The 115343-nt window shown below is 35.4% G+C and carries 95 protein-coding genes and 1 tRNA gene; 56 read left to right on the forward strand and 40 right to left on the reverse strand.

Annotated elements, in window-relative coordinates:
- The first annotated feature begins 849 nt into the window (after positions 1 to 849).
- From EZJ43_RS00005 to EZJ43_RS00020, 4 genes are all read left to right on the forward strand, one after another.
- Complete coding sequence (locus EZJ43_RS00005) at positions 850 to 1395, forward strand: RNA polymerase sigma factor (RefSeq protein WP_133260608.1); 546 nt, start codon at positions 850 to 852, stop codon at positions 1393 to 1395.
- Positions 1396 to 1504: 109 nt separating this feature from the next.
- Positions 1505 to 2680, forward strand: coding sequence for a FecR family protein (locus EZJ43_RS00010; RefSeq protein ID WP_133260609.1), 1176 nt, complete (start codon positions 1505 to 1507; stop codon positions 2678 to 2680).
- 344 nt (positions 2681 to 3024) lie between these two features.
- On the forward strand, positions 3025 to 6360 hold the full coding sequence (locus tag EZJ43_RS00015; protein ID WP_243718006.1) for a TonB-dependent receptor: 3336 nt from the start codon (positions 3025 to 3027) through the stop codon (positions 6358 to 6360).
- A 25-nt stretch (positions 6361 to 6385) separates the two neighbouring features.
- Positions 6386 to 7792 (forward strand): RagB/SusD family nutrient uptake outer membrane protein, encoded by a 1407-nt coding sequence (locus EZJ43_RS00020; protein WP_133260610.1) that lies wholly within the window; start codon positions 6386 to 6388, stop codon positions 7790 to 7792.
- A 277-nt stretch (positions 7793 to 8069) separates the two neighbouring features.
- Here EZJ43_RS00020 and ffh read toward each other — a convergent pair whose 3' ends face one another.
- The 10 genes from ffh to ruvX form a co-directional block, all read right to left on the reverse strand.
- The gene (gene ffh / locus EZJ43_RS00025) at positions 8070 to 9410 is read right to left on the reverse strand and encodes a signal recognition particle protein (protein WP_133260611.1); all 1341 of its coding nucleotides are present in this window, start codon (positions 9408 to 9410) and stop codon (positions 8070 to 8072) included.
- A gap of 190 nt (positions 9411 to 9600) precedes the next feature.
- On the reverse strand, positions 9601 to 10602 hold the full coding sequence (locus EZJ43_RS00030; RefSeq protein WP_133260612.1) for a DUF3078 domain-containing protein: 1002 nt from the start codon (positions 10600 to 10602) through the stop codon (positions 9601 to 9603).
- 85 nt (positions 10603 to 10687) lie between these two features.
- Entirely contained in the window at positions 10688 to 11011 is a 324-nt protein-coding gene (locus EZJ43_RS00035) for a hypothetical protein (protein WP_133260613.1), read from the reverse strand.
- Positions 11008 to 11760 carry a hypothetical protein gene (locus EZJ43_RS00040; protein ID WP_133260614.1) on the reverse strand — a complete coding sequence of 251 codons (753 nt, stop codon included), beginning with the start codon at positions 11758 to 11760 and terminating at the stop codon, positions 11008 to 11010. Before EZJ43_RS00040 ends, EZJ43_RS00035 begins: the two co-directional genes overlap by 4 nt.
- A 48-nt stretch (positions 11761 to 11808) precedes the next feature.
- On the reverse strand, positions 11809 to 12651 hold the full coding sequence (locus tag EZJ43_RS00045) for a glucosaminidase domain-containing protein (RefSeq protein ID WP_133260615.1): 843 nt from the start codon (positions 12649 to 12651) through the stop codon (positions 11809 to 11811).
- A gap of 24 nt (positions 12652 to 12675) precedes the next feature.
- Positions 12676 to 13353, reverse strand: coding sequence for a glucosaminidase domain and LysM peptidoglycan-binding domain-containing protein (locus EZJ43_RS00050; RefSeq protein WP_133260616.1), 678 nt, complete (start codon positions 13351 to 13353; stop codon positions 12676 to 12678).
- Positions 13354 to 13422: 69 nt separating this feature from the next.
- The gene (locus tag EZJ43_RS00055; protein WP_133260617.1) at positions 13423 to 14055 is read right to left on the reverse strand and encodes an O-methyltransferase; all 633 of its coding nucleotides are present in this window, start codon (positions 14053 to 14055) and stop codon (positions 13423 to 13425) included.
- A 50-nt stretch (positions 14056 to 14105) separates the two neighbouring features.
- Positions 14106 to 14435, reverse strand: coding sequence for a type II toxin-antitoxin system PemK/MazF family toxin (locus EZJ43_RS00060; protein ID WP_207924535.1), 330 nt, complete (start codon positions 14433 to 14435; stop codon positions 14106 to 14108).
- Positions 14429 to 14692, reverse strand: a complete 264-nt coding sequence (locus tag EZJ43_RS00065) for an AbrB/MazE/SpoVT family DNA-binding domain-containing protein (RefSeq protein WP_133260619.1) — start codon at positions 14690 to 14692, stop codon at positions 14429 to 14431. The genes EZJ43_RS00060 and EZJ43_RS00065 overlap by 7 nt, the downstream gene beginning before the upstream one ends.
- A gap of 37 nt (positions 14693 to 14729) precedes the next feature.
- The gene (ruvX, locus tag EZJ43_RS00070; RefSeq protein WP_133260620.1) at positions 14730 to 15146 is read right to left on the reverse strand and encodes a Holliday junction resolvase RuvX; all 417 of its coding nucleotides are present in this window, start codon (positions 15144 to 15146) and stop codon (positions 14730 to 14732) included.
- A 150-nt stretch (positions 15147 to 15296) separates the two neighbouring features.
- Here ruvX and EZJ43_RS00075 point away from each other — a divergent pair, with 150 nt between their 5' ends.
- From EZJ43_RS00075 to EZJ43_RS00095, 5 genes are all read left to right on the forward strand, one after another.
- Positions 15297 to 16034: a DUF3575 domain-containing protein gene (locus EZJ43_RS00075; RefSeq protein ID WP_133260621.1), complete on the forward strand. Its 738-nt coding sequence runs from the start codon at positions 15297 to 15299 to the stop codon at positions 16032 to 16034.
- 205 nt (positions 16035 to 16239) lie between these two features.
- Complete coding sequence (locus EZJ43_RS00080; protein WP_133260622.1) at positions 16240 to 17388, forward strand: DNA polymerase III subunit; 1149 nt, start codon at positions 16240 to 16242, stop codon at positions 17386 to 17388.
- A gap of 2 nt (positions 17389 to 17390) precedes the next feature.
- Entirely contained in the window at positions 17391 to 18788 is a 1398-nt protein-coding gene (locus tag EZJ43_RS00085; RefSeq protein ID WP_133260623.1) for a PSP1 domain-containing protein, read from the forward strand.
- Positions 18757 to 19248 carry a gliding motility lipoprotein GldH gene (locus EZJ43_RS00090; RefSeq protein ID WP_133260624.1) on the forward strand — a complete coding sequence of 164 codons (492 nt, stop codon included), beginning with the start codon at positions 18757 to 18759 and terminating at the stop codon, positions 19246 to 19248. The genes EZJ43_RS00085 and EZJ43_RS00090 overlap by 32 nt, the downstream gene beginning before the upstream one ends.
- A 112-nt stretch (positions 19249 to 19360) precedes the next feature.
- Entirely contained in the window at positions 19361 to 22219 is a 2859-nt protein-coding gene (locus EZJ43_RS00095) for a TonB-dependent receptor (RefSeq protein WP_133260625.1), read from the forward strand.
- Between the two features lie 94 nt (positions 22220 to 22313).
- On the opposite strand, the gene EZJ43_RS00100 is transcribed toward EZJ43_RS00095, so the two are convergent.
- On the reverse strand, positions 22314 to 23615 hold the full coding sequence (locus EZJ43_RS00100) for a UDP-N-acetylmuramoyl-tripeptide--D-alanyl-D-alanine ligase (RefSeq protein WP_207924536.1): 1302 nt from the start codon (positions 23613 to 23615) through the stop codon (positions 22314 to 22316).
- A gap of 144 nt (positions 23616 to 23759) precedes the next feature.
- Between EZJ43_RS00100 and EZJ43_RS00105 the strand changes: the two genes are divergently transcribed.
- The 7 genes from EZJ43_RS00105 to EZJ43_RS00135 all read left to right on the forward strand — a co-directional run bounded on the left by EZJ43_RS00105 (position 23760) and on the right by EZJ43_RS00135 (position 38413).
- On the forward strand, positions 23760 to 26255 hold the full coding sequence (locus tag EZJ43_RS00105; protein WP_133260626.1) for a M14 family metallopeptidase: 2496 nt from the start codon (positions 23760 to 23762) through the stop codon (positions 26253 to 26255).
- A 292-nt stretch (positions 26256 to 26547) separates the two neighbouring features.
- Entirely contained in the window at positions 26548 to 29679 is a 3132-nt protein-coding gene (locus EZJ43_RS00110) for a SusC/RagA family TonB-linked outer membrane protein (RefSeq protein WP_243718007.1), read from the forward strand.
- Between the two features lie 7 nt (positions 29680 to 29686).
- The gene (locus EZJ43_RS00115) at positions 29687 to 31264 is read left to right on the forward strand and encodes a SusD/RagB family nutrient-binding outer membrane lipoprotein (RefSeq protein ID WP_133260627.1); all 1578 of its coding nucleotides are present in this window, start codon (positions 29687 to 29689) and stop codon (positions 31262 to 31264) included.
- 10 nt (positions 31265 to 31274) lie between these two features.
- Positions 31275 to 32261 carry a DUF1735 domain-containing protein gene (locus EZJ43_RS00120; protein ID WP_133260628.1) on the forward strand — a complete coding sequence of 329 codons (987 nt, stop codon included), beginning with the start codon at positions 31275 to 31277 and terminating at the stop codon, positions 32259 to 32261.
- A gap of 116 nt (positions 32262 to 32377) precedes the next feature.
- The gene (locus EZJ43_RS00125; RefSeq protein ID WP_133260629.1) at positions 32378 to 33085 is read left to right on the forward strand and encodes a hypothetical protein; all 708 of its coding nucleotides are present in this window, start codon (positions 32378 to 32380) and stop codon (positions 33083 to 33085) included.
- A 574-nt stretch (positions 33086 to 33659) separates the two neighbouring features.
- Positions 33660 to 36767 carry a SusC/RagA family TonB-linked outer membrane protein gene (locus tag EZJ43_RS00130; protein WP_133260630.1) on the forward strand — a complete coding sequence of 1036 codons (3108 nt, stop codon included), beginning with the start codon at positions 33660 to 33662 and terminating at the stop codon, positions 36765 to 36767.
- Positions 36768 to 36778: 11 nt separating this feature from the next.
- Positions 36779 to 38413: a RagB/SusD family nutrient uptake outer membrane protein gene (locus EZJ43_RS00135; protein ID WP_207924537.1), complete on the forward strand. Its 1635-nt coding sequence runs from the start codon at positions 36779 to 36781 to the stop codon at positions 38411 to 38413.
- Between the two features lie 69 nt (positions 38414 to 38482).
- Here the strand turns inward: EZJ43_RS00135 and EZJ43_RS00140 are convergent, their stop codons facing one another.
- Positions 38483 to 38890 (reverse strand): DoxX family protein, encoded by a 408-nt coding sequence (locus EZJ43_RS00140; protein WP_133260631.1) that lies wholly within the window; start codon positions 38888 to 38890, stop codon positions 38483 to 38485.
- 1 nt (position 38891) lies between these two features.
- Complete coding sequence (locus tag EZJ43_RS00145) at positions 38892 to 39794, reverse strand: S66 peptidase family protein (RefSeq protein ID WP_133260632.1); 903 nt, start codon at positions 39792 to 39794, stop codon at positions 38892 to 38894.
- A 148-nt stretch (positions 39795 to 39942) separates the two neighbouring features.
- Here EZJ43_RS00145 and metG point away from each other — a divergent pair, with 148 nt between their 5' ends.
- Positions 39943 to 42048, forward strand: coding sequence for a methionine--tRNA ligase (metG, locus tag EZJ43_RS00150; RefSeq protein ID WP_133260633.1), 2106 nt, complete (start codon positions 39943 to 39945; stop codon positions 42046 to 42048).
- Between the two features lie 426 nt (positions 42049 to 42474).
- Here the strand turns inward: metG and EZJ43_RS00155 are convergent, their stop codons facing one another.
- Entirely contained in the window at positions 42475 to 43320 is an 846-nt protein-coding gene (locus EZJ43_RS00155) for a hypothetical protein (RefSeq protein ID WP_133260634.1), read from the reverse strand.
- 358 nt (positions 43321 to 43678) lie between these two features.
- Between EZJ43_RS00155 and EZJ43_RS16975 the strand changes: the two genes are divergently transcribed.
- The 11 genes from EZJ43_RS16975 to EZJ43_RS00205 all read left to right on the forward strand — a co-directional run bounded on the left by EZJ43_RS16975 (position 43679) and on the right by EZJ43_RS00205 (position 56498).
- Positions 43679 to 43852: a hypothetical protein gene (locus EZJ43_RS16975; RefSeq protein ID WP_165953051.1), complete on the forward strand. Its 174-nt coding sequence runs from the start codon at positions 43679 to 43681 to the stop codon at positions 43850 to 43852.
- Between the two features lie 101 nt (positions 43853 to 43953).
- Entirely contained in the window at positions 43954 to 45618 is a 1665-nt protein-coding gene (locus EZJ43_RS00160; RefSeq protein ID WP_133260635.1) for a tetratricopeptide repeat-containing sensor histidine kinase, read from the forward strand.
- Between the two features lie 11 nt (positions 45619 to 45629).
- Complete coding sequence (locus EZJ43_RS00165) at positions 45630 to 46298, forward strand: DNA-binding transcriptional response regulator (RefSeq protein ID WP_133260636.1); 669 nt, start codon at positions 45630 to 45632, stop codon at positions 46296 to 46298.
- 245 nt (positions 46299 to 46543) lie between these two features.
- Complete coding sequence (locus EZJ43_RS00170) at positions 46544 to 46948, forward strand: hypothetical protein (RefSeq protein WP_133260637.1); 405 nt, start codon at positions 46544 to 46546, stop codon at positions 46946 to 46948.
- 608 nt (positions 46949 to 47556) lie between these two features.
- On the forward strand, positions 47557 to 49293 hold the full coding sequence (locus EZJ43_RS00175; RefSeq protein ID WP_133260638.1) for a hypothetical protein: 1737 nt from the start codon (positions 47557 to 47559) through the stop codon (positions 49291 to 49293).
- 1 nt (position 49294) lies between these two features.
- Complete coding sequence (locus tag EZJ43_RS00180) at positions 49295 to 50242, forward strand: coiled-coil domain-containing protein (RefSeq protein WP_207924538.1); 948 nt, start codon at positions 49295 to 49297, stop codon at positions 50240 to 50242.
- A 23-nt stretch (positions 50243 to 50265) separates the two neighbouring features.
- Positions 50266 to 52827, forward strand: a complete 2562-nt coding sequence (locus EZJ43_RS00185; RefSeq protein ID WP_133260640.1) for an Hsp70 family protein — start codon at positions 50266 to 50268, stop codon at positions 52825 to 52827.
- Between the two features lie 60 nt (positions 52828 to 52887).
- A complete protein-coding gene (locus tag EZJ43_RS00190; protein ID WP_133260641.1) occupies positions 52888 to 53298 on the forward strand; it encodes a hypothetical protein in 411 nt (136 codons plus the stop codon).
- Positions 53299 to 53345: 47 nt separating this feature from the next.
- A complete protein-coding gene (locus EZJ43_RS00195) occupies positions 53346 to 54095 on the forward strand; it encodes a KilA-N domain-containing protein (protein WP_243718008.1) in 750 nt (249 codons plus the stop codon).
- 64 nt (positions 54096 to 54159) lie between these two features.
- Complete coding sequence (locus EZJ43_RS00200; RefSeq protein WP_133260642.1) at positions 54160 to 55971, forward strand: AAA family ATPase; 1812 nt, start codon at positions 54160 to 54162, stop codon at positions 55969 to 55971.
- Positions 55972 to 55982: 11 nt separating this feature from the next.
- On the forward strand, positions 55983 to 56498 hold the full coding sequence (locus EZJ43_RS00205; protein WP_133260643.1) for a tellurite resistance TerB family protein: 516 nt from the start codon (positions 55983 to 55985) through the stop codon (positions 56496 to 56498).
- Here the strand turns inward: EZJ43_RS00205 and EZJ43_RS00210 are convergent.
- Positions 56484 to 56663 (reverse strand): hypothetical protein, encoded by a 180-nt coding sequence (locus tag EZJ43_RS00210; protein WP_133260644.1) that lies wholly within the window; start codon positions 56661 to 56663, stop codon positions 56484 to 56486. The genes EZJ43_RS00205 and EZJ43_RS00210 overlap by 15 nt on opposite strands.
- A gap of 632 nt (positions 56664 to 57295) precedes the next feature.
- Between EZJ43_RS00210 and EZJ43_RS17415 the strand changes: the two genes are divergently transcribed.
- From EZJ43_RS17415 to EZJ43_RS00240, 6 genes are all read left to right on the forward strand, one after another.
- The gene (locus EZJ43_RS17415) at positions 57296 to 57676 is read left to right on the forward strand and encodes a KilA-N domain-containing protein (protein ID WP_243718009.1); all 381 of its coding nucleotides are present in this window, start codon (positions 57296 to 57298) and stop codon (positions 57674 to 57676) included.
- Positions 57677 to 57909: 233 nt separating this feature from the next.
- On the forward strand, positions 57910 to 58233 hold the full coding sequence (locus EZJ43_RS00220) for a DUF6804 family protein (RefSeq protein WP_133260645.1): 324 nt from the start codon (positions 57910 to 57912) through the stop codon (positions 58231 to 58233).
- Positions 58234 to 58236: 3 nt separating this feature from the next.
- Complete coding sequence (locus tag EZJ43_RS00225; RefSeq protein WP_133260646.1) at positions 58237 to 58866, forward strand: glycoside hydrolase family 25 protein; 630 nt, start codon at positions 58237 to 58239, stop codon at positions 58864 to 58866.
- 55 nt (positions 58867 to 58921) lie between these two features.
- Complete coding sequence (locus tag EZJ43_RS00230; protein ID WP_133260647.1) at positions 58922 to 59125, forward strand: hypothetical protein; 204 nt, start codon at positions 58922 to 58924, stop codon at positions 59123 to 59125.
- Positions 59113 to 59640 (forward strand): thermonuclease family protein, encoded by a 528-nt coding sequence (locus EZJ43_RS00235; RefSeq protein ID WP_243718010.1) that lies wholly within the window; start codon positions 59113 to 59115, stop codon positions 59638 to 59640. The genes EZJ43_RS00230 and EZJ43_RS00235 overlap by 13 nt, the downstream gene beginning before the upstream one ends.
- 231 nt (positions 59641 to 59871) lie before the next feature.
- Entirely contained in the window at positions 59872 to 60309 is a 438-nt protein-coding gene (locus EZJ43_RS00240) for a pyridoxamine 5'-phosphate oxidase family protein (RefSeq protein WP_133260649.1), read from the forward strand.
- A gap of 396 nt (positions 60310 to 60705) precedes the next feature.
- Here EZJ43_RS00240 and EZJ43_RS00245 read toward each other — a convergent pair.
- Positions 60706 to 60777 (reverse strand) — tRNA-Arg (locus tag EZJ43_RS00245).
- Positions 60778 to 61319: 542 nt separating this feature from the next.
- Between EZJ43_RS00245 and EZJ43_RS00250 the strand changes: the two genes are divergently transcribed.
- On the forward strand, positions 61320 to 61931 hold the full coding sequence (locus EZJ43_RS00250; RefSeq protein WP_133260650.1) for a type III secretion system chaperone family protein: 612 nt from the start codon (positions 61320 to 61322) through the stop codon (positions 61929 to 61931).
- 30 nt (positions 61932 to 61961) lie between these two features.
- Here EZJ43_RS00250 and EZJ43_RS00255 read toward each other — a convergent pair whose 3' ends face one another.
- Positions 61962 to 62828, reverse strand: coding sequence for an aldose 1-epimerase family protein (locus EZJ43_RS00255; protein ID WP_133260651.1), 867 nt, complete (start codon positions 62826 to 62828; stop codon positions 61962 to 61964).
- A 59-nt stretch (positions 62829 to 62887) separates the two neighbouring features.
- A complete protein-coding gene (gene pepT, locus EZJ43_RS00260) occupies positions 62888 to 64141 on the reverse strand; it encodes a peptidase T (RefSeq protein WP_133260652.1) in 1254 nt (417 codons plus the stop codon).
- A 59-nt stretch (positions 64142 to 64200) separates the two neighbouring features.
- Here pepT and EZJ43_RS00265 point away from each other — a divergent pair, with 59 nt between their 5' ends.
- Both EZJ43_RS00265 and EZJ43_RS00270 read left to right on the forward strand, forming a co-directional pair.
- Entirely contained in the window at positions 64201 to 64929 is a 729-nt protein-coding gene (locus EZJ43_RS00265) for a hypothetical protein (RefSeq protein ID WP_133260653.1), read from the forward strand.
- Positions 64930 to 64951: 22 nt separating this feature from the next.
- Positions 64952 to 65572, forward strand: a complete 621-nt coding sequence (locus EZJ43_RS00270) for a rhomboid family intramembrane serine protease (RefSeq protein WP_133260654.1) — start codon at positions 64952 to 64954, stop codon at positions 65570 to 65572.
- Between the two features lie 2 nt (positions 65573 to 65574).
- Here EZJ43_RS00270 and EZJ43_RS00275 read toward each other — a convergent pair whose 3' ends face one another.
- Positions 65575 to 66540: a hypothetical protein gene (locus EZJ43_RS00275; RefSeq protein ID WP_165953052.1), complete on the reverse strand. Its 966-nt coding sequence runs from the start codon at positions 66538 to 66540 to the stop codon at positions 65575 to 65577.
- Positions 66541 to 68126: 1586 nt separating this feature from the next.
- Positions 68127 to 69263 (reverse strand): hypothetical protein, encoded by a 1137-nt coding sequence (locus tag EZJ43_RS00280; RefSeq protein WP_133260656.1) that lies wholly within the window; start codon positions 69261 to 69263, stop codon positions 68127 to 68129.
- A gap of 82 nt (positions 69264 to 69345) precedes the next feature.
- Here EZJ43_RS00280 and EZJ43_RS00285 point away from each other — a divergent pair, with 82 nt between their 5' ends.
- Positions 69346 to 70377 carry a dipeptide epimerase gene (locus tag EZJ43_RS00285; RefSeq protein WP_133260657.1) on the forward strand — a complete coding sequence of 344 codons (1032 nt, stop codon included), beginning with the start codon at positions 69346 to 69348 and terminating at the stop codon, positions 70375 to 70377.
- On the opposite strand, the gene EZJ43_RS00290 is transcribed toward EZJ43_RS00285, so the two are convergent.
- From EZJ43_RS00290 to EZJ43_RS00305, 4 genes are all read right to left on the reverse strand, one after another.
- A complete protein-coding gene (locus tag EZJ43_RS00290) occupies positions 70355 to 70552 on the reverse strand; it encodes a DUF6358 family protein (protein ID WP_133260658.1) in 198 nt (65 codons plus the stop codon). The two genes, EZJ43_RS00285 and EZJ43_RS00290, sit on opposite strands and share 23 nt — an antisense overlap.
- Before the next feature lie 144 nt (positions 70553 to 70696).
- Positions 70697 to 71014, reverse strand: coding sequence for a rhodanese-like domain-containing protein (locus EZJ43_RS00295; RefSeq protein ID WP_133260659.1), 318 nt, complete (start codon positions 71012 to 71014; stop codon positions 70697 to 70699).
- Between the two features lie 95 nt (positions 71015 to 71109).
- Complete coding sequence (locus EZJ43_RS00300) at positions 71110 to 72618, reverse strand: OmpA family protein (RefSeq protein ID WP_133260660.1); 1509 nt, start codon at positions 72616 to 72618, stop codon at positions 71110 to 71112.
- A gap of 167 nt (positions 72619 to 72785) precedes the next feature.
- A complete protein-coding gene (locus tag EZJ43_RS00305) occupies positions 72786 to 74624 on the reverse strand; it encodes a hypothetical protein (protein WP_133260661.1) in 1839 nt (612 codons plus the stop codon).
- A gap of 167 nt (positions 74625 to 74791) precedes the next feature.
- On the opposite strand from EZJ43_RS00305, the gene EZJ43_RS00310 reads away from it, so the two are divergent.
- Together EZJ43_RS00310 and EZJ43_RS00315 are read left to right on the forward strand one after the other, a co-directional pair.
- Complete coding sequence (locus EZJ43_RS00310; RefSeq protein WP_133260662.1) at positions 74792 to 75919, forward strand: DUF4407 domain-containing protein; 1128 nt, start codon at positions 74792 to 74794, stop codon at positions 75917 to 75919.
- Between the two features lie 31 nt (positions 75920 to 75950).
- Positions 75951 to 77255 carry a M20/M25/M40 family metallo-hydrolase gene (locus EZJ43_RS00315; RefSeq protein ID WP_133260663.1) on the forward strand — a complete coding sequence of 435 codons (1305 nt, stop codon included), beginning with the start codon at positions 75951 to 75953 and terminating at the stop codon, positions 77253 to 77255.
- Between the two features lie 792 nt (positions 77256 to 78047).
- Here EZJ43_RS00315 and EZJ43_RS00320 read toward each other — a convergent pair.
- The 8 genes from EZJ43_RS00320 to pnuC all read right to left on the reverse strand — a co-directional run bounded on the left by EZJ43_RS00320 (position 78048) and on the right by pnuC (position 85757).
- Positions 78048 to 78545 carry a GNAT family N-acetyltransferase gene (locus EZJ43_RS00320; protein ID WP_133260664.1) on the reverse strand — a complete coding sequence of 166 codons (498 nt, stop codon included), beginning with the start codon at positions 78543 to 78545 and terminating at the stop codon, positions 78048 to 78050.
- Complete coding sequence (locus tag EZJ43_RS00325; RefSeq protein ID WP_133260665.1) at positions 78542 to 79102, reverse strand: thiamine pyrophosphokinase; 561 nt, start codon at positions 79100 to 79102, stop codon at positions 78542 to 78544. Before EZJ43_RS00325 ends, EZJ43_RS00320 begins: the two co-directional genes overlap by 4 nt.
- Positions 79103 to 79285: 183 nt before the next feature.
- On the reverse strand, positions 79286 to 79921 hold the full coding sequence (locus tag EZJ43_RS00330; RefSeq protein WP_133260666.1) for a thiamine phosphate synthase: 636 nt from the start codon (positions 79919 to 79921) through the stop codon (positions 79286 to 79288).
- Positions 79922 to 80017: 96 nt separating this feature from the next.
- On the reverse strand, positions 80018 to 82456 hold the full coding sequence (locus tag EZJ43_RS00335) for a TonB-dependent receptor (protein ID WP_133260667.1): 2439 nt from the start codon (positions 82454 to 82456) through the stop codon (positions 80018 to 80020).
- 318 nt (positions 82457 to 82774) lie between these two features.
- Complete coding sequence (locus EZJ43_RS00340; RefSeq protein WP_133260668.1) at positions 82775 to 83341, reverse strand: DUF4276 family protein; 567 nt, start codon at positions 83339 to 83341, stop codon at positions 82775 to 82777.
- Entirely contained in the window at positions 83338 to 84552 is a 1215-nt protein-coding gene (locus EZJ43_RS00345; RefSeq protein ID WP_133260669.1) for an AAA family ATPase, read from the reverse strand. The genes EZJ43_RS00340 and EZJ43_RS00345 overlap by 4 nt, the downstream gene beginning before the upstream one ends.
- Before the next feature lie 73 nt (positions 84553 to 84625).
- The gene (locus EZJ43_RS00350) at positions 84626 to 85150 is read right to left on the reverse strand and encodes an AAA family ATPase (protein ID WP_133260670.1); all 525 of its coding nucleotides are present in this window, start codon (positions 85148 to 85150) and stop codon (positions 84626 to 84628) included.
- Positions 85134 to 85757 (reverse strand): nicotinamide riboside transporter PnuC, encoded by a 624-nt coding sequence (gene pnuC, locus EZJ43_RS00355; protein WP_133260671.1) that lies wholly within the window; start codon positions 85755 to 85757, stop codon positions 85134 to 85136. The genes EZJ43_RS00350 and pnuC overlap by 17 nt, the downstream gene beginning before the upstream one ends.
- A 539-nt stretch (positions 85758 to 86296) precedes the next feature.
- On the opposite strand from pnuC, the gene EZJ43_RS00360 reads away from it, so the two are divergent.
- The gene (locus tag EZJ43_RS00360) at positions 86297 to 86611 is read left to right on the forward strand and encodes a carboxypeptidase regulatory-like domain-containing protein (RefSeq protein ID WP_133260672.1); all 315 of its coding nucleotides are present in this window, start codon (positions 86297 to 86299) and stop codon (positions 86609 to 86611) included.
- 206 nt (positions 86612 to 86817) lie between these two features.
- A complete protein-coding gene (carB, locus tag EZJ43_RS00365) occupies positions 86818 to 89655 on the forward strand; it encodes a carbamoyl-phosphate synthase large subunit (protein ID WP_133260673.1) in 2838 nt (945 codons plus the stop codon).
- A gap of 73 nt (positions 89656 to 89728) precedes the next feature.
- On the opposite strand, the gene EZJ43_RS00370 is transcribed toward carB, so the two are convergent.
- A complete protein-coding gene (locus EZJ43_RS00370; RefSeq protein ID WP_133260674.1) occupies positions 89729 to 92170 on the reverse strand; it encodes a TonB-dependent receptor domain-containing protein in 2442 nt (813 codons plus the stop codon).
- Positions 92171 to 92596: 426 nt separating this feature from the next.
- Complete coding sequence (locus EZJ43_RS00375) at positions 92597 to 94270, reverse strand: dipeptidyl-peptidase 3 family protein (protein ID WP_133260675.1); 1674 nt, start codon at positions 94268 to 94270, stop codon at positions 92597 to 92599.
- 113 nt (positions 94271 to 94383) lie between these two features.
- Here EZJ43_RS00375 and EZJ43_RS00380 point away from each other — a divergent pair, with 113 nt between their 5' ends.
- Positions 94384 to 95211 (forward strand): N-acetylmuramoyl-L-alanine amidase, encoded by an 828-nt coding sequence (locus EZJ43_RS00380; protein WP_133260676.1) that lies wholly within the window; start codon positions 94384 to 94386, stop codon positions 95209 to 95211.
- A gap of 204 nt (positions 95212 to 95415) precedes the next feature.
- On the opposite strand, the gene EZJ43_RS00385 is transcribed toward EZJ43_RS00380, so the two are convergent.
- Complete coding sequence (locus EZJ43_RS00385; protein ID WP_133260677.1) at positions 95416 to 97071, reverse strand: glutamine--tRNA ligase/YqeY domain fusion protein; 1656 nt, start codon at positions 97069 to 97071, stop codon at positions 95416 to 95418.
- Positions 97072 to 97235: 164 nt separating this feature from the next.
- Between EZJ43_RS00385 and EZJ43_RS00390 the strand changes: the two genes are divergently transcribed.
- The 7 genes from EZJ43_RS00390 (at position 97236) to EZJ43_RS00420 (ending at position 102236) form a co-directional block, all read left to right on the forward strand.
- Positions 97236 to 97655, forward strand: coding sequence for a cobalamin B12-binding domain-containing protein (locus EZJ43_RS00390; protein ID WP_133260678.1), 420 nt, complete (start codon positions 97236 to 97238; stop codon positions 97653 to 97655).
- Positions 97656 to 97657: 2 nt separating this feature from the next.
- Entirely contained in the window at positions 97658 to 98437 is a 780-nt protein-coding gene (locus EZJ43_RS00395; protein WP_133260679.1) for an enoyl-CoA hydratase-related protein, read from the forward strand.
- A 99-nt stretch (positions 98438 to 98536) separates the two neighbouring features.
- The gene (locus EZJ43_RS00400; protein WP_133260680.1) at positions 98537 to 99940 is read left to right on the forward strand and encodes a sigma-54-dependent transcriptional regulator; all 1404 of its coding nucleotides are present in this window, start codon (positions 98537 to 98539) and stop codon (positions 99938 to 99940) included.
- Positions 99941 to 100025: 85 nt separating this feature from the next.
- Positions 100026 to 101075 (forward strand): AI-2E family transporter, encoded by a 1050-nt coding sequence (locus EZJ43_RS00405; protein ID WP_133260681.1) that lies wholly within the window; start codon positions 100026 to 100028, stop codon positions 101073 to 101075.
- 68 nt (positions 101076 to 101143) lie between these two features.
- Positions 101144 to 101410 carry a YtxH domain-containing protein gene (locus EZJ43_RS00410; protein WP_133260682.1) on the forward strand — a complete coding sequence of 89 codons (267 nt, stop codon included), beginning with the start codon at positions 101144 to 101146 and terminating at the stop codon, positions 101408 to 101410.
- Between the two features lie 24 nt (positions 101411 to 101434).
- Positions 101435 to 101815 (forward strand): phage holin family protein, encoded by a 381-nt coding sequence (locus tag EZJ43_RS00415; RefSeq protein ID WP_133260683.1) that lies wholly within the window; start codon positions 101435 to 101437, stop codon positions 101813 to 101815.
- A complete protein-coding gene (locus EZJ43_RS00420; protein WP_133260684.1) occupies positions 101802 to 102236 on the forward strand; it encodes a hypothetical protein in 435 nt (144 codons plus the stop codon). The genes EZJ43_RS00415 and EZJ43_RS00420 overlap by 14 nt, the downstream gene beginning before the upstream one ends.
- A 119-nt stretch (positions 102237 to 102355) precedes the next feature.
- On the opposite strand, the gene aspS is transcribed toward EZJ43_RS00420, so the two are convergent.
- Positions 102356 to 104101, reverse strand: coding sequence for an aspartate--tRNA ligase (aspS, locus tag EZJ43_RS00425; RefSeq protein ID WP_133260685.1), 1746 nt, complete (start codon positions 104099 to 104101; stop codon positions 102356 to 102358).
- A 102-nt stretch (positions 104102 to 104203) separates the two neighbouring features.
- Positions 104204 to 104608, reverse strand: a complete 405-nt coding sequence (locus EZJ43_RS00430; RefSeq protein ID WP_133260686.1) for a DUF4440 domain-containing protein — start codon at positions 104606 to 104608, stop codon at positions 104204 to 104206.
- A 240-nt stretch (positions 104609 to 104848) separates the two neighbouring features.
- Between EZJ43_RS00430 and EZJ43_RS00435 the strand changes: the two genes are divergently transcribed.
- Positions 104849 to 106369, forward strand: coding sequence for an MFS transporter (locus tag EZJ43_RS00435; protein ID WP_133260687.1), 1521 nt, complete (start codon positions 104849 to 104851; stop codon positions 106367 to 106369).
- 10 nt (positions 106370 to 106379) lie between these two features.
- Positions 106380 to 106631, forward strand: coding sequence for a DUF6814 family protein (locus tag EZJ43_RS00440; RefSeq protein WP_133260688.1), 252 nt, complete (start codon positions 106380 to 106382; stop codon positions 106629 to 106631).
- A 576-nt stretch (positions 106632 to 107207) separates the two neighbouring features.
- Here EZJ43_RS00440 and EZJ43_RS00445 read toward each other — a convergent pair.
- Positions 107208 to 108392 carry a class I SAM-dependent rRNA methyltransferase gene (locus tag EZJ43_RS00445; protein ID WP_133260689.1) on the reverse strand — a complete coding sequence of 395 codons (1185 nt, stop codon included), beginning with the start codon at positions 108390 to 108392 and terminating at the stop codon, positions 107208 to 107210.
- Positions 108393 to 108584: 192 nt separating this feature from the next.
- Here EZJ43_RS00445 and EZJ43_RS00450 point away from each other — a divergent pair, with 192 nt between their 5' ends.
- The 3 genes from EZJ43_RS00450 (at position 108585) to EZJ43_RS00460 (ending at position 111034) form a co-directional block, all read left to right on the forward strand.
- Positions 108585 to 109814, forward strand: coding sequence for a serine hydrolase domain-containing protein (locus tag EZJ43_RS00450; RefSeq protein WP_133260690.1), 1230 nt, complete (start codon positions 108585 to 108587; stop codon positions 109812 to 109814).
- A gap of 110 nt (positions 109815 to 109924) precedes the next feature.
- Positions 109925 to 110230, forward strand: a complete 306-nt coding sequence (locus EZJ43_RS00455) for a YbaB/EbfC family nucleoid-associated protein (RefSeq protein WP_133260691.1) — start codon at positions 109925 to 109927, stop codon at positions 110228 to 110230.
- Positions 110231 to 110356: 126 nt separating this feature from the next.
- A complete protein-coding gene (locus EZJ43_RS00460) occupies positions 110357 to 111034 on the forward strand; it encodes a metal-dependent hydrolase (protein WP_133260692.1) in 678 nt (225 codons plus the stop codon).
- A gap of 55 nt (positions 111035 to 111089) precedes the next feature.
- Here the strand turns inward: EZJ43_RS00460 and EZJ43_RS00465 are convergent, their stop codons facing one another.
- A complete protein-coding gene (locus EZJ43_RS00465) occupies positions 111090 to 111488 on the reverse strand; it encodes a hypothetical protein (RefSeq protein WP_133260693.1) in 399 nt (132 codons plus the stop codon).
- 111 nt (positions 111489 to 111599) lie between these two features.
- The gene (polA, locus tag EZJ43_RS00470; protein WP_133260694.1) at positions 111600 to 114410 is read right to left on the reverse strand and encodes a DNA polymerase I; all 2811 of its coding nucleotides are present in this window, start codon (positions 114408 to 114410) and stop codon (positions 111600 to 111602) included.
- 153 nt (positions 114411 to 114563) lie between these two features.
- Here polA and EZJ43_RS00475 point away from each other — a divergent pair, with 153 nt between their 5' ends.
- Entirely contained in the window at positions 114564 to 115256 is a 693-nt protein-coding gene (locus EZJ43_RS00475) for a hypothetical protein (protein ID WP_133260695.1), read from the forward strand.
- The last annotated feature ends 87 nt before the right edge of the window (positions 115257 to 115343 follow it).

The raw sequence follows: 115343 nt of genomic DNA on the forward strand, positions 1-115343 counted from the left end.
CATTCAATTCAAAAATAAAACTATTCAGAGCTAATTTAAGAGGCGTAACCGATCCCAAATTTTTCCTGTTTAGACTTGGAAAATTGTTTGCTTAGAGCCAGCACTCCCCAGCTTTTACGGTTGACCCCATTTTTCCCCGCAGATTTAAAGTGATAAATTCCGCAAATTAAGTGGATTTTTTAAATCGCTGAGCGAAAAAATCATTCGAAATCTGCGTTTCTTTTCTGCGCAATCTGGTTGCAAGTAATTTAAGACCGTTGCAACGCAAATTTCTTCAAAATGCGTGTGAATAATTCTATAATTATTATTTGATTGGACACCGCCATACATTCATAAAATAACCAGCTAAACAAAAAAAAATATCGATATAAACTCAAATATTAAGATTTTTTGTAAGAGAGTTACTTTTTTTTTTGAATAAAATTTAACAATAATAACGCTATAAGGTAGCGAGACAAATAACACTAAGAAAACAGTGAAACTTTCATAAAAGAACCAGCTAAACAAAAAAAATGTCGATATAGACTGAAATATTAGGATTTTTTGTAAGAGAGTTACTTTTCTTTTTGAATAAAATTTAACAATAATAACGCTATAAGGTAGCGAGACAAATAACACTAAGATAACAGTGACAACTATAAAAAACTGTGAATCTAACTAACGCAAAAAAATACTCAAGCAATCCTTGATCTCTAAAGAAATCATTGCCATTTATCAAAATTGTTAGGATGTTTTTATTTGTGAGGGTATGCTGGAAAGCACATCCGAGTCTGAAATTTTTTAAGTAAGGTAACATAGGAATAACGGGATTATATTTATAAATTCGGCAAACTGAACCTTACTATTTTGATGGACAATGGGGTGTACAATGAATCTACTTTAATTCAAGGACTCAGGGACGGGGATGAGCAATCGTATGCTGCAATTTATGAGAAATACGCTCCGGATTTAACAAACTATGCGGCCTCCAAACTTCCTTCGCTGGAAGAAGCGAGAGATATCATCCAGGATATTTTTGTTTACTTATGGGAAGAAAGATCCGAGCTGAAAATCACACATTCTTTAAACGCTTTTTTATTTACTGTGGCCAAATACAGAATTATCGATTTTTTCAGGCATAAGGTCATAATTGAAAAATATGCAGATAAATTAGGGTCCCTGCCGCAGGGAGTAGTAAATGATGTTGAAGATGCAATAACTACAAAAGAACTAGATGCCACCCTTCAAAGTGCTGTAAATAAATTGACACCGAAGGTTAAAGAAGTTTATAAGTTAAGCCGCGAAGGCCAACTCTCTATTAAAGAAATTGCCAATCAGACGAATGTCTCCCCTCAAACTGTAAAAAACCAGCTAACAACTGCACTGAATTTTCTACGTTCCTGTACAGATAAATGAAAAATGTATTTGTGGCTGTAATAAAGAGCTGACTATTTTAGTTTTTTTTTCAATTTCAATAGTACTATTTGCTTTCTAAAACGACTTGTATAATATCAAGGCTATTTTCATGAATGTAAATGAAATCAAAAATTTATTGGACAAGTACCTCTCTGGTAATTGTAATGAAGAAGAACTCAGGCGCGTAGAAGAGTGGCTGGACAGAGAAAATCAGAGTGAAAATGAATGGACTAGGCTTAGTCCAGTAAAAAAAGAAGAATGGCTTAGCTCTTTATTTAAAAGTATAAAAACCAAAACTAAACATACTACGGTGGTGACAATAGAGCTGGCCAAAGTTCTACCAATATATAAAAAGGTCTGGTTTAAGTGTGCTTCTATTGCTGCAGTATTACTAATAGGACTTATCATAGGCTATAATCAGTTTACACAAAAACCTACTCTAATTGTTTTAGGGGTTGAGAAAGTAAACAATCCATCCCTTAGTGATAACAAAGCCATGCTCACCTTATCGGATGGATCAAGCATCATTTTAGATAGTGCATCAGATGGAAAATTAGCTAGTCAGGGTAATTCCAGCATAACAAAATCGAAGGGTAAACTAACTTATTCCGCCGTTGGAAAAAATGGTGGCGTTGTGTTCAATACCATCAGCACCTTACGTGGCGGGCAATACCATTTAGTCTTGCCAGATGGTACTAAAGTTTGGCTGAATGCCGCTTCCTCTCTGCACTTCCCCACTAGGTTTTCCGGTAAAGAAAGAAACGTAAGGCTTACCGGTGAAGCTTATTTTGAAGTAGCCAAAAATGGGGCAATGCCTTTCAAAGTAGATGTTGCCGGTAAAGGAGAAGTGAAAGTTTTGGGTACGCATTTTAATGTGAATGCCTATGCAGATGAACCCACTATCAATACTACTTTACTTGAAGGAAGTGTGCAGTTTTCAATCCCCTCTTCTCGCCGAGGAGGGCTGGGAGTGAGGATTACTCCAGGGGAGCAAGTGCAGTTGACAAAAGAACGAAAGCTTTCTGTAAATAAAAGGGTAGATGTGGAAACGGTGATGGCTTGGAAGAATGATAAATTTATATTTAACAGTACAGACCTTGAAACAATTATGCGGCAGTTGGAAAGATGGTATGATGTAACTGTCTACTACAAAAATGGCATACCAAAAGATGAATTTGTGGGCATAATATCACGGAATGTAAAAATATCTGAGATTTTAAAAATGCTGGAAACCACTGGGTCAGTAAAATTTGAAATAAAAGGAAAAACAATTATAGTACAATAAAAAAAGCAAACTAACATACCGGCATTGCCACGAACATTACAGGCGGTTTGTGGCTCAGTAAAATAATTAAAAATCTTCATGTATCATTTATTCTTAAACCAAAACACTAAAAATGTATGAACTTACTAATCCTTAATAAGCGAAGTATTTTTGCCCTACCAAAAAGCAAAACTATTTTGAAACTGCGTACTCCTCAACTAGAGAAAGTGATGAAATTGACTTTAATTTTACTAATTGCTTTTTTTCTGCCTGTATCAGCTGCTAGTTCGGCACAAAACGTAACTATCTTGGTGAAGAATGCACCAGTAGAAAAAGTATTCCGGGAAATAGAAAAACAGACGGGTATGGGGTTTTTATATAGTAAGAGAATTTTGTTAGAAGCTGGCAAAGTGAGTATTGATGTAAAAAACGTGCCCATCACTGTTGTGTTAAAACAATGTTTTGTAGGTCAACTATTGGATTATGCCATTCAGGAAAATACTATCATAATCACTAAAAAACCTGGGGTTATTTTAAAAGTGCAGATACCAGATCCTGCAATCCATACAGCCCTGCTCATAAACGTACATGGCAAAGCTGTAAATGAAAACAACGAGCCCATGGAAGGAATTACTATAACAGTCAAAGGTACACGTAGGGGCACGAGCACGGGCAAAAACGGAGAATTTAGGTTGACAGGTATAGATGGGGATGCTACTTTAGTTTTTACCGGAATAGGTGTAGAGCAATTGGAAATAAAAGTAAATGGTCGAAGCGAAATACCTGATGTAAGGCTGAAAATCAAAGTAAATTATATGGCAGAAGCTGTAGTGGTAGGGTACGGTTCTACAAAGAGGAAAGACTTGACAGGTTCGGTAGTTAGTGTTAATGTAAATGAAATAAAAGACGTACCCTATGCGAGTATAGATCAGGCATTATCCGGAAAAGCCGCCGGGGTACAGGTTGTACAGGGAGATGGCTCGCCAGGTGGCGTGGCTAGTATTCGTATAAGAGGGGGTACATCTATACTCGGAGGAAACGATCCGTTGTATATAATTGATGGAGTGCAGGTAACACCACTAGACCGATATATAACAACCCCCGGCGAAGTAGTGGATCCAATTGCGCAGTCTGCAGGTAATTCGTCAGCAAACGGCGCACTATCAGGCTCATTTGCCCGTGGCTTGAATAGCTTGGCTGGTCTTAATATAAATGATATTGCAACTATCGATATCTTGAAAGATGCATCTGGTACAGCGATTTATGGATCCAAGGCTGCGAATGGCGTGGTGATAATTACAACCAAAAAAGGAAGCTTTAATGAGAAACCAATTTTTGAGTTTAATAATTATACAGGTGTCTCGAAACCAATTAAAGCAAAACTTCTCAATGCAGATCAATATAGAAGTGTACTTAAAGAAGCCGCTCAAAATTTGGTGGATGCTCAAACTGCTGCTGGTGATGATGTAAGTACGATACCTAACAAAATACTAACGGATCCTAATTTTCTAGGAAACGCAAATACAGATTGGCTAGGCCTTGTTTTGCGTAATGGCATTTCTCAAAACACTGATATTTCTATAAGAGGTGGCAGTAAATCTTCACGATACTATACGTCCTTATCCTATACGAACCAAACAGGTGTGGTACTCGGAACTGATTTTAAGCGCATTTCAGGGAAAATAAATTTTGATAATGACATTACAGATAAAATTAAGTTTATTACCAATATCAATTATGGGTTTACCCGTAATAATATTACAAATGGTGCATATTCTCAGGCGCTATATGCGCCGCCGACGAAACAACCTTACAATGATGATGGTACCTTAGCAAGATTAAATGGAAGCGCCGTTGGAAGTTTAAATGCTTCTGGTTTTCAAAATCCTTTGGCACTATTAAACGGTATTAACGAAGGGAAGAATGGTTCATTTCTTGGTTCTTTAGCCCTTGAATATAACATCGCCAAAGGCCTTAAATTTAGAAGTCAGGCTTCGATTAATTATAATTCCTATCATCAGCGAAATTTTACACCTTCAAATAGTTTAGTTAAAGTAGCGAGCGGAGCTGGAGGAAGTTCCCAGGGTGGCATTGGATCTCAGGGTCAAACTGAATCTACATCCTCTTTGTATGAGAACACATTGAATTATATTCATCAATTTAATAGTAACCACCGTTTAGATGCAGTGATTGGTACATCTTGGCAGCTAGATAAAAGTAACACTTTCCAAGCATCTGGGCAGGGTTATCCGGATGATATAATACTAAATAACATTGGTTCTGCAGTTTTAGCGCTTCCCAATATTTCTGGATCGACTCAAAACTCTCTCTTGAGTTTTTATGCGAGGGTAAATTACGCTTACCAAGACAAATACCTTTTAACTGTCACCGGCCGTTCTGATGCATCTTCTAAATTTCCTTCGAATAATCAGGTTGGGTATTTCCCATCAGCAGGTATAGGTTGGAGAATTTCGCAAGAAAATTTTTTAAAAAATGTTTCATGGGTGGATGATATCAAGTTAAGAGCAAGTATGGGCTATACAGGAACACAAAATATTGGTGATAATTCATTCCGTACCTTATATACCACTGGCTCCTATAATGGCAGCAACGCAACAATACCCACCCAATTAGGAAACAGTACTATTAAATGGGAATCTACCTTGCAAAAAGATGCCGGAATCGATTTCTCTTTTTTCAAATCTAGGCTTGTAGGAGGTATTGGTATATACGAAAAAAAATCGTCTGGTCTGCTATATACAGTACCTTTAGCCCCGAGTTCATCTTATTCTACACTTATAGCTAACCTTGCTGACATAAGAAACAGAGGGTTGGAAATCCAACTAAATATAGACATCATAAGAGGCAAAACTTTTTCATGGAATACTAGCATCAATACATCTTTTAACAGGAGTCTGGTTACCAATCTAAATTCAATTTTTGCCGACCCTAACCATGGAAATGTTGTTACTGCCGATGGTGTTAACTATATTTCTGCTAATTCAGTGTTGATTTCTGGCTCTCCGGTAGGACAGTTTGTTGGCTTAAATTTTCTTGGGATCATACAATCAAAGGCCCAGTTAGATAGTTATTTATCTACACAACCATATTATACTTACTTCACTCCTTACATAAATATTGGTGATCCTATGTACAGTTTGATGGGAGATTTTCCAGATAATGGTCAATTTATAGGCACCGCCTCTCCAAAATATTATGGGGGTATCACAAATAATATAAGTTATAAAAATTTCTCATTATCAGCATTACTCAACTATTCTGTTGGTGGCCATATTTTATACCTTGCTGAAATCAGCAATCATTCCGTAAATGATCTTACGAATAAAAGTACCGCTATTTTAAATCATTGGACGCCTACAAATACAACGTCTGATCGACCACGTTTGATTTATGGTTATAATGCAAGCGGTACTGCCAATAATAATATTTATAGCTCCTCTTATCTAAAACTTAAATCTATTACACTTAATTATCGGTTTCCAAAAGAATTAATAAAAAGAGCGAACATTGAAAATTTATCTATATATTTTTCTGCAACAAACCTCTTTACTATTACTAGGTATCCGGGGCAAGATCCGGAAGTAAGTAACGATCCTTACAGCCTTGTAGACGGTTATACTGATTCTAATAATTACCCCACTATTAAGCAGTATGTTTTGGGATTGAGGTTATCTTTTTAAAAAAAGTCAATTAAAAATTTATAAAATGAAAAAATATTTAAGTTTATTAATCATTACTTTAATTGCAGCGTTGCAATTTGGGTGTAAGAAGCAATTGGATGCCTTACCTAAAGATTCATTGGTGGAAGGGAATGTAATTACAAATGAACAAACGGCTAGGACAGCGCTAAACGGCGTCTATTATCGTTTTGCAAATGCATCTCGTACCAATACAGATTGGTTAAAAAATGAAATTTATGCAGGATTTCTAACCGGTTTTATGGACAATGGATATAATTCCCTTGATGAAACTGAAAATAAATTGGCAAAAAGTTATTTGATCGGTCAGGAATGGAATACAGATTACGCGATCATCAATAGCGCCAATGGTATTATTGAAGGAGTAAGTAAGGCAAATCCTTCTTCTTTTTCCGCCAATGCTCAAGCCAACATTAAAGCAGAAGCTAAATTTATGCGGGCATGGGCTACTTATAAATTACTATCATGGTATGGCCAATGGTGGGATATAAACAGTAGCTACGGCGCGCTACTTCGTGACAAATTTGTAACTTCAACTAATGTCCTCCAAGCGAGGGCGAGTGTAAAAAGTAGTTACGATTTTATTTTAAATGATATTAATTATGCTATCGATAGCGCAGTTGTGAGCAGTAGCAATGTGTATGTAAATAAATATACAGCCATGGCGCTAAAAATGAGGGTTTTACTTAATCGTGGCGAAGCCGGGGATTATCCACAAGTAATTAGTTTAGCTGATAATATTATAGCTAACAGCCCTTATCTTTTAGAACCTAATCTTAAAGATATATTTTATACAAAGGGCTTAAGTAGTAAAGAAGTAATGTTAGGCGTAAAACCACAGGCCGGTCAGGATAAATATTATTATAATATGGGTGGATATTTTGTAGATCCCAGTTATGTAGCCACCTCAGCCCTTAAAAGCTTGCTAAACAACGATCCACGTCAATCTTGGATTATAGGCCCGGATGGTGATGGCGGTAAGGGATTTTATTTTATAAAATATGTAACGAGTGATTTAATCACAACACAAACTTCAGAAGTTAGTTATGCATTTCGTTTAACAGAAGTTTACTTAATGAAAGCTGAAGCCATAGCACGATCAGGCGGCGATTTGAACGCAGCAAAGAATATTCTAAAAAACATTATGAGCCATGCGGGAGTTACTAATTTCACTACTGTAGATGCTGCAATATCACCGTTGGATGTGCAAAAGCAAATTTATTACGAATGGATAAGAAACTTTGTTGGCGAAGATGATATGAATTATTGGGCATTGCTGCGTTTCCCATTGGCTACCGTAACACAATTGAGGCCAACCATTACTACCACTGAGCAATATATTTTGCCTATTCCGCATAGTGAATTTTTGAACAATCCATCTATTGGAAAACAAAACCCGGGCTATCCTGAATAAGAAATATGTTTACTCAATGGAGGGCACTAAAGCAATAATAGTCTTAGAGAACTACCATCCACAGGGTTTTAATTTCGACTTCGTTCTTTTTTAAATACCGTATATTAACGCAGAATTTGAAATTGTTAGGCAAAAAAATTATTTCAAATCTGCGTTTCTTCTTTGCGTAATCTGCGGGGAAATTGTATCAACAGCGCAGCTTAAAATACATCGCAAAAGAAGCAAAAAAAAGTCCCAACCGTAAAGTTGAGACTTATATATAAATTAGCGTCGTGAATTATTTTCTGCCCATTGGCATTTTAGGCATATTCTTCATCATGGCTGCGGCTGCAGCGGGATTAGAGAACTGTTTCATCACTTTACGCATATCATCAAACTGCTTAATCAGCTTATTTACCTCTTCAATTTTGCTTCCCGATCCATTTGCAATACGCAACCTTCTACTTTGTTGTATGCTATCTGGATTTGCTTTTTCAAAAGGTGTCATGCTTTGGATTATTGCTTCAATTGCTTTAAATGCATCATCTTGAACATCTACATCTTTCATCATTTTGCCCACGCCAGGTATCATGCCCATCAAATCTTTCATGTTACCCATTTTTTTGATCTGTTGAATCTGATTGTAGAAATCGTTGAAATCAAATTTATTTTTGCGGATTTTCTTCTGTAATTCTGCGGCTTCTTTTTCATCGAACTGCATTTGCGCACGTTCTACAAGCGAAACCACATCACCCATACCCAAAATACGCGATGCCATACGATCTGGATAGAAAACATCCAACGCATCCATCTTTTCGCCAGTACCGATAAATTTAATAGGCTTATCAACTACCGATTTTATGGAAAGTGCAGCTCCACCTCGCGTATCTCCATCTAACTTAGTTAAAACAACGCCGGTAAAATCTAAGCGATCGTTAAATATTTTGGCGGTATTTACAGCATCCTGCCCCGTCATCGAATCCACAACAAATAAAATTTCGTGTGGTTGCGTTTTGGCTTTTACTTCAGATATTTCATTCATTAACGATTCATCGATGGCCAAACGACCAGCGGTATCGATAATAATTACATTATTGCCATTTTGTTTACCATGTGCTATACCTTCTAAAGCAATGGCAACAGGATCTTTAGATTCGCGATTTGAATAAACCGAAACCCCAACAGATGTGGCCAAAACCTCCAACTGATCTACTGCTGCGGGGCGGTACATATCGCCAGCAACCAATAATGGGTTTTTGCCTTTTCCTTTTAAATGATTGGCTAATTTACCAGCAAAAGTAGTTTTACCAGCACCGTTTAAACCTGCTATTAAAATAATGGTTGGGTTGGCTTTTAAATTTAACTCTGCAGCTTCACCACCCATTAAAATGGCCAGCTCATCGTTCATTATTTTAGTAAGCAATTGGCCCGGAGAAACTGCTGTTAATACATTTTGACCTAAAGCTTTTTGTCTTACCTCATCAGTAAACGCTTTGGCAGTTTTGTAGTTAACATCGGCATCCAATAAAGCTTTACGAATTTCTTTCATGGTTTCGGCCACGTTTATTTCCGTAATGTTTCCTTGTCCTTTTAAAACCTTAAATGCCCGGTCTAGCTTGTCCTGTAAATTATCAAACATGTTTATTTATACTGATAAAAGCCTTGCTCTACGCAAAAGCCTTGTGTTATTACTAAAAATACAAATATATTAAAAATAGACTGTAATTTTTCTGAACTGAAACTCAAAAAAATTGCGTCGAAAGTATCATCAGTTGAGGGGGCAGAAATATGGATTTGTTACACCGCTATTTTATTGCCGTTAGCTTAACCTATCTCGGAAAAACAAAAGAAAACCCTAGCGCTAATGTTTGACTGGCCTGCACTTTTGCGTCGGTATCCTTATCAAACAGCACAACTCCAGTTAAACTGGTGTTCATAAATCGATTAATTTTTGCCGTTAAACCCACATCTAAACGATGATCTATTTGTAGCCAGCCGATATTTTCGTACGGAATAAACATGGCATACCTCGATTTTAGATTAACGTTTTGGAATATTTCTTTTTCGAAGGCACTTACAATCTGGAAAGCCAATTCGTTGCGAAACCGTTTACCTATTGTTACACCAAAGTTTTTGGCATTGGTTTTATAAAGTGTAGTATCTAAAACAAAAGTTTGCCTGGCCGTACCTGTACCAATTCGTGTAGAGAAATATTTGTTTGGCTTATACTCAAAACCGATCGATTCAGTTAAATAACCGGGGTTCATAAACTTCGAAATAATGGTTTCTTGTTCCGACCCGTCGGCATTTTTACTATAAGAAAAACCTTTATCAAATTGCGATTCGAAATTCACAGAACCAAAGAAATACCAGTTTTTAGACAATTGGAAAGATGCTTTGTTATCCCAATAAATTCTGTCGTTCGTTTTCTTTTGCAATTGGTCTTTGTTTTTTACTTTACCATATTGTAAAATCACTTCACTTACATAATTGTAACTGTTTTTACTATACTCGGCCTTATAATTTAGTAAACCACCAACAGCAATTGAGTTCGTACCGCCACCTTTCCAGTTGTCGCTAAATGATGCCTGATTGATATTGAAGCCGACATTGGTTTGCGTTTTCCAGTAATTTACTTTAGCATTTACAATGGCCGGATTAAGTTTCACAGGCTCGAAAGATAACGGGAGCAAGCGACTCGGCAAAGGACTTCTTTTAAGCTTAATATTTAATCCTTTTGTATTTATAGGCACGGTATCAATTTCTTGAGCAAATAAACTGGTACAGCAAATACAGGTAATAAATAAAAAATTGACTAAAAACTTGTTCATTGCTACAAAGAAAATGAAAATTTGTTAGAGATTAAACTGTTTATCAAAATGTTACACGTAATGAAGGTTTCAAACTCCTTATTTTTTATCTATATTTTAACCAAGCATAACTTTTTCTCGTGGATAAATACTTTAAATTAAAATCATGTTGATACGCTTCTTGCTCAAAAACAATGTGTCTGTATGCTTCATCGTGGCTGTTATATTTTAATCTGTTAACTAAATAATTAACAATATACAGTACATAAAAAGGTAATATTAACATTTCTAATTGCTGGCGCAGATGAATCTTTTCATGGTTGATAATAACTTTATCGTTTTTAAGATTCGCATTATTTAATAAAATAAAAGGAAATAAGGCCATGCCCAATGCCGGAAGCTTTTTTACAATTACAATGGGCGTTTTCAAAGTTTATCGAAATTTATGGTAGGCAAAGGTTTTAAACGCAAAGCACTCGGGTTTAGTTTATAACTTTTGTAGGCATTTTTAATAAAAAGGTTAAAAGCATAATCGGTTGCATCCAACACAAACTGATAGGTTGGCCGATATTGAAGCATAAAATCTTCCAGTTCAGCATCTTTAATTCTCAAAACCTGACTTACCAAACTCGGCCTAAAGCGATAATCGATCAAATCTTCCCGGTAATCTTTTTCCAATATTTTTTGCAAATAGCGGGCGTTTTTACCCTGGCGACTTAGTAGGTTGTAAATCGCATCAATACCTAATCCCGCTCCATTATTGCTTAGGTTTAATAAATCTTTACTGCTTCCTCTTATCGTTGCATATTTAAATTCCTCTTTAGTTTGCTCATATTTTTCTTTGGGCGTTAGGCGCTTTTGTTGAATCACAACATCTCTTAAACGTATGCCTAAAGATTTTAATTGGAAATAAGCGGCAGCCTGGCCTTTAAATATAATGGTATCAACGCCATAGCCACTCAATGCGGCAACCAAAGTATCGCCCGGGAGTGCATTAGTGGTGAATTCTCCTTTGGTATTGTTATATAAACCATCGCCCGTTCGGGTGTTAAAAATATAAACTTTTGCCAAGCGCTGCTTCGTCTCTTTATCTATAACAAGCCCTTGCACCGGCTGATGTTGCGCCAAAAGCATTGTGGTTGGTAAAAGAAAAAGAATTATAGCAAAAATAAATTTCATCGGATAACAAAATTACAATTACGCACTGTTATAAAAAGTGTGTTAACATTATTTAACCTTAATTACCTGGCCAAGTTTTATGCCATCATCTGCAATATTATTTAAAACCTTTAGTTGATCTACCGTGAGGTTAAAGCGTTTGGAAATATTGTACAAAGTATCGCCCTTGACAACAGTATAAGTTCCGTCGGCTAAAATAGGTTTTGCGCCAGCAGGGGGCGTTTCGACTGGTTTAAATTTTTTATTTTCTACTGGGATATTGGCATTAATTTGCGTAAACACACGATCCTCGCGAACTAATTTTTGTTTTTCGGTTTCTGATTGGTCGTATTGATCGAGCCTATATTTTTCAATCGTGTTGATCAGCATATCTGGATACCGTGGATTAGTGGCATAGCCTGCAGTTTTTAAACCTTGAGCCCAGCTTTTGTAATCGTTTTTATCCAATTGAAATAGAAAACTGTAACGTTTGCGTTTTAAAAATTCAGAGTGATCTCTAAAAGATTCGCGCGCATCTTTATATACCCTAAAACAATCATTTTTTTGATCATCGTCTCTAAAGTAGTTTTTGCCTTTCCAATCGGATGTACATTTTATTCCAAAGTGATTATTTGCGTATTTTGCCAAATCACTATTGCCACTGCCAGATTCTAAAATGCCCTGCGCAAGGGTAATACTTGCTGGGATTCCAGACGCATTCATTTCTTCTATTGCAACAGCCTTAAATTCATCTATATAACTTAAAGTGTTGTAGCTTTTAAAAGTGTTGTTATTGTTTTTGCTGGCTTGCTTTTCTATTTGTTTGTTGTTTTGTGCAAATTTTCGAGTTTTACAAGCACTAAAAAAAACAACAGAGACGAGCAGAAATATTAAACGGATAGATAAACGCATGGGTTTTTTAAAAATAATTGAAACTTAAAACTTTAATCTTTGGCCGGGTTTAATGGCTATACTTTTTAAGCCATTTTTTTGCATAATGGCTTTAGCGCTTGTTCCTTTTTTATCGGCTATTTTATTTAGGTTGTCGCCACTTTTTACAGTATAATAATGCGACGATTTGCGCTTGGCCGATTTTTTATGGTTAACAATTGGCGCATAAACAGGTTCTTCATAATCATCAGGGCGCTCATCGTATTTATAAAGTTCGTATTTGTTCACAATAGCAATAACTTGGCTCGCCCAAGTTCGGCTGTGTGCATAACCGCAGCGCTGAATTCCTCTGGCCCAGCCTTTATAATCAAATTGGTCATATTTATCAAAAAGCCCTTTAAATGGCGATCTAGTTTGCATAATTTCTGCAAAATGATTGTAAGATTCATCTGCGCTGGCATAATCCCGATAGGCAGAACGGATATCGGTATTGCTATTTGAGCCTTTTACACCAAAATGGTTGTTTAGGTGTTTTGCAATTTTGCTGTTGCCCGCTGCAGACTCGTGTATCGCGATAGCTAAAATTAAACTTGCAGGCATTTTGTATTCATGCATCAATTCTTTAGCGATATCTACGTGTTCTGAAATATACGACGCAATGGTTTCGGCTCGGGTAAATACAGATATCAGCAAGAAAACGATTAAAGTAAATATTTTCTTCATCTTTTATTTTTTATGTGAGTAATGGTTAGCCCTGTCACTAGCTTAAAATTATCAATTTATTTTAAAGTTTTATGCTATTTTTCTAATGATGAATAAACCGTCTCTAACCGGTAAAATCAGCTTTTCTACACGGTTATCATGTGCAATTTTATGGTTAAAATTGGAAATATTCTGAGTGTCTTTATCTTGTTTTGTTTCGAGCACTTTCCCGCTCCACAGTACATTGTCCACTATAATTAGTCCACCAGGGCGCACCCGGTCGAAAATTAAATCATAGTAAGTGCCATTATTTTTTTTATCAGCATCAATAAAAACAAGGTCGAAAACTTCATCTAAATCATTAATGGTTTGTGTGGCATTGCCAATAATATAGTTAATTTTGGCGTTTAACGGAGATTTTTTGAAGTGATTTCTTGCCATATCTTCCAATTCTGCGTTAATATCTAAGGTATAGATAATGCCATCCTCAGTTAATCCTTCAGCTAAGCACAGTGTGGCATAGCCCGTAAATGTGCCAATCTCTAAAATTCGTTTGGGGGCAATCATTTTACTGAGCATACTCAAAACTCTGCCTTGGTAATGGCCGGAAAGCATGCGAGGCATCAAAACCTTCAAATTAGTTTCACGATCTATTTCTTGCAATAGTTCGCTTTCGGGTTCGCAGTAATTTAAGAGTAAGGTTTGTAAATCTTCGCTAATCATTGTGTCTATAAACGGCGGTAATCAATAACTTATTATAAAAATTTTGCTTTTTAGGGTCTCCATCTGTAGGTTTCTACCAATAAATCGCATACTAATTTGCAATAATCTTTATCCATCACTCCCAGTTTTTTAATAAACCTAACTTTATCTAAACTTCTCATTTGCTCAACCATTAATTGTCCATTTCTCTCTTTAAAAATACAATCTACTCTTGTTGGGTAGGATTTAATGGTGCTTGTTAATGGTATTACCGAAATGGTGGCTAAATGATTATTTATAACATTTGGTGATATAACCAAACATGGTCTTGCCTTCTTTACTTCGCTTCCTTTCGTGGGGTCTAGCTCAATCAACCAAACCTCAAATTGTTTAATTACCATGTCCAGTCACTGTCATCAATACTGTTTGCAATTCCTTCAAAAAAGTCGTTTTCAGGCTTTTCATTACTTTTTTCGGCTTGTTGAAATAATAATTCCCAAGTTTCTATAGATGGAATACTTGATAGGCTTTTAATTTTAATTCCATCAGTCTCTATTAGAATTTCTATTTTGCCTTTATCTAAATCGAATTGTTCTATATAGTTTTTAGGAATTCTAATCCCCTTAGAATTCCCAATTTGAATAAGTTTAGTTTGCATATTGTAATTATAAAGTAATTACAAATATAGATAATTTTTAAGAATGATTCGCTTCCATAAAATATTGTAAAATAATGGTGGCAGCAATGGTATCTACACGGTTTTTATCTCTCCTGTCCATTTTTTTTAAACCGCTTTGCATAATCGTTTGATGCGCCATTTTTGAAGTGAAGCGTTCATCAACCCAATGTTGAGGAATGGTAGGAAAAGATTTTTTTAATAGCGTTGAAAAACCCTTTACATGTTGTTTAGATTCAGAATCTGATCCATCCATTTGTTTTGGATCGCCTAATACGAAGGCTTCAACCTGCTCGGTTGAAATATATTTCTTGATGTATTCAATAATATCTTTGGGATGAATGGTATCTAATCCCGTTGCAATAATTTGCAATGGGTCGGTAACAGCAATGCCGATGCGTTTTGTTCCATAATCAAATGCAAGTATCCTAGCCATAGAAATTTTAAAGCCTCAAAGATAGGCTTTTTTGATTTTACGGCATCTCGCACAAATATGAGACGCTAAAACGCATAATTTTTGAATTTATTGTAGGTTAGGAATTTTTTTCGTTATATATTTATTGATTATTCTTTAAAGTTGTAAAATATGAATCTAAATCTCAAAAAATTAGGCTTAACCTTTGTAATTGGTTTAGGTTGCCTTCAAGTTTGTTTAGCGCAAACCAATGAAAACAGTGCTGTTGCCGATGGAGCGAATTTAATTAAGCTCAATTTGCCATCGTTGGCATTAAAAACATTAAATGTTCAGTATGAAAGAGCCATTTATGGCAAAACGAGCGTTGGGCTTGGCATTAGGGTAATGCCAAAAGGATCTTTGCCTTTTAGTTCGTTATTTAATGATATTGATGATCAGCTTGGTAGTTTAGAATTGGGCAACGTAGCCATCACACCAGAAATAAAATTTTATTTAGGCAAAGGTGTGTTTAAGGGATTCTACATTGCCCCATATTTAAGGTATGCAAATTATAATGCTTCAATCAATTATGAATTCACATCTAATAACAAAACTGAAATAATCCCGCTTAGCGGTAAATTGAATACTTACACTGCTGGGGTTTTATTTGGTGCGCAATGGGAAATAGCCAATAAATTATACCTCGATTGGTCAATTTTTGGCCCTCAATATGGTATTTCTCAAGGCAGCTTAATTGGTAAGAAGACCTTAGATACACAGGAACAAAAGGATTTGAGAGATGAGCTGGATGGTATTGATTTGCCAGTTGGTAAAGTTACTTACACAGTTGATGGTAATGGAGCATCTGTTAATTTAAAAGGGCCATGGGCAGGTATTCGCGCCAATATTGGTATTGGTTATCGTTTTTAATGTTTTTGCTTTTGAAGAAGTCAAGTTTTTAAAAACTTGACTTCTTTTGTTAACAACCTGAGTGTAATATAAAAGCCCAAAAACTTCACTTTTTTACAAATTTTGATTTAAAATAAACCAACAAATTTTCCCTTTTAAGCTCAATAATTCTAATTTCTTAGCTCACATATCTTACATCTCGTATCTATTTCTTATTTTGCACAAAATGCAGTTTAAAGAAATCATCGGACAAGAAAAGATAAAGCAACAGTTGATTCAAACGGTTAAGGAAAACCGTTTGAGCCATGCGCAATTGTTTTTATCTCCAACAGGTTCGGGCGCTTTAGCACTTGCTATTGCCTATGCACAGTATATAAATTGTGTTGATAAATTGGAAAATGAAAGTTGTGGCATTTGTTCCAGTTGCCGTAAATACGAGCGTTATATCCATCCAGATTTACACTTTTCTTATCCGTTTTTTCCAAAAGGGAAGGAAGATGTTGCGCAAAATTACATCGAAGAATGGCGTAATATGTTGTTGCACGATCCGTATTTCGACATGGATATTTGGCGATCAAAACTTGATGCAGGAAACAAACAGCCTAATTTACCGATTGCAGAATGCCACGATATTATAAAAAAGTTAAGCTATAAAGCCTTTGAAGGTGGCACAAAAGTTTTAATTATGTGGTTGCCCGAATACTTGGATAAAGCGGGCAATGCCTTGTTGAAATTGATCGAAGAACCGCCAGAAAATACACTTTTTATTTTAGTTTCTCAAAATCAAGAACAGATTTTAACCACCATCATCTCTCGGACGCAAATTGTTAAAATACCAAAATTGAGTAATGTTGAGGTTTCGAACTATTTATTAGCGCATGGAGACTTGAACGAGGAACAAGCGGTTGAATATTCGTTTTTAGCAGATGGAAATTTGATTGAGGCGAAGGCTTTGGCAAATGATAAACAGACGGATGGTTCTGGTACATTTACCAACTGGCTTAGGTTAGGTTTTGGAAATAAAGTGCCCGATTTAATTACTTTTACAGATGAGGCAGCGAAGTGGGGGCGAGAAAATCAAAAGAATTTTTTGCGGTATGGCATAAATTATCTCAGAGCATGTTGCCTAATAATAAGCGGTGCAGATGAGTTGGTTAAATTACCTCCCCTAACATTGGAAACGGCAAAAAAGTTGAGCGAAAAAGTACTTAGTTTGCCAATGGCTGAGGCGATAATTGCAGAGTTGGAGAAAGCACATTACCATATAGAACGTAATGCGAATCCAAAAATTCTGTTTTTAGATGTATCTTTACAATTGGTTAAAATTATAAAGTTTAAAACACTCCCCGCGGGGATTCAATATATATACAATTAATTATGGGATGTGGAAGTTGTTCGACAGGTGGTGGTTGCACCCCTAATGGATGCAAAAGTAATGGCTCATGTGGCACCGGTGGTTGCCAAACAATGGAAGTTCATGATTGGTTAGCCAATTTGGATATGCCTTCAAATTATAAACCTTTTCAGGTTACAGAAATAAAATTTAAAGGTTCTAGAAAGGAATTCTTTTTAAATAGTGATAATATTTACTTAGAAATTGGCGAGCTTGTTGCCGTTGAAGGGCCAACAGGTGGCTTTGATGTAGGGCATGTATCACTAACTGGTGAGTTGGTTCGTATCCAAATGAAACGGAGAAAAACCAGCTTAGACCAAGTAACTAAGAAAATATATCGTAAGGCATCAGAGGCTGATGTAGAAAAGTGGAATTCGGCAAAAGAGATGGAGTGGGAAACCATGCATAAAGCCCGTAAAATGGCTTTGGATTTGCGTTTGTCGATGAAAATTAGCGATGTAGATTACCAAGCTGATAAAACCAAAGCCACATTTTTTTATACTGCAGAAGGTCGGGTAGATTTTAGAGAGCTGATTAAAAAAATGGCCGAAAATTTTAGGGTGCGGATCGAAATGCGCCAAATTGGGATGCGTCAAGAAGCTGGCCGTTTAGGCGGAATAGGCTCTTGTGGTAGAGAACTTTGCTGCTCCACGTGGTTAACAAATTTTAAAACCGTTTCTACAGCTGCGGCCAGATATCAAAACTTATCATTAAACACTTTAAAGTTAGCAGGCCAGTGTGGTAAGCTAAAATGTTGTTTAAATTATGAATTGGATACTTATTTAGATGCTTTAAAAGATATTCCGGATCGCATTGAAAGTTTGGATACTGAGATTGGGTACGCCCGTCATCAAAAAACGGATATTTTTAAGAAAATTATGTGGTTCAGCTATCCGAATGATGAAAATTGGATTCCGATTGCGGCTGCCCGTGTAAAAGAAATTATGGCTATGAATAAGGCCGGCAAAAAGGCACCTAATTTAAAAGAAGAAGCTATAAAAGTGGCAACTCCGCTTGTTGTAGAAAAAACTTTCGATTACGAAAATGTAGTTGGGCAGGATAGTTTAACCCGTTTAGATGAGCGTAAAAACAAGAATAATAATCAAAATCGTAATCCAAACCAAAAAGCAAATCCAAACCGCAATCAAAATAGAAATAGGCCAGCGCCGGGAGATAAACCTTTAGCGCAAAAACCTACGCAAAAACCACAATCGGCAAAGCCACAAAGCGCACCAGTTGCTAAGTTAAATCCAAATCAAGAGGGAACTGCCGAAGGTGGGCAATTGCCCGAGCAGAACCGCAACAGAAATAGAAATAATAGAAAGAAAAACAATAACCGCCTAAACAACAATGGTTCAGAAATTAAGCCTTCTGGCGAGTAAAAAAGCGGCTTTATTAGTCGGGATATTTTTTGCAATTTCCCTTCTATCAAGTTGTGCGAGCAATATTGCTGATGTGAATGTGGAAATTCCTGACCATGCTTGGAGTTACAGAAATCATATTAAAGCCAGTTTCGAGATAAAAGACTATACAAAAGCCTACAACATCTATTTTAAATTAAGGCATACTGCCGATTATAGGTATGCCAATATTTTTATTCTCGCGCATTTTAAAAATGATAAATCAACGGCAACAAAACGCTTTGAATTTAAATTGGCTAAAAACGATGGAGAATGGTTGGGCAGTGGATCGGGCAATCTTTTTACCTACAACTTGCCTTTACTTAGCAATTATCACTTCGAAAAAAATGGTAAACATGAAATTGATTTGGAGCAAAACATGAGGGATAATCCATTGATGGAAATAAGTGACGTTGGTATTTTGGTTGAGGAAGTAAAGTAGTAATGGTTAATCATCTTGGTTAGGTAAAGTATTGAGCGTTACGCTAAAATAATTTGCTAAAAGCTTTTCTTTGTAAAATATTTGTTATAATTGTGAAACTAAATTAACAATTATGATAAAAAAATTACTCAAATTATTTCTAGTATTTGCTTTTTTTGTATGCTCAAATCAAGTAGTTGCACAAAGTTTACAAGGAAAAGTTGCTGACTCTTCAGGAGTTGTAATTCCTGGTGCAAGCGTACAAATTGTAGGGCAGAAGTTGGGTACATCAACTAATGCCAACGGTGTGTATTCGATAAAATTACCTGCTGCAGGTTCTTATAAGGTTAGGGTAACTTTTACAGGTTATGTTAACAATGAGCAGGCTGTTGCGGTAGGCAAAACAGTAACTACATTAGATTTTAGATTAGACGAAACGAAAGCCGATTTGGGCGATGTTGTTGTGATCGGATCAAGATCTACACCAAGAACGAACATTGAAAGTGTAGTTCCTGTAGATTTAATTTCTACTAAAGATATTAAAGTTTTTGCTCAAACAGATTTAACGCAAATTTTAAATTTCGTTGCACCATCTTTCAGTTCTAATAGGCAAACCGTTGCCGATGGTACGGATCATATAGATCCTGCATCTTTGCGTGGGTTAGGTCCTGATCAAGTATTAGTTTTGGTAAATGGAAAACGCCGACACACTACTGCTTTAGTTAATATTAATGGTACTTTCGGGCGTGGTTCGGTAGGTACGGATTTAAATTCTATTCCCGTTGCTGCAATTGAGCGTATCGAGGTTTTGCGTGATGGCGCTGCAGCCCAATACGGTTCTGACGCGATTGCTGGTGTAATTAACATCGTACTTAAAAAAGTAACACCTTATAGCTTCTCAACTTCATTCGGTCAATCAAACTCTAAAGCTTTAGGTCGCGAGTTTTTGGATGGACGTACTTTCCAAGCAGACTTTAGTAAAGGATGGGCTTTTAATAACGATAAAGGATTTATAAATTTTGCAGTACAATATCTAAAAAGAGACAACACCAATCGTGGTGGATTAGATACCCGTCCGCTTTTGTATGCTGCAAACCCAACCAAAGGCGCATTAGAAAGTGAAGCAGCTTTCCAAGCACGTTTTGCGGGCATAAAGGCTGCAGATGACGCTAGGGCGGCTGCCAATGGATTAGACAGAAACAACATGCAAGTTGGTCAGTCAGATTCTCAAAATGCTGGCGGTTTTTTAAACGGACAATTTAATTTAGGTAAAACTGCAGAATTGTATTTTGCGGGTGGTATAACACATAAAACAGGTAGCGCCGCTGGTTTCTACCGCTTGCCAACCCAAACTACTCAGGTAGATTTAAGTATCTATCCGAATGGATTTTTACCTTTAATCGATACGAAAATTAACGATTACTCTTTCTCTTTAGGTTTAAGAGGTAAATTAGGTACTTGGGATTATGATTTGAGTAATACAAGTGGCGAAAACACCATTAAGTTTAATATTAACAATACTGTAAATGCATCTCTGCCAACAGGAACAAGCCCTACTTCGTTTTACGCAGGCGAACTGTTGTTTAGACAAAATACTAGTAATTTCGATTTGAATAAAAAACACACTTTTGACGGTGGTTTTTTAACCTCCTTAAATACTGCTTTTGGTGCTGAGTTTAGAATAGACAATTATCAAATTAAGCAAGGTGAGCCATTGTCTTATTCAAATGGTGGAAGAATGATTGGTACCTCGCCAACAGCTTCAGGATCGCAAGTTTTTCCGGGATTTAAACCTGCTAATGCTTTAGATAAATCGAGAAATAACGTTGGTGCTTATGCAGATTTTGAAGCAGAATTTGGCAAACGTTTAACTTTGGAGGCTGCGGGTCGTTATGAGAACTTTAGTGATTTTGGTTCTAACTTTTCTTATAAATTTACAGGTAAGGTTAAGCTTTTTGGCGATGTATCTTTACGTGGTGCTTATGCAACTGGATTTAGAGCACCGTCTTTACACCAACAATATTTTAACAATGAGAGCACGCAATTTGTAGGCACTAATGCCACACAGGTATTAACCGTAAACAATGCAAACCCAATTGTTGCTCAATTTGGTGTTGGTGCTTTAAAACCAGAAATTTCTAAATCTGGTAGTTTAGGTTTGGCTGGCAGAATTGCTAAAACATTTACGTTTACAATTGATGCGTATAATATTGATATAAAAGACCGTATCGTTTTCTCAAGTCAATATGCTCGAGAACGTTCGGGAGGCGTTTTGGTTCCAACAGGTGTTGTAAATCAGATTTTAAATACAGTTGATCCAACGGCACAAGTTAATAGTGTGCAGTTTTTTACCAATGCAATTACTACAAATACTGCTGGTATTGATGTTGTGTTAACCAACAAATTTACGTTTAGCAGCAAAAGCAATTTAATTTTAAGCGTTGCGGGTAATGTAAATAAAACTGTGGTAAGAAGCATTCAAGGGTCGCCAAAAATTGAAAGTGATCCAAACCTAAAAGCAAAGTTGTTCGATCGTTTAGAGCGCTCTCGATTTGAAAGCTCAGTACCTAAAAATAAATTAAACCTTACTGCTACTTTAAATATCGAAAAATTATCATTTGTTGCTAGAACGGTGCGTTTTGGGGAAGTAACTTTTTTAAACGCAGTTGATCCAAATATTCCTGCAAATGGCTTACCTGTTCAGTTAGATCAAACATTTTCTCCTAAATGGGTGAGTGATTTTTCTGTAAGTTACCAAGCAAGCAAAGTGTGGTCGGTTACTGTTGGTGCAAACAATATTTTTGATGTTTATCCAGATAAGTTATATATCGATCCTCGAGACAATGCAAATAATTTGAGCGGAACGCCAGGAAATACTTATTCCGGTAGCCTTGATAATACTTCAAACGGAAGATTTTTATATCCTAGAGCGGTTAGCCAATTTGGATTTAACGGCCGTTACGTTTATGGAAAAATTGCTTGTACATTTTAAAGAACAAAGCAATTCATAAAAAAAGCGCTGTATGTTATGTACAGCGCTTTTTTTTTATAATAGTAATTTTTCTGGCTTCACTTCAAAAACGATGTTACAAATACTGCAATAAGTTTTCCAATTTCATCCCCCGGGATCCTTTTAGCAATATTAAATGGTCTTTTATAGGGTTTTGTTGAAGATAAGTTACTGCTTCTGCAGGGGTTTTAAAAAAAATGGCGTTAAAATCATCCTTAAAAAGGTAGAAACTATTGCCAATTAAAATAATTTTTTCTGGGTCACTTTTTACAGCTTGCATGGCAATTAAACGATGTTGTGCTTCAGATTCATCCCCAAGCTCAAACATATCACCTAAAATAACAATTTTTTTATCGGCAGTTAAAACAGAAATATTATCAATTGCAGCGCTCATACTGCTCGGGTTTGCGTTATAGAAATCGCAGATTACGGTATTATGTTCAGTTTTTGTCAATTGCGAACGGTTATTTTTCGGTACATAATTAGCTAAACCGCAATTTATTTCCGCTGGTGATAAATCAAAAAAATCGCCGATACAAATTGCTGATAGAATGTTCTCGAAATTATAACTTCCCGTTAAGTTTGTTTTTACCGAAGTACTTTCTTCATGATTTGTCCAGTCGATTTCAATGAATGGATCGCTTGTTTTTAAAGTGCCTTTGATGGTATTGCCGTTTTCGGAGCCATAATAAATGAGTTTATTTAAGTGCTTAGACGCGCACATTTCCATCAAAAAAGCATTATCTCTATTGATAAAAACATAGCCATTGGCTACCTTTAAATAGGCATATAATTCTGCTTTGCCTTTTTTTACGCCTTCAAAACCGCCAAATCCTTCTAAATGTGCCATGCCAACATTTGTAATTATGCCATGAGTGGGCTGCACAATACTGCAAAGAAATTCGATTTCTTTTTGATGGTTCGCACCCATTTCAATAACCGCAATTTCTACATCGCTTTTAATTGCCAAAATGGATAATGGAACACCAATGTGATTATTTAAATTGCCAAAAGTAGCAAAGGTTTTAAATCGCTCGGATAAAACAGCATTAATTAATTCCTTGCTTGTTGTTTTGCCATTGCTGCCAGTTAAGCCCACCACTGGAATATTTAGTTGCATTCGGTGGTGGCGTGCTAAATCTTGTAGCGTGGTTAGCACATCATCAACCAATAAACAACGCTCATTTATCGAATGAGCCACTTCATCTACTATCGAATATGACGCACCTTTTTCTATGGCTTGCACTGCAAATTCGTTGGCATTAAAATTATCGCCCTTTAATGCAAAGAAAATACAACCCGGAGTAATGTTTCGGGTATCGGTAGAGATTTGGCTATTTCCTAAATAATAATTATAAAGTTCTTCTATCGCAATCATGTTTTGGTATTATTTCTATTGTAAAATTAAGCTTTAGCTCCAATAAAAAACAAAATTAGTACATTAGATGAAAAATTTGCTTTAAAAAGTTTTCTAACGAAGCCGAACTGAAATTCATATCTCTTACCAACAAGATCATTATAAATGAAAAAGACATTTACCTTCTTGATAGCCATCTTATTTACATCCTTACTGGTTCGTGGCCAAGTCCAATCTCCCGATCAATTTTTGGGATATGAATTGGGTAGTCATTTTACCCCTCATTACAAAGTGGTTGATTATTTTAGGCAGACCGCTTCGGTTGCATCGAAAAATGTAAAGCTTATTGAATATGGTAAAACCAATGAGGGCAGGCCATTAATGGTGGCGGTAGTTTCATCTGCAGATAACATTGCTAAAATTGAACAAATAAGAAAAAATAATTTAGCGTTAACTTCTGGAAAAGCTACTCAAGTAGATTTAGCAAGTCAACCTGTTATTGTTTGGCTAAGTTATAATGTACATGGAAATGAAGCGAATTCGACAGAAACCTCAATGAAAACCCTGTACACATTGGCTTCTGGCTTAAATAACGAGGCAAATCAATGGCTAAAAAATACAGTTGTTGTGATCGATCCATGTCTTAATCCAGATGGTAGAGATCGATATGTGAATTATTTTAATAGCGTGGTGGGTAATAAGCCAAATTCAAACCCTCAATCTAGAGAACATATAGAACCTTGGCCCGGGGGAAGACCTAATCATTATTATTTCGATTTGAATAGAGATTGGGCATGGCAAACGCAAATTGAAAGTACACAAAGGTTAGCGTTGTATAACAATTGGATGCCAGAAGTGCACGTAGATTTTCATGAGCAAGGCTATAACGAACCTTATTACTTCGCGCCAGCAGCAGAGCCTGTGCACCAAAACATTACGGCATGGCAAAAGAGTTTTCAAGTGGTGGTGGGTAAAAATAATGCCAAATACTTTGATGCAGAAGGTTGGCAATACTTTACAAAAGAAAGGTTCGATTTACTCTATCCATCGTATGGAGATACCTACCCTTTATATAACGGCGCCATTGGGATGACTTATGAGCAAGGTGGCATAAGAGCAGGGCTATCTGTGGTAACTAAAGATGGTGATACGCTAACCTTAAAAGATAGAATTGCGCATCATTTCGCTACGAGCATGTCAACCATCGAAGTAAGTTCGTTAAACCATAACCAGTTGCTTCAAGAATTTAAAAAATACTTTCAGCAAGAAATTAATGCTTCACCAGGGATTTATAAAAGCTATGTAATTAAGCCAACCAACCTATCACGGTTAAAAAAACTTGCCGAATTACTTACTAAAAATAAAATTGAATTTGCTTACGGCGGGGAAAAAACAGCTCGAGGCTACAATTATGATACCCAGAAAGAAGAAAACTTCAGTATTGGCCGTAACGATTTAATTGTGAATGTACAACAATCAAAAGCGGTGTTGGCTAACGTTCTTTTCGAACCTCAAACCTTTGTAACCGATTCTAACACTTACGACATTACCGCTTGGGCTTTACCCTATGTATATGGATTAGCAGCCTACGCAAGTAAGGAAAGTATCAGTGGAAAATTTTCAACCTTGGAGGAAATTAAACAACCCGGTAATGATGTCGATAAACCGCTAGCATGGATTTTTAATTGGGGGAGTAGTAATAATGTACAAGTATTAATCGCCTTACAAAATCAAAATATTAAAGTTAGGCAAGCCGATCAGCCGTTTACCGTTAATGGAAAGGATTTCGCATCGGGCACTTTAATTGTGTTAAGAAACGAGAATGAACGATTGGTAAAGGATTTAAAAACGAAAGTTGTGAACATTGCTGCACAACTAAATCAACCTATCCAAACTACTATGATTGGTTTTGTAGAGAAGGGTAAAGACTTTGGATCGAATGTTTACCCAATTTTAAAAGCACCAAAAATTGCCATCGTCTCCGGTTCCGAAACTTCTTCGTTGGCTTTTGGCGAAGTTTGGTTTTATTTGGAGCACGACCTCAATCTTTCTCCAGTAATCATCAACCAAAACGATTTAAATAGATTGGATTACGATAAAATTAATACGCTAATTCTGCCTAATGGCGATTACAGCTCCTTTATTGGCGATGGACTTACCGCGTGGATTAATAAAGGCGGGAAGTTAATTTTAATGGAAGATGCCATTGAGAGTGTGTTGGATAAGAAAGGCTTTGAAATTAAGAAAAAAGATTTCGCCATAAAAAAAGACGAAAAGCTGGAACCCAACAAATTACTTTTTAAGAACAAGGATAAAGATGATTACGATGTTTCCATTCCCGGCGCAATCTATCGCATTAATTTAGACGATTCACATCCATTTTCTTATGGTTTGGGCAAAGCTTATTATAGCTTAAAAACCGATAGAAAAATTTACGAACCTTTTGTTAATGGCTGGAATATTGGCGCTGTTAATGATAAAAGTTTAATTGCAGGTGTTGTGGGCAAAAAAGCTAGAGAAGAACTCAAATCAGGATTGCTAATCGGTACGCAAGACTTTGGCAGAGGCCAAGTAGTTTACCTCGCAATCGACCCACTTTTTAGAAATTTTTGGGAAGGCGGAAAAACCTTATTTAGTAATGTTATTTTTTGCAGTTATTAGCCCAAAAATTTAACAAAAGAAAAGGCCGCGAAACCTAAAAAAAGTGTTAGGTGCTCCTTTTTAAGAAGAATACTATGTTCGCATAACAACCAAAATAGGCCAAAGTGTATCAAATACACCAGTTAATTATACCAAAATTCGATCCTAATTTGTGCCTAAATATCTATAAATCAATAATATAAGATGTTTTACAGTTTTATGTTAAAAAATGTTAAATAAAATTTGCGCGTTAAAATTTCTACAGTTACTTTAGAAGATTATTATAAATTATTAACTAACCTATTTTTTAATTATGAAAAAACTTCTACAAAGTTTGTTCATTTTGTTGTTTGTTGCAAGTGCTGCAATGGCTCAAGATAGAACAATTACTGGTACGGTAACATCACAAGAAGATGGATTACCTATTCCGGGTGCTACAGTGCGGGTAAAAGAAATCCCTAATTTAGGCGCTCAAACAAGTGCTAATGGTAAATTTTCGCTGAAAGTGCCAGCAATTGGTAAGACTTTAGTCATATCGTTTTTGGGATACGATGCTAAAGAAATTGCTATTCCTGCAAGCAACGTTGTTACTGTTGCGCTAAAATCTAATTCAAATAATTTAGATGAAGTTGTTATCACAGCTGGTGGTGTAAGTATTAAACGTAGGCAACAAGGTAATCAAGCAACTACTGTTAAAGCAGAGGAATTAACGCAAGGGAAAGCATTTAATGTGGCAAGTGCCTTAACTGGTAAAGTTGCAGGTTTGCAAGTAAATGCTGTTGGTTCGGGTGTAAACCCAGATGTTCGTTTGGTGCTTCGTGGTAACAGATCATTAACGGGAAATAACCAGGCTTTAGTTGTGGTTGATAACGTTATTGTTCCTACAGCTGTTTTGGGAAATTTGAATCCTGAAGATATCGAAAATGTTGAGGTTTTGAATGGAGCCGGCGCGGCAGCACTTTATGGTTCTGATGCATCTAACGGTGCGATTATCGTTACAACTAAGAAAGGAAAAGCTGGTGTACCTGTTATTAAGGTTGGGCAAACTACAACCTTTGAAACCATTGCTTTTTTGCCTAAACTTCAAAAAAGGTTTGGTTCGGGAACATCACCCGATGATGTGCCGAGCTATACGCCTTTCGAGAATCAACAATATGGCCCTGCATTTGACGGTGTGCCAAGAATTATTGGTAAGCCTACAGTGGATGGTTCTATTCAAACAGTTCCTTATTCATTTGACGAAAAGACGGGTAAAAATAATTTCTGGGATACAGGATTAAATAATCAGACAGATTTTAGTGTATCTTCTGGAGATGAAAAAAGTAGATATTTCCTATCGTCTCAATATTTTGACCAAAAGGGAACTGTTCCCGGAGACAAATACAATCGCTTCTCAATCCGTATAAATGGAAGCAGACAGTTTACAGATAAGTTTGATTTTGATTTTAACGCCAATTATGTTCAAAACAGATATAACTTAGGTAATGCAGGCCAAGCGTTTTTTACAGTTTTGCAAACTCCAGGTCAGATTCCTTTAGCAACTTACGCAAATTATAAAACAGATAAATTTTCCACTCCTGATGGTTACTACAACGAGTACTTTGATAACCCGTATTTCGTTTTAGGCAACGAAAGAAATTTAACGAGAAACGATTACTTAACAGGTAGTGCACAGTTAAGATATAAGCCAATTACAGATTTAACTATTTTATTTAGGGTTAGCATTGCGACCAGAAATGGATCTAATAAATCTCATGTTGATAAATACACTTATTCTGCTTACAGAAAAGGTTTAAGTGGTACATCTATTGCGGTTGATAGACCGGGGAGCGTTGGCGACGGTGCTTTTTACACCACGCAATTAAATCCTGAATTTCAAGTTCAATATATTAAAAAAATTAGCAAAGATTTTTCTTTAAATGCCCTTTTAGGCGCGAGTTCAAGAGACAATATAGGGAAAAATATAAACGCGTCATCTTCTGTATTTGTAATACCCGGATTATATAATGTGTCCAACACAACGGGGAACACTTTTGGATCTGAAAACAATTATAGAGTTCGCCAATATGGTATTTATGGAGATGTGCGTTTAGGTTTTAGAGATTATTTATACTTACACGTAACTGGACGAAATGATTGGCGATCTATATTGCCTGTTCAAAATCAGTCTTTATTCTATCCTGCAGCAGATATTTCATTTATTGCTTCTGATGCGATTTCTTTTCTAAAAGAATCTAAAACAATTTCTAGTTTAAAAATCAGAGCAGGTATATCTCAAGTAGGACAGATCAATCTTGGGGATTTTAATTTGGGTGCTTATGCACTTACTCCTACTTTCAATCAGCAATACGGCTATCCTTATGCAGGTGTACCAAGTTTTGGTGTTGGTAATACAGTAGTTGCACCAAACATAAAGCCAGAAATTACAAAACAAGTTGAAGGTGGTTTTGATTTAGAAATGTATAAATCTAGAGTGACACTTAGCTTTACAATGTATCAATCAAATACCGTTGATCAGACTATCCCGGTTCAAGTATCGCAAACCTCAGGCTTTACCAGATATATTACAAATACTGGTGAAGTTAGAAATAGAGGCGTAGAGACATCTTTAAGATTGGTCCCAGTTAAAACTGACGATTGGGAAGTAAGCGTTGGGGGTAATTTTACGTATAATAAAAATAAGGTATTGTCTCTTGGCAATAATTCCGACGAACTGAGATTAGGAACTTTTGGTAATGCTTCCTTATTTGCTAAGATTGGCGAATCTTTCCCATTACTAACAGGAACTACATATAAAACAGATGATAAAGGAAGGATTATTGTTGATGCAATCACAGGATATCCAAGCGCAACTGAAAGTCAAAGTGCACTTGGTGTTACTGAGCCTAAGTATCGTTTAGGATTAGATATGTCTGCAACTTATAAAGGATTCAGATTTTCTACAGTGTTCGAATACCGTTCTGGTAACGTGATTTATGCAGGTACTGGACCTGATTTTGATTTTTCTGGAACTGGTATCAGAACTACTTATTTTAATAGGGAGCGTTTCGTAGTGCCAAATTCATCATATCTAGATCCTATTACAAATACGTACGTGGCTAATACGAACATCACTACACGTAGTGGTGGAACAGAATTTTACACGAACGATCGCAATAGTGGCGTGGCAGCTAATTACGTTTATTCGGCAGCTTTTTGGAAATTGAGGGAAGTTGCGTTGTCTTATAATTTGCCACAAAATCTGATCAATAGAGTTAAATATATAAAAGGAGCAACAATTAGTGCTCAAGGTAGAAATCTATTCCTTTTTGTACCAAAGTCTAATGTATATACAGATCCAGAATATAGTGCATTTTCTTCAACGAGTAATGCAATAGGTTTTAACGGTTTGAGCCAAACGCCTCCAGGAAGATATTATGGTTTAAGTTTAACAGTTACTTTATAACAACAATATGAAAAAACATTTTAAATATATAGTGTTAAGTGTTTTGGTTATTGGCGCAAGTTCTTGTAAAAAGTACTTGGACGTTAATACCAATCCAAACAGCTTAACAGCAGCAACACCTAATTTAGTGTTGCCACAAGCCATTGTAGGCGCAGCGACTATTGCGAGTAATACGAACATAAATTTTGCAGATTTTTCTGGAGCGAGAGCAAACGCAGGAGGATTTGGAGGATTTGGCGTTACGGTAACTTATGATTTTGGTAATCTCGCTTATCAAGGTGTTTGGTTGGATAGTTACGATAACGCAAATGATTTTCAATACGTAATCGACAATACCTCTGCAGATGCGACTTTGATTTTTTCAACGTCAATTGGTCGTATTATGAAATCCCTAACTTTTGAGCGGTTGGTTAATCAATTTAATGATGTGCCTTATAGCGAAGCATTAAAGGGCGCGGGTAATTTTACGCCGAAGTATGATAAGGGAGAAGATGTTTATAAGGGTTGTATTGCCGACTTGGATAAAGCTATAAAAGACATCCAAACGGGAATTAGCGCTGCAACTACAATTGCAATAACTAAAGCTGGTGATCCATTATTCGGTGGCGATATGAACCGTTGGTTAAAGTTTGCAAATACCGTTCGATTACGTATGTTAATTAAAATGGCTGGCGTGCCTGCTTTGCAAGCTTATACTACTACCGCTTTTGCAGCAACCGTAAATTCTATTGGTTTTTTAGTAGACGATGCACTTGTAAATCCTGGTTATGAGAAAGTGAATAAGCCTAGTCCGATATATAACAGTATTGGATTCGGAACAGATGGTAGCAATACCACTACAAGTAGAATTCCAACTAGATGGATTTACAGTTTTTACAGTGGATCTAAATTAACTGATCCAGGTCGTGGGGAAGTTATTTATAGAGGTTTTCCTTCTTCAATAATTAACCAATTAGGCGATGAATCAGCAGGTGTGGCTCCCGCATCGGCAGACGGCTCTGCTTGGATTACTGGAGATAAGAACGGCACCTACCTTGGTGTAGTGAAAGGTCCTACTCAAGGAACAGTATTAATTTTAGCGGCGGAGAGTAATTTCTTACAGGCGGAAGCCTATGCGCGTGGATATCTTACCGGTGTTGCCTCTACGGCTTTTAATGAAGGAATTAAACAATCATTTAAATATCTGTATAAAACGGTAGATAATACAGTAGATCCAACTAAAGATGTGGATGCAGATGTAGCCACTTATTTATCTGATAATTCTGGTTCTTATTTGGTTAATTTTGCTTTGGCAGCTACTCCAGATCAAAAAATTGAAGCAATTATTACTCAAAAATACATAGCTTTAAACATGATCAATAACGATGAGGCATTTAGCGAATTTAGACGTACAACCTATCCGAAAATAGTAAACGGGTCTTCTGACCCTATTCAAACATTTGCTTCAAAGCAATCTGCTTCCACCCATATTGATAAATTACCTACACGGGTCCTTTATCCAGCGCAAGAGTTTAGTTTGAACAAAGCAAATGTGCCTACCGGGATCAATAAATTTGGTTCACTAATTTTTTGGGACTTAAATTAAAAAAGAAAAAATGAAAAATATTTTTAAAATTGTAGCACTTTTGCTCATTATAGTATCCTTTAGTTCATGTTTGAAAGACAATAGCGTAAAATTGGATCCTGACAAAGGTGTTAACGTAATCGAGTTTAGCAATCCTTCAGACATTGTTGCAAGTGGAACGCCACATCCTCTTTACTCTTTTTCTTACGCGGCAACTTCCACACCCTCAATTCCAATAACAATTAGTTATTCTGGGCCACAAGCTACAGCACCACAAGATATTATTGTGAAGTTTGCTGTTGGCGATGTGAGTAATATTAATGAGTATAATACAGCTACTAGTAATAGTTTTGTACTGTTAAACCCAGCGGGATATACGTTGCCAGTTACTGAGGTTGTGATTAAAGCGGGCACAAGTAAAGCGACATTTAACGTAATGCTAAAACCATCTGCCTTTGATTTTTCTAAATCTGAGGTCTTACCCCTTACAATTAAATCTGTATCTTTCGGTACTATAAGCGGAAATTTTAATACTATTCTACTTAGTGTATCTGCTAAGAATAAGTATGACGGCACTTATTCGGTTACAGGTACAATGGTTGACATAATAAATCCAGCACTCACTCACATTAATGATGCTTTAGGGAGCGATGGCCCTGTGCATTATCAGCTAAGAACAGTATCTGCAACTAAGTGTGCAGTATATGACGCTGATGTTTTTGGGGGTTTTTACGCATTGATCTCAAATGGTGGCGCACTCTCAAATTACGGTGGTTTTTCTGCTATTTTTGAGTTTGACCCTGCTACGGATAAAGTTATTGGTGTAACAAATAGAGCTGGTCAGCCGAATCCTGCTAATACAAGAGGTGGAAGATTAGATCCCTCAGGTGCAAATGCAAGAGTTAGTGCAACTGTTTTTAACGTGAAGTATAACTTGACTCAACCAAGTGTAGTACCTGCTGCACCTAATGTAAGAACAACGTTCGACGAGGTTTGGACTCGTATCGGAGATAGATAATTATCTGAATATATTACAGGCCTTTCAGAATTATCTGGAAGGCCTTTTTTGTAAAAGAAGCATTGTTAATTTCTCCATTTTAAGTTATCTTTACAAGCAGATATAAAGTTTAAAGTATGAAAAATATTAAAATGCCTTTCCTTTTATTGTTACTTACATTTTGTTGCGCATTTAGAGGTGTAGCACAAACTCAAAAAACAGGTAACCTTAGTGATGATTCTAAAGTTGTTTACAACTTAAATGAAGCAAAAAAGTTAAATGGTGCTTACATAATTACAAGATCTGGAGATGAAAAGATAACCTTGCGCGGATCTTATAAAGATGGTAATCGTATTGGAAATTGGTACGCTTTTAATGATGATGGTAATTTATTTTTACGTTACAATTATGATCAAAAAAAGTTGTTGTTTTTGGATACAATGAGTATAAATCGTTTAAGTGTAGAGGTTATTACTAAAAACCAAGATAATAAGGAGAAAGCAACTATTCCTGTTCCTATTGTGTCTATAGATGAATATATATCTTTACTTGGAACAGAAGCTAGACGACTGATATTGGCGGAGAATAAAAATGCTGAAGGGATTTTAGATGTAGACCTTAATTCTAAGATCGATGCGAAAGGTAATGTTAGTTACGAGGTTGCTTATAAAGCAGATGGTATTCCGGTCAAAAAAAGATTAATAATTTCAGAAAAAAACTTTGATATAGATTGGATTCCAGCAAATTATAAAGGTGAAACCTACCCATCTGTATTTAGTGTAAAGGCAAAAATAAATTTTAGTGAAAGAGCGTCTGGAGAAAAGCGTTTTACTTGGATGTTCTAAATTAACCATCTTCAGAATTTTAATCTATTCAGTTATTCAATTTTTTGGTAACGTCTTTGCCCCATAATTTTTAATAATTACCCCATTATCCTTAAAAATGGAAATATTTGAATGGTAAATAATTGCTTGTTGCCGAATATTCACTCTCTATTGGTAACAATTTATATTATTTTCGCGTTCAACTTCGATATTTGGCTAAAAAAGGCACAGAATTAGCCTTTTTACTAATACCATCTTTTATTTCTTTTTTATTGCCCCATAAATACTTAAAGTAAACAAAGCTTCAAGTAAAAAAGAACAATATTTTACTGTAATTAAATTCAACAAAATATAGTGAAATGTAAATTTTACGCGTAAAATCGAAGTTATCGGCTGTGTATGGTACCCTTAGCGTATTATGTACGCCACTATTTCCCCCTCTAAACGGCTTTTATTTATTGCCAAATTATTGGTAATGAGACTATTAAGTCATTTGTAATATCTTTGATATATTATTTTGAAAATTATTTTTATTATGCTGCCATAACATTATATTAGCAGATTATTATAAACCATTAACAAACCTATTTTAATTATGAAAAAACTTCTACAAAGTTTGTTCATTTTGTTGTTCGTTGCAGGTGCTGCAATGGCTCAAGATAGAACAATTACTGGTAAGGTAACGTCGAATGATGGCTTACCAATTCCAGGTGTATCAATTAAACCTGTTGGTTCTACAGGCGGCACTAGTTCAGGAGCCGATGGACGGTACACTTTAAAAATCTCTAGTCAGGCGAAAACGATACAGTTTTCATCGATTGGATATTTAACTCAAACATTAACTGCCCCTAGTTCGGGTAATTTAAATGTGATGTTAATCGGCGATGCAAAATCTTTAACAGATGTTGTTGTTGTTGGATACGGATCGGTTCAAAGAAAAGACGTAACGGGATCCGTTGGTAGTGTTTCTGGTGCTGAGTTGGCAAATCTTCCTGTTCCGAGTTTCGATCAAGCATTGGCTGGTCGGGTTACTGGGGTACAAGTTACGGTTTCTAACGGAATTTTGGGTTCGCCTCCAAGGATAAGAATTAGAGGTACTAATAGTATTTCTAATGGTTCGGATCCACTTTATGTGGTTGATGGTTTGCCAATTGTTACTGGAAATCAGAGTGGTGTTACAGCTACCAATCCACTGGGCGATATCAATCCAAACGATATTCAAAGCGTTGATGTATTAAAAGATGGTGCCGCTACTGCAATTTATGGTTCAAGGGCATCTGGTGGTGTAATAATCATCACAACGAAAAAAGGTGTTGCGGGTAAACCTAAGGTTAATTATAATTCTTGGTTCAGTTCTTCTAACGCTGCAAAACGTTTTAATCTATTGTCATCATCAGAATTTGTAACCATTGCAAATGAAAAGCTGACAAATTCTTCGGCTGCGATTGGAGCAGTAGATGACGGTACTAATACAAATTGGCAAGATGTAGTTTTTAGAAAAGATGCCTTTCAGCATAATCAAGCGCTTTCGTATAGCGGAGCTACAGAACAATCTAATTACTATTTCTCGTTAAACTATGCAGATTACGATGGTATTTTAAAGGCGAATAACCAAACTAAATATCAGTTTTTTTCTAAGTTAGAGCAAAAGACGTTGAACAATCACCTTACCTTTGGTGCAAGCGCAAACATTACTTATACACGTAATTTTGGCTTAAACGTAAATACAAATGGTTTATCTGGCAATGTTGGAAATGTGATAAGAGCATTACCAAACTCTACACCATTTAACCCAGATGGAAGTTACAATTTTAGCGCCGACTTAAGTAGGTTAGGTAAAGGACCAAACATTAGAGACATTGATGACGGTTATACCAATGTTCAGTTCATTCTAGATAATAATATATTTAGGAATCAAACCTTAAACTTAATTGGTGGCGCTTTTATTAATATCAACATATTATCAGGGTTAGACGTAAAATCGCAATTGTCAACCAACGCAAATTACGGTGAAGATTATCAGTACTACAGCCCGTTACATGGAGATGGACGTGGTAATGGTGGATATTCTTTTCAGCAATATCTTCCCACTTTCAGATACGTGTGGACAAATACCGCCTCATATAACAAAACCTTTGGCGAACATAAAATTGGCTTAATCGGGGGTTTAGAATTTCAAAAGTCTAAGTATCGTTCATTTTATGCTGAAGGCACAAAAATTTCTAGTACATTTTTTGGTGGTGAAAATATCATCTCAAGTTCATTCCCTCAAGCTACATTTGGCTTAGGTGGTGGTGTTTCTGAAAATGCTTACAAATCTTACTTCGCAAGGGCTACTTATGGATATATGGATAAGTACTTGTTAAGTGCAACTTTTAGGTCAGATAAGATATCATCTTTACCTATTGGTAATCAAACGGCTAATTTACCAGGTGCATCAATTGCATGGAGATTATCTAAAGAGGCATTTTTTGCAAATGCTTCGGGTTTAAAGTTTATAAATGATTTGAAAATTAGAGGCGGTTATGCAAAAGTTGGTAATACGGATATTGGAAATTATCCTTTCGCTGGTACTTTTGGGGCATCAACCTATGGCAGTCAGAGTGGATTAATTTACAATCAGGCGGGTAACTCTTCATTGAAATTCGAAACCAGCAAGAAATATAATGTAGGTATCGATTTGGCAATGTTTGATAGTAGAGTAACTTTTACTGCAGACTATTTTAAAAACAATATTGATAATTTAATCCTTTTTGCGCCAACCGCACCTTCATTGGGTGTACCAGGAAATGGTATCAACCAAAACGTAGGTAAGATGACTAACAAAGGTTTTGAATTTTCTGTAAATACAGTCAATATTAAAAATAAAAATTTTACTTGGACATCTGATGTTAATTTAACATTGGTGAAGAACAAAATAACTCAATTAGCTAACAATAATGCAGATGTACTTCAGGCATTAGGTTACAATATCAACAGAGTAGGAGAATCTATCGGATCATTGTACGGATTCCAATTTGCAGGCGTTAATCCTGCCAATGGAAACCCACTATATGAGCGAGGTAATGGACAGATTATTCAAGGAAATATTGCCAGTCAGTCTTATTTTGCATACGACCCGGCAAACCCTTTGCCAACAGTTGCAGTATCACCGTTAGGTGCATCTGATAAGCGACTTTTGGGTGGTGTAAATCCAACCTATTATGGTGGATTAAACAATACGGTAAGTTACAAAGATTTCGACTTCAGTATTTATTTAGTATTTTCTGGGGGTAATAAAATTCTTAACCTTACACGTCAAGAAAGCTTGCTTAATCAAAAATTCTTAAATAACGGTACAGAGATACTACAGAGATGGACACCTACAAATACAGTAACTGATGTTCCAAAAGTTTACTATGGTAGAGAAGGTTTTATCAACTTAACTGCAAATGCTGTGTCTAGATTTGTGGAGGATGGTAAATTTATTCGTGGTCAGAACATGACTTTAGGTTATACCCTTAAAGACAATTTAGTAAGTAAAGTAAACTTAAGCAGAGTTAGGGTTTATGCACAAGTGCAGAACGCCTTTGTAATTACAAATTATTCTGGTTTAGATCCAGAATTGAATCAATCCGTTACCACAAATAGTCAAGCAGGTTTAGATTTTAATACAAATCCTAAATCACGCACTTTTGTTGTCGGTATAAATGTTGGATTTTAATAGCTACAGATATGAAAATGATAAATAATAATATTTTAAGGAGCGGGGCAGTTGCTGTATGCATTTTTTCTCTGTTAACGATTTCTTCATGCCAAAAGTACACAGAATTAAACCCGAGAAGTTCACTATCAGAATCTACAGCATTTTCTACAGCGGCGAACATTGAGCTTGCTATGGTTGGCGTTTACAATGCCGCAACTGTAGGCACGTACAACGGTGGTGCAGGTCGCGGCTATCCTTTTGGAGCGGCTTCAATTGAGCAGTCAGAAATGCGTGGAGAAGATATGGTAAACATTGCTACATTTTATCAGCTGACTTATGAGAGCATTATAACCTCATCATCAGCAAATAATGTAAACATGTGGACCAATCTTTATGCTGTAGTTAATCAATGCAATATTGTAATTGATGGTGTTTCTAAAGCACTTGCATCAGGTACTTTAGCGCCGGCAGTTGCGAATAGGTATATTGGCGAATCTAGATTTTTAAGAGCACTTGCTTATCACGAATTGGTGATAGATTTTTGCAGACCTTATGTTGATGGAAGCGGTTCTAATCCTGGTGTGCCTTTGAGGTTAGTGGCAGTTAATTCTGCTGACGCGGTGGCGACGCAGTTGGCCGTTCCTCGTGGTACTGTTGCACAAGATTATACTCAAATATTAGCCGATTTGGACTTTGCAGAAGCAAACCTGCCAGTTAACATTTCATCTAAAGGTTTTACAAGAGCTACAAAAGGTGCGGCAATTGCATTAAAAACACGTGTAAAACTGCACATGAATGATTTTCCAGGTGTTATAGCCGAAGGTACAAAATTAGGCACATCTGCTGCAGCTAGCCCATATACTGGCGCACCTGCAAATGGCAATTATATGTTAACTAGTAGTGTTGATGGCCCTTTCGCATCATTTGCAAATAACACCGAATCGATTTTTTCTATAGAAAATGGATCGGCTTCAAACGGTGGCACTAACGGTGCATTGCCTTCTATGTTTGGCCCAGCAGCAAATGCCCTAACTGCCGAAGTAGGAAGGAATCTTGTGGCTACAAACCCTAACCTGTACAACGCTGCTTTTTGGGTTACTGGAGATACACGTAGATCTTTGCTACAAATTCAACAAACCACTTCTACAGCCAAGTATTTTTTCAATTATAAGTATAGAGACGTAACGACAAAGACTGATTTTGCACCAATCATTAGATATGCAGAGGTTCTTCTAAACGTTGCTGAAGCGTATTCAAGAACTTCAGCTTTAGATACTAAAGCTTTAAGTTTATTGAATGCAGTTAGAAACAGAGCTGTGCCAGTTTCCAATCAATTTACAATTGCGAATTTCTTAACTCAAAATTCTTTAACACAAGCTATTTTAGATGAACGTAGAATTGAATTTGCTGGTGAAGGAAGAAGATGGCCAGACATCACTCGATTATCTCAAGATCCTGTTTTCAAGGTTTTGGGAGGTGGTGTGCCAGCAAAAGTTTTAAATACTTCGCTTGCTGCAAATGGTTCTAATTATGATGTAGTTCTCAGACCAGTTACGCCAGCTAATAAAGCTGCCGTACCTTATACAGACCCACGTTACATTTGGCCAATAGCTCAGGATGAAATTAATTCTAATCCGAACATTACGCAAAACCCAGGTTACTAACGCATAATTTTTAACAATAAAAAAAGTCGGGTATTGTGCCCGACTTTTTTTATTTATTGAAAGCTATACCTACTTCCCATCCACACTGTACTTCCCAGGCCCAATTAAAACTAAACTAAAAAATAATATCCCCAATTCAATAGGGTGAGTGGCTACCAACAAACCATCGCCATTTTTAAGGTGATGCAAGGTTGCAATTACCATCGTAAAAAGAAGCATCAAATTTACCGGCCTAAATAAAAAACCGATTACCAATAAAGACCCACCAAAAGTTTCAGTTGCGGCAGCCATAAAGCCCCAAAACGCAGGTAAAAAATCGATTCCCAAAACTTTCATATCTCCGCCAATGGCAGTCCATGTTTTTACGCCACCTGCAATTTTTGGTAAACCATGTACAATCATCATCGCACCAATGCCTACTCTTAAAATAAGTAAACCAGTATTGCGGTATTTGTTCAATCGCTCTAATAATGCCATTTTAAATATATTTTAAGTTTACGTTATGTGTTTCAATTTGTAATTTTACGTTAGCGCCAACAATCATGGTTAGGTTGTTATCGATATGTCCGGTTGGGAAGTTAAAACAAATAGGATAATTATATGCTTTAACGATATCAAAAATGACTTCTTCGGCAGTTTGTCCAAAAGGAATTTTTTCTTCGCTTATATCGCTGAAAGCACCAATAATTAATCCACTCAAATTCTTAAGTTTACCAGCTCTTTTCAGCATTCGTAACATTCTATCAATTGAATATTCATGTTCGCCAACATCCTCTAAAAATAAAATTCTATCCGTAAAATCCATTTCCGAAACCGAACCCTGCAGCATGCACAATAAAGTAAGGTTTCCGCCAATTAATATGCCGGAGCAGTTGCCAGCTTTATTTTCAAATTTGCTTTTGTAACTATATTCTTGTTTGGTGCCAAAAAGTGCTTTTTGTAGAGACAATAGCGATTCGGGCGTTGCATCATCAAAAGTATAGGGCATTTGCGCATGGAGGCACTGTGTATTTAATTGCGCTATGGCATGAGATAAAAGTACTGTAACATCGCTAAAACCGACGATCCATTTAGGGTTTTTTTCAAAATGGCTGAAATCCAAATCGTCAATAATTCTAACGGTTCCATAACCTCCACGACCACAAATTATCGCTTTTATAGAAGGATTATCTAAATATTGTTGTAAATCTGCAGCACGAAGTTCATCGCTTCCGGCAAATTGATTGTAGCTTGCAGTTACACTTTTACCGATTACAACTTCCAATCCCCAATCTTTTAAAACGGTTATGGCATGGTCAATCGGTTTTAATAGCTTCTTCGCCGGACAAACAATTGCAATTTTGTCGCCTTTTTTTAAATATGGTGGTTGTGTTGTGTTCATGTCTTTATTGGTTGTTTAGCTTTTATCCCCAAACCCCAAAGGGGCTTTTTATTACGGCACAAATAGCTTTGGTCTTTTCGCTTTAGTCTTTATTCTTTATTCCTTGCTCTTTATTCTTTTCTTATATTTGACAAAATAATTAAATGTTTTGGATAATAGTAAAATAAAAAGATATACCGTTACGGCGGCGCTTCCATACACCAACGGGCCAGTGCATATTGGCCATTTGGCTGGCGTTTACATACCTGCAGATATTTACGCACGCTTTTTACGCTCGAATAGAAGAGATGTGAAATTTGTTTGTGGATCTGACGAGAATGGCGTGCCCATCACTTTAAAGGCCAAGCGCGAAGGCATTACGCCACAAGAAGTGGTAGATAAATACCATAAAATAATAGGCGATTCTTTTAAAGAGTTCGGGGTTTCTTTCGATATTTATCACCGTACATCGTCATTAACACACCACCAAACAGCTTCAGATTTTTTCGAAAACCTTTACGATAAAGGCGTTTTTACCGAAGAAGTAACTGAACAATATTACGATGAAGAGGCAAAGCAATTTTTGGCAGATCGCTATATTACAGGCACTTGCCCAAAATGCGGTAACGAAAATGCGTACGGCGATCAATGCGAAAATTGTGGCTCTACTTTAAATGCAACAGATTTAATCAATCCAAAATCTACATTATCAGGTAATAAGCCCATTCTAAAAGAGACCAAAAACTGGTTTTTACCTTTAGATAAATACGAAGATCAGTTAAGAACGTATATCGAAAGCCATAAAGAGTGGCGTCCAAATGTTTACGGCCAATGCCAAAGTTGGCTAAACGCAGGTTTACAGCCTAGGGCAATGACGAGAGATTTAGATTGGGGCATTAAAGTTCCGGTTAAAGGTGCAGAAGGCAAGGTTTTATACGTTTGGTTTGATGCGCCAATAGGTTATATTTCTGCCACCAAAGAGCTTTGTAATTACGCAAAGCTTGATGTTTGGAATCCGATGGCAGAGGAATATTACATTCGTACTGTAGAATCTGATAAATGCGGTTGGGAAGAGTATTGGAAAGAAGAAGACACCAAATTGGTGCATTTTATCGGGAAAGATAACATTGTATTCCACTGTATTATTTTTCCAGCGGTGCTGATGGCGCATGGCGGTTATATACTTCCTGATAATGTACCCGCGAACGAATTTTTGAATTTAGAGGGACAAAAAATATCTACATCGAAAAACTGGGCGGTTTGGTTAAATGAATACCTGCGAGATTTTGAGGGGAAACAAGATGTTTTACGTTATGTGTTAACGGCTACAGCACCCGAAACCAAAGACAATGATTTTACTTGGAAAGATTTTCAGGCGAGAAATAACAATGAGCTGGTTGCAATATTGGGCAACTTTGTAAATAGGGTAATGGTGCTTACCCATAAGTATTTTAATGGTGTGGTGCCAACCTGTATGGAAATTACAGCCCAAGATCAATCGGTGATTGACGAGTTGGCATTGTTCCCCGATAAGATTGCATTTTCGATAGAGAATTACCGTTTTAGAGAAGCTTTAAGTGAGGTAATGAATGTTGCCCGCTTGGGAAATAAATATTTGGCAGAAACCGAACCTTGGAAACTGATTAAAACAGATGAAGATAGAGTGCGGACCATTTTATTTGTTTCTTTACAAATTTGCGTAAACCTGCAAATTTTGATGGAACCATTTATGCCGTTTACTTCAGAGAAATTGATGAATATGCTACAAAGTGGCGGACATATTTGGGAGGAAGCAGGATCGGCAAAATTAATTAAGCGTGGTCATAAAATTTGCGAAGCCGCTTTGCTTTTCGATAAAATTGAAGACGCAGCAATTGATTTCCAAATAGAAAAATTAAACCAAAGTAAAGCCACGAATGCGCTGGTAACCGAGGTTGTGCCAGCAAAAGAAAATATAAATTTCGATCAATTTGGCGAAATGGATATTCGGGTGGCAACTATAACTGCTGCCGTAAAAGTTGAAAAAACAAAGAAGCTGCTAAAACTTACCGTAAATACCGGATTGGATGAAAGAACGGTTGTTTCTGGCATTGCCGAGCATTACAAGCCCGAAGATATAATTGGGCAACAAGTAAGTTTATTGGTTAATTTGGCACCAAGAGAAATTAAAGGAATTGTATCGCAAGGAATGATTTTAATGGCCGAAAATGCAGCAGGAAAATTGGTTTTTGTGGCACCAACTACAAATTTCGATAATGGAAGTGTAGTGAGGTAGGTGATGAGCTTTTTATCATTTCTTTTGTATTAATCTTAACACAACTATTAAATCTGTCTTTGTCATTCCGGCTTTGGAGGAATCTATTTAGCTTTAGTTCGATATTTGTTTTGTTGGAGATTATGCTCAATTGGTGTTAAACTTAGGCTCATCGTCATGCTGTCCCGATTTTCGGGATCAGCATCTTTCTTTCAATAAAGACCCTGAACTGAATTCAGGGTGACGCCCAAGCTGACCAAAACGTTCTTTAGCCCATTAAAAATGAATATTAATAATCGAACTCAGGTTATTAAATCTGACTTTGTCTTTGTCATTCCGACTTTGGAGGAATCGATTAAGGAAAAGGTTTTCAAAATAGATTCTTCTCTATGCGCTGCCTGAGAAAATTTTTAGTAAATATTAGCCTTTAGGAAAATCTCCTAAAGGCTATTTTTTTACGTATTTAGCTAAAATGTATTTTGTTACTGGTTTCAAAACCTTATTGGTATCTAATGGATATTCTCCCCTCGAAGTATAAAATTCTGCACTATCCACATTCACTTTTACATACCAAACTTTGCCCAAAGCGTTTTCTGTCAACGTATCTGGTTGAGTAATTTTTTTTAAGTGCTTTGCTTTAAAGTGATCGATTTCCAAAATAGGCGTATCGCCAACCTTTTTGTAAAAAGCCATGGTTTCGTAACGGTCAACTTTCCAATACATGTATTTTGGTTTAGCAATAAAATAAATAATAATGCCCATAATAGTTATTGAGACCAAAGCCAAAATAAGCTTGTTAAACTTAATTTTAGGCCTGGCATTCGCTTCAGGTTCAGTGATAAAATTATTACCACCTAGCTTTTTTTCTTCTCCGCTATGTACAGGTAAATTGGGCTTTTCTGATTGATTGGAGGTTAAAGATTTTTCGCCAACCGATGAAACTGCATAAGCATCTTTTAGTTGATAAGGGCGAGGTTGAAAATCAATTAGCCATGCCAAAAGTTCGATATATTTGGATCCAATTTTAATATCTTTCCCATTTAAAACTTTAACAAGTTGTTTAAATCCGTCGATACCATAATGCTCAATCCCTTTGGTATAATCTTTATCCCGAACGGTAAAAAATAATCTCAGTATTTCATCATCTTTTATGGATGGTCTTTCGCTATAAACGATAGCACATTCTGCCTTTAATTTAGCACCTGTCGGCGAGGTTAAATTTGGCGATAATTTACCTGATATTTTTCTGTTTTGATAGGCTTGGAGAACTTCTTTTCTATATGCTTCAGACATTTGAGCGTATTAATTTTTTCATATTTAATGGAATTTCCAGAACACTAAAAGGAATTACTGGAATCATCGGAATTTCCGGAATTCATGCTTTATTAATCCTGTAAGCCCCTATACATTTGTTTCGCAATCAGTAATTAAGCCAATCGCGATTTGGGTTAAATGTACAAAAAACTGATTTCAAAATGAGTAACGGATGTGGCTGTTCATCATTGATTTGGGATTTAATTTTTAGCGCCCATATTCGACAACTCAAAAAAATCCCAAAAATTTCAGAAGGCCTTCTGATTTACAAATGTAGCAAGCGCTGTGAAACGGTTCGCGGTGCCCTACCATGTATTTCTATTCTAAATTTTTAACGATGTTTTTTCAAATCTTTTTTGCGCTTTTGTTAACTTTTTCAAGTCCGAAACAAACCAATATTAACAACAACACAGCCACAGCTAATCGCAGTAATGTGGATGAATCAGATAACGGGCCAAAACCTGTTAGTGGTGAAAATGGACAAATTAATCCGCCAAGGCGACAAGATTAAATTTTCCTTATTTTATAAAGCGGTAATTCTAAAACAAAGAATTACCGCTTTAATTGGCCAATAATGTTGTAATAATTTTTAACTTAGTTTAAAAATTCAACGTGAATCGTCTCACTCCATTAATAGCCTTATTGTTTTTAATAGCCTGTAAAAAAACCTCGGTTGTTGCTTGGAGAAGTGACGGTGATATTTATAATAAAGCATTTGATTTTAAAGATGAGAACAAAATGGATAGTGCTTTTTTTTACTTCGATAAGGCCAAAATTGGATTTATAAAAGCGAAAGATAGTTTAGGCACGGCTAAATGCCTCCTTAATATGGGCATTATTTCTACAGAAAATGGCGATTATTTTGGTGGGCAGGAGTCGGCACTAAATGCAATCCAATATTTCAATGCCTCTAAGAAGGAACAGTATCCCTATATTGAGAGTAATTATAACAACCTGGGCCTCGCCTCGCACTATTTAACCAATTATAGCAAGGCAATTTATTTTTACGAAAAATCGCTTTTATATGCGTCAAATGAGGAAGCCAAATGCGTTGTAAAAAATAATATCGCAAACATATACCGAGGCCAGCTTGCTTATAACAAAGCAATAGCGATATATGAACCTTTGCTAAAACAACCAATAAACAAGGTAGAATTTGCCAGAATATTATCCAATTTGGCTTTTACAAAGTGGCTGCAAAAGCCAGGATATAACGCGCTACCACAATTGCAAATTGCCCTTAAAATGCGGGTTAATGCGAAAGATTTATCGGGACAGAACGCCAGTTTTGCCCACTTGGCAGATTACTACGCTAATAAAAATCCAGATTCCGCCTTGCGGTATGCACGAAAAATGTATGCTACATCGAAGAGGTTAAAAAGTGCCAACGATCAAATTCAAGCTTTGCAAAAAATGATTAGGCTTGGTAAGTTGGATGAGATAAAGCCCTATTTTATACTTTACGCCAAGTTAGATGATAGCGTGCAAAATGCGCATACGAAAGCGAAAAATCAGTTTGCCGTAATCCGCTATGAAACAGAAAAACACAAAGCAGAATTTTTAAAATCGGAGGCAGAAAATGCAGAGAAGCAAAGCAGTATATTTATGCAATGGTTTATGCTGGCTATTTTAGCAATCGGTATTATTTTTACGGTGTTGTGGTTTAAGAAGAGAAATAAGCTATTGAAGCAACAGAAAGACCTCGAGGTAAAAGATACGGAGTTAAAATATGTGAAGAAAATTCATGACCGTGTTGCCAATAAAGTTTATCAGGTGATGACGGAAGTTGAAAATGTGCCACACCTTACTAAAGATGATATTTTAGATAAGTTGGAAGTGATTTACGATATTTCGCGTGATATTTCTTATGAAACCATTGAAGCAGGAACGCAAGATATTTTTTCCGAACAACTTAATGTAATGCTAAAATCTTACGCTTCGGCAACCACCAAAGTAGTAGTAAAGGATAACGAAGAAACGATTTGGAAAGGTGTAAACTTAGTTTGCAAATTGGAGATATTTTGTGTTTTGCAAGAGCTAATGACCAACATGAATAAGCACAGCCATGCCAAAGAAGTGGAAATAAATTTTAAAAGAGAAAATAATAATATAAAAATTAACTATAAAGATGACGGTGTAGGCATCGCCAAGGCACTTCAGTGTAAAAATGGACTTACCAATACGGGAACCCGTATAAATACTATTAATGGTACAATTACCTTTGATACCGAAATAGAGAAAGGACTAAAGATTAATATTTCTTTCCCTGTTTTATAAATTAAAGGAACATGTTTAAAAAAGTATTAATTGTAGAAGACCACGAAAGCGTAAGTATTTCTGTACAAAAATCGTTAACAGATTTAGGTATTCCTTACGACAGTAGGGATTATGTTTACTATTGTGATGATGCCATAAAACGTATTGAAAAAGCAATAGCCGAGAACGAACCGTACGAATTATTGATAACTGATTTATCATTTGAAGAAGATACACCACAATTGCTAAAAACCGGTGTAGATTTAATTAAAGCCGTGAAGGAAATTCAGCCAAAAATGAAAACTTTGGTATTTTCGATAGAAAACAGAGCGCATGTTGCACAATTACTGTTGAAGGAGTTAGATATTGATGCATTTATACCCAAAGCCAGGCACGATGCAAAGGATCTTAAATTAGCTATTGAAGCTTTGGCCAATGGCAAGAAATATTTTTCTAATAACTTGAAACAAACGGTAAAAGACGAAACCCCTTTTAAATTTACCGATTACGATACGGTATTGCTGAAACTGCTTGCTAACGGAACCGCGCAAAAAGATATTCCTATTTATTTTAAAAAGCACAATGTTGTGCCCGCCGGCTTAAGTAGTATAGAGAAACGCTTAAGTCAAATTAAAACGACCCTAAATCTATCTAGCAACGAGCATTTAATTGCTTATGTTAAGGATAGAAAAGTAATCTGATTTAAAAAACTATCATTATTCGCCCCACTTTGAAAGGGGAAAATTAAAATTTTAGAAAGAATTTAGGTTTCGCTTGCAAGGGCGCGCTTAAGCAAAAAGGCAATATTTGGCAGAATATCCCCGACATTACGGTTTCCCGTAACGTTTAGGGTTTTTGATGTATTATCTTTGGTTTTGTACATCGAAACAGGTCATATTAATGCTAAAACTCATATCAATTTAAAATAATTTTAACCCTTTAAAAAATGAAAACTATAATACTTTCCGTTTTATTAACTTTAGCTTACATCATTTCATTTGGGCAGGCCCATTTAGGTTTAAGTGAATCTGAAATAAAAAGCTTGCACCCTGATAATGTTTGGACTAGAAATAGCACAAATAAGGGTATAAAATATATAGTCTCCGATTTTTTTTATGGAACCTTTGCATATTATTTTGATAGTGAATCATCGCTTTCGGATTGGGTGATACAGATACCATTTAACAATATTAAATTAAATGGACAGGTAGAAGAGTACAATAAGAAGTATGTAATTACTTCAGACACCACTTGGACTGCTTATTTGGATGGAGGAACGAGACTGTACATCAGTTTACTTTATGATGAGGACAATAAGAATTCCTATTTTTCATATTCGGATACAAAATAGATTCGGCAAGCTAAAGCGTTGTTAACCTTACGTCTGAATATTTTAAAATAAAAATAATTTCAATAGTACGGTTTCCCGTAAGTTTTGTATTTTTTGATGTGTTATCTTTGGTTATTATTAAGATATGAGGGTATTTTAAGTAATTATTGAGGTGTTATGCGGATGAGAATACGTGTGTATGCTTCCTAAAAATATTTAAATAGAAAAGAAAACTAATTAGATCAAAAAAAATATACTGTTAACGCTTGCTCTCAATTTAAAATGTGGGGATTGTTCCTATTCTTGGGATGGAGGAGGGCAATCTCCCGTTTTTGAGGAAAAACTAAAAAATTTTATTAGATTCGTTTATTAGATAATTTCCTGGTAAATATAAAAAACACGTCACTAATACTGAATATGATTAAAAAATTAAGGCTCCTCAAATTTTGGATATTTATTCCATGTACTTTCGCTAAACCAAAAATTCAAGATTTTGATCATGTTTCGTTTCGTAAAAGAGAAAAGAGCAGACACTTCTTTTTGGGAAATTAGGACACTTAAACAGCAACTTCGGCATAGTGAAATATGTAATTGCTTATACTTAATTCAATTTATTAAAATGAATAAAAATGCTCACAATTTTAAATAACCCATATCGAACAGTTGGTCTGCTTGTTGGAGCGACAGCAAGAGAACAGGAACGGCAAACGAAGCGACTGAAACAATTTATGGAAGCAGAACAAGAGCCAGAAGATGACTTTAGTTTCCCTGCACTTGGCAAAATAGTTAGAACAGCTGAGAGTGTAACAGATGCAGCGTCTAAACTAAATCTTGATGGCGACAAAATGAACGCAGCACTTTTTTGGTTTTATAATGGTAATTCTATTACAGATGAGCCTGCGTTTGATGCGTTGAAAGATGGGCTGATAAAAGAAGCTGCTCAAATTTGGGGTAAACATGTAGAAAATAAAGAAATAGCTAAAAAAAATGCTTCTGCTTTTTTTAACTGGTCGACTTTGTTTCTAAATTCTGCTTTCTCTAAAAATTTAGTTGTTGATGGTCATTTGGAAAAAGGCATTTCACTAAAACTAAAATTTCTTGAGAGTGATTTTATAAAGGACTTCAAAGAGCTAGCAACTTACGAAACTTATAAAACAACCAAAAAAGAATTACAAGTTATTTTTTTAAATCAAATACTAGTAGAAATTGAAAAAAGCAATAAAATAAACATCGATCAATTTCTAAAAATAATTATTAAGCAAGTATTTTCTGCAAAAGAAGATTTTCTAAAAGATTTTGTTGAAAAACCCATTGCACAAATTGAAAAGCTAATTGAAGAGACAAGGAAAAAACAAAATGCAAACCCAGCAAAAGCAGGAGATTATGGGAATGAATTGTATAACAATATAGAGCCTTTATTAACTTCAATCGTTTCAATTCTTGGCAAAACTAACATTAAGGTAATTTCAGTATCAGACAAAGTTGCAAATGAAGTTTTGCAATGTAGTATTAATCTTTTTAATCATTTTCACGAGACAGGAACAGAGGTTGGAGAAATTGCTTTAGACTTAAATAAAAAAGCAAAAATTATTGTGCTCGGAAGCGTTGTAAAGGAGAGAATTAATGAAAGCACACCGATTGTTGAACGATATATTAGAGAAAGACCGGAAAGAGAAAAGTTAAATAAAATTAAAGAAGAATTTGAATTTATTGGAAATAGACTTGAAAACTTTCAATCCTCGAATGATACAGTAAATAATGCCAATTCATTAATTACAATATGCAAACCCAAGCTTTTAAAAATAAAACAGGCAATTGGAGCAAGTGATGATTTTTACATTAATTTAAGTAGCTCTGTTGTTCAAAATTCACAAAATATGCTTGTAGCTGCTGTAAACAAAAAACTAGAAGAACATTCAGCAAGTGCATCACTTGAAAGTTTAATTACAGAAGCATTAGATGTGTCCTTTAAACTTGGCACTTTCGATATGAATGCTGCCTTAAAAATCCATTATCAAAAAAATTTAGATGGAATTAAATCAATAGCAAATCAAATTGGAATTTCTACGTTATCTCCAAAAGAAAAACTACAAAATGATTTACGAAGAGCAGAAATTAATTTAAAGGACACCCAAAATACAACTTTTTTTAAATCTGAAATATCAAATGCAAAAACTGAAATGGATCGGATAAAAGAATGGCAATTTTTAAGAAGTGATTCTGATAGAGAAAAGCAAATAAATGCCCAGCAACAGAAAATCACTACTATAGAAAGAAGAAGTGGTACAGAGAAGATTTCGCAATTAAATAATAAGCAGAAGATAGTAAATGACATAAAATTGAAAATACAAAATGCAGAATACTAATATGAAAATCAAAATAACACTCACAATACTCTTGTTTTCTTCGATTAGTGCATTTGCACAGATAACGAAAGAAGATTTAGATAAAGAAATTAAGCCTTTAAATGAAAAGCTTAAAATACTTCAATTGGAAAATAATAAACTAAAGATTCAGTTAGAGACAACAAATATTAAACTAAAAACTGTCAATAAAAATATTGATAGTTTGAGAAATGAAACTAAAACCAATGGCGATGCAATAACTCAAACTGCAAATGAATTAGGATTAAAAATAAAAGAAACAGGTGACCAAAATGCTGGAAACATTTCTAAAATTTCTAAATCCTTAAGTAAAAACTCACTCTTTGGAATTATTGGTGTTCTTTTAGCCATTCTTCTTTCATGTGTGTTGTATTGGTTTTTAAGTAAAAAACAAAAAATAGATAAAATTGAAGTTGAAGAAAAATTTGCTGATAATAAAGCCTCATTAAAAATAGATGTTGTTTCTGAAATAGAAAAATCAAAAAAAGAACAGCAAGAAGTGAATGTAAAATTGGAACAGAAACTTATTGAAATTTTAGAAAATCAAATCAAAAGAATAGAAAGTACAGACATCAACATTGGCGAAATTGATGTAAAGCCCATTGATCATACTATGCCACTGAAAGTAGCTGATGAAATCACACGAATTAATGCTTATGCCAATTCGCTCGATCCCAATAGTCAAGATTCAAAAGCACTAAAAAGCTCAGTAAAACGACTTGTAAGTACATTTAGAGCTGAACAGTACGAAATTGTAGACTTACTTGGACAAAAATATGATGATGGGATGAAAGTTACAGTTGTTGGCTATGTCCCTAATGCAAAACTATCCAAAGGTGAAGAGATAATTTCAAGAATTATAAAACCACAAGTTAAGTTCAAAGGCGAGCAAATACAAGCAGCGCAGGTAGATGTTTCAATTGGAGAATAATAAATCATAAAATAGAATTACAAATGAGAAATAAAATAGATTATGGTATTGATTTGGGTACAACCAATTCGGCAATTGCCAGAATGGAAAATGGCAAACCAAAAATTATTCAAACTGATTTACAAAAAGATACAATGCCTTCAAGCGTAGCAGTTAATCCAAGGAAAAATATCATCGTCGGAGACGCGGCCTATGCAGCAAACATTAAAGATAAACTTCGATTATTGAAGACATTTGGTAAGGATGATTCAAGTAGTTATATAGAGTTTAAAAGAACAATGGGTAAAGATGTAAAATACCGTAGTTCTTTACTCGATAAAGATTTTACTTCTGAAGAACTGTCAGCAGAAGTACTTAAAAAACTAAAATCATTTGTAACTGATGAGCAAATTAAATCAATTGTAATTACTGTTCCTGCAATGTTTACAATGGCACAAAACGAAGCTACGATGAATGCTGCTCGTTTAGCTGGTTTTGAAGTTATTGAACTATTGCAAGAACCAATAGCCGCATCTATTGCCTACGGATTAGATTCTAAAGAAAAAAATGGTAAATGGTTGGTTTTTGACTTTGGCGGTGGCACTTTTGATGCTGCACTTGTAACTGTTGATGAAGGTATAATGAAGGTGTTAGACACGGATGGCAACAATGAACTAGGTGGTAAAGACTTAGATTTAGCCATTGTGGACGCAATAATTTTACCATATTTAAAAGAAAATTATTCTATAGAAGGTATACTTGCAGATAAAGACAAAAGAGAAATTTTGAGAAATGCAATGAAATCATTTGCAGAAAAGGCAAAAATTGATTTGTCTTTTAATTCTTCAACAGATATCACTTGTTTTCCGGATGAGATAGGTGCCAATGACGAAGATGGTAATGAATTGGCTTTGAGCATAGATATTAATCAAGAAGATTTAGAACCGGTTTTTCAACCTATTTTTCAAAAAGCAATAGACATAACAAAAGAAGTATTATTAAAGAAAAATCTAAAAGGTAAAGATATTGATTGTATAATATTGGTTGGTGGGCCAACTTATTCGCCAATATTGCAACAAATGTTAAAAGATCAAATTACAGACAAAGTAATTGCTAAAAATCAAATGACTTCAGTGGCTACAGGAGCAGCAATTTATGCTTCTACAAAAGATATTGGTATGGCACAACCGGCACCACCTTCTGGAACCATAGCATTAGATTTAAAATATGAGTCTGCAACTGTAGATGAAGATACCTTAATCAATATTAAAATTAATTCAGCATTAACTACTTTTAATATCCCCGAAAAAGTATTTGCAACCATAGAAAGAGGAGACAAAGCATATTCAAGTAACAAAACACTTATTAGCGATAAAAAAGCAACGTTAATTGAGGTTTTGTTAAATCAAAACGATTCAAATTATTTTTCAATTATTTTAACTGACGAAAAAGGTGATAGAATACCTTGTGAACCAAATAATTTAACTATAACAGATATTCACATTCCTTCTGCACCTCTACCTTACCATATTGGCGTGCAGGTTTGGGATAGTAAAAAGGAAATAACTGTATTTAAAGGCTTGAAAGGTCTTGAAAAAAATCAAATTTTAAAAGGAGCAGTCGGCATTACGCCACAAGGTTTAAAAACACCAAAGCAACTCACAGCAGGTAAAGTTTCCGACGTGTTGAGAATACCAATTTTTCAAGGATCAGACGGTGCAGAAGGTAAAAATTCATTTCAGAGTAACTTTGTTACTGAGGTGGTAATTACAGGCGAATCAATACCGAGAGTTGTTCCTGCAAATTCAGATGTAGAAATTACTTTGACATTTGACTCATCTGGCGCAAAGCCAATTTGTTCAGTATTTTTTCCAGTTATTGATTATACTGAGGAGGTCGATGTAGAATTTACAGTTGAACAAAAAGTGGCCGAGAAATGGCTTCATTCTGAGATTAATTCAGATATTAAAAGAGCGGAAGTACTTCTAGGGGATAATCATATTGCAGAATTAGACAAATGTTTATCAGATTTAGAATTGCTAAAAGCAGATCTAAAAAATGAGAGTGGTAGTGAAGACGGTAAAATGAAGATATTAAATAGTTTAAGGAAAATACGTAATATTTTAGATAATTATGAAGCTGACATTGAATGGCCAAAAGCTGAGTCTGAATTGAAGACAGCCTATTATGATGCTGAAGAATTAATTGAAAAAATTGATGAAGGTAATTTATGGGGAAATATAAACGAAGACAGGGTTAGAAGGCAGTTAAATGAATTTAAAGTTTATATCGAAACGATTCTAAAAGAAAAAGATATTAAATTAGCTAATGAAGTAAAAGAAAATATCAACAATTTAATGATTGTTCTATTTGACCAATTTAGAGATGAGGGTGATAGAGAGAAAGGATATATTGAATATATCGATGAGAATTTTTCGGACCTTCCTTGGAAGGATGCTAATAAAGCGAGGCAATTAACCAATCAAGCATTAACAAATATTAATACTGGTGGCAGTTTATCGCAATTAGAACAATTATGTGTTCAAATCAACAATATACGAGATCGGAACAATCCAAATCAGCCTGACGGGATACCAAAAATTTAAAAAGTCATTGGTGCCGCCGATTGATATCGAATAATTAAAACTAAATAAGACAGTTAGCTAATGAAACTTAAATTAAATATGAAATATATATTGGCAATAGTACTACTACTTTTTCTGTCTGCCGGAGTTAATGCTCAGGCAAGGCTCACAATTGAAAATAACTCAATGCGTTCTATGACTGTAAAAGTGATGAAGTCGTTTGGGACAACAGGAACGTTGCACGAGACTGTCACTATCGGCCCTTATGATACTCAAGTAGTAGGCTTTTCGGAAAGTGGATATTATTTTACAAAAACAAAAGCTGTATTGAATGGAAAAGATCCAGTTTACAGAAAAGGCCAATCCTTTGAGGTTACAAATAACGCAAGATCCTATTCGGTATTGAAATTGACTTTCTCTATTAAAGAATCTAGAATTCCGCAAGCTACCGGCGGGAAACAGATTTCCAAGACAGAGTTTGATCAAAATTAAATCGAGGCTATCATCTCAGACATTATTACATCGTTTATTTATACTAAATGAGTAAGGCAAAGAAAATGCAAGTAGAGGGGAAAGAAATAACAATTCTTGTTCAAAATGAACAAGAATATATTTCTATTACTGACATGCTGAAAGCTAAAGATGGCGATTTTTTTGTTTCGGACTGGCTTCGTAATAGGAATACAGTTGAATATTTAGGAATTTGGGAATCAATTTATAATCCTGATTTTAATTATGGCGAATTCGCCACAATTAAAAGTCAAGTGGGTTTAAATAGTTATAAATTAAGCATTAAAGATTGGGTTGAAAATACAAATGCCATTGGCTTAAAAGCCACAGCTGGCCGTTACGGTGGCACTTATGCTCATCCCGATATTGCTTTTGAATTTGGCATGTGGATAAGCCCGAAATTTAAGATTTATTTGGTTAAAGAATTCCAACGCTTAAAAGCCGATGAGAACAGCCGTTTACAATTAGAATGGAATTTACAACGCACCATTTCTAAAATAAACTATCGAATTCATACCGATGCTATCAAAGAAAATTTGATACCCAAAGAAATTACAAACCAACAATCGAGTTTGGTTTACGCCAATGAAGCCGACTTATTAAATGTAGCATTTTTTGGAATAACTGCAAAAGAATGGAGATATACCAACCGTGCCAAAGCGGGTAACATAAGAGATGATGCGAGTTTGGAACAATTGGTAGTATTGAGTAATATGGAAAGTATAAACGCCTTACTAATTCAACAAGGTTTATCACAAGTGAAGGCTTTTTTCAGCTAAACAAAGTTGCAATTACTCTAATGAGATCGTTGGTTGAAAGTAGCGCAATAAAAAAAATGAAGTAATGGACGTAAATTACAAAGGCATATTACCAAAGAACTTTTTAGTAAATGAAAGGTATTCTGTTATGTTCTTTATAAAGCAAGGTAGTAATGCTGAAACCTATCGGGTGAAAGGGAAAGATGGAAAATTGTATTTTCTAAAATTGTTTAATTATGCGAAATTGCATCGCTCTGCATTTGATAGCGAACAAAATTTATTAGAAATCGAGTTTTTAAAATCTATCGATAATCAGAACATTGTCAACTACGAGGATAATGGAGAACTGATATATGAAGGGAAAAAATCTGGTTACTTAGTGCTTAATTTTATTACTGGAGAAACTTTAGCAGAAAGAATTATAAGAGAACCAATTTCATCATTATATGATTTAAGGCAAATTGTTTTAGGGATATTGAACGGATTAAATTATTTACATAGTTTACCCGATCCAATAATTCATAATGAGATTACGCCTCAAAATATTATGCTTGATTTATCAGAAGATATTGTACAAGCAAAAATCATAGACTTTGGCTATGCTCGTTCATTTCATCAATCTTCTAAATCGTTTTCAAAAGAAGGTTTAAATTTGAACTATGTGGCTTCAGAATGTTTCAATAATTTTTATTCACCACAGTCTGATTTATTTTCTTTAGGTGCAGTAATTTATCATTTGCTTTTTGGAACACCACCTTGGTTTAAGGATATATCGAGGTTTAAAGCTGATAGAACAAAAGCTGAAGATGTAATTTTAGAAGAACGTCAAAAAAAGCTTCCGTTTCCTAACGTCTCAAAAAATATTGTTGATTTTGAAGAATCGTTTTTGAATATCATAAAAAAGGCTTTGCAAGATGACCCTGAAGATCGGTTTCAATCTGCCAAAGAATTCATTCGAGCTTTAAATGGAGAGATAGAAGTTGAAGATGTAGACACCGTTCAAAAAGTAAAATCAGACGATAAACCACTAAATAAAATACAAAACCAAAAAGCCAAAGGAAAAGGGTTTGACGCTATCGCTGGTTTGGACGATTTGAAGAGCGAGATGAGGAGGTCTGTAATTGATATTCTTCAGAATCCTGAAAAAGCAGAGAGATACGGCGCCAAGTTGCCAAATGGAATGGTTTTATATGGTCCCCCTGGTTGTGGTAAAACTTATTTTGCAAAATGTTTTGCGGAAGAAGTAGGGTTCAATTTTATCATGGCAACCCCATCAACTCTGAAAAGCCGGTATGTAAATGCTACTCAAGAAAACATTGCAACGATGTTTGAAGATGCAGAGAAAAATGCACCTACCATCATATTTATAGATGAAATTAACGAACTACTTCCAAATCGCGATAGTGATTCTCATGAAATGGCTAAAAGTGCAGTAAATGAGATGCTAGCTCAAATGGATCGAACTGGTGAAAAAGGAATTTTTATCATCGGCGCAACAAATTATCCCAATATGATAGACCCAGCCATGCTTAGGTCAGGACGATTAGAAAAAAAGTTTTATTTGCCTCCGCCTGATTCTAAGCTTAGAAAATCTCTTTTTGAAATGAGCTTAAGTGCTAGAAAAAAGGTTTTAGATTTTGGAATTGATTATGGCATTTTATCTAAACTAACAGAAAATTATGTTAGCTCCGACATTGAATCCATAGTTAACGAAACTACTTCAATAGCTATGGCAGAGAACACTAGGATAACGATGGCTTTGCTAGAAAAAGTAATTAAATCATTCCAACCATTTCCAAAAAGCGAATTAGAGAAATATGAAGTTATAAAGGCTAAAATGGACGGAGAAAATACTGTACGAAAGAATAGCCGAAATAGCATCGGTTTCAAAATTTAAAAGAAAAAAAAATGGAAACAATTACATTCGACAAACTTTTACTTAACACAGCTTTTTGCTGTATGGCTTCTGATGGGAATATTGATAAAAAAGAAATTGCTTTGATAAAGTCAATGTGTGAAAATTCACCATTGTTTAAAGAGTTTAACTTCCAAGAAGAAATCAATTTACTTGTAAATGAAATAAACTTAAGAGGAAAGGAATTTATTTCGAGCTATTTTAACTTATTAGACAAAACCTCACTAACCGAAGAAGAAGAACTAATTTTAATCGCCTTTGCAATTCAGACTATCAAAGCTGATGATCACATTGAGTATTCTGAAATAAAGTTTTTCAAAAATATTAGGCATAGATTACAAATAAACGATGAAAATATTTTGACAGTTTATCCAGACATTGAACAGTTTCTAGAAAAAGATATTATTACAGAATCATTCCTTGATAAAATCACTAATCAATACCTCGAAACTGCCGATTTGCCACAATTTGAGTTAATTAACGTTGATAAAAATTCATTGCTCGATTGAAAAAAGATGAATAACCTCATTTAAATTTTCATTAAAATTCTTGAATTTTAAAAATGCTTTATGATGACTATAAATTGCTGTAGTTGCCAAAAAGCAAAAGCCTTCGCCATCAATGCAAACAACTTTCAGAAACATTCTAATCATAATCGCTCCTTTTCTGATCATGATTTTGGTTAACGAAATATCTAGAAAGTATATTAGCGCTAAAGGAGATACAAAAAACGGTATTACAGCAATCAACTCCTCAACTACATTTGCAAACAAGTGTTCTTGGCAATGCCATAACAATACTGCTTATTGTATGCAGCATCATGTAAAATCACCAAAATACTTGGTCAACATAATTAAGCCGTTTTATTTTGGAATGATATCGGCATTAGGCGCAACAGGGGGATATGCTTTGGCTAATATTGTATTTTTAGTTCTACTTTGGCCTATTTTTATGTTTGTATTGTTTATAAAAGTTTTGGATAATCGTAAAAAATTAAGTCGGTTACGATGAGGTATATATTGGAAATAGTCAATTGGATGTACGTCTATTGTACAGATTTTGTTATTAACGTGGCGAACCTTACAAAACTCTCGTATTTCGAAATCAATGCATTTTTATTTTGTGTGCTGTGGCCAGCAACTACTGTTATTTTAATCCTTATTTACATCAAGCAGAATATAAAATTAAAAAAGAAACTGTAATTTAAAATGATGATTAGCATTATTATTTCAGCCATTTTTTAAAATTAATTATGAAAAGCATCTCTTATTATGCTAATTAGTGTGTTTCTCAATTATGTAAAACTATGGCAAAAATCAACGTAAACGACAAAGAAATTACGATTATAACAATTGAGGAGCGAGATTACATATCGCTTACCGACATGGCAAACGCAAAAGAAAACGAAAGCCGTGCGGCAGACATTATTAAAAATTGGATAAGAACCCGTTATACGCTTGAATTTTTGGGGACTTGGGAGCAAATTAATAATCCTAATTTTAAAGTGGTCGAATTTGACCACTTTAAAATGCAGGACGGTTTACCAAGCTTCGTGCTAAGTATTTCAGAATGGATTGAGAAAACCGAAGCCATTGGAATAATTGTTAAGAAAGGTAAATACGGTGGAACTTATGCTCACAAAGACATTGCTTTTGAGTTTGGTTCGGCTATTCGGAATTACAGCTAAACAATGGCGAGAAGGCAATCCAGATCTAAAAGGAAATGTTCGAGATTATGCAAATATGAACGAACTGATTTGTCTTTCAAATATGGAAAGTCTAAACTCAGTTTTCATTAACGAAACGATGTCACAATCAGAGCAACTCATTAAGTTGAATAAAATAGCCATTCACCAAATGAGTATATTACAGGAAATTGAAAAACGTAAATTATTGAAATAGTAATTATTCTTAACGCTACATGCCCAAGCTCGTCAAAACCATTCTTGCAATCCTCCTATTCCTTTGCCTATTAAACATGCCTTACGGTTATTATGAATTAGTAAGGTTTGTGGCGATGATTGCCTTCGCCTATTTGGCTTATGAAGCGAATAGAGGAAAGAAGCAAACAGAAGTAATCGTATATATTGGTTTAGCCTTATTGTTCCAGCCGTTTTTTAAAATTGCTTTGGGCCGAGGTTTGTGGAATGTTTTAGATGTAATTGTAGGGGTGGGATTAGTCACTTCACTTTTTATAAAGCCAAAGCAACAGGATGACCTTAAAAATAATTCAGACCATTTATAAGATATGACAACCAAAATAATCGACGTATCATCGCATAATGGCATCATTGATTGGAAAAAAGTTGCCAATTACGGCGTTTCTGACGTGATTATTCGATTATCGTTAGGTTATGGAGATAAAGATGTGATGGCTCGTAGATATGCTATAGAAGCAAGCGAAGCTGGACTAAATGTAAGTTATTATCATTTAGCATTTCCCGATACTAGAGAAGGAACTATTTCTGTTGATGCAACTCAAGAAGCCAATTATTTCACGAGTCTATTTCAGGAAGGGAAAATGCCAACTCCTAAATGGCTTGCTGTAGATTTAGAACAAATGAATAATGGCTGGGATACGCCATTGAATAAAACTGAGTATTTGAGCTGGGTTAAGATTTTTATTCGTCAGGTTTATTCAAATACAGGATTAATTTGTTTCATATATTCAAACCAACCATATTTGGATGCCCATCTACCCGCAGACCATGGGCTTGGATCTATCCCGTTATGGATAGCGAACTACAATAATGTATCTTCGCCACGTTTACCCAAAGGGTGGTCTCAATATTTTTTATGGCAATATGCTGAAACAGGCGCTGTTAAAGGTATAAAAGGTCATGTCGATTTGAATATTGTTAGGCGGAAGGATAATTAAAACCTCTATTACTAATCCTTAAATAAATCAATACTCAAATAACTTAATCCAAAAAATGAAATCCCTCACCACACTTTTCTTCTTTTTGATAACCTCTACTGCAACTACTAAAGTTTATATTTGCAAAAGTAATGGTGCAACGAAATACCACCTCAAAACTAATTGTAGGGGTTTGAGCAGTTGCAATTATAAAACGATGGAAATCACTTTAGAAAAAGCAAAAAAGGAGGGCAAGAAATTATGCGCATGGGAAGATTAACAATACTTTTTTTATATTTTTTCTTCAATTTAAGCGAAGCTAAAACCGCAGTTTTCGATTTTCAAGTGCAAGTAAATTTGAAAAATCAAACGTTTACGGCAAAGGTAATTCGAATTTTAGACGGCGATACAATGGAAGTACTTTACCAAAATACACCTATTAAAATTCGTTTGGCACATATCGATTGTCCGGAGAAACGCGGTTCGCAACCTTTTGGTAACAATGCAAAAATTGCCTTATCAGATTTATGTTTCGGACAAATCGTAACCGTGCAGGGCGAAAAGTACGACCGTTATAAACGATTAATTGCGGTAATCATAAACGTTAAAAAGCAGGTGGTGAATCAAGAAATGATTAAGCAAGGCATGGCTTGGCATTTTAAAAAATATTCTACCAACCAAGTTTATGCCAATTTAGAAATAGAAGCGAGGCGTAAGAAGATCGGTCTTTGGCAAGATTCAAATGCGGTAGCACCTTGGGCGTGGCGCAAAGTGAAGCATAAAAAGAAATTTTAATTTGGTTATCCGAAGCTCTAAAGAGTTGGTAGTGTTCACTACATTTCTCGGTTGATCGACTAGAAAAATAAAATATTCAAATCAGCATAATCAAAAACATCAAAAACCTTTCTTTATTTTAGTGATAACCGTCACTAATTACTTTCTGGCATTTCGCTATATTTATGCTTTAGATAGCCTATTTACAAACCATAAATAGTATTTAAAGTTGAACCCATAATTAATATTGAAATGCTTGGAGATTTAAGTAAAAGAGAAATAATCGATTTATTAACCAAACAAGTTATTGGTAGAATAGGATGCAGTGCTGACGGAGAAACCTATATTGTGCCAATAAATTATGTGTATAAAGACAACGCCATTTATGGTCATTCTGCTTTAGGTAAAAAGATAGAAATGATGCGTGCCAATCCTACTGTTTGCTTTCAGGTTGATGAAATTACAGACACATTTAGGTGGAAAAGTGTGATCATATCTGGTAAATATTCTGAACTGAGCGAGGAAGTTAGGCAACAGGCCATGCAAGGAATTATCCACAGAATTATGCCTTTAACAGATAAACCAACAGAGGATCCATCGCACGGAATAAAGCCAGAAGAGCGTGATCATATTATCGTGTTTAAGATTGAACTTACCGATGTTTCGGGGAAGTTTGAGGATCACGATTAATGGTTTCTATTTTTGAACAATAAGGATAGATATAAAAAACGTAATTTATTTAGCTAAAATATAGGCTGTTTTAGCCACCTACGAAATAGAAAACCCCAACAAACAAATTGTTTGCTGGGGTTTTTGTATTTAAGCCGTGGTCCCGGTGAGAATCCCTGTCCGCCGTTAGGCAGAGAACTCGTATCTAAAAATTAAAAAGGCCAACATATTGCTGGCCTTTCTGTGGTCCCGGTGAGAATCCCTGTCCGCCGTTAGGCAGAGAACTCGTATCTAAAAATTAAAAAGGCCAACATATTGCTGGCCTTTCTGTGGTCCCGGTGAGAATCCCTGTCCGCCGTTAGGCAGAGAACTCGTATCTAAAAATTAAAAAAGGCCAACATATTGCTGGCCTTTCTGTGGTCCCGGTGAGAATCGAACTCGCATCTAAAGTTTAGGAAACTTCTATTCTATCCGTTGAACTACGGGACCAATGTGCGCTTTAACTAAATAAAATCGTTTGTTAAAGACTTATTATCAATTAATTATAGGCTCAGTAAAAATATTTTTTAAAAAAAGACAAATAATTATTTGTGCAAATATAATAAAAGTTTCCACCTCGAAAGGGTTAATTAAAGCAAGTAGATGCACATTTTTTATTATTCAGCGCTAAAGTAAGCACCTAGAAACTCCTCGCTAACTGATTAAAAATCCCCTCACTACGGTTACCCGTAATGCAAAGTGCCAACAAACTCATAAATTTGTACTATTGAATTATTTCTTTATGCTGATTGGAGCATAAGGAATTTATTTACTGTGGTTTTACTATTTATAAAAAAGAATAATAATGGATGATCGTTTAAAAGTTTTGCTTCTTTCTTTCATCATATCTTTATTATTTGCCGTAGTAAACCTGCTCGACAAAAAAAGTAGGCAAAAATATAATGAGGATTAAACCGTGTTTTTAAAGATTTGATTGCTACTTTTATTTTATACTTAAAACAAGTAAATTACGTCTTTACAATTACGCAAACATGACTTTTTCAGATTATCCCATATTAATTGCACTCTTATTATTGTTGTTTTATCTTTTTGGGAGGAAGAAAAAGGAAACAAAGGAAGTTGCATCGCCAGAAATACCGTTTAGTAATACCGGAATTAATTATGCTGTTGAAACAGATTTAGAATTTACAGATCGATGCTATAATTTTTTAACGGAATGGTTTGCGCAAAATAACATCGTTGTTTATATTTCACCAAATAGAAAGGTATTTCGAATAACTTTTCAGTATGAAGATGGTTTTAACACAGATTATTTTGTTGAATCGTGTTATGCGCCGAACAAAAAGGTGCTCATTTTCTGCACCAACCTAAGCGGGCAAATACCCGACCATAAACTCAGTGAAATTTCTGAACTTATTAATCGGATGAACGAGTTTTTACTAGTCGGTTGTTTATATCTCAATTACGAAAAAAGAAGAGTGGAAAGCCAGCTTTTGTATTACGTTGGTACTGCTGACCTAAATGCCGAGTACCTTGCTTTTAATTACGGGATGATGGTTGGTTTAGAAATTAGAAATGCCGTTCATAAAATAGTCGAATACAATGAGCTTCCTGCAATTGTTGCTATGGATTGGCCCAATTAACGTTAAATTATTTCAGCAAACTGCCGATTATTAAAAGCATTCTACTTCCCAATATCTTTCCCAATTGCAACTTGTTGCGAGTTTGTTTATGCCCTCTTTAACATTTAGTTGTTGGTTATGATTTATTGAGTCTGCAATACCACACCATGGCTCTAAACATATAAATGATGCATCTTTTGCTGCCCAAATACCGAAGTACGGAAAATCTTCGAAATGAAAATGTAAACCGAAATCATTTTTTGTGTTCAACAAGCTAATGCAATTGCTTTGCATCGTTTTAAAAACCAAAGCGTCGTCATAAAACAAATCGTGCTTTAGCTTTAATTTATGCCTACTCAAATTCAAAGTTTCGCGCTCATTGGTTATTAAGCCATTCTCTAATTTCCAATGAATAAGCTTTTCATCTTCATTAAAGGCCAAAAAGTAATCGCTATAATTTGTGTCGGCCGTATTTGGAACTGCAAATGCAGGATGTGCACCCAACGAAAATAGGAGTTCTTGTTCGCCAGTATTTTTAACTTTGTAAGTTACGTTTAACTTATGTTCAATTAATTTATATCGAAGTTGCAATTCGAAACAAAATGGATAACTTTTTAAAGTTTCATCGTTTTCAGTTAAAGTAAAAACGGCTTCGTGAGCGCTAATCTGCTCAACTTTAAAATCATAATCCCTCGCAAAACCATGCCTACTCATTTTATAGGTTTTATCTTGGTAGATATATTCATCATTTTTTAAAGCTCCAACAATCGGAAAAAGCACTGGGCTATGCTTGCCCCAGTAATTTTTATCACCATTCCACAAATATGAAATATTGGTATCTTTGCTAAAAAGAGCTTGTAATTCTGCTCCTTTTGTAGCAATTTCGGCCTTTATAAAATTATTCTCGAGCGCTATCATTTCAATTTAAATGTAAAGGATTTAAGTGATTTTATTGTTTTTTTTAAGAATTATTTTTGTTAGCTATTTTCTTCCCAAATACAAGCAATGTTCACGATCGTTTCAACTGCTTTTTCCATATCCTGTACACTTACCCATTCTTTTTTACTATGAAAAGCATGTTCACCTGCGAAAATATTTGGGCAGGGTAAGCCCATAAATGATAGCCTCGAACCATCTGTTCCGCCTCTAATACTTTGTGGCTTAGCTACAATTCCAGCTCGTTCAATCGCCTCAATACCGTATTTAACTATTTTAGGGTATTTATCCAACACCTCTTTCATATTTCGGTATTGTGGTTTAATGGTAAGTTTATAAGTAGAGTTGGGGTATTTGGTTAATATACTTTTTACGGTCGATTCTAATAATTCGCCATGTGCTTTAAGTTTTTCATTGTTAAAATCACGGATAATAAACTGCGCTTCGGCGTGCTCCACCTGTCCTTTAATGCCTACCGGATGAATAAATCCTTCCTTTTGTTGTGTGGTTTCTGGGGATAGTTTATCTTTAGGAAGTTGCTCTATTATTTCTGAAACGATTTTAATTGCATTTTCCATTTTACCTTTTGCAAAACCTGGGTGTGTACTTACGCCGTTAATAGTTAGGGTGGCTCCATCTGCAGAAAATGTTTCATCTTCTATTGATCCCAACGTTTCCCCATCTATCGTGTAAGCGAAATCGGCACCTAATTTTGTTAAATTTGCTTTATCAACACCCCTGCCAATCTCTTCATCTGGCGTAAACAGAATTTTGATTTCGCCGTGCTTAATTTCGCTGTTTTTTATTAAGAAATTGGCAGCCTCCATAATCTCTGCAACGCCAGCTTTATTATCGGCACCAAGCAAAGTAGTACCGCTAGCTGTAATCACATCGTTGCCAATTTGATGCTCTAAATCTCTATGTTCATTCATTTTTAAGATGACAGCATGATCATCTGGTAAGATTAAATCTTCACCTTGATAGTTTTTATGAATGATGGGTTTTACATTTTCGCCACTACAATCTGGCGAAGTATCCATGTGTGAGCAAAAGCAAATAACTGGCACTTTTTTGAGCGTCGTTGCGGGTATGGTACCGTAAATATAGCCGTTATCGTCCATTTCAGCATCAGCAATGCCCATTTCCAACAGTTCTTCAACCAAAATTAAACCTAAGTTCTTTTGTTTTAAGGTAGAGGGACAGGTAGGAGAAGAAGCATCAGACTGCGTGTCGATTTTAGTATATTTTATAAACCTATTTTCTAAATTATTATTTATATTTTTATATCCGCTCATTTAACAAAGGTAAATGTTATACATATTGAATAAAGATTTTATTTTTGAAAAAAAATGCTATGAATTTTAAACCATTAAAGTTTTCGGTATTGCTGATCGCATTTTTATTGTTGGTTAGCTTTTCTTATGCCCAATCTAACTATTTCAAGTTTTCTGGAGGGATTGGTTTAGGCCCAAATTATTCATTTACCGATGTGTACAAAGGCAAACGGGGCTTTACCACGTATGGTACTTTAGATTATCATATTACTCCTTTTGTAACGGCTGGGTTAGAAGCACAGTTCGGAAGCATCCGTGGTGGTAGCATTACCGATGATCGCTACAATAGGCAGTTCACAAATCATTACGCCTCTATTTCTGCAAATGCGAAGATTATGTTAGGCGAGTTTGTAGATTATGATAAAAATGACTTTCTGTATAACATTAGAGGGTTGTATGGTGGTTTGGGTATTGGCGTAGTAAATAATAACATTGTTGATATTGTTCGGTTTAGACCATCCTACTCTGATGATCCTGGTTTTGGCCCATTCCCAGGGAGGGATAAAAGTTTAAATTTATTGGTGCCGATTAATCTAGGTATAAACTTTTTTATAAATGATGATTATGGCTATATGCGATATGTAATCAATGTAAACGCACAAAGTAATGTAACCTTTGGCGAAGGTTTAGATGGTTATAACGATCCTCCATCTAAGTATAGAAATGATGCTCCCGATATTTTCAATACATATACCATAGGTGTTAAATACTTTTTTGGCTCAATTAGGTCTTACCGTAAAACGCTTTAGCTTTTCTTAATTTTTTATATCAATGGAATATCTAAATGTAGCCCCAGTGGCTTCGATAATTCTTTTATTTACGGTTGTAACCAGCTTATATGCGTTTTATGACAATAGCGTATATGGAAAATTTATGTTACATCCGTACAGTGTGGCAAAAGGGAAAAACGTGTTTACTTTGTTAACCAGTGGATTAATACATGCAGATTATATGCACATGTTTTTTAATCTATTTACATTTTTTGCTTTTGCATTTACGCTAGAGCAAATGATGGGACACTGGCAATTTGGTTTAATGTATGTTCTGTCGTTAATTTTGAGTGATCTTCCTACTGTTTTCAAAAATAAGGATAATTTCCATTACCATAGTTTGGGTGCATCTGGGGCGATAAGTGCTGTGTTATTTAGTTTTATACTTTTTAAACCTTTCTCTGAAATAGGTATTTTATTTATTCCCTTTGGCATACCAGCAATTGTTTTCGGCGTTTTATACTTAGTGTACTGCGTATATGCTTCTAAAAATTCGAGAGATAATATAAACCACGACGCACACTTTTTCGGTGCAATATCTGGCTTATTAATAACCATTATTCTTGTTCCAGGTATTGTGCCTAATTTTATTTCGGCACTTACGGCAAAGCTTTTACATTAATTTTAACCTGCTACAGGTAGATTTGGGTTTTCGAAAAAACTCATAGGTTGATCGGGATTTTTAATTATTTCGAACAAAACGTAGCCCCAAGGTTTCCAAAAATTTTCTAAAACTTGCCCGTATGTTTTGTTTTGCCAAACATCAAAAAGTGGCTTAGTCATATTGCCACGTAAGGGCATATCTTCTATATAAATTGTGCCATCAACTGGCATAAAGGTATATTCTGGTAATCGATTGAATAAGTATGCAGAGTAATAAAACCGAGCGCTTAGCTCTTCAAATTGCTCGGCTGTTAATGCTTTTCCTTCAACTTCTTCAACAATATTTTTGTGATAGCGTTTATTGGTGCCATTATCCTGCATGCAGGCAATTATTCCAAAATCTTTCATTTTTATGGAGAAAGTTAAGGTGTTGATTTCATCGCGAAAGCTAAATGGTGTTTCAACATCTTCTAATTTTACAATAACGATACTCCATGGCGAAAACTCCTCAAAAACAACGTTTGTATATAAATTTTGAAGCATGAAATTTAAGTTTGCAAACTTCATCATCAACGATTGCGACATGTTTAAGCCGTGCGCTGTCATTTCTTTACGTAGAGCAGCGTGCATTTCTGTATAAATAAATCCGTACAGAAACTTTCCAATCCAATTAAATAAATCTTGCTCAGGCAGTGCCATAACACTTTCGAAACCATTTGTAAAAGCACGCTTAATTGTATCTTCTAGTGGCGTTAAAAACTGCTCATTAACCTCACTATTTATGGGGATTATCAAACTGTTGTAAGTACGGATGGTTTCATCTAAAAACTGAATTCTTTCCTCTCCGGTTAAACCAGCTAAATCCATTAACCATTTTGGGATAAGTGGTATTTGAACAACTTCAGACTGGAATGTTTTGCCACTTAAAAAGCAGTTTTTATATAAAAAATCGAAATTTTTAAAAGGATCGTAAAGATTCGTATTCATCGTTACAATATTAGCTATTATATTTTAAGTGCTTAGAAACGATAATTTTTTTTAACTTTTGGATTACTAAGCGATGACGGATAAAGGATGAAAGATAGTTAATGATGTACTCGGCATGAAGTGTCACCCCTTCGGGGTTAAATTACGAAGGGGACGTTTATTTATAATAATATCAGCCCTTCGGGCTTGAATGAAAATCATTTCAATTTTGTATTTTTTTTCGAAATCTGCTGTGGAAGTAATAGATTTTTTATTTTGTTTAGTTCAAAGAATGGTTTTAATTAACTAACCATTAAGGAATTAAGAAAATTAAGTGGGATTATATTGTGGTATAATTGATATACTGGCCAATTATTGAAGGGATGAAATTATTGCTGAATAGTTAATGATGTACTCGGCATGAAGTATCACCCCTTCGGGGTTAAATTACGAAGGGGACGTTTATTTATAATAATATCAGCCCTTCGGGCTTGAATGAGAATCATTTCAAATTTGTATTTTTTTTCGAAATCTGCTGTGGAAGTAATAGATTTTCTATTTTGTGTAGTTCAAAGAATGGTTTTAATTAACTAACCATTAAGGAATTAAGAAAATTAAGTGGGATTATATTGTGGTATAATTAATATACTGGCCAATTACTGAAGGGATAAAATTATTGCTGAATAGTGAATGACGTACTCGGCATGAAGTGTCACCCCTTCGGGGTTAAATTAATGGCAGATTTTTATAATAATATCAGCCCTTCGGGCTTGAATGAGAATCATTTCAAATTTGTGTTTTTTTTCGAAATCTGCTGGGAAAGTAATAGATTTTTTATTTTATTTAGATCAAAGAATGGTTTTAATTAACTAACCATTAAGGAATTAAGAAAATTAGGGGGGATTATATTGTGGTATAGTTAATGATGTACTCGGCATGAAGTGTCACCCCTTCGGGGTTAAATTACGAAGGGAACGTTTATTTATAATAATATCAGCCCTTCAGGCTTGAATGAGAATCATTTCAAATTTGTATTTTTTTTCGAAATCTGCTGGGGAAGTAATAGATTTTTTATTTTATTTAGATCAAAGAATGGTTTTAATTAACTAACCATTAAGGAATTAAGAAAATTAAGTGGGATTATATTGTGGTATAGTTAATATACTGGCCAATTACTGAAGGGATAAAATTATTGCTGAATAGTTAATGATGTACTCGGCATAAATAGTGTTACCTCTTCGGGGTTAAATTAATGGCAGATTTTTTAGAATAATATCAGCCCTTCGGGCTTGAATGAGAATTATTTCAAATTTGCATTTCTTTGCGAAATATGCTAGGAAAGTAATAGATTTTTGATTTTATTTAGTTCAAAGAATGGTTTTAATTAACTAACCACTAAGGAATTAAGAAAATTAAGTTGGATTATATTGTGGCATAAGTAACTAACCATTAAGGGGATTAAGAAAATTAAGTGGGACTATATTGTGGTATAATTAATATACTGGCAAAACCCAAATCCCGAAGGGATGAAATTATTATTGAATACATAATCAAATAATTAAACCCCGAAGGTGGTGGCATAAAACCGAAAAGTACTAGGGTTTAACCTAATAATTTGCATAAAAATAACTAATATCATTAACCAGCTGCGTATATATCGGTTTGGTAAATTCTAAAAACAACGTCGATGGTGGCGGTGGCAATAGCTGTCTGTGGTTGCACAATGCTAAATCTTGATTACTCAACGCGCGGTCGTCTCCTTTATAACTTGCCCAACGATCTTGCCATACATAAGTGCCAGGAAATTTTTGATTTCTTAACACCTGCTTTGTTTTCCAATCTGTAATCGTTAAGCCCAATAATCCCGACGAAGAAATTGTTTTTTCAAACACACTTAAAGTTGCTTTCACCGTACCATAAATTGTTTTTCGATCTCTCGTTTCACCAATTGCAACACTATCGCGTCTTAAATTCTCTACCTTTTCTTTTATATAGGTTTGGCCAACCACAAAATCATCAAAATTTAAACTCAGCACTTGGTCAGGCGTTATTCTTTGATTAGTAGCCTGCTCTTCTGAATAAAAAATAATAAATTTATTTCGTTGGTAATTGGCAACAAACTGATTAATCTGGTCTTGAAAATAATCGTTACTCAACTTATATCTACTGCTGTTTACCAAAACCGGTTGTATCACCACCCTCGCTACAGCCGCCCAATATGCCTCATCCATTTTATTTTTTACATCTTTAAAATTTGGATCATATTTTTGAGCCTGTTCAAATTCGTAATATGCTTTTTTGGCACTTGTCCGGTTTTTCTGATTGAGTAAGTTTAAGCCTGATGCAAATCTAGCCGCCGCCGCATAATATTTGCTATCATTTAACTCCGTAATGTATGAAACGGGTTTTGGAACCAATAACAAACATGCAGGACAACTGTTTATGTTTTCAGCAAGCTCATTTATCTTTTGATAATCATACATTATCGATTCCCATTTAAAAGGATAAGTAGATAATTTTGCATCGGCAATTTTTCTTAAATGATCTTGCAATGCTAAATTATAGCCTGTTGATAATACTTCCATTGCCTCTGCATTTTTTGGCGAATTTTGCAACCGACTTACAGCTTTCAGTACCGAAGCATCATAATCGCCCTTTTGCAAAGCTTTTTTACCGGTAGTACAACTTATTACAGCGACTATAACCGTTAAAATAAAATATTTAATAATGGCGTTAGTTTTCATGCGATGAATGTTAATTTATGAACTGAATATAGGCATAATGATTATATTCAACCCATTATTATATTTAAATAGACGATTAATAATGAAAATAAGTTGCAAGCCCTACGAGTTAAAATTAAAATATCCTTTTTCGATAGCTAAATATACCCGTACCAGCACACCATTGATGTTGGTAAGAATGGAGCATGAAGGTATATTTGGTTATGGAGAAGCCAGTATGGTGCCGTATATGGGCGAAAGTTATGATAGTGCGACCAAGTTTTTGAGCGGGATAGATTGGAAGAAAATTGCTTACCCATTCAATTTTGAAAATATTATAAACTACCTAGATGAAATTGCGCCCGGACAACCTGCGATTAAGGCTGCAATTGATATTGCATTAAATGATTTACAAGGGAAGATTTTGAATAAACCTTGTTACGAAATTTATGGTGCAGATCCATCAAAAATGCCCGTAACCTCCTATACAATTGGTATTGATACGCCAGAAGTAATCAGAGAGAAATTAAGAGATGCGGAAGCATTTAAGGTAATTAAAGTGAAACTTGGTAGAGATAATGACAAAGAAATTATCAATACGATAAGGAATTTTACCAATGCGCCACTTTATGTAGATGCGAACCAAGGGTGGAATGATCCTTTGCAAGCCATCGATTTAATTTATTGGTTGCATGAAAAGGGTGTGGTATTAATTGAACAACCAATGGATAAAAATGACTTGGATGGAAATGCATGGTTAACAGAACGGAGTCCGATACCGCTTTTAGCCGATGAAGCTGTACAGCGGTTGAAAGATTTGGATAGTTTAAAAGGTGCTTATCATGGTATTAATGTAAAGCTGATGAAAAGTTGTGGCATGTACGAAGGCCATCAAATGATTATGAAAGCAAAATCGTTTGGAATGAAAGTGTTAATTGGTTGTATGAGCGAAACCAGTTGCGCAACTTTGGCAGCTGCTACTTTAGCACCGCTCTGTAATTGGGCAGATTTAGACGGTCCTTGGCTCACAAAAAATAATCCATTTACCAATCCGCAGTTCGAAAACGGAAAATATATTTTAGAAAACTTACCCGGTTTGGGCCTAACGGGAATTAAGGACGATCTTTTTCTTTAAAATCTTTTTTAATATCGCGCATTAAAAGAATTTTAAAATAGAGCAATGCACCACCTGCACCAACTAAAAAAGCACCTTGCAAATACTTTCCGTTTTTGTAACACCAAATTACACCAAAAAAGCAAAGCATAATGCCTAAACTGTAAAATATATTTAAAATGAATTTTTTAGCCACGGGTTGAGGATTTATCTGGTAATTAAATTTATTGATTAATAACCAAAGAACAATAACCAATTATCAAACTTTGTCTAAAAATATTAAAAAATTATTTCCGGAACTTGTAGTGTTTGATAATTGGAATTTATTTATTGGTTTTTCTTAATATACCGGCATATCTGGCTCGTAAGCTTCTTGCCAAGCAATAATGCCACCCTTTAAATTATATAAGTTATCAAAACCATATTGTTGCTCTAACTGCATTACGGCGGCAGCACTTCTTTTACCGCTTCGGCACTGAACAATTACAGGTTTATCTTTTGCAATTTTATCGGCTTCAATTAAAATGCCACCCAATGGAATGTTTTCGCCTTCTAAGTTAGATACTTCATATTCAAATGGTTCTCTAACATCTATTAACTGAAAATCTTCTTTATTATCGATTTTTGCTTTTAAATCTTGTACTGATACTTCTTTCATCGTCTTCGAAATTATATGTGGCACAAACTTACACATAAAAAAATAGCCGAGAAAATTTTTCCCGGCTAAACAGATACCGTGTAAATAAACAAAAACTATAATTCAAGGATGGTAAACTCCACCCTACGGTTTAAGGCTCTGCCCTCATCTGTATCGTTTGTGGCCACAGGCAAAGTTTTTCCATATCCCCTAAAGGTTATACGGGTTGCGCTAATGCCTTGGCTCACTAAATATTGCTGTACTGATTTTGCCCTATCGGTCGATAATTTATTATTACTCTCATCAGAACCAACATTATCTGTATGACCACCCATTTCTATTTTTACGGATGGTTTTTGCTTTAAATAAGAAGCGATGCGGTTTAATTCAGAGAAAGATTCTTTTTTAAGTTCTGATTTTCCAAACTCGAAAAAAACATTATTTACTCGAATAACCTGCCCTACAATTTCTGGCACTAAGTACAAATCGCGGGTTATTTCTTTATAATCAGATATTTTTGTCAAATCTAAATGATCAGAGATCGGAATATATTTTGGTGCAAGTGCATTAAAGCCGTAATCTTTTCCGTATGGAAGCGCAATTTGATAACCGCCCGTTGTTGGATCGCTAATTGCAACACCTTCGTTTTTTCCGGTTTTTAAATCTTCATAACTTACTGTGGCTTGGATGGGAAGGTTGGTTACTTTATCAAATACTTTTCCTTTTACCAAAACAACAGGCTGTGGCTTCTGCGCATCGGTCAGTTTAATTTTTACCAAGTCGCCCGAAGCAGACATATATCCATATTCTGCCTTCGCATCTAAAGTAAAATAGGCTTCCCATTTATCGCTGTTAATACCCGGCCCCATATTTACAGGTTCTGACCAGTTTTGCCAAGTATCGTCTAAACGTGTACTTTTCCAAATATCGTGATCGCCCAAAGTTCCTTTTCTATCGCTCGAAAAATAAAGGGTTCTATTATCCGAAGCCACAAAAGGCGTAGTTTCATCAAACTGACTATTTAATGATTTAATGTAAGATGGTTCAGTAAAAGTACCATCATCTTTACGTGCCGAGTAATATAAATCGCAATTGCTGCCGCCTTTAGATTCGCTAAAGTAAAGAATCAATCCTTTACCATCTGGCAATAAGCAAGCACCGCTATATTTTCCTATCGACATTTTGTCATAATTAGGAATTACAATACCCATAGGATCCTTAAAACCGTTCAATCCTCTATTTAAAAATGAAAAACCGTCTTTGTTTTGTGAATCGCCATTCACAAAAAAGCCTCGAATTAAAAGCGTGTTATTATCAGGTGAGACAAAAAATACTGCCGATTGTGTGTTACCGATATTAAAAGGTGATGGTAAATACCTTGCGGTAGTCCATATTCCTTTATCATTAAGTGTAGAATACCACAATCCTTGTACCTCTTTGTTGGCATCTTTTTTAAATATCGATCGCCAAAAGTACATTTCTTTACCATCAGCAGATAGCATTGGGTGGCCTTCGCTAAATTTGGTGTTAACACCAGGGCCTAAATTTATTGCGTTGGTTTCAGTTTGGGCAGATGTTATGAAGCCATATAGCACCAGTATTAAAACCAAAAATCTTTTTATCATGATATAAAATATTAACTGTGCGTTAAAAATGAGGGTGTACTGTAAATAATTCTGTAAAAATTGTCATCCTGAGCTTGTCGAAGGACTGTCGCACTTCTAGTGCGTTTCGACAAGCTCAACGTGACAAAATTATGGAGCGACTGATTTATGAGACAACATTCAATGCCTTAATTTTTTAAATCCAAACGAGAAATCAACACCTTATCGCCTCTTTCGGTTTCGCTAAACATAAAAGTGTAATTGCCCATTTTGGCGGTATTTGCATTTTTAAATAAATAGAATTTCTTCCTTTCACTTTCACCCAGCGTTTTGAAATCAGATAGTGTTCCGTCGGCTGTATTTATCGCGCCGTATTCCATGTTAAAAAGTGGTTCCCAAGTTGTTGTGGTGGTTTTAGTATTAAAGCCAAAATCTACGTTCACTTCTTTGTGTATAGATTTTGCCATTCTCATTAGCCAATAAACGCTCCTCTTATCACCCGATTCTTGGATGTAACTGGTTGTTTTGATCATATCAGATGTTAATGGAGAAGTATTAAAGAAGCCAGAAGTTTTACTTTGGTCTAAAAATATACCGTAGTTGCGTTTTAGGTTTCCGGTTGGATCAAATTGAAACATGTAAACCCCTTTATAGCTTCTTCCTCTGTTTTTGCTGAGGGTTTTAAAATCTTGACCATTTACTAAAATATCGCCAGCACTGGTAAAGAAAATTCCATTAATTACAAATTTCTTTCCATCAAATTCTACAAATTTCTTCTGATCAGCCGGTTTGGCTTGCACTTTTTCAAAATCAGCTATTGATGGAGAATTCAAAAATTCGAATTTACCACCGCTAATTTTACCGATTTGGAAGTTGGTGTATTTTAATTCATCTAGCCCAGCATCAACAATATCTTGGTTTATACCAAAATCTGCAGTGCCGCCCAACATGGAAATTCCTTTACCCAAACCACCAAGCCCTAATTTTCCAATTCCACCGCCTGAAGATTCTTTTTGTTCTTCTGCATCTGCAGAGGTTGTTGCTACTAAAGGTGTTTTATATACTTGATTAATGTATTTAGACTCAGGATCCTTTGTGGTCGCAGAGCCATAAACATAAACGCCACCCTCTTTTTCATAGGCACCCAAAACTCGCCATCCGTTGGTTGGAGAATTAAAATTAAATTTTTCGACAATCTGTCCTTGAGGACTTACCCTAACGTAAGTATAGTTTGTAGGTTTAGGATCGGCTAATTTACCAATGCCAGATCCACCTTGGGGTGCGAAAACTAAAATCCAATCTCTAGGAAAATCATCATTTGTAAGCTCCTCGTTATCGTCTTCCAGCGGACCAGAATAAATCGGCGCATTGGGAAAATCGAAATCTAAACTGCTCGCTGTTTTGATGTTTACATTATTATCACAACTTAAAATATCGTAATGTTTTAACGAGCCAACATAATCACCTTTCTTTTCTTGCTTGCCTGCAACTACTAAAACCGTGCTGTCCGATTCTACTTCGTAAGCACCGCCTCTAAAGAAATATTGCTCGGCATTACTAGTGGGCTTAACTTTTTCTAATTGCTTTACCGATTTGTTGTAATTACCCAATAGCCACATATATTTCCAAGTAATTTCCTTCTTTCTGAAAACCAATTTACCCGTTAAATTGGCCGATGCATTTAAACTGTGCGAAACATAGCTATCGCCCTTAAAGTTAAACCATTTGTATCTGGTTTTCATTTTCTCTATTGCCTGCTCATCTTTCACGGTATTTAAAAGATTCAAATCTTTATCAAAAGTATATACTTCGCGTTTTACCATCCTTTTGGTTGAAGAACGCAAAACGAAAACCATATCCATGGTTTGCTTTTCGCTATTAATATCGATACCGCCCAAATATCCGTTTTTGGCTTTTCTAGAAATATCAAACTCTTTCTCGATAATTGGTACCTGTGCCAACGCACACATGGTAGAAAGTAAGATTATGCATATTAATCCTACTGATGAAATGTAATTTTTGTTCATGGTCTAGTTTTTTGTTTGTTTACTTATCAAAAGTGGCAGATTACTAGGCAATTATAAATACCTTATAGAGGGTATTTTTATATACCCATTGGTACGGATGCAACTAAAAATTTACGCTCAACCTGTAACATATATCACCCTCGGGCGTTTAACTATAAATCGTTACGATGGATAAGTTGAACCGTTTCTTTTGGTTTTGTTCTGGCGCTCATTTAGGTACGCTTGAGAAATATCCTACCGAGCAAAATAAATATACTGGTATTGGTGCAACAATCTTTTTTACAGGATTATTTGCTATGCTATCTGGCGGTTATGCAATTTATTTCGTTTTTAAGGGTGATGATTTTGCACTTATATTTGCCATTATTTTTGGCTTTTTATGGGGTGCGGCTATTTTTAATATGGATAGATATATTGTATCGAGCATTAATAAAAGTGCCGCCACAAGTAAGCAACTTTTACAAACAATGCCACGTATTTTACTTGCCGTTATGATTGGTATTGTAATTTCGCGACCGATAGAGCTTAAAATTTTTGATAAGGAAATAAAACAACGTTTAAAAGTGAGTTATTTGAACGGGCAACGATCAAAAATTGATACTTTAAACAAAGCTTTCGAGAATAAGTATGTGGTAGAATTCGGACGATTAAATCAGCAGAAGGCCACCCGAGATTCTTTAGAAAGTGGCATTAAAAATGATCGGCAAAAGCTTAATTTTGAAATTTTTGGAAATAAAACTGCAGAAACCTCGGGTGTTTTAGGTTATGGCCCTTATGCTAAACGAAAAGAGGAAGCACTTAAACTGCGCCAAACTGAGCTCGATTCCTTAAAAATTAACATTGTAAAAGCCGAACATTTTATCGATCAACGAAGAAATTTTGATGGATTATTTAGCGAAAGACTTTTTACCAACAAAGAATTAGATAGCTTAGCAAGCGTAGCTGGTTTTGCAGACCGCAATAAAGCGTTAGGGCAATTAAAGTTTAATACCGATGGCACAAAGGATAGCAATACCGCATGGGCGATTACTTTTATTGGTTTATTGTTTATCTTTTTTGAGTGTTTACCCGTTTTTGTGAAACTAATGAGCGCCCGTGGTGCTTATGATTTTGCCATTGCAGATGGTGATGAGGTTGCTATCTATCAATCTAAAATGGATAGAAAATTTCACTTGCAAGTTGGGGATAATATTCAAGAAACGAGAGTAGATGCCGAAACAGCTAAGCTTAAAGAAATTATAAAAGGAAAAGCACACAACGATTTGCAAAAACAGAATTGGAATGAAAATAATTGATAGTTTTGTTTATCACTTTACATGAAATAATATGAAAAAAATATTTTTACTTTTTGTTGGTAGTGCGCTCGCTTTTCAAGTTGGTGCGCAAACGATAGATAAAATAATTACGAGAGAATATACCGATCATTTAATTAAAACTTTGAGTAGTGATGATATGCAAGGCCGGGGAACTTTTACACCTGGAATTGATAAGGCAGCAAGTTTTATAGAAGCAGAGTTTAAGATGATAGGGCTGAAACCTTTAAGTGGCGAAAACAGCTTTAGACAAACTTTTTACAAATATCAGGTTACCGTTAATAAATCGATAGTTAAAATTGATGGCGATGAGGTAGCTGAAGATAACTTGATGGTAAGCGGTGTAAATAATGAAAAAGTAAATTTAGACTTGACCAATACAACAGTTGTTAATTTTGATAATGATAAACCATTTGTGGCCCAACTTAGGGCTGTAATGGCATCAAAAAGCAGTCAATTGATTTTAGTTGATGTAAAATTTGCCGAATATTTTAACCGGTACAAACCCTATATTAATAAGCCGAGCACCTTAGATGAGAAAGATATGAATGCGAAGGGCGATGTTAAAATTTTTGTTTTGGGAAAAACTGAAGTCAACAATTTTAGTGCGGAAATTAATTCGACAGTAGATAAAATGCCGTTATTTAATGTTGCAGGTATGATCCCTGGTAAATCAAAAGCAAAAGAATTTGTGATTTTTTCAGGTCATTACGATCACTTAGGAATTATAAAAAGTGTTGATGGCGATAGTATTGCCAACGGCGCAGATGATGATGCATCTGGAACAACAGCGATGATTGCCTTAGCGAAATATTACAAAGCAAAAAACAACAACGAGCGCACTTTAATTTTTGTTGCCTTTACGGCAGAGGAGATTGGTGGTTTTGGTGCTAAATACTTTTCAGAGAAATTAAATCCTGATGAAGTGGTTGCCATGTTTAACATAGAAATGATTGGTAAGGATTCGAAATTTGGTAAAAACACAGCTTTCATAACCGGTTACGATCGCTCTAATTTTGGTGAGATTTTGCAGAAAAATTTAAAGGGAACAGCATTTACTTTTCATCCAGACCCTTATCCAGATCAAAATTTGTTTTACCGAAGTGATAATGCAACCTTGGCGGCGTTAGGTGTTCCTGCGCATACTATAAGCACCGATCAAATTGATATTGATAAATTATATCACAGTGTGAAGGATGAGTACAGTAGTTTGGATGTAGATAATATTTTATCAACCATTAAAGCAATTGCTAAAAGCGCAACAACAATTGTTAACGGCACTGATACGCCAACTAGAATTCCGAAGTTGGAGAAATAATGTTTTTTGAATTTTGAGGGATGTTTTGACGTTTAGCCTAATGTGTGTGATCGCCATTAGCCTAAGGTTTTAGAAACATTAAGGGATTAGCCCAAGGTTGGTGTTATCACCAACCTTTATTTTTTTGGAGTGAGCGCAAAATTTCGTCATGCTGAATTTATTTCAGCATCTATCCTGCACTAAAGATCCGATTTGCTTAATGTGATATTGTCCTCGTTTGTAACGAGGACGATTCAGTAAGGAGTTGATTCAAAAGATTGTTACCTTTATTTTAGAAACATTAAGGGATTAAGAAAAATTAAGTTTTCAATGGGTGTACTTGTTAAGGCGATAAAATCGCCATTCTCGGTCATCCTCGTTACAAACGAGGACGATTGCTTTTATTTAGCCTAAGGTTGGTGTTATCACCAACCTTTATTTTTTGGAGTGAGCGCAAAACTTCGTCATGCTGAATTTATTTCAGCATCTATCCTGCACTAAAGATCCGATTTGTTTAATGTGATATTGTCCTCGTTTGTAACGAGAACGATTCAGTAAGGAGTTGGTTCAAAAGATTGTTACCTTTATTTTAGAAACATTAAGGGATTAAGAAAAATTAAGTTTTCAATGGGTGTACTTGTTAAGGCGATAAAATCGCCATTCTCGGTCATCCTCGTTACAAACGAGGCTGATTGCTTTTATTTAGCCCAAGGTTGGTGTTATCACCAACCTTTATTTTTTGGAGTGAGCGCAAAATTTCGTCATGCTGAATTTATTTCAGCATCTATCCTGCACTAAAGATCCGATTTGCTTTTATTCAAATACATATTCCATTACATAATCATCCATCACAAAACCGTTTCCAATATCTATCTTAACCGATTCCTTTTCTATAAAGCCCGCTTTATGGTAAAAATTTTTTGCGTTATTACCCTTATTTACGCAAAGTTGTAGTGCTTTTGCACCGGCATTTTTAACCTGATTAAACACCTCGTTAATTAAAATTTTGCCAACGCCTTTTCCGTGTGCAGATGGTAAAACGTAAAGTTTATGCAATTTGTAAATTCGTTCTTCGTGGTTAGTAATGGAGTAGCTTGCAAAGCCATAATGTTTTTGTCCATCTTCGGCAATTAAGAAAACCCAGCCATCCATTAGTTCTTTCAGTAGTTCGCCTCGGTTGTACATTTTCTCTAGCATGTAATCAATTTGTGCTTGGCCAATTAACTCCAAATAAGTTTCTGGCCATGTTGCTATTGCAATATCACGGATGATTTCTAAATCTTCTTCCTTCGCTATTTTTAATGTGATCATATCGGTTCGCTTATAAAGATAGATTTTCCTGCGAAGTTGAATATTACAAAACCATCTTTTTCTACCTCAAAAATTCTTTCATTAATTTCTTTCACGTTGCTCATCTCTACATCAGCATTGCCAAAAATTTGAAACTCAATTCCGGCAGGTTTCCAAACCGAAAAACCTGATTTTATGGTATAATGCTTTGATTTTGCTGTAAAAACAACCAAATTTATTTTATCGCTAAAACAACCAAATCTTTCTATCTCGAAAGTATTGGTAATAACATTTACAGCTGGATATTTCTCTGCTACTAAATAATTAATGGCAACTATTAATGGTTCAAATTTAGCTTGAATTACTTTGGTGTTTTCTTGAGTGTTTTGCGGATCTCCATTTACTAAAACATCCACTTTTAAACCTAGCGAAAGTACTTTATCGTAACCTTCTGCATTAACTAAAAGCGTTGGGCTCCACTCTAAAAGCTGACCTAAAAGCTCTTCGTCAAAATCGCCTAATTCATCTATATATAAGGCGGGCTCTTGTTTTTCTTTTACAATATGATGTGATGACATATAGCGAAGATAAGCTAATTTGAGATTTTAGAATGACGATTTTAGATTTTAATGAAAAGCATTGATAAATACACTTTCCAACTCGCTTAAAATTTCATAAGAGCTAAATAACCATAACTTGGCCTTAACCTCGGCCTCAATCTCAACCTCGGTCTCAGCCTCAACCTTATCCTCAATCTCAACCTATTTTACAACTACTTCATAAAAATCTGCGTACGCATCTTCCATATTTGTTGCTTGGTTAATGGCTGAAGAAACCGCAATACCGTAAACACCTGTTTCGAGCAAAGCATCAACATCATTTAAAGTAACGCCACCAACTGCTAAAAAAGGCATTTTAATATTAAGTAATTCAATTTCTTTAACTGCATTTGCATATCCATTAATCCCAATTAGCGGGGCATTATTAGGTTTTGTTGTCGTTATTGTAAAAGGTCCGAAGCCAGCATAATCTGCGCCTTCATTTGCTAAACGGATTAAATTTTCTACGGTATTTGACGATCCACCCAATGTAAATTCATCACCTAATTGTTTGCGCAGTGCGATAAAATCTGCATCCATATCTTCTATATGAAAACCTTGAATATCGGCTTTGCCTTTTAAATGAACGTGGTCGGTTACAATTAAGGTAGCGCCCCAATCATCGCAAATGCTGGCAATTTCGTTTATGTCTGTTAAAAGTTCTTCATCACATTTGGTTAAGCAACGGTATTGAATCCATTTTGCGCCAGCTTCGCAAGCAATTTGTGCTTGCTCAACATGTGTATGCTGCGGAATATCGTGTGTAATAAATTGCAGTTTTTCGATGTATTTTTTCATATTCTATTTTTCGTCATTGCTAGGAGGAACGACGAAGCAATCTTGCCTATAAGACAGATTGCTTCGCAATTTAAAGCCCCTTTAGGGGTTTGGAGTTTAAAACTTCAAATTCAAATTTAACATAAAATTAGTTCCTGCTTGTGGAAAGTAAAAATTCTCAGTAGTTAAAGCACCGCCGCCGAAGTAACCATAAGTATAGCCATTGCTTTCGTACTTTTTATTGAAAACATTATTTACCAATAACGCAATGTTAATGTTCTTTACTCCATTAAACTTCAAATCGTAAGCTAAACGTACATTATTTACCCAATAGCTCTTTAATCTACGGTCGTTACTTTGGGTATTATCTAAATATTGTTTACCCACATATTTACTTTGAAAACCCAATGCCAAAGCTTTAATCGGATTGTAAACTAACTCGCCAGATACCACAGAATTTGGCGAGAAAGATATATCGGTATTAGAATAATTATTTACAATCTGTCCGCCATTGTCGTAATCATCAATAAATTCGGTAAAGTTTTTAATTTTATTTTTACTAAAAGCTGCGTTTGTTAACAGCGAGAACTGCTTATTTATTTGATAAGCAAAATCTAACTCTACCCCAGCGCGGTAACTTTTAGCTACATTTTGACGGAAATATTCACCTACATCATTAATTTTTCCAGTAACAACCAATTGGTCTTTGTACCACATTCCGTACATATTTAAACCAGCAGAAATCGCCTCGTTTTTAAAGCGGTATCCTGCTTCAACATTGTTCAGACGCTCAGATTTTGGCAAAGTTCCAGCTACTACATTGATATAGTCATCTCTGCCAGGCTCTTTATTGGCCACACTAAAAGAAGCATAAAGGTTAGCCTGTGCATTTAAAAAATAACTCGCACCAAACTTCGGATTGAAAAAGTTTAATTTGTCTTGAATGTTAAGCTGATTTAGATTTTTTTCTGTTCCCAAAACATCATAGTATATTCTTCTATACTGCAAATCTGCAAAAATATTTAGCTTTTCAATTGGGATGTAAGTAGCTTTTAAAAAAGTGTTAAAATCAGTTTTAAAGCCATCATTGTCGTAATAGTGGCGATCGTTATTTCCATTACTGGCGTATTGCGCATAAATAACCTGGCCAAAATGTGCACCTTTATATTCATTGTATCCGCCACCTAATGTCAAATTAAGTTTTGTAGCAGGTTTATAATTAAAAGCGTAAGTAAAGCCGTAGAAGTCGTTATCTAACCAACGGCGACGCACTAAATCTGTTTTACTAATGGTAGTGGTGCCAATTACAACAGGCTGTAAACCGTAATTCGCCAGCTTTTGGGCATTTTTAGCTTCTTCATAATAACCTTTTCCGGCGGTATAGTGTAAGGCACCGTTGAAGGAAAATTTATCACTAAACTGTTTCGCATATAATAACTGATAATGATCTTGCGAATAGTTATCAGTCTGGTCTTTGTAAGTGAAACTGTTGTAGGTTCTGCTGCCCGAGTTTAACAAGTTAGCGGCATCCGTAGCATTTAACCCATTGCGATCAATATAAGCGTTCATGCCTGCAACATCTCCATTTAACCTCGATTCGGGGATGCCGTTCCATGCTTGATAGGTTTTTTCGGTGCCAGAAAACACATTAATTCTAATTAAATCAGTTTTGCCGTGGTAAGCACCAGAAAGGAAATAAGATTTTAAGTTTGATGCTGCCCTGTCTATAAATCCATCCGATTTAATACGAGATAAGCGCGCATCGAAAGTAAATTTATCGTTGATTAATCCAGTACCCACTTTAACTGTATTTTTCCAAGTATTAAAAGAACCGTAGGTATTATTAAGTTCTGCGTACGGTTCGGTTTCGCCTGAAGTAGTTTGGATGTTTAAACTGCCGCCAAAAGCACCTGCACCATTTGTTGAGGTGCCAACACCTCGCTGAATTTGAATGTTATCAACAGATGAAGCAAAATCGGGCATATTTACCCAGAATGTTCCTTGGCTCTCGCTATCATTATACGGAATGCCGTTTAGCGTTACATTTACTCTTGTTGCATCGCTTCCGCGGATACGAATCCCGGTGTAACCAACACCTGCGCCAGCATCAGATGTAACCACAACACCCGGCGTATTGTCCAGGATAAACGGCAAATCTTGTCCGAAGTTGTTTTTTTGAATCGTTTCTTTATCGATGTTCTTGTACGTACTTGCAGAATTTGCGGAAGCTCGTGTTGCGCTAACCACGATTTCATTTGCTAAAAAAGCAAGTTGGTTCAATTTAAAATCTACCTCAGCATTTGCTTGAAGATTTATTGTTTTCTCTTGCATTTGATAGCCTAGAAAGCTTACTACAATTTCGTAATCGCCTGCTGGAAGATTTTTAAATTCGTATTTTCCATTTGCATTGCTTGCCACACTAATGGATTTCCCTTTTAGCTTAACTGTTGCACCAGATAAATTTACATTGTTGTTTTTTTCGGAAATAGTTCCAGAAAGATTGAATTGAGCCATCGCGAAGATTGGGCACAAAAGTGTAGCGAAAGCTACCATCATTAATTTTTTCAATTTGTTTTTTACTTTTAGTTAAACCTGTCGAAAGTAGGGGTACTCCCGACGTTAGTTAAACTCCATAAACCATTCCCTACGCCAGCATTATCTGGATCAGGTGCATTTAAAGGTTTAGGGTTTAGAGGTTTAGGGTTTAGGGTTTTTGCTTTTCGCTTCAAACCTTTCGCCTTTCACCTTTTACCTTTCACCTGTAAAATGGGTATGTTCTCAGCCCTTATTTGCGTTTTTTACAAAACAAGGCACCCCTTATTGATGGCGCAAAGGTAAGGCAAAAGGATTGAGATAAAAAGTAGAATTTCAAAATTAATTTAAGATTTCATTAGAAAGCTTATCGATAAACATTTTAAATACAGGGCATTTTTTGACTAAGATATTGACGTCAAGTGTTTTAAATATTTCTGGGCAGTCAGATTCGCTGTATTTTCTTCTAAGTTTTCTGGTGGTTAAATAGAGTAATTCCTTTGGCTCAAATATATCCATTGGATTTAATTCTTCTTTTAAATCAGAGTCATATAGAGAATTGAAAGCTTCATGGTCAGCTAAAATTAGGGCCTCAATTTCATATATATTTAAAAGAAAAATACCCTTTTTATTAACTACAGTATTAAAATCCGCAAAATAGTCTTTTCGTTTTTTTAATTGAATCGTATCAGAATAAAGAGAATCCAAATCCCTTATAAAAATAACAATATCTGGTTTTTGCGTTTGATACTCAATTCTTAAAAAATGTTTTGTTTTTTGATTATCTAACATACTTCCACGAATATTTTCTATTAAATTAAAGAAATGAACGTTTTCGAAATTTCTTGATAAAAGATTACCTATCGCAAAAGTATCATTTGGGGCTTCGCCGATTAGACCTACTCTCATACGATATCGGTAGATTCAAGGTTAGAGAAACGCCAATAATCACTTAAGAAGCCACTCTCCATATATAATTTAGCTTTAGCTATTTGGGAAATACTTAGATGTCTAAATTTAGTTCCTTTAAATTCATCGTAATAACAAATAATAATTCTATCTAATTCATTATCATCTAACAAGTCTAATACTTGAGGCGAGTGAGTTGTAATGACAATTTGTTTTGATTGAGATTGTTCCTTTATAAAAAGCATTAATTTATGAAGTTGATGAGGGTGAATCCCTAATTCTGGTTCTTCAAGTAATTCAATAAAAATTGATTCTTCATCAGCTTCATTTTCTTCTAAACCTACTAATTCCGACAACAAGTAAAATAACCTTTTGGTCCCATCAGATAATAGATTGAATGGAATCCAATTATTATTAATGTTAAATTCTAAGATGTAGTTAGTTAAAGTTATACGATTTGAGTTCTTATCTTCAATCAAATTGAAATCCTCATTAACTCTAATCCTTTTTATCGGTGAATATTTAAATAAAATGGAATTTAACAAAGAAAAGTAGTTTTCAGAATTTTTTGTAAGAACATTTCTGATATCGTTCACAGATAACTCAGTTTTAATCTTGTTTTGTTGTCTGGCCGCAAGAACCCTAAATAGTCTGAAAAAATATTTTCCTAAAAAGCTAGTGTATTTATTTGATCTTCTGTATAATTCATTAGAGATTTTTCCATTGTTAACAATCATGGCCGAAAATGGAATAGCGACGAATTCCATCAAATTATAGGGATGACCGTGTTCAATTAGGTTGCTTGCGATAAAATATTTGTTATTCCAAAGGCTGACATTTATATCACTATCATCAAGTTCTATATTTTTACCACTTATAGTAAGAGAGTACGCAATATTATTTTTATCGAAAGCTAATTCATCTGGCTTATCAAAATCTGCAAATTGTGTTGTATTAGGACTAGAAGAAATGTCAATTTCTTCATTTCTGCCTATTAACTTAATTTTCGATGAAGTATCTGATGGTGCGTCGGAAAAGTTTAATATCTCATCTAAGCAAGAAATAAAATTAGTTTTGCCACTGCTATTATTCCCAATTATAATATTCAAGCCAGGTTTAAGAATAACCTCAGCCAGCTGTATTGACTTATAGTTCTCAATCAAAACATTTTTTAAGTACAGGTTGTATTTTTCTTTTTTCTTGTTGGCCATTACAGCAATATTTTAAACTTATCAAATGTAATTATAAAATAATAAAGATGTTTGCTTTATAATTCAAGCAGTGCTAATAAAGAAACCCATCAATCGCTTTAACTGCGTTTTTCAAACGAGTTTCAATGCCGTTTATAACTACATAATTTGCATTTAAAGCCTTTAGTTCCTTATGCCAAACGGCCATAAAATGTTCTCGCTTATGCGGAAAATCTCTCAATGGATCTTCCTCCCAAGGTAAATCTATATCCAATAAAAGGTATAAATCATACGGCGATTTCTCTAAGCCATCCAAAACAATTTGTGGCGTTTCACCAAGCATTTCGTCACTCCAAATTTTTACGGTTAAAAAAGTGGTATCGCAAATAATAAAATCTTTATCTGTTGTTTCTAATACCGAATCTTCTAAAGCAACTTGCCCATGAAACATGTTAATTTCATCTTGCAACGTACAATCTCCAGTTAATGCTGCGCAATAATAACGTGCATATTCTGGTACCCAAGCCACATTATAATGTTTTGCTAACGCGATGGAGATGGTCGATTTTCCGGTACTTTCGGGGCCGACAATGGCTATTTTTTTAATTCGTTTGTTCACGGTAAATCTTCTTCCAATCAATAAATCCCATTAGGGCAATAATTACATATAAAGCATACATTAGGCCAGTTGCGTATAAATCTTTCGAGAAATAAACACCAACATAAATAACATCCACAAAAATCCAAATTAGCCAATTTTGTAAAACCCTTCTGGCTAAAAATATTTGGCCTATCAAGCTACAGGCCGTACAAAAACTATCTATAAAAGGAAATGAAGCATCGGTGTTTTTATGTAAAATGAAACCTAAAATAATGGTAAATACAATTACTCCAAGAATAGAAAATAGAATTTCTTTTTGTGTGATCTGGGTTATAGGGCGTTCTTTTGTGCCATTATTCTTTTGCTTGCTCCAATAATACCATCCATAAATATTCATTCCGAAAAAGTAAAATTGCAAGCCCATATCGGCATATAATTTACTGTCAAAAAAAATGATGATATATATTAACACGCTTACAATAGCAATTGGCCAATTCCAAATGTTGTTTTTTGCAGCCAACCAAACACATAAAATGCCGGTAAATACGCCACACCATTCTAGCCAGCCTGTACCAAAAATAAACTGCAACAAACTTTCCTTTAGGGCATCTGCAAATAGTAACATGTGCCAAAAGTATAAATTAGATTTGGGTTTTGAGAGGTGAGCTAGGCGAGAATATTTAGTGTTAACAAAAAAAGGCTTAAAAGAAAAATCCGGTAAGGAAAGAAATTCCATTACCGGATAATAAACCAAACAAACTATTTATGAAGAATCTCACGCGGTTAACTACTCCTCGTGAAAAATTTTAAATCAATTTACTAAAGAACGTGTATTTTGTACACTTATTGCAACTTTATTGCCAATATCTGGTTAAGTATTATTTCGTGACGAAGCCGTGACTTCTCTGTCTTTATACAGTCAGCAACCGCATCGATTTAACTATTTTTAACAAAATAGGTAGGTAAAACGATTCTTTAATCTTTTCGATAAATGTACAATATCTCAACAAAAATCGCCAGCGTGCTGAATAATGAACACTAAGTTCAGCATTGCATACATTAAGAAAAAGTTGTCTTGGTAAATATGTACGCTATTAACGGTTGTTGCCTTCCAAAATGTTTCTATCTTTATTCCTTATCTCAATCCTAAAGTTAATCATTGCTATGAAAACGCGTTTAATTTTTTGTGCTGTTGCCGTAATTGCTTTCGGTCTATATGCTTTTAATACAATAAAGTTAGGCGCAATTATGGGGCAGGTAGCGCCGGTAGCATCGGTAAATTCAGCGTTGCTGGTTTCTGGGGCGGATACTTTAAAAGTTTTGCCAGTACAAGGTATATTCAAGTTTACAAACCTAAAGCAGGGTGTTTACAGTTTAATAATAAAAGGAAATGCACCATATAAAGACTTTGTGTTAAAAAATGTTGCCGTTAAGGATAGTGCTACAACAAACGTTGGAAAAATAGTGATGCAACCGTAAATCCGTTTTGCAACCTTCAAAGTGCCCATAAAACTAAAGGTAATTTTATTTTAAAAAAAGAGTTAAAAAACGCTGTAAAATTATATCTTTGCATCCCGACAGAACAGTTGGGATTTTTCTTCTTACAAGCACAAAATCTCGTTGCTTTCAGGGCTTTACAAAAAGCCTCACACTTTAGAATTTTAATAATTTTTTTAAGCTTTATCATGCCTAAAGACACATCAATACGTTCAGTACTTATCATCGGATCGGGACCAATTATTATTGGCCAAGCCTGCGAATTTGATTATGCGGGTTCGCAAGCGGCACTTTCTTTAAAAGAAGAAGGCATTACCGTTTCTATTATCAACTCTAATCCGGCCACCATCATGACGGATAAAGTTATTGGCGATCATGTTTATCTTCGCCCATTAACTGTAGATTCGATAGAAGTTATTTTACAAGAACATATCGATTCTCCAGATTTGCCTAAAATTGATGCTGTTTTACCTACAATGGGTGGTCAAACTGCATTAAACCTTTGCGTAGAAGCTTCTGAGCGCGGTGTTTGGGAAAAATATGGTGTTAAAGTGATTGGAGTTGATGTAGCTGCAATCGAAAAAACTGAAAACCGCGAATGTTTCCGCCAGTTAATGGTTGATATAGGTGTTGGCGTAGCGCCATCTAAAATTGCAAACTCGTTTTTAGAAGGTAAAGAAGCTGCGCAAGATATAGGTTATCCATTGGTAATTCGCCCTTCATATACTTTAGGTGGTTCTGGTGGTGGATTTGTGCACAAAAAAGAAGAATTTGATGCTGCTTTAAAACGTGGATTAGAAGCTTCGCCAACGCATGAAGTGCTGGTAGAAAAAGCTGTTTTAGGTTGGAAAGAATACGAATTGGAGTTATTAAGAGATAGTAACGATAACGTAATTATCATTTGCTCTATCGAGAACTTTGATCCGATGGGTATTCATACTGGAGATTCTATCACCGTTGCGCCGGCAATGACGTTGTCTGATCGTTGTTATCAGGAAATGCGCAACCAGGCGATTAAAATGATGCGTGCCATTGGTACTTTTGCCGGGGGTTGTAATGTGCAGTTTTCTGTTAATCCAGATAACGATGATATTATCGCAATCGAAATTAATCCTCGTGTTTCGCGTTCATCAGCGTTAGCAAGTAAAGCAACGGGTTATCCAATTGCAAAAATTGCTGCCAAGTTAGCAATCGGTTATAACTTAGATGAAATCGAAAATCAGATTACTAAAACAACTTCTGCATATTTCGAACCTACTTTAGATTACGTTATTGTAAAAGTTCCACGTTGGAATTTCGATAAATTTAAAGGCGCTAACAAAGAGTTGGGCTTACAAATGAAATCGGTTGGCGAGGTAATGGCAATTGGTCGTACCTTTATCGAAGCGCTACAAAAAGCTTGTCAGAGTTTAGAAATTGGTCGTGCTGGTTTAGGTGCCGATGGCAGACAGAACCGTAATATAAATGAAATAATGGATGGTTTGGAGCATGCTTCATGGAACCGTTTATTTTTAATAAAAGATGCCATGACAATGGGCGTGCCTTTGGAATCTATCCGTAAGGTTACCAAAATTGATAAATGGTTTTTAACTCAAATTCAAGAGTTAGTTGCTTTAGAAGTTGAATTGAAAAGATATTCGCTAAACAACATTCCTCAAGATTTCTTCATGACTTTAAAGCAAAAAGGTTTCTCTGATATTCAGATTGCTTGGTTGTTGGGCAATGTTACCGAAGATGAAGTTTACGATCGCCGTAAAGCATTGGGTATAAATAGAGTGTATAAAATGGTTGATACTTGCGCTGCAGAATTTCCCGCACAAACACCATACTATTACTCAACGTTTGAAGAAGAAAACGAATCTATCCCATCGGATAAGAAGAAAGTAATTGTTTTGGGTTCTGGCCCGAACAGAATTGGTCAAGGTATTGAGTTTGATTACTCTTGTGTACACGGTTTGTTGGCCGCAAAAGAATCGGGTATCGAAGCCATTATGATTAACTGTAATCCCGAAACGGTTTCTACAGATTTTAACATGGCCGATAAATTATATTTCGAGCCTGTTTTTTGGGAGCATGTACGCGAAATTATAGAGCTTGAAAAACCAATGGGCGTAATTGTTCAATTGGGTGGTCAAACGGCATTAAAAATGGCCGAAAAGCTTAGCGAACGTGGTATCAAAATTATCGGGACGTCTTTCGAGAATATGGATATTGCCGAAGATAGAGGTCGCTTTTCTGATTTATTAAAAGAATTGGAAATCCCTTACCCACGCTATGGTGTTGCCGAAAATGCGGAAGAAGCAATTGTGGTTGCTAACGAAGTGGGTTATCCAGTTTTAGTGCGCCCGAGTTACGTTTTAGGCGGACAAGGCATGAGCATTGTAATTAACGATGAAGATCTTGAAAAAGCAGTTGTAAAATTACTGGGCGATTTGCCGGGCAACCGCGTATTAATTGATCACTTTTTAGATCGAGCAGAAGAAGCCGAATCGGATTCCATCTCTGATGGTGAGGATGTGCATATTGTTGGTATGATGGAACATATTGAGCCTGCAGGTATTCATTCTGGAGATTCATTTGCAGTATTGCCAACTTTCAGTCTGCCAGAAAAAGTAACTGCAGCTATGGAAGAATATTCGATTAAAATTGCCAAAGCTTTAAATGTGATTGGCTTATTGAACATTCAATTTGCCATTAAAGATGAAAAAGTTTATGTAATTGAAGCCAATCCAAGAGCTTCTAGAACAGTTCCTTTTATCGCTAAAGCTTATGATGTGCCATACATTAATATTGCTGCCAAAATTATGTTGGGTGTAGCGAAGCTGAAAGACTTCACAATTGTGCGCAAGCTTAAAGGCTATGCAATTAAAGAACCTGTTTTCTCTTACGATAAGTTTCCTGAGGTTGCGAAAGAATTAGGTCCTGAAATGAAATCGACTGGTGAAGCCATTCGCTTTATTAAAGATTTGGAAGATCCTTACTTCCGTCAGCTTTACAAAGATAAATCGATGTATTTAAGTAAATAAATAACAAAAAATGCGGTGAATTTCACCGCATTTTTTGTTTATATAAGAGTTCCCTTTTAATCGCTGTCAATACTTAATTTTTCATTCTGTTTTGTTCTTCTTCTGTACCGGTAGCACGACGGCGGGCAGGCTTGATCTCATTTTTACCAAACCGATAAGTAAAAGTAATTCTACCAATCCGGCTCTCGTTTTTTTGGCGAACATCGTATTTTAAACCTGGATAGGCACTCGATATGTCATTTCGGTAGGTGTTAAAAATATCCGACAGGGCGAATTTTAAACTTGCTCTCCTGTTCATTAACGATTTACTAAATCCTGCATCGATAGAATAGCGCGCTTTTAAATTTAATGTTCCGTAGGCTATTGGCGATTCGTAATTGCCATTCAATTCTCCTGTAAACCCAGTTGCAATGGTAAAACTTTGTTGCGATTTAAACTGAAAAGATGTTTTACCAGTTTTTAGCGCTTGACCTGCCAAATTGGGCGCTTCGAAAATGAGGTAAAAAACATTTAAGTTATTGTTCATACTCCACCATTTGGCAACCGTAACCGGGATATTTAAATTTGCGCTGTAACTGATGTTTTTAGCTATATTTTCATTGGTAACATACAATGCTTTTTGTGCTTCATCTGGCAACAAAACATCCGCAATTACATCTTTAGTATGGCTGTAACCAACGGTTAAGGCATATTTCTCCATAAATGTGTAGCTCAATTCTAAGTTATTAGTGTACTGAGGATTTAAAAATGGATTGCCTTTTTGATAGGTATATTGATCAAGATAATAAATAAATGGGTTCAAAGCATCATAACTCGGCCGGTCGATTCTTCGACTATAAGAAAAACCCAATTGATGATTTTTTGAGAGTTTTTGTTGAACGAATAACGTTGGAAAGAAATCCCAATAACTTCTTTCTACAACTTTATTTGTGGTAATTAAATTTCCTTTAGAATTTGTTTGTTCTACCCTCAAACCAAGCTGAAAACTTGTGTTTTTAAATTCTTTATTGATATTGGTATATGCCGCATTCACATTTTCATTGTAAACAAACTGGTTGCTTCTGCGGGTATCATTTTGCCAAATATTGTTTACCAGTTCCTCTGCCTGCAAGTCGTTATCTGTTTTAACCCAACTGCTTTTTAACCCCGCCTCTAACTTTATCGATTTGCTTAAAGATGTATTATAATCTACTTTAAAGGCTTTTATGTCTATAATCGAGGGTGTGCTATTTCGGGTGTAGCTAATGGGCCGTATTCTATTTCCATCTGCATAGAAGTAATCATTTATGTAATTAGAACCGTCATTACCATTGTATCTTGAATAGTCGAGATCTGCAGAAATTTCTGAACCTGCTGTATCTAAAACTGATTTGTAGTTTAGGTTGTATGCAATGTTATTGTACCTGTTGGTTTGTAAACTGTTTGATTTTAATGTTGAATCTACTTTTTGAAACGACGGACCAATTAAAGTGTTATTTGCAGATGCTTCGGTGCCGTGGTTGGAATATCCATTTAACAAAAGTCCGATGGTATTTTTATTGTCGAGAAAAAAATCTAAGCCTGCTTTAAAATTATTATTTTGCTGTTTCTCCTTGTTGGTACTGGCTTGCATAAAATAGGTATCTGGTGTTCCGTTAGAGATGCGGTCTATACCAATAGTGTTTTCAAGCTGTTGATTTCCATAGTTATAGTTGCCAAAAACATTTATTTTTTTTGTTCTATGGTTTAGGTTTATACCTGTGTTACCTTGAAAATTTTTACCACATCCAATAGTGGCATTTGCACTTCCATTAGTGCCGCCTGCCCTACTTTTTTTTGTTTTAATATTGATAATACCCGAGTTGCCAGATGCATCATATTTTGAGGAAGGATTCGTGATTAATTCTATCGTCTCTATCTCAGCGCTTTGCATATTTCGAAGTAGATTTGCCACATCCGCACTGCTCATATAGGTTTGTTTACCATCTAGTTGAATGAGTACGCCCTGCTTTCCCTGCATCGAAATGTTATCGTTTTGATCTACGGAAACACCTGGCGCTTTTTGTAATACTTCTAACGCATTAGAGCCAGTAAGTACCGCACTGCTGGCAACATTCATAATTACTTTATCCATTCTTCTTTCAATCAATGGCTTAATAACAGCAACAGTAACTTCTTTTAAATTTTCGGCAGTTGGTACCAGTTGAACCGCACCGAAATCTACTTTTTGGTTGTTTTCATCAAGTACAATCAATTTGCTTTTTGTGGTTTTGTAACCCATGTTGCTGGCTTTGTAATAGTAGCTGCCTTTAATTGCAACAGCAAAACCGAATGCGCCATTTTGATCTGTAAAACCCGTTTTTACCACGCTCGAATCGGCGGCTTTATAAAGTATAACAGTTGCATAATTTATAGGCTTTTTATTTTCATCGAGGATAATACCAGTAATATTTGCGTTGGTGAGCATCTGCGCAAAAAGATTTCCTGTAGAGGCTAGCAAAATGAATATTAACGGTAATTTGTAAAGAGTTTTCATTATTTTCTTTGTTATTATTTTGAAAAAAATTCGGCAAAAAGATTTCTACAACGCATGTACATACGTTTTCAATTTTTTACATTAAGTTTTGTGTGGAAACGAACCGATTCCGTTGCTTAGTTATGAGTAAGACGACGATATTTTTAAAACGTTACAAGATTTGAAAAAAACAATGAATTATTCGAATTAAACAAAACGTGCCCGAGTTAGAATAGGCAATATGATTGAGCTACTTGTGTATTAAATTAACTCAGAATGAACGGCTTTAGAGAAATTAAACAAGATGAAAAATTGAAATTCTAAAAAATCAACGCGTTGGCGAGTTTAGAAAAATTAAGCTACACAAAACTTAGAGAATAAAAAAAATCCGTTTATTTGCAGGTTTGGCAACCTGTAAATAAACGGATTTTGTTAAATATTGTATTTCTACTTCACTCCTAAAACATCTACACCTTGTTCAAAAACTACATCAACAGGAATATTCTTTTTGGTTAAACGATCTAAATCGGCTTGTAAATCTTTAGAAATTACAGCACTTTTTTGTGCTTTTTCTACGGCAACTTTGTCGCCATTTCCTTGCAGGGTAATGATAAAGGCACTTAAATCATTCATCGCTGTTGCAAATTTATCGAAATTTACTTTATAAACACCTTGAGGAGAACGCTCGAATGCGCCCTTTGCTTCAAAATAGTTGAAGCATTGCATATTTGCTTTACCATGTGCTTCAGCAACTCCAAAACGTACCGAGCGCAAAATGCCTGCCATAAAAGTGGTGTAATAATCTTTTACATCGCCTTTTAATTCTCCTTTTTTTAGTAATCCAGTAACCATATACAAGCCTAAAATATCGGCTTTGCCTTCTTCTAACCAACTATATTGCTCTTTTAAAGCTTCTCTAACAAAGCCTTTACCTGTGATGGTTTTTTTAATACCTAAACCGTGGGCAACCTCATGAAACATAATATTGGCAAAAAAAGCATCAAACGTGATGTATTTCTGTTGGTCGGCATCTATTAATTCTTTCGCTATTGGCACCATAATTTTATCAAATTTGGCCTTCATTGCATTTTTCAACTGCGAGCGTCGAGTCCCTTTTTCTTGCTGTATTTTCTCATCATTAGGTAAATTAACGGCAATTGTTTTTGATCCAGCATTGCAATTACCCGCATAATAAACTACATCGTACGCGTTCAATTCAGAATCAGTACCAGGCGTTTCTGTTTTGTATTTAGCTTCAACCGGCAAATTTCTCTGCAAGTCTGGCAACATTTTTACATACTTGGCCAGTCTTTTACTCCATTCTTTATCTTTTACCAACACGTATGCTTCGTAGCCAGTACGGGCGTTAAAAAGTTTATCTTCGTAATTTTCTATCGGCCCGATAATTATATCTAAACCATTGGTTTTCATATCCAGCCAAGCGTAATCGCTGGCGGTAAAGTTATCGCTAACCAAGGCATCTGCTCTTAAGTTCAAATATTTTTTAAGTCCAGCATCATCTGCAATTAAGGCGGCTTGTTTTAATAGTGAAGATGCATTTTGTAATTCTTTAGCATATAAAACATGATATGGAATGGTGCTTAATTTACCAGTACTATCTTTTCGAATAACAGAATATGCGCCAAATTTATCAGGAAGGTTTGATTTTTCTATGGCACTTTTCGTTAAGCCAGCTGGATAAAAAAATAGTCCATCGGGTCTGTTACCAACGCCCGCTACAAAAGGTTTATCGTTATTCAACCTATCCCAAGGGCCATAATTTATATTTACAAAATCTCGGGTTTTTTCATCTTTAATGGTTGCCAACAAACTGTCGCGTTGCGGATAACTTTGCTTCCAAAAAAGTCCGTCCATAATTTCTGCAGCCTGTATTAGCAATGGCAAAACTTTGCGGTCGTTTACGGTTAAAAGATTAAGGTTTGTGGTAAGCTTTACTTTTTCGTAAATTGGAAGTCTCTGCGCCACATAATCAATTAACGAATCTTTTTGGACAGCGTTTACATTGGAAGCTGATTTTTTTTGGGAATTTGTACACCCCGAAAGTGCTATAAATCCTGATATTGCCACGTAGAACAACGCTGGCTTTAATAATTTCTTCATATTTTATTTATCTCTTTTCAAAAGTAACAAAATCTAAAGGTTTTGTATAAACATTGATAGGAATGCTTAAATTTCGTGTAAATGTTTAACTTCAACTTTCGATCTATTAAATCATGTTTACATTTAAATTTAGGGCACTTTTTCTTTTAATACCCATAATTCTTTTTTCTGCGTGTAAAACTAAAAAATATGCCGCTACTGAGAAAATTTATAAAATAAAGGCGAAAGAATTTGCAAATATTATAGCAACTACGCCACCTTTAGCACAGTTTTACGATTCTATAGAAATTTCTAATCAAGAATGGGTTGGTTCGGTAAACTTTGGTATCCGAAAGCCTAACTTCGTTGTAATACACCATACAGCACAAGATAGTTTGGCCCAAACCATTAAAACTTTTCAATCTGTAAAAGCAGGTACAAGTGCGCATTATGTAATTAGTCGGGATGGAAAAGTTGTACACATGGTGAACGATTATTTGAGGGCAAACCATGCCGGAGTAAGTAAATGGGGAAAAGATACCGACTTAAATTCATCATCGATAGGCATTGAATTGGATAATAATGGTATTGGTGATGTGTGGCAAGATGCCCAAATTAATAGCTTAATAAAGTTATTGGCTACGCTGAAAAAAAAATATAATATACCTACCGGCAATTTTATTGGTCATTCGGACATTGCACCGGGTAGAAAAGTTGATCCACTAAATTTCCCTTGGAAAAAGCTTGCAGATAAAGGTTTTGGATTTTGGTATGATGAGGTATTGCAAAATCCACCTGCCGATTTTGATACCGAGAAAGCGCTGAGATATATTGGTTATAATACCGAAAACTTGCCCGCAGCCATAGGGGCATTTAAGTTGCATTTTATACAAAGTGATGTGACTAAAAAGTTAACGCCAGTTGATATTTTAGTATTGTACAATATTTATATGAAGTATTAGAAATTAGTATTAGTTCGTCGTCGTTCCTACAAAAGCGGGGATTTCATATAGACAAAAAATTATCCATCAAAATAAAAAGTTCCATTAACTTATTCCGAATTTTGTTTGGAAGGTTATAAGGAACTGCTTGCACATAAAATAAAAAAAACACGGATAATCTTTGGTTAGCCGTGTTTTTTTGTGATTAAAAAATAATAGACTTCTTTAGTTTGGTTTCTTAAACGTATCTTTTAGTGTAACGGTACGGTTAAAAACTAATTTATCTGCTGTAGAATCTCTATCTAAACAGTAATATCCTTTCCGAATAAATTGGTACCTGTCCTCTAAATTTGCATTAGCCAAGGCTGGTTCTATATAAACGTTTGGCAATACTGTTAAACTTTCGGGGTTCAAGTAATCTTTAAAATCACCTTCTTCAGCATCTGGAGTTTCTGATGTAAATAAGCGATCGTATAAACGAATTTCTGCGGTTTTAGCATGTTGTACACTTACCCAGTGGATAGTGCCTTTAACATTTATGCCACTCGTATCGTTTCCACTTTTCGATTCAGGAATGTAAGTACAATGCACTTCAGTCACGTTTCCGTTTTCATCTTTTACAAAATCTTCGCATTTAACAATGTATGCAAACTTTAACCTTACAGTTGCACCAGGCGCTAAACGAAACCATTTTTTTGCAGGTACTTCCATAAAATCTTCACGCTCTATCCAAAGCTCCTTGCTAAAAGGAATAATGCGCGTACCGCCACCGTTTTCTGCTTCAGGATTATTTTCGCCGATTAAATCTTCTGTACCTTTTTCGTAATTTGTAATAACGAGTTTAATAGGATCCAAAACCGCCATTACACGGTTTGCAGTTTTGTTCAAGTCTTCGCGAATGCAGAACTCTAACAAACCGAGCTCAATTAAATTTTCACGCTTTGCGATACCTATACGTTCGCAAAATTCCCTAACACTTTTTGGTGTAAAACCTCTTCTGCGCAAACCAGAAATGGTAGGCATCCGCGGATCATCCCAGCCGCTAACTAAATTTTCGTGCACCAATTGCATTAATTTACGCTTACTCATTACGGTAAAGCTTAAGTTTAAGCGTGCAAATTCGTATTGTTTTGATGGATAAATTTCCAACTTCTCGATAAACCAATCGTACAATTCTCGGTGCGAAACATATTCCAAAGTACAAATAGAATGTGTAATGTTTTCTATACTATCGCTTTGTCCGTGTGCAAAATCGTACATTGGGTAAATGCACCATTTGTTGCCTGTACGGTGGTGTTCGGCATGTTTAATGCGGTAAATAATCGGGTCGCGCATCAACATATTCGGACTCGCCATGTCAATTTTAGCTCTTAAAATATAAGCACCATCGGCAAATTCACCATTTTTCATTTTCGTAAAAATGCTTAAATTTTCTTCAATGCTGCGGTTGCGATGAATGCTATCTTTTCCGGGCTCAGTTGGTGTGCCTTTCAGGGTCGCAATTTCTTCTGCCGAACTTTCATCAACATAAGCCAAACCTTTTTCAATTAGTTTTACAGCGAAAGCGTACAATTCATCAAAGTAATTTGATGCATATAATTCATTTTTCCACTTAAAGCCCAGCCATTTAATATCTTCCTGCTGGCTATTTACATATTCAGTTTTTTCGGTAACTGGGTTGGTATCATCGAAACGTAAGTTGGTATAACCGCCGTATTTCTCGGTTAGCCCAAAATTTAAACATATTGCTTTAGCATGCCCAATGTGCAAATAACCATTAGGTTCTGGCGGGAAACGCGTGACCAATGTTTTGTACTTGCCAGTGTTCAAATCGTTTTCAATAATCTCTTCAATAAAGTTCAATGACTTTTCTTCACTCATAAAAAGCTGTAAATTAGGATTACAAAGTTAAAAACATTGAGCGGAATTTAGTAAGGAATATTGTTAAATGGTCGGCCATTTTTCGAACCTCGTTAAGCAACAAAAAACGAAAGACGAAAAACTTTGTAAAAATCAATACATTTACATCAACTTAAAGTTCATTTATGAGTACAGTATTAAATAGGCCAATACGTGTTTTAGTAGCAAAGGTGGGTTTAGATGGACATGATAGAGGCGCGAAAGTAATTGCAACTTCGCTGCGTGATGCGGGCATGGAAGTAATTTACACCGGCTTACGCCAAACGCCAGAAATGGTTGTGAACACAGCTTTGCAGGAAGATGTCGATGCAATCGGGATCTCTATTTTGTCGGGTGCACACATGACGGTTTTCCCCAAAATTATTCATTTAATGAAAGAGAAACAGTTAGACGATGTGCTTTTAACAGGTGGCGGTATTATTCCCGAAGCGGATAGGAAAGCCCTCTCGGCATTGGGTGTTGGGGAATTATTTCCCCCCGGAACTACAATGGCCAGTATAGCCGAATATATTAAGAATTGGGTAACAGAAAATAGAAATTTTTAGGCATGATTTATCAAAATTTAATTACAGAAGTAAAAGAGCATCTTTTATACATTACCATCAACCGCGAGAAATCGTTAAACGCATTAAATAGAAGTGTTTTATCAGAATTAGCAACGGTAATTGATTTTGCCAAACACGCCGATGAAGTTAGAGGCGTAATTATTACTGGGGCAGGAGAAAAGGCTTTTGTTGCAGGCGCAGATATTAAAGAGTTTGCTGATTATGATGGAAAAAAGGGTGAGGAATTGGCAAGAGATGGACAGCAAAAAGTATTCAACGCAATAGAAAATTCGCCAAAACCTTTTATAGCAGCAATAAATGGTTTTGCACTAGGCGGCGGTTTAGAATTGGCTATGGCATGCCATATACGCATTGCGTCTGAAAATGCTAAACTTGGTTTGCCAGAGGTTACTTTAGGCTTAATACCAGGTTATGGAGGCACACAACGCCTAACCCAACTGGTGGGCAAAGGTAGGGCAATAGAGATGATTACCACTGCAAATATGATTACTGCGGTGCAGGCTGAGAAATTTGGCTTGGTTAATTATGTGGTTGCTCAAACAGATTTAATTGGTAAAGCAGAAGAAATTTTAAATTTTGTAAAGCAAAGAGCACCGCTAGCAGTTGCCGCTGCAATAAGAGCAGTAATCGCTTCTGTTAATGAGGTGGATGGCTATAAAGTCGAAGTAGAATCATTTGGTAAATGTTTCGAAACATCCGACTTTAAAGAAGGTGTAGTTGCATTTTTAGAAAAGAGAAAACCCCAATTTGTGGGGAAATAGAAGCCAGTTTTAAATTAATTACCCATATTTAGAAAAAAGTGTAGAAAAAATTACCCGTTTTGTAAAATATTAAATATCTTGCACACATATTTGATAGGGATGAAAAAACGGATACTAATTGTTGATGATGAAGTGAATATTGGATTACTTTTATCCAAGTTCCTAATTAGAAACGGGTTTGAGGTAGAAAATGCCATTTCTGGTGGCGGCGCGTTGGATGAGATGAGCAAAACTGCTTTTGATCTTGTGCTCTGCGATTATCGCTTGGAAGATACCGACGGCAAAGAAATGCTCATTACAATTAAAGATTTGTATCCCACAACTGGGGTAATTATCATTACAGGTTATTCTGATATTAAACTCGCTGTCGAACTCATTAAACTTGGTGCTTACGATTACATAACCAAGCCACTCTATCCCGACGAGATATTAAACACAATAAATAAAGCTTTAGAGACGCAAAGAGCCCTAAATGACGTTAAGCCGAAGAAAAACGTTACTGTATCAATTGAGCCTGAATATGTAGATTTTACCGAGTACATGGTGGGTGAGAGCGAACTTTCTAAAACGCTTTTAAAACAGATAAAAATTATTGCGCCAACAACTTACAGTATTATTTTAACTGGGAAAAGTGGCACGGGTAAAGAGTGCGTGGCGAAGGCCATCCACCTAAATAGCGCAAGAAAAGATAAACCTTTTGTAGCAATGGATTGCGGTTCGTTAACAAAAGAACTTGCTGCGAGTGAATTTTTCGGACACGAGAAGGGTGCGTTTACAGGGGCATTTTACACTAAAATTGGCCATTTCGAACAAGCCAATGGAGGTACATTGTTTTTAGATGAAATTGGAAATCTCTCTTACGATATTCAAGCAATTTTGTTACGAACCGTGCAAGAGCGTAAAGTAAAAAGGATTGGTAGCACCAAAGAAATAAGTCTTGATGTGAGAATTATCGTTGCAACAAATGAAAGTTTGATTGAGAACATAGGCAAAGGAACTTTTAGAGAAGATTTATACCATAGATTTAATGAATTTTCGATTCATGTACCTTCGTTAAAAGATAGAGGAGAAGATATTTTACTTTTCGCCGAAAACTTTTTAAAGGCAGCGAACAAAGATCTTGGCAAAAGGATTATTGGTTTCTCTGGTGAAGTTAAAGCGTGTTTATTAAATTACAGCTGGCCGGGAAACGTTCGGGAGTTAAAAAATATTATTAGACGTATTGCTTTATTAACAGATGGTGATACGGTTAAAGTTGATGTTTTACCACTTGAATTGTTATCATACGCTAATGTTTTTGAGGAAGAATTTTCAAATTTATCAATTAAGGAACAATTTATAGATGGAACTAAAGATTTAAAAGAAGCATCTAATGAAGCTGAATATGATATAATTCTATCTGTACTGAAAGAGGTTAACTATAATAAAACTAAAGCGGCAAAAATTTTAAATATAGATCGTAAAACACTTTATAATAAAATGAAGAGTAATAATGCTGTTTAAAATATAGGTGGTTTTCGCGTTTGAAAATTATAACAAAACAAATTTGGGCGGTTAACAATTTAATGGATATCCAGCACTGCAAACTATGTCGGTATTTTCTTATAAACAGCGCAATAATATAAACCTTGTTATAATAATTGCTTTAGGCATGCTAATCGCCTATTCGCTGCAACCAATATTTAGCGCTATTTTAAGTACGCTGGTACTTTACACCATAATGAGGCCGGGTTTTATTTATTTGGTAGATGTAAAACGCTGGAATAAAAGACTTACAGCTATACTTTTGATCTTTATTAGCATCATTTTAATTATTCTGCCGTTTTATGCGCTGAGTAGTATGGTCATCAGTAAAATTTCAGAACTACGAAATAATGAAATTTTTTTCCGCAATCTTTTAGTTCAGTTTCAGCACCTTATTCCGATAAAAATTAATCAAGATTTAATTCAAGATGGGTTAAATAAACTGGGCACATGGGCAACTCAATTGTTCCCTTCCATAATATCGAGTGCAGCAAACATTGTATTAAGTTTATTGGTAATGTACTTCTTACTATACTTTATGTTAGTAGAACGAAAAAATTTTGAGCGTTCATTGTTAAAATATGCGCCACTTAGAGCGCAAAATGCTTTACGCTTTGCTGATGAGATGCGCTACAATACTTATGCAAATGTTTTAGGCCAAGGATTAATTTGCTTGGTTCAAGGTACATTAGTTAGCTTATCTTTTTACGTACTGGGCTATAAAGATCCTGTTTTTTGGGGAGTTATTACTACTTTCATATCCTTTGTGCCGGTTTTGGGTCCGCCGATAGTATTTGTGCCTGCTGCGCTTTTGCAAATTGCAAATGGCAATGCATTTGAAGGTTGGGCAATGTTAATTTTTGGCTTCGTAGTTATTATCAATATCGATAATGTACTTCGATTTATAATCGCTAAAAGAGTTGGCAACATTCATCCGATAATTACAGTAATCGGCGTAATTATTGGTATCCCATTATTTGGTATTTTAGGTCTCGTATTTGGACCTTTATTGCTGTCTTACTTCATGTTACTTATTAAAATTTACGAAACAAGCACGCTCGCATCCGAAAGATTGGAAAGAATTAAAACAAATATGCCCCAAAACGAGTTATAATTGTAACTAAGAAATAATTTAGTAGCTCTTAATTTTAATAGATTGTTTAACCCTTAAAATATATAATTATGAATGATAATTCGAAAGTTTTAGTTGCTCTTTTAGCCGGATTAGCAGCAGGCGCTGCATTAGGAATTTTATTTGCACCAGAAAAAGGCGAGGAAACTCGCGATAAACTCAGCCAATCGTTAAAAGATCTTGGCGATTCGATTAAAGATAAAGCCGCAGATGAGATTAACAATTTATCTAACCTTAAAGAAAAAGTGGTAAACTCTATCAAAACTAAATTAAATAAAGTTGACGAAGATTATAACGACGACGTAGAGCACGCCTAAATTTTATAAAGCCTAATTAAAATTATGCAAGAGAACAAAGAAAAAGATATAGAAGATTTAGTTGAAGATGCCAAAGGTTATTTAGCAACTAGGGTAGAATATACTAGACTTTACCTTGTAGAACAGATATCGAAAGTTTTTGCCGATTTGGTTACAAACTTAGTAGTTGTTGTTTGCTTTGTATTGGCATTTTTATTTGGAACAGTTACATTAGCCCTTTATTTATCGGAAGTTTTGGGCAGCAATGCTAGAGGTTTCGGTTGCGTATCTTTACTTTACATCATACTTGCTATCGTTGTTTACTTTACCAAAGATAAGTATATAGAGAAAGCCATTATAAATTCTACGATTAGAAGATACTTTCAAAAATTAGCGGAGAAGGAGGGTAGCGATGAAAAATTATAACATCAGAAATCTTAAAGATCTACAGGCTAAAAAACTTGAGCTCAAAGTAGATTATACTTTAAAGCAAACCATGCTAAAGGCCGATGGCAAATTATATTTAAAGCAGTTTACAATTGGCGCACTGGCGAAAAGATTTTTTACACCGCAAAATTTCCTTAAAACAGACGATAAATTTAATCTGAGCGGTACCTTACTGTCATACGTGTTGCCATTTTTGATGAATAAAACGATTTTCCGAGGTTCGGGATTTATTACCAAAGCAATTGTTGGATTAGCTTCTGGCAAGGTTGGTAAAAGTTTAGATGTAGAACATCTATCAGCCATGTTTAATACTGTTAAAGGATGGTTTGGTAAATCTAAACCCCGTAAAGAAAAAAAGTTTATTGATTATGGCATACCGCCAGATAGTGAGACTTATTAGCCTATTGGTTCATTAAATGATCATTCAAAACTAATTTAATCGAGAATATAAAAAGCCACCTAACAGTTTGTTAAGTGGCTTTTTTACTAAATAGAACTCATTTTAATGTAAATTGAGTATTACAACTCAGTTCTAATTTTTAGTTCTTTCATTTGTTTCTCATCAATCGTACTCGGACTATCAATCATCACATCTCTGCCAGAATTGTTTTTCGGGAAAGCGATTACATCACGAATTGAATCTAACCCAGCAAAAATTGAGGTTAAGCGATCAAACCCAAATGCAATTCCGCCGTGCGGTGGTGCGCCAAACTCAAAGGCATCCATCAAGAAACCAAACTGCTTTTGTGCTTCTTCGGTACTGAAACCTAAATGCTTAAACATTAATGCTTGTAAAGCCCTATCGTGAATACGGATAGAACCTCCGCCAATCTCCGTACCATTAACAACCATATCGTAGGCATTCGCACGAACGTTTTTAGGGTCAGTATCCAGCATTGCAATATCTTCCGGTTTAGGCGAAGTAAATGGATGGTGCATGGCATGGTAGCGTTCGGTTTCTTCATCCCACTCTAAAAGGGGAAAATCTAATACCCAAAGCGCCGAAAATTTATTCTTATCGCGTAAGCCTAAACGATTGCCCATCTCCAAACGAAGCTCACTTAATTGCTTGCGAACTTTATCGGTTCCACCTGCCATTACTAAAACTAAATCGCCTGGTTGTGTTTGGCAACTTGCAGACCATTTAGCCAATTCTTCTTCGCTGTAAAACTTATCTACTGATGATTTTAAAGAACCATCTTCATTATGGCGTAAATAAATTAAGCCAGTTGCACCAATTTGTGGACGTTTAATAAAATCTGTTAACTCATCTAATTGTTTACGCGTATAACTTGCGCAACCTTTGGCATTAATCGCTATTATTAACTCCGCATTATCAAATACTGGAAAATCTTTGCCTTTAACCAACTCATTCATTTCAATAAATTGCATATCGAAACGCGTATCGGGTTTATCAGATCCATACAAGCGCATGGCATCCGCATATTGCATACGCGGTACTTCTGGTAAATCGTAATTGCGAACTTCTTTAAACAAAGTACGAATTAGCCCTTCGAAAGTATTTAAAATATCTTCTTGTTCGATGAACGACATTTCGCAGTCAATTTGCGTAAATTCTGGCTGGCGATCGGCTCGTAAATCTTCATCTCTAAAGCATTTTACAATTTGAAAATATCTATCAAACCCAGAAACCATAAGCAATTGCTTAAAAGTTTGTGGCGATTGTGGTAAGGCATAAAACTCGCCTTCGTTCATGCGACTTGGCACTACAAAATCTCTAGCACCTTCTGGTGTAGATTTGATTAAAACAGGCGTTTCAACCTCAATAAAATCTAAAGCATCTAAATAACGACGAACAGATTGTGCCATTTTATGACGTAGAACTAAATTGTTGCGAACAGGATTACGGCGTAAATCTAAATAACGATACTTCATTCGCAGTTCATCACCGCCATCGGTTTCGTCTTCAATCATAAAAGGAGGTAACTTTGCAGGGTTTAAAATTTCCAAAGCGGTCACTCTAATTTCTACATCGCCAGTGCTCATTTTTGGGTTTTTGTTGCTCCGTTCAACAACAGTTCCCGTAGTTTTAATTACAAATTCTCGGCCTAATAACCTTGCACTTTCGCAAAGCGAGATGTTATCATCCATATTAAAAACAAGCTGCGTAATACCATAACGGTCGCGAATGTCGATAAAAGTCATTCCGCCTAAATCTCTCGATTTTTGTACCCAACCACACAAGGTTACGCTTTCGCCTAAATTATTTAAGGTTAAAGCGCCACAAGTTACTGTTCTTAACATATTATTGTAATCTAAATTGAGCCGCAAAAATACCGATTTTGTTTTAAACTTTGGAGTAGAACATTTTAAGTTTTTTTAAGGGCGGAATTTTGTATCTACAAATTAATATTTTTCTTCTAACACAACTTCTATTGCTACTATTTTCCATCCATCGGTATTTTTTTTCCAATGATAAATTTCCTCAATTTGGATGGTTTGCTTTTTGGTAAAAAGAAAAAAGTTCTTGTTATTCAACTTATATTTTCGGGCAATACGTTCTGTAAAAACATCCTCATTAAGCGATGATTTAACTCGATAATATTCGGATACAATGGAACGGGCATTTTCAAATACTTTCTTCGTTTGATCAATAAATGCTACTTTATTTAACTTTGAACCATCGGCGTCGGTGTATTTCAAATCATCATCAAAGTACGTTATAAAAGGCGCTATATTTTTACTTTCATAAGCATTGTTAAGCTTTATCTCTATTTCATCTATTTGTTTCAAAATTCCCTCGATTTCCATAGTATGATTTACGTTTTGTTGTCGTTTTTAAGATTTGACAAGGTAAAATATTTATTGAACATTTGAATATTCCATTGGCTCCGTTAAACTGATAATTTTCAACAGATACCTTATAATAATTAAGAGTACACAAATCTGTAAAATCATAAAGCGTTGTTTTAGCAATTTTATTTGACAAAAAATTGATTATTTGATTATATCATAATATATTTAGCTTCCAAATAACCAAATAAACTAAACATGCAAGAGGCAATTCCTAAAAATAACATCTTCAAAGTAATTGGTGCGTCCTCGTTAGGCACACTGATTGAATGGTACGATTTTTACATTTTCGGCAGTTTAGCTGTAATAATAGGTTCGAAACTATTTCCTGCCGATGCTGGTGCATCTGCATTGATTAACACTTTAGCAATTTTTGCTGCGGGTTTTATTGTAAGGCCTTTCGGTGCGTTGGTTTTTGGCCGCCTAGGCGATTTAATTGGACGGAAATATACCTTTTTATTAACGTTGATGTTGATGGGTGGCTCTACCTTCTTAATTGGGTTAATACCTTCTTACGAAACCATAGGTTATGCTGCACCTATTTTAGTGTTAATTTTAAGGTTGGTACAAGGTTTAGCACTTGGTGGAGAATACGGTGGTGCTGCTACTTATGTTGCAGAACATGCGCCAAAAAACCGACGAGGTTTTTTTACCAGTTGGATTCAAACTACTGCTACTTTAGGTTTGTTCCTTTCTTTAGGCATTATCGTAATTACTAAAAATGTTTTGGGCGCCGAGGCATTTAGCGATTGGGGCTGGAGAATTCCATTTTTGTTATCTATTGTTTTGGTTGTAGTTTCTATCTACATCCGTTTAAAAATGCACGAATCGCCAATGTTTTCTAAGCTGAAAGCAGAAGGCAAAGTTTCTAAAAATCCTTTAAAGGATAGCTTTAACAACAAGGCGAATTTTAAAATGGTGCTTTTGGCGCTGTTTGGTGCCACCATGGGGCAAGGCGTAATTTGGTACACCGGTCAATTTTATGCACAGTCCTTTCTAGAAAATACCTGCCATTTAGATTTTAACGACTCGAGATATATTTTACTTTGGGGAATTGGTTTCGCCACCCCATTTTTTGTAATTTTTGGGGCTTGGAGCGACAAGGTTGGTAGAAAGTGGATTATGCTCTCTGGGATGCTGTTGGGCATAATTTTTTACCGACCAATTTACCAAACTTTTTTAGATGATACCGATTTTACAAAAGTAGAGCAGGCTGATGTTATTTCTACAACACCTATAACTAAATCAGTTTTGATGGTTGGAACAAGTGACAGTTTAAAAACAGTGACAACTAAAATTCTTTTAAGAAACGGTGCCTCTTTTAATAAAGTTCAGGTAGATACCATCTCAATTGCAAAAGGTGTTTTGCCTGCAAAAGAAATGTTTAAAGATAAAATACTGCCAACACCAATATTTTGGAAATTCGTTGCACTTATTTTCTTTCAAATATTATTGGTAACCATGGTTTATGGCCCAATTGCAGCATTTTTAGTCGAGCTTTTCCCAACAAAAATTCGATACACCTCAATGTCTCTACCTTATCATATTGGTAATGGCGTGTTTGGAGGTTTAGTGCCGTTTATTGCCACATTGATTGCAAGTTTTGCCGGTTCCACGCCATTATCGGGTTTATGGTATCCTATCGGGATTGCTACGCTCAGTTTAATCATCGGGACAATATATTTATCAAATAAAAGAGACGAAAACATAAACGATTAATCGGAAAGTTATGAAAACAATTAAGAAATTTTTAGGCTTAATCTGGATAATCTTAGGCCCAATTGCAATGGTATTTATGTTTTTGCAAGCAGTAGAAAAGGTAGGACTAACCCACACCGATATTGAACGAACAAATACCATGTTACAATGGGGCATTATTCTGTTCATCTTTTTGCCAATTAGTATAGGCTTAATGGTTTTTGGCTTTTATGCTTGGAAAGGCGAGTACGATAATTTGCCAGAAACTTCGGAAGAGATTTAGCTGTTGTTGCCCAATTTTTGCCGCTGAAACACATAAAAAACTTAACAAGATAAAAATTGCATTCGTATTAATCGGCGTTTGGGTATCTAACTATTGAAGGTTTTTTGCCAAGGAATCACAGAAGGCACGGAAAAAAGAGTAAAAGTTTATCCGTGTAAATCTGTATTTCCTTGGCTGATTCATTAGCCTATTGGTTTTTGCCACGGAATCACAGAAGGCACGAAAAAAAGAGTAAAAGTTTATCCGTGTAAATCTGTATTTCCGTGGCTGATTGATTAGCCTATTGGTTTTTTGCCACCGAATAACGGAAGGCAGGGAAAAAAGAGTAAAAGTTTATCCGTGTAAATCTGTATTTCCGTGGCTGATTGATTAGCCTATTGGTTTTTTGCCACCGAATAACGGAGGGCAGGGAAAAAAGAGTAAAAGTTTATCCGTGTAAATCCGTATTTCCTTAACTGATTGATTAGCCTATTGGTTTTTGCCATGGAATGACGGAAGGCACGCAAAAAAGGTATCTAATTAGCCTATACGGATCGAATTATCTTGTAAATGTAGTGAATAAATTAGTGCCTAATTTTATAACACCCTTAACAATAGCCCTTTCAAATACTCTCCTTCAGGAAAAGAAATTCGTATAGGATGATCTTCTGGTTGGCAAAATTGCTTTATAATTTGAACTTCTTTGCCTGCATCTAACGCTGCCCAAGCAATTATTTGTTTAAAAGTATCAATATCAACAGCGCCTGAACAAGAAAAAGTTGCCAATAACCCACCTTTTTCTAGCAATAACATTGCTAAACGATTTAAATCTTTATAAGCCCTTGCAGCTCTATCTAAAGCCGATCGAGATGGTGCGTATTTCGGCGGATCGAGAACAATAACATCGAATAGTTCGCCGGTTTCTTTAAAAGCGCGAAGCTGCTTATTTACATCAGATTGTATAGAAATTATTTTAGTTGCATCGAATTTATTTAACAAAACATTTTGGTTTAACGTTTCGATTGCCAACGCAGAACTATCTACACAGGTAACAATTTCGGCTCCATTTGATAATGCATTAAGCGTAAAGCCTCCACTGTAACTAAAACAATCCAACACTTTTTTACCTTTCGCATATTTTGCTAAAATACTTCTGTTGTCGCGCTGATCACAATAGAAACCAGATTTTTGCCCATCAGCAATATTGATATTGTAACTGATGCCATTTTCTTTTACCTTTAAAAATTCTGGTGGATTTTCGCCCCAAAGTAAGCCGTTCTCTATTGCTAAACCTTCATGTTCTCTTGCCTTTGCATCGCTTTTATCAAAAATACCTTTAGGTTTTAATTCATCTTTTAAAACATCGATAATGGTCGCTTTTACTTTATCTATTCCTGCACTTAAAATTTGAACAGACAGAAAATCTGCATATTGATCAACAATTAGTCCGGGTAAAAAATCAGCTTCGCTAAAAATTAATCTACAAGTAGTTGTGTGCTTATCTAAAATGGCTTTCCGTGAAGCAATGGCTTGCTTAATGCGGTTTTTATACCAAGCTTCATCAATATTCCGACTTTCATCCCACTCGATTAAACGAATGGCAACTCTAGATTGGCCGTTGAAATAACCATAAGCTAAAAATTCTTTGTCAAAAGCAAATACCTTTACTACATCACCGTTTTCTGGTTTATTTTTAATGGTCTCAATAGCGCCAGAGAATATCCATGGGTGTCTTTGTAAAGCTGCTTTTTCTTTTCCTTTTTTCAGTATTATTTCTGCCATTTGGCAAAGTTAATAATTAGTTTGGTGTTAAGACTTCCAGATTTTTTTAATTTAATGATGGAAGTACTAGCACTGTTAAAGGTGCGTTATTCGTATGCGGTTGTTAATAAATGCAAATGTTTAAAACTCTTTTCTGTTACCAAACATAATTTAGTTAATTTTCCCATTTTAAACTACATTCCCTAAAATTTAATGAATATTAAACATATTTGCTCGATTATCGTCATCTCATCTATTTTATTTACGGCTTGCTCGAGCAAAAAAACTGCCGAAAAAAAAGAAGCGGACAAGAAGGTGCGTACCGCTGAAGATGATAAAGCTGATAGTTTATTATTGGTTTATAATCCAGAAAAAGGTGATAAATGGATTGCTAATTTTGTGGATAATCTACATAGGAAATATGGCTTCAATGGCAATATGTTGGTTGCGAAAGATGGGAAAATTTTATACGAAAAAGCTGTTGGCTGGGCAGATTACCTACATCGCGATAGCTTAAAAATTAATTCTGAGTTTGAGCTTGCTTCTATAACTAAAACCTTTACAGGTACAGCAATTATGCAATTGGTTGAGGCCAAAAAGCTATTCTTAAATGATAATGTTAAAAAATTCTTCCCAAATTTCCCTTATGAAGGCATAACGGTAAAATTATTGTTAAGCCATCGCAGTGGCATGATGAACTACGTTTATTTTATCGATGACATTTGGCGTAAAGAAAAGCGCAACATGAAAAAAGGCATAACCAACCAAGAAGTGATGGATGTTATTGCCGATAAAAAACCAAACCCCTACACCAAACCCGATAATCGTTTTCACTATAATAATTCTAATTTTATGGTTTTGGGTGCCATTATCGAAAAGGTTACCGGACAAAGATATTCGCAATATATGATGGATCATGTTTTTAAGCCAGCAGGTTTGAAACATACCCACGTTTACAGTAAAGCAGAATATGAAAAAATTCCGGTAGATGTGGTTGGTCACGATCGTACTTGGAAATATTCTGTAGCTCAAAACTTTTTAGATGGCCCAGTTGGCGATAAAGGAATTTACAGCACGCTGCACGATTTGGTACTCTTCGATAAATATCTGAAAAACGGAAGGTTATTGACGAAAGCCAGTTTAGATTCTGCATATACCGGGCACAACAAACCAATAAACGGCCATTTCAATTATGGTTATGGATGGAGGATGTTTGATGGCGAAAATATGGATAAAGTAGTTTATCACACCGGTTGGTGGCATGGTTTCCGCCATATTTATGTTAGAGATTTGAATAAAGATATTGTAATTATTTTTTTAGGCAATTTAACAAACGGTAGTTTAATGCATTTAGATGATTTGTATAAGCATTTTGATATGCCAATTATACGTAAAGGCGCATACCACGGAAACGGTAGTTTACCCGGAACAGATGAAGATTAAATAAATTCGGTTGTTTTGCGGAACAATTTGAAGGTGCCTATAACAAAATTAATTTGAAACAATTTAATAGCTAAATGCTTATAGAAGCATTACAATTATAAATCATTATTATGTTAGATAAAATATTTGCGGCACAACAAAAGGCCGAAGAAATTAAGAAAAGATTAGATACCGTTTCTGTGTATGGGGAAGTAGAGAACGGCGCAATAAAAATAACATCTACAGCAAATAAAACCATTACTGCGGTAAGTATTGATGAAGCATTTTTAAAATCGGCAGACAAAGAAGAATTGGAAGAACTTTTGTTAACAGCGATTAATAAAGCTTTATCAAATGCAGAGGAAGTAAGTGCTACAGAAATGCAATCATCGGCACAAGATATGCTTGGTGGTTTAGGCGGACTTTTTGGACAATAGGTTTTACGTTACAAATTATAGGTTTTAAGTTGGATGTAATTTGTATATCATCGGTACTTTTTGCTTATATCTTTATACCAATTATCTAATCTTGATACTTCATACTAAAATCTTGATACTAAAATTATGAAATTTACCTATTACGGTCAATCTTGTTTCGCTTTAGAAACAGAAAACAAAAAACTTCTTTTCGATCCATTTATAACGCATAATCCATTGGCAAAACATATTGATGTTAAAGCAATAGAAGCAGATTATATTTTGGTAAGTCATGGCCATGGCGACCACGTGGCAGATTTAGTTGAGCTGGCTAAGCAAACTGGCGCAACAGTTATTGCGGTACCAGAAATTATTGATTGGGTGCAAAAACAGGGCGTTGAAAAGGCACACCCAATGAATTTTGGTAAATTTACTTTCGATTGGGGTACGGTGAGGATGGTAGTTGCTACACATTCATCAAGCCTGCCCGATGGTAGTTATGCAGGTAATCCTGCCGGTTTTGTACTGGAAGTAGATGGTAAGCAGATCTATTTTGCTGGCGATACCGGGCTAACCTTAGAAATGAAAATTTTGGCAGAAATTTATAATTTAGATTATGCCATTTTACCAATTGGTGGTAATTATACAATGGATGTAGATGACGCTTTAATTGCAACTAAATATATAGATTGTAATAAGGTAATTGGTGTGCACTATAATACTTTTCCGGTAATTGAGATTGATACGAAATTAGCCGTTGATAAATTTAGTAGGGAAAATAAAACCTTGTTACTACCTGCCATTGGCGAATCTATTACGTTATAAAACAAAAAATGGGTTGCGCTTTTCAGCTCAACCCATTTCTATATTAACCTCTAAATTAATTCTTTTTTGCAGGCTTATTTGCTTTGTAACGCATATCTGCAGTGCCATCTTTTTTAAGCGGTCCTTTAGCAGCTGCTGCTTTAGCGCTGTAACGTTTATCTGGCGTACCATCTGCTTTCAACTTAACTCCCGAAGCGTTAACCTTTGATACTTCTTTTTTAGTTTCTGTTTTTGCAGTTGTTTTTGCAGCCTTTGCAGTTGTTTTAGCTTCTACTTTTTTGGCTTCTACTTTTTTAACTTCTACTTTTGTTGCAGCTTTTGCCGGCATCGTAGCCGCTTTAACTTCTTTCTTTGCTCTCATTTTTGCAGGTGCTGTTGCAGGTGCAGTAGATTGAGCGAACGCTGTTGTTAAACCAAGAGCGGTAATTGCGATTAAGCTTAATAATTTTTTCATATTCTTTTTTAATTTAGTTTACTCGTTTTTGTTGATATAAAGTTGAACAAAAGGAATGAAGATTATATGAAGTTAAAAAATTATTTTAAAAAAATATATTTTCTTAAAAATCTAATGCGCCGCCAACCAATTTTCACCTTCGCCAATTTCTACCACAATAGGTACAGATAATTTTATGGCATTGGTCATTTTATCATTGATTATGGCTTTCATAAGCTCTTTTTCAGTTTTCAAAACATCAAAAACCAATTCATCATGTACTTGCATGGTCATGGTGGATTTTAAATTTTGAGCCTTCATTTCTGCATGAATGTTAATCATAGCAATCTTAATCATATCGGCAGCCGACCCTTGTATTGGTGCGTTAATTGCATTTCGCTCTGCAAAACCACGAACGGTTTGATTGGCTGAATTAATATCTCGCAAATAACGTCGTCTGCCCATTATCGTTTCTACAAAACCATTTTCTCTGGCAAAATTCATGGTATCGCTCATATATCTTTTTATTCCAGGATACTGCGTAAAATATTGTTCAATAATCTCGGCAGCTTCTTTACGTGGAATGTTCAAATTTTGAGATAAACCAAAAGCCGATTGTCCATAGATAATACCAAAGTTAACTGCTTTTGCATTTCTACGCTGGTTCGCATCTACTTCTTCAATCGCAATACCGTAAACTTTAGCTGCGGTAGCGGTATGTATATCAATGCCTTTATTAAAAGCATCGAGCATATTTTCTTCTTTACTAATTTCGGCAATAATGCGGAGTTCTATTTGAGAATAATCTGCAGAAAGCAAAATATGATCTTCATCCCGTGGGATAAAAGCTTTTCTTACCTCTCTGCCTCTTTCGGTACGGATTGGGATATTTTGCAGGTTAGGGTTGTTGGAACTTAATCGCCCCGTGGCTGCAACCGCTTGATTATAGGAAGTATGCACTCGGCCTGTTTTTGGGTTTACCATTAACGGCAAAGCATCAACATAAGTAGATTTTAACTTTTGCAATTGGCGGAAATCTAAAATATCCTTTACAATATCGCTTTTACTAGCTAAAGCCATTAAAACATCTTCGCCGGTTTGATATTGGCCAGTTTTTGTTTTCTTTGCTTTTGGATCGAGCTGTAAATGATCAAATAACACCTCGCCCAATTGCTTTGGCGATGCAAGGTTAAATTTTAATCCTGCTTTATCATAAACATTCTGTTCCGATTTGATAATTTCTATTTCAAGCTCTTTAGAATATGCTTTTAAAGTTTCTACATCAATTCGAACACCTTCCTTTTCAATATCAGCTAAAACATAAACCAACGGATTTTCAACTTCCTCAGCAAGTTTTGCGGCGTTTAATTCTTTCAGCTTAGGCTCGAATATATGGGCCAATTGTAATGTTACATCGGCATCTTCAGCGGCATAGTCGATCACATCGATTACCGGAACTTCACGCATGGTGATTTGGTTTTTCCCTTTGGGGCCAATTAATGTTGTAATCGAAATTGGAGCGTAACCCAAATAATTTTCCGATAGTACATCCATCCCATGTCGGGTATCAGGATCGATTAAATAATGCGCAAGCATGGTATCGAAAAGTTTGCCTTTTACTTGTACACCGTACCATTTCAAAACTAAAATATCATATTTGGCATTCTGACCAATTTTTTCAATGTGCTCGTTTTCTAAAATAACCCTAAACTCATCTACAACAGTTTGAGCTTCTTCCCGCACCGCGGATAAAGGAATGTAATAACCCGAACCAGCTTTTATAGAAAAAGATAATCCAACTAAATCAGCCATATTTGCATCTGTTCCCGTTGTTTCTGTATCGAAAGATACTCGTGGCGCGGTAAGTAAAAGCTTTATTAAATCTGCACGTTGTTCGGCAGTTTCTATCAACACATAATCGTGCTCAGTATTTTCAATCGTTTTTGCCGGAAGTTTCTCTGCAGGTTCGTCTTCTATCGTGTTAGCATATTGAATGGTTTCACCGTTTTGATTTCCGAACAAATCGGTTTGCGTGCCTTCTTGAAATCGTGCTGTAGTAACCGAAAATTCATCGCCAAAAACACGGCGACCTAAGGTTCTAAATTCCAGTTCTGTAAAGAGAGGTTCTAATAGTTCTTTACTTGGTTCGCAAAGCAATAAACTTTCTTCATCTAATTCTACCGGTACATCTAACAAAATGGTGGCTAATTTTTTAGAAATTAAACCTTGTTCGGCAAAATTTTCAACATTTTCGCGCTGTTTGCCTTTAAGTTCGTGCGAATGGGCGATAATATTTTCCATGGATCCATATTGCTTAATTAAAAGTTTGGATGTTTTTTCGCCTATACCGGGTATGCCGGGAATATTATCCACCGCATCGCCCCATAAACCTAAAATGTCAATTACTTGGAGTACATTCTCAATTTCCCATTTGGCCAAAATTTCTTTTACGCCCATAATTTCCATCCCGTTACCCATGCGGGCTGGTTTGTAAATGAAAATATTTTCGGATACCAGCTGGGCAAAATCCTTATCGGGTGTCATACAATAAACTTGGAAACCTTTTAACTCGGCTTTTTTTGCTAACGTTCCAATAATATCATCGGCTTCGTAACCATCTGATGTAATTACAGGAATATTAAAACCAGTAATTAGCTTAATTACATAAGGCATTGCTGCTGCCAAATCTTCGGGCATGGCTTGGCGATTGGCTTTGTATGCCTCAAAAGAGATGTGTCGCTCGGTTGGTGCTTCTGTATCAAAAACCACTGCAATATGTGTAGGTTGCTCTTTCTTTATTACATCGAGCAATGTGTTGGTAAAACCCATTACAGCCGATGTATTTATGCCTGTTGAGGTAAAACGTGGGTTTTTGCTCAATGCAAAATGCGCTCTATACATTAGCGCCATACCATCTAAAAGAAAAAGTTTTTTGTTATTCATGTGTTTACACAGTTTAAAAATTTACTGTTGATGGGTAAAATTCATCAGCCAATAAATTACTCAAAGTTAATTATCTAAAATCACTAATGTGAAATTTTGTTAAGGTTATAGTAAAACGCGTAAATTTTCGTTATTTTAAACAATTACACCGCTATGAAAAGAATCATTTTTATAATCACCATTATTTCAATTTGGCATTTTACGGCTTTTAGCCAAGATTTTATTGTAAAAAACAACGATGATGTAATTCGTGGAACCATAAAGGGTACGGATTATTTCTCAGTTTTTATAAGTGAAGATGACAAAAATGACATTGTTTTGCCAGCCAAAGATGTAAAAAACTTTTTCTGGAATGGCGATAGTTTTGTAAGTAAGGGTTTTCCTAATGGTAAAGATTTTCAATATCGTTTTGTAAAAGCAATAGAATTAGGTGCTGTAAATCTTTATAGTTTCGGGGGCGGAACATTAATTCCTATTCAAAAAGAAAAGCGGGTTAAATTTAGACCATCAATTGGCATTGGAACAGGAGGAGGCGGTGGTGGTTTTGGAGGTTCTGGCATTGGCGGTGGCATATCAATTGGTGGCGGAAATAGAAATAATGCGCCAGAAAGGCCAGCTGGTGCACCCGCAATTCGGTATTATATAGAAAAACCAGGTTCGGGCCCGATACAGGAAATTCAAATAAAAGCCGTAACCGAAGACGATAAAAAGGCTGGTGTAAAATTGTTATTGTTGCAAAAAATGGGCGATAAGCCCGCAGTTAAAGCTAAAATTGAGGCCGATACAGAATTGAATAGTCGTGAAGTAACGGATTTTGTAAAAGAATATAATGAAAACGTTTTTTAGCGACGTTTTTTAGTGATGAGTTATGAGTGCTGAGAGATGAGTTTTGCTGGCAGCAGGTGAAAAGAGAGGATTTTTTTAGTGATGAGT

The organism is Pedobacter changchengzhani (assembly GCF_004354365.1).
GTDB lineage: Bacteria > Bacteroidota > Bacteroidia > Sphingobacteriales > Sphingobacteriaceae > Pedobacter > Pedobacter changchengzhani.

Excerpts from the sequence above, each read along its gene's own strand:
- EZJ43_RS00005 (WP_133260608.1), top strand. The coding sequence starts at position 850 with ATGGACAATGGGGTGTACAATGAATCTACTTTAATTCAAGGACTCAGG.
- EZJ43_RS00010 (WP_133260609.1), top strand. The coding sequence starts at position 1,505 with ATGAATGTAAATGAAATCAAAAATTTATTGGACAAGTACCTCTCTGGT.
- EZJ43_RS00015 (WP_243718006.1), top strand. The coding sequence starts at position 3,025 with ATGGGGTTTTTATATAGTAAGAGAATTTTGTTAGAAGCTGGCAAAGTG.
- EZJ43_RS00020 (WP_133260610.1), top strand. The coding sequence starts at position 6,386 with ATGAAAAAATATTTAAGTTTATTAATCATTACTTTAATTGCAGCGTTG.
- ffh (WP_133260611.1), bottom strand. The coding sequence starts at position 9,410 with ATGTTTGATAATTTACAGGACAAGCTAGACCGGGCATTTAAGGTTTTA.
- EZJ43_RS00030 (WP_133260612.1), bottom strand. The coding sequence starts at position 10,602 with ATGAACAAGTTTTTAGTCAATTTTTTATTTATTACCTGTATTTGCTGT.
- EZJ43_RS00040 (WP_133260614.1), bottom strand. The coding sequence starts at position 11,760 with ATGAAATTTATTTTTGCTATAATTCTTTTTCTTTTACCAACCACAATG.
- EZJ43_RS00045 (WP_133260615.1), bottom strand. The coding sequence starts at position 12,651 with ATGCGTTTATCTATCCGTTTAATATTTCTGCTCGTCTCTGTTGTTTTT.
- EZJ43_RS00050 (WP_133260616.1), bottom strand. The coding sequence starts at position 13,353 with ATGAAGAAAATATTTACTTTAATCGTTTTCTTGCTGATATCTGTATTT.
- EZJ43_RS00055 (WP_133260617.1), bottom strand. The coding sequence starts at position 14,055 with ATGATTAGCGAAGATTTACAAACCTTACTCTTAAATTACTGCGAACCC.
- EZJ43_RS00060 (WP_207924535.1), bottom strand. The coding sequence starts at position 14,435 with ATGGTAATTAAACAATTTGAGGTTTGGTTGATTGAGCTAGACCCCACG.
- EZJ43_RS00065 (WP_133260619.1), bottom strand. The coding sequence starts at position 14,692 with ATGCAAACTAAACTTATTCAAATTGGGAATTCTAAGGGGATTAGAATT.
- ruvX (WP_133260620.1), bottom strand. The coding sequence starts at position 15,146 with ATGGCTAGGATACTTGCATTTGATTATGGAACAAAACGCATCGGCATT.
- EZJ43_RS00075 (WP_133260621.1), top strand. The coding sequence starts at position 15,297 with ATGAATCTAAATCTCAAAAAATTAGGCTTAACCTTTGTAATTGGTTTA.
- EZJ43_RS00080 (WP_133260622.1), top strand. The coding sequence starts at position 16,240 with ATGCAGTTTAAAGAAATCATCGGACAAGAAAAGATAAAGCAACAGTTG.
- EZJ43_RS00085 (WP_133260623.1), top strand. The coding sequence starts at position 17,391 with ATGGGATGTGGAAGTTGTTCGACAGGTGGTGGTTGCACCCCTAATGGA.
- EZJ43_RS00090 (WP_133260624.1), top strand. The coding sequence starts at position 18,757 with ATGGTTCAGAAATTAAGCCTTCTGGCGAGTAAAAAAGCGGCTTTATTA.
- EZJ43_RS00095 (WP_133260625.1), top strand. The coding sequence starts at position 19,361 with ATGATAAAAAAATTACTCAAATTATTTCTAGTATTTGCTTTTTTTGTA.
- EZJ43_RS00100 (WP_207924536.1), bottom strand. The coding sequence starts at position 23,615 with ATGATTGCGATAGAAGAACTTTATAATTATTATTTAGGAAATAGCCAA.
- EZJ43_RS00105 (WP_133260626.1), top strand. The coding sequence starts at position 23,760 with ATGAAAAAGACATTTACCTTCTTGATAGCCATCTTATTTACATCCTTA.
- EZJ43_RS00110 (WP_243718007.1), top strand. The coding sequence starts at position 26,548 with ATGAAAAAACTTCTACAAAGTTTGTTCATTTTGTTGTTTGTTGCAAGT.
- EZJ43_RS00115 (WP_133260627.1), top strand. The coding sequence starts at position 29,687 with ATGAAAAAACATTTTAAATATATAGTGTTAAGTGTTTTGGTTATTGGC.
- EZJ43_RS00120 (WP_133260628.1), top strand. The coding sequence starts at position 31,275 with ATGAAAAATATTTTTAAAATTGTAGCACTTTTGCTCATTATAGTATCC.
- EZJ43_RS00125 (WP_133260629.1), top strand. The coding sequence starts at position 32,378 with ATGAAAAATATTAAAATGCCTTTCCTTTTATTGTTACTTACATTTTGT.
- EZJ43_RS00130 (WP_133260630.1), top strand. The coding sequence starts at position 33,660 with ATGAAAAAACTTCTACAAAGTTTGTTCATTTTGTTGTTCGTTGCAGGT.
- EZJ43_RS00135 (WP_207924537.1), top strand. The coding sequence starts at position 36,779 with ATGAAAATGATAAATAATAATATTTTAAGGAGCGGGGCAGTTGCTGTA.
- EZJ43_RS00140 (WP_133260631.1), bottom strand. The coding sequence starts at position 38,890 with ATGGCATTATTAGAGCGATTGAACAAATACCGCAATACTGGTTTACTT.
- EZJ43_RS00145 (WP_133260632.1), bottom strand. The coding sequence starts at position 39,794 with ATGAACACAACACAACCACCATATTTAAAAAAAGGCGACAAAATTGCA.
- EZJ43_RS00155 (WP_133260634.1), bottom strand. The coding sequence starts at position 43,320 with ATGTCTGAAGCATATAGAAAAGAAGTTCTCCAAGCCTATCAAAACAGA.
- EZJ43_RS16975 (WP_165953051.1), top strand. The coding sequence starts at position 43,679 with ATGTTTTTTCAAATCTTTTTTGCGCTTTTGTTAACTTTTTCAAGTCCG.
- EZJ43_RS00165 (WP_133260636.1), top strand. The coding sequence starts at position 45,630 with ATGTTTAAAAAAGTATTAATTGTAGAAGACCACGAAAGCGTAAGTATT.
- EZJ43_RS00170 (WP_133260637.1), top strand. The coding sequence starts at position 46,544 with ATGAAAACTATAATACTTTCCGTTTTATTAACTTTAGCTTACATCATT.
- EZJ43_RS00175 (WP_133260638.1), top strand. The coding sequence starts at position 47,557 with ATGCTCACAATTTTAAATAACCCATATCGAACAGTTGGTCTGCTTGTT.
- EZJ43_RS00180 (WP_207924538.1), top strand. The coding sequence starts at position 49,295 with ATGAAAATCAAAATAACACTCACAATACTCTTGTTTTCTTCGATTAGT.
- EZJ43_RS00185 (WP_133260640.1), top strand. The coding sequence starts at position 50,266 with ATGAGAAATAAAATAGATTATGGTATTGATTTGGGTACAACCAATTCG.
- EZJ43_RS00190 (WP_133260641.1), top strand. The coding sequence starts at position 52,888 with ATGAAACTTAAATTAAATATGAAATATATATTGGCAATAGTACTACTA.
- EZJ43_RS00195 (WP_243718008.1), top strand. The coding sequence starts at position 53,346 with ATGAGTAAGGCAAAGAAAATGCAAGTAGAGGGGAAAGAAATAACAATT.
- EZJ43_RS00200 (WP_133260642.1), top strand. The coding sequence starts at position 54,160 with ATGGACGTAAATTACAAAGGCATATTACCAAAGAACTTTTTAGTAAAT.
- EZJ43_RS00205 (WP_133260643.1), top strand. The coding sequence starts at position 55,983 with ATGGAAACAATTACATTCGACAAACTTTTACTTAACACAGCTTTTTGC.
- EZJ43_RS00210 (WP_133260644.1), bottom strand. The coding sequence starts at position 56,663 with ATGATCAGAAAAGGAGCGATTATGATTAGAATGTTTCTGAAAGTTGTT.
- EZJ43_RS17415 (WP_243718009.1), top strand. The coding sequence starts at position 57,296 with ATGGCAAAAATCAACGTAAACGACAAAGAAATTACGATTATAACAATT.
- EZJ43_RS00220 (WP_133260645.1), top strand. The coding sequence starts at position 57,910 with ATGCCCAAGCTCGTCAAAACCATTCTTGCAATCCTCCTATTCCTTTGC.
- EZJ43_RS00225 (WP_133260646.1), top strand. The coding sequence starts at position 58,237 with ATGACAACCAAAATAATCGACGTATCATCGCATAATGGCATCATTGAT.
- EZJ43_RS00230 (WP_133260647.1), top strand. The coding sequence starts at position 58,922 with ATGAAATCCCTCACCACACTTTTCTTCTTTTTGATAACCTCTACTGCA.
- EZJ43_RS00235 (WP_243718010.1), top strand. The coding sequence starts at position 59,113 with ATGGGAAGATTAACAATACTTTTTTTATATTTTTTCTTCAATTTAAGC.
- EZJ43_RS00240 (WP_133260649.1), top strand. The coding sequence starts at position 59,872 with ATGCTTGGAGATTTAAGTAAAAGAGAAATAATCGATTTATTAACCAAA.
- EZJ43_RS00250 (WP_133260650.1), top strand. The coding sequence starts at position 61,320 with ATGACTTTTTCAGATTATCCCATATTAATTGCACTCTTATTATTGTTG.
- EZJ43_RS00255 (WP_133260651.1), bottom strand. The coding sequence starts at position 62,828 with ATGATAGCGCTCGAGAATAATTTTATAAAGGCCGAAATTGCTACAAAA.
- pepT (WP_133260652.1), bottom strand. The coding sequence starts at position 64,141 with ATGAGCGGATATAAAAATATAAATAATAATTTAGAAAATAGGTTTATA.
- EZJ43_RS00265 (WP_133260653.1), top strand. The coding sequence starts at position 64,201 with ATGAATTTTAAACCATTAAAGTTTTCGGTATTGCTGATCGCATTTTTA.
- EZJ43_RS00270 (WP_133260654.1), top strand. The coding sequence starts at position 64,952 with ATGGAATATCTAAATGTAGCCCCAGTGGCTTCGATAATTCTTTTATTT.
- EZJ43_RS00275 (WP_165953052.1), bottom strand. The coding sequence starts at position 66,540 with ATGAATACGAATCTTTACGATCCTTTTAAAAATTTCGATTTTTTATAT.
- EZJ43_RS00280 (WP_133260656.1), bottom strand. The coding sequence starts at position 69,263 with ATGAAAACTAACGCCATTATTAAATATTTTATTTTAACGGTTATAGTC.
- EZJ43_RS00285 (WP_133260657.1), top strand. The coding sequence starts at position 69,346 with ATGAAAATAAGTTGCAAGCCCTACGAGTTAAAATTAAAATATCCTTTT.
- EZJ43_RS00295 (WP_133260659.1), bottom strand. The coding sequence starts at position 71,014 with ATGAAAGAAGTATCAGTACAAGATTTAAAAGCAAAAATCGATAATAAA.
- EZJ43_RS00300 (WP_133260660.1), bottom strand. The coding sequence starts at position 72,618 with ATGATAAAAAGATTTTTGGTTTTAATACTGGTGCTATATGGCTTCATA.
- EZJ43_RS00305 (WP_133260661.1), bottom strand. The coding sequence starts at position 74,624 with ATGAACAAAAATTACATTTCATCAGTAGGATTAATATGCATAATCTTA.
- EZJ43_RS00310 (WP_133260662.1), top strand. The coding sequence starts at position 74,792 with ATGGATAAGTTGAACCGTTTCTTTTGGTTTTGTTCTGGCGCTCATTTA.
- EZJ43_RS00315 (WP_133260663.1), top strand. The coding sequence starts at position 75,951 with ATGAAAAAAATATTTTTACTTTTTGTTGGTAGTGCGCTCGCTTTTCAA.
- EZJ43_RS00320 (WP_133260664.1), bottom strand. The coding sequence starts at position 78,545 with ATGATCACATTAAAAATAGCGAAGGAAGAAGATTTAGAAATCATCCGT.
- EZJ43_RS00325 (WP_133260665.1), bottom strand. The coding sequence starts at position 79,102 with ATGTCATCACATCATATTGTAAAAGAAAAACAAGAGCCCGCCTTATAT.
- EZJ43_RS00330 (WP_133260666.1), bottom strand. The coding sequence starts at position 79,921 with ATGAAAAAATACATCGAAAAACTGCAATTTATTACACACGATATTCCG.
- EZJ43_RS00335 (WP_133260667.1), bottom strand. The coding sequence starts at position 82,456 with ATGATGGTAGCTTTCGCTACACTTTTGTGCCCAATCTTCGCGATGGCT.
- EZJ43_RS00340 (WP_133260668.1), bottom strand. The coding sequence starts at position 83,341 with ATGAGAGTAGGTCTAATCGGCGAAGCCCCAAATGATACTTTTGCGATA.
- EZJ43_RS00345 (WP_133260669.1), bottom strand. The coding sequence starts at position 84,552 with ATGGCCAACAAGAAAAAAGAAAAATACAACCTGTACTTAAAAAATGTT.
- pnuC (WP_133260671.1), bottom strand. The coding sequence starts at position 85,757 with ATGTTACTATTTGCAGATGCCCTAAAGGAAAGTTTGTTGCAGTTTATT.
- EZJ43_RS00360 (WP_133260672.1), top strand. The coding sequence starts at position 86,297 with ATGAAAACGCGTTTAATTTTTTGTGCTGTTGCCGTAATTGCTTTCGGT.
- carB (WP_133260673.1), top strand. The coding sequence starts at position 86,818 with ATGCCTAAAGACACATCAATACGTTCAGTACTTATCATCGGATCGGGA.
- EZJ43_RS00370 (WP_133260674.1), bottom strand. The coding sequence starts at position 92,170 with ATGAAAACTCTTTACAAATTACCGTTAATATTCATTTTGCTAGCCTCT.
- EZJ43_RS00375 (WP_133260675.1), bottom strand. The coding sequence starts at position 94,270 with ATGAAGAAATTATTAAAGCCAGCGTTGTTCTACGTGGCAATATCAGGA.
- EZJ43_RS00380 (WP_133260676.1), top strand. The coding sequence starts at position 94,384 with ATGTTTACATTTAAATTTAGGGCACTTTTTCTTTTAATACCCATAATT.
- EZJ43_RS00385 (WP_133260677.1), bottom strand. The coding sequence starts at position 97,071 with ATGAGTGAAGAAAAGTCATTGAACTTTATTGAAGAGATTATTGAAAAC.
- EZJ43_RS00390 (WP_133260678.1), top strand. The coding sequence starts at position 97,236 with ATGAGTACAGTATTAAATAGGCCAATACGTGTTTTAGTAGCAAAGGTG.
- EZJ43_RS00395 (WP_133260679.1), top strand. The coding sequence starts at position 97,658 with ATGATTTATCAAAATTTAATTACAGAAGTAAAAGAGCATCTTTTATAC.
- EZJ43_RS00400 (WP_133260680.1), top strand. The coding sequence starts at position 98,537 with ATGAAAAAACGGATACTAATTGTTGATGATGAAGTGAATATTGGATTA.
- EZJ43_RS00405 (WP_133260681.1), top strand. The coding sequence starts at position 100,026 with ATGTCGGTATTTTCTTATAAACAGCGCAATAATATAAACCTTGTTATA.
- EZJ43_RS00410 (WP_133260682.1), top strand. The coding sequence starts at position 101,144 with ATGAATGATAATTCGAAAGTTTTAGTTGCTCTTTTAGCCGGATTAGCA.
- EZJ43_RS00415 (WP_133260683.1), top strand. The coding sequence starts at position 101,435 with ATGCAAGAGAACAAAGAAAAAGATATAGAAGATTTAGTTGAAGATGCC.
- EZJ43_RS00420 (WP_133260684.1), top strand. The coding sequence starts at position 101,802 with ATGAAAAATTATAACATCAGAAATCTTAAAGATCTACAGGCTAAAAAA.
- aspS (WP_133260685.1), bottom strand. The coding sequence starts at position 104,101 with ATGTTAAGAACAGTAACTTGTGGCGCTTTAACCTTAAATAATTTAGGC.
- EZJ43_RS00430 (WP_133260686.1), bottom strand. The coding sequence starts at position 104,608 with ATGGAAATCGAGGGAATTTTGAAACAAATAGATGAAATAGAGATAAAG.
- EZJ43_RS00435 (WP_133260687.1), top strand. The coding sequence starts at position 104,849 with ATGCAAGAGGCAATTCCTAAAAATAACATCTTCAAAGTAATTGGTGCG.
- EZJ43_RS00440 (WP_133260688.1), top strand. The coding sequence starts at position 106,380 with ATGAAAACAATTAAGAAATTTTTAGGCTTAATCTGGATAATCTTAGGC.
- EZJ43_RS00445 (WP_133260689.1), bottom strand. The coding sequence starts at position 108,392 with ATGGCAGAAATAATACTGAAAAAAGGAAAAGAAAAAGCAGCTTTACAA.
- EZJ43_RS00450 (WP_133260690.1), top strand. The coding sequence starts at position 108,585 with ATGAATATTAAACATATTTGCTCGATTATCGTCATCTCATCTATTTTA.
- EZJ43_RS00455 (WP_133260691.1), top strand. The coding sequence starts at position 109,925 with ATGTTAGATAAAATATTTGCGGCACAACAAAAGGCCGAAGAAATTAAG.
- EZJ43_RS00460 (WP_133260692.1), top strand. The coding sequence starts at position 110,357 with ATGAAATTTACCTATTACGGTCAATCTTGTTTCGCTTTAGAAACAGAA.
- EZJ43_RS00465 (WP_133260693.1), bottom strand. The coding sequence starts at position 111,488 with ATGAAAAAATTATTAAGCTTAATCGCAATTACCGCTCTTGGTTTAACA.
- polA (WP_133260694.1), bottom strand. The coding sequence starts at position 114,410 with ATGAATAACAAAAAACTTTTTCTTTTAGATGGTATGGCGCTAATGTAT.
- EZJ43_RS00475 (WP_133260695.1), top strand. The coding sequence starts at position 114,564 with ATGAAAAGAATCATTTTTATAATCACCATTATTTCAATTTGGCATTTT.